Annotated in this window: 111 protein-coding genes, 5 tRNA genes, 1 pseudogene and 1 riboswitch (1 of these 118 only partly in view); of the genes and pseudogenes, 42 read left to right on the top strand and 75 right to left on the bottom strand. The window is 67.8% G+C overall.

The annotated features are described in order from the left end of the window. The 14 genes from EII34_RS05980 to rpsB all read right to left on the bottom strand — a co-directional run. A protein-coding gene (locus EII34_RS05980) for a cobyric acid synthase (RefSeq protein WP_464115343.1) crosses the window boundary here: on the bottom strand, positions 1 to 382 show its 5' end (the start). It extends 1070 nt beyond the left edge of the window; only the first 382 of its 1452 coding nucleotides appear in the window; the start codon lies at positions 380 to 382; the stop codon falls past the left edge of the window. Continuing rightward, positions 361 to 1317 carry a cobalamin biosynthesis protein gene (locus EII34_RS05975; protein WP_124843922.1) on the bottom strand — a complete coding sequence of 319 codons (957 nt, stop codon included), beginning with the start codon at positions 1315 to 1317 and terminating at the stop codon, positions 361 to 363. Before EII34_RS05975 ends, EII34_RS05980 begins: the two co-directional genes overlap by 22 nt. Next, on the bottom strand, positions 1314 to 2096 hold the full coding sequence (locus tag EII34_RS05970) for an adenosylcobinamide-GDP ribazoletransferase (RefSeq protein ID WP_124843920.1): 783 nt from the start codon (positions 2094 to 2096) through the stop codon (positions 1314 to 1316). Before EII34_RS05970 ends, EII34_RS05975 begins: the two co-directional genes overlap by 4 nt. Next, the gene (gene cobU / locus EII34_RS05965; protein ID WP_124843918.1) at positions 2096 to 2632 is read right to left on the bottom strand and encodes a bifunctional adenosylcobinamide kinase/adenosylcobinamide-phosphate guanylyltransferase; all 537 of its coding nucleotides are present in this window, start codon (positions 2630 to 2632) and stop codon (positions 2096 to 2098) included. Before cobU ends, EII34_RS05970 begins: the two co-directional genes overlap by 1 nt. Continuing rightward, positions 2629 to 3699, bottom strand: coding sequence for a nicotinate-nucleotide--dimethylbenzimidazole phosphoribosyltransferase (gene cobT / locus EII34_RS05960; protein ID WP_260425062.1), 1071 nt, complete (start codon positions 3697 to 3699; stop codon positions 2629 to 2631). Before cobT ends, cobU begins: the two co-directional genes overlap by 4 nt. Before the next feature lie 89 nt (positions 3700 to 3788). Further along, positions 3789 to 5075 carry a M50 family metallopeptidase gene (locus tag EII34_RS05955; RefSeq protein WP_124843916.1) on the bottom strand — a complete coding sequence of 429 codons (1287 nt, stop codon included), beginning with the start codon at positions 5073 to 5075 and terminating at the stop codon, positions 3789 to 3791. Continuing rightward, entirely contained in the window at positions 5072 to 6247 is a 1176-nt protein-coding gene (gene dxr, locus EII34_RS05950; RefSeq protein WP_124843914.1) for a 1-deoxy-D-xylulose-5-phosphate reductoisomerase, read from the bottom strand. Before dxr ends, EII34_RS05955 begins: the two co-directional genes overlap by 4 nt. 84 nt (positions 6248 to 6331) lie before the next feature. Continuing rightward, entirely contained in the window at positions 6332 to 7669 is a 1338-nt protein-coding gene (gene gdhA / locus EII34_RS05945; RefSeq protein WP_124843912.1) for an NADP-specific glutamate dehydrogenase, read from the bottom strand. A gap of 100 nt (positions 7670 to 7769) precedes the next feature. Then, entirely contained in the window at positions 7770 to 8891 is a 1122-nt protein-coding gene (gene rlmN, locus EII34_RS05940) for a dual-specificity RNA methyltransferase RlmN (protein WP_311767282.1), read from the bottom strand. 5 nt (positions 8892 to 8896) lie between these two features. Further along, positions 8897 to 9760, bottom strand: a complete 864-nt coding sequence (locus EII34_RS05935) for a phosphatidate cytidylyltransferase (RefSeq protein ID WP_124843908.1) — start codon at positions 9758 to 9760, stop codon at positions 8897 to 8899. A 7-nt stretch (positions 9761 to 9767) separates the two neighbouring features. Next, positions 9768 to 10325, bottom strand: a complete 558-nt coding sequence (frr, locus tag EII34_RS05930) for a ribosome recycling factor (RefSeq protein ID WP_395858072.1) — start codon at positions 10323 to 10325, stop codon at positions 9768 to 9770. Between the two features lie 31 nt (positions 10326 to 10356). Further along, a complete protein-coding gene (pyrH, locus tag EII34_RS05925; RefSeq protein ID WP_124843906.1) occupies positions 10357 to 11070 on the bottom strand; it encodes a UMP kinase in 714 nt (237 codons plus the stop codon). 103 nt (positions 11071 to 11173) lie between these two features. Then, complete coding sequence (gene tsf / locus EII34_RS05920; protein WP_124843904.1) at positions 11174 to 11983, bottom strand: translation elongation factor Ts; 810 nt, start codon at positions 11981 to 11983, stop codon at positions 11174 to 11176. A 32-nt stretch (positions 11984 to 12015) separates the two neighbouring features. Then, the gene (gene rpsB, locus EII34_RS05915) at positions 12016 to 12843 is read right to left on the bottom strand and encodes a 30S ribosomal protein S2 (protein WP_124844066.1); all 828 of its coding nucleotides are present in this window, start codon (positions 12841 to 12843) and stop codon (positions 12016 to 12018) included. 302 nt (positions 12844 to 13145) lie between these two features. Here rpsB and EII34_RS05910 point away from each other — a divergent pair, with 302 nt between their 5' ends. After that, positions 13146 to 14063 carry a peptidoglycan DD-metalloendopeptidase family protein gene (locus EII34_RS05910; RefSeq protein ID WP_124843902.1) on the top strand — a complete coding sequence of 306 codons (918 nt, stop codon included), beginning with the start codon at positions 13146 to 13148 and terminating at the stop codon, positions 14061 to 14063. On the opposite strand, the gene EII34_RS05905 is transcribed toward EII34_RS05910, so the two are convergent. Next, positions 14041 to 14955: a tyrosine recombinase XerC gene (locus EII34_RS05905; protein ID WP_124843900.1), complete on the bottom strand. Its 915-nt coding sequence runs from the start codon at positions 14953 to 14955 to the stop codon at positions 14041 to 14043. The two genes, EII34_RS05910 and EII34_RS05905, sit on opposite strands and share 23 nt — an antisense overlap. A 64-nt stretch (positions 14956 to 15019) precedes the next feature. On the opposite strand from EII34_RS05905, the gene def reads away from it, so the two are divergent. Next, positions 15020 to 15631 carry a peptide deformylase gene (gene def / locus EII34_RS05900; RefSeq protein WP_124843898.1) on the top strand — a complete coding sequence of 204 codons (612 nt, stop codon included), beginning with the start codon at positions 15020 to 15022 and terminating at the stop codon, positions 15629 to 15631. Continuing rightward, positions 15631 to 18072 carry an ExeM/NucH family extracellular endonuclease gene (locus EII34_RS05895; RefSeq protein ID WP_124843896.1) on the top strand — a complete coding sequence of 814 codons (2442 nt, stop codon included), beginning with the start codon at positions 15631 to 15633 and terminating at the stop codon, positions 18070 to 18072. The genes def and EII34_RS05895 overlap by 1 nt, the downstream gene beginning before the upstream one ends. On the opposite strand, the gene EII34_RS05890 is transcribed toward EII34_RS05895, so the two are convergent. Next, a complete protein-coding gene (locus EII34_RS05890; RefSeq protein WP_124843894.1) occupies positions 18057 to 18845 on the bottom strand; it encodes a TrmH family RNA methyltransferase in 789 nt (262 codons plus the stop codon). The two genes, EII34_RS05895 and EII34_RS05890, sit on opposite strands and share 16 nt — an antisense overlap. Before the next feature lie 32 nt (positions 18846 to 18877). Between EII34_RS05890 and EII34_RS05885 the strand changes: the two genes are divergently transcribed. Genes EII34_RS05885 through EII34_RS05875 form a run of 3 tightly spaced genes read left to right on the top strand, consistent with a single transcriptional unit; the run spans position 18878 to position 22406 of the window. Beyond that, positions 18878 to 20053 carry a hypothetical protein gene (locus EII34_RS05885; protein ID WP_124843892.1) on the top strand — a complete coding sequence of 392 codons (1176 nt, stop codon included), beginning with the start codon at positions 18878 to 18880 and terminating at the stop codon, positions 20051 to 20053. Next, positions 20050 to 21450: an alpha/beta fold hydrolase gene (locus EII34_RS05880; protein ID WP_124843890.1), complete on the top strand. Its 1401-nt coding sequence runs from the start codon at positions 20050 to 20052 to the stop codon at positions 21448 to 21450. The genes EII34_RS05885 and EII34_RS05880 overlap by 4 nt, the downstream gene beginning before the upstream one ends. A 5-nt stretch (positions 21451 to 21455) precedes the next feature. Then, positions 21456 to 22406 carry a bile acid:sodium symporter family protein gene (locus EII34_RS05875; protein WP_124843888.1) on the top strand — a complete coding sequence of 317 codons (951 nt, stop codon included), beginning with the start codon at positions 21456 to 21458 and terminating at the stop codon, positions 22404 to 22406. Here EII34_RS05875 and EII34_RS16790 read toward each other — a convergent pair. From EII34_RS16790 to EII34_RS05860, 3 genes are read right to left on the bottom strand one after another with little or no spacing between them, the layout of a single operon-like run. Beyond that, on the bottom strand, positions 22369 to 22824 hold the full coding sequence (locus EII34_RS16790; protein ID WP_395858075.1) for an SDR family oxidoreductase: 456 nt from the start codon (positions 22822 to 22824) through the stop codon (positions 22369 to 22371). The genes EII34_RS05875 and EII34_RS16790 overlap by 38 nt on opposite strands. Positions 22825 to 22836: 12 nt before the next feature. Then, positions 22837 to 23586: an ABC transporter permease gene (locus tag EII34_RS05865; RefSeq protein WP_185711200.1), complete on the bottom strand. Its 750-nt coding sequence runs from the start codon at positions 23584 to 23586 to the stop codon at positions 22837 to 22839. Between the two features lie 11 nt (positions 23587 to 23597). Next, complete coding sequence (locus tag EII34_RS05860; RefSeq protein WP_124843884.1) at positions 23598 to 24596, bottom strand: ATP-binding cassette domain-containing protein; 999 nt, start codon at positions 24594 to 24596, stop codon at positions 23598 to 23600. 61 nt (positions 24597 to 24657) lie between these two features. On the opposite strand from EII34_RS05860, the gene EII34_RS05855 reads away from it, so the two are divergent. Then, positions 24658 to 25617, top strand: coding sequence for a helix-turn-helix transcriptional regulator (locus EII34_RS05855; protein ID WP_124843882.1), 960 nt, complete (start codon positions 24658 to 24660; stop codon positions 25615 to 25617). Between the two features lie 288 nt (positions 25618 to 25905). After that, positions 25906 to 26040 carry a hypothetical protein gene (locus EII34_RS16480; RefSeq protein WP_260425061.1) on the top strand — a complete coding sequence of 45 codons (135 nt, stop codon included), beginning with the start codon at positions 25906 to 25908 and terminating at the stop codon, positions 26038 to 26040. Positions 26041 to 26200: 160 nt separating this feature from the next. On the opposite strand, the gene EII34_RS16785 is transcribed toward EII34_RS16480, so the two are convergent. Together EII34_RS16785 and EII34_RS16780 are read right to left on the bottom strand one after the other, a co-directional pair. Then, complete coding sequence (locus EII34_RS16785; RefSeq protein ID WP_124843880.1) at positions 26201 to 26566, bottom strand: transposase family protein; 366 nt, start codon at positions 26564 to 26566, stop codon at positions 26201 to 26203. 19 nt (positions 26567 to 26585) lie between these two features. After that, positions 26586 to 26699, bottom strand: a pseudogene (locus EII34_RS16780) (transposase family protein); the annotation flags it as partial. A gap of 230 nt (positions 26700 to 26929) precedes the next feature. On the opposite strand from EII34_RS16780, the gene EII34_RS05840 reads away from it, so the two are divergent. Both EII34_RS05840 and EII34_RS05835 read left to right on the top strand, forming a co-directional pair. Further along, positions 26930 to 27403 (top strand): hypothetical protein, encoded by a 474-nt coding sequence (locus tag EII34_RS05840; RefSeq protein WP_124843878.1) that lies wholly within the window; start codon positions 26930 to 26932, stop codon positions 27401 to 27403. Then, positions 27400 to 27873 (top strand): hypothetical protein, encoded by a 474-nt coding sequence (locus EII34_RS05835; protein WP_124843876.1) that lies wholly within the window; start codon positions 27400 to 27402, stop codon positions 27871 to 27873. Before EII34_RS05840 ends, EII34_RS05835 begins: the two co-directional genes overlap by 4 nt. 206 nt (positions 27874 to 28079) lie before the next feature. Here EII34_RS05835 and fumC read toward each other — a convergent pair whose 3' ends face one another. The 4 genes from fumC to fabG all read right to left on the bottom strand — a co-directional run bounded on the left by fumC (position 28080) and on the right by fabG (position 31877). Beyond that, positions 28080 to 29483, bottom strand: coding sequence for a class II fumarate hydratase (fumC, locus tag EII34_RS05830; protein ID WP_221620210.1), 1404 nt, complete (start codon positions 29481 to 29483; stop codon positions 28080 to 28082). 81 nt (positions 29484 to 29564) lie between these two features. After that, a complete protein-coding gene (locus EII34_RS05825) occupies positions 29565 to 30353 on the bottom strand; it encodes an ABC transporter ATP-binding protein (RefSeq protein ID WP_124843872.1) in 789 nt (262 codons plus the stop codon). Between the two features lie 20 nt (positions 30354 to 30373). Next, complete coding sequence (gene fabI, locus EII34_RS05820; protein WP_124843870.1) at positions 30374 to 31144, bottom strand: enoyl-ACP reductase FabI; 771 nt, start codon at positions 31142 to 31144, stop codon at positions 30374 to 30376. 25 nt (positions 31145 to 31169) lie between these two features. Further along, the gene (gene fabG / locus EII34_RS05815; protein WP_124843868.1) at positions 31170 to 31877 is read right to left on the bottom strand and encodes a 3-oxoacyl-ACP reductase FabG; all 708 of its coding nucleotides are present in this window, start codon (positions 31875 to 31877) and stop codon (positions 31170 to 31172) included. A gap of 38 nt (positions 31878 to 31915) precedes the next feature. Here fabG and EII34_RS05810 point away from each other — a divergent pair, with 38 nt between their 5' ends. After that, positions 31916 to 32731, top strand: a complete 816-nt coding sequence (locus EII34_RS05810) for a putative RNA methyltransferase (RefSeq protein WP_124843866.1) — start codon at positions 31916 to 31918, stop codon at positions 32729 to 32731. 36 nt (positions 32732 to 32767) lie between these two features. After that, positions 32768 to 34147, top strand: a complete 1380-nt coding sequence (locus EII34_RS05805) for an O-antigen ligase family protein (protein ID WP_124843864.1) — start codon at positions 32768 to 32770, stop codon at positions 34145 to 34147. Here EII34_RS05805 and EII34_RS05800 read toward each other — a convergent pair. The 3 genes from EII34_RS05800 to EII34_RS05790 all read right to left on the bottom strand — a co-directional run bounded on the left by EII34_RS05800 (position 34128) and on the right by EII34_RS05790 (position 38321). Next, positions 34128 to 35105, bottom strand: coding sequence for a YveK family protein (locus EII34_RS05800; RefSeq protein WP_124843862.1), 978 nt, complete (start codon positions 35103 to 35105; stop codon positions 34128 to 34130). The genes EII34_RS05805 and EII34_RS05800 overlap by 20 nt on opposite strands. 90 nt (positions 35106 to 35195) lie before the next feature. Further along, positions 35196 to 36623 carry a phosphoglucomutase/phosphomannomutase family protein gene (locus EII34_RS05795; protein ID WP_124843860.1) on the bottom strand — a complete coding sequence of 476 codons (1428 nt, stop codon included), beginning with the start codon at positions 36621 to 36623 and terminating at the stop codon, positions 35196 to 35198. A 99-nt stretch (positions 36624 to 36722) separates the two neighbouring features. Continuing rightward, a complete protein-coding gene (locus EII34_RS05790; RefSeq protein ID WP_124843858.1) occupies positions 36723 to 38321 on the bottom strand; it encodes an ABC-F family ATP-binding cassette domain-containing protein in 1599 nt (532 codons plus the stop codon). A gap of 109 nt (positions 38322 to 38430) precedes the next feature. On the opposite strand from EII34_RS05790, the gene EII34_RS05785 reads away from it, so the two are divergent. The 3 genes from EII34_RS05785 to EII34_RS05775 are packed head-to-tail and all read left to right on the top strand — an operon-like array spanning position 38431 to position 41197. Continuing rightward, positions 38431 to 39609, top strand: coding sequence for an SHOCT domain-containing protein (locus EII34_RS05785; protein WP_124843856.1), 1179 nt, complete (start codon positions 38431 to 38433; stop codon positions 39607 to 39609). A gap of 22 nt (positions 39610 to 39631) precedes the next feature. After that, a complete protein-coding gene (locus EII34_RS05780) occupies positions 39632 to 40885 on the top strand; it encodes a TFIIB-type zinc ribbon-containing protein (RefSeq protein WP_124843854.1) in 1254 nt (417 codons plus the stop codon). Between the two features lie 12 nt (positions 40886 to 40897). Then, positions 40898 to 41197: a hypothetical protein gene (locus tag EII34_RS05775; protein WP_124843852.1), complete on the top strand. Its 300-nt coding sequence runs from the start codon at positions 40898 to 40900 to the stop codon at positions 41195 to 41197. On the opposite strand, the gene EII34_RS05770 is transcribed toward EII34_RS05775, so the two are convergent. Genes EII34_RS05770 through EII34_RS05725 form a run of 10 tightly spaced genes read right to left on the bottom strand, consistent with a single transcriptional unit; the run spans position 41166 to position 49356 of the window. Beyond that, on the bottom strand, positions 41166 to 41993 hold the full coding sequence (locus EII34_RS05770) for a hypothetical protein (RefSeq protein WP_124843850.1): 828 nt from the start codon (positions 41991 to 41993) through the stop codon (positions 41166 to 41168). The two genes, EII34_RS05775 and EII34_RS05770, sit on opposite strands and share 32 nt — an antisense overlap. Continuing rightward, positions 41986 to 42807, bottom strand: coding sequence for an alpha/beta fold hydrolase (locus tag EII34_RS05765; protein WP_221620209.1), 822 nt, complete (start codon positions 42805 to 42807; stop codon positions 41986 to 41988). The genes EII34_RS05770 and EII34_RS05765 overlap by 8 nt, the downstream gene beginning before the upstream one ends. A gap of 54 nt (positions 42808 to 42861) precedes the next feature. Next, complete coding sequence (locus tag EII34_RS05760) at positions 42862 to 43242, bottom strand: metal-sulfur cluster assembly factor (protein ID WP_124843846.1); 381 nt, start codon at positions 43240 to 43242, stop codon at positions 42862 to 42864. Further along, positions 43242 to 43682: a Fe-S cluster assembly sulfur transfer protein SufU gene (sufU, locus tag EII34_RS05755; RefSeq protein ID WP_124843844.1), complete on the bottom strand. Its 441-nt coding sequence runs from the start codon at positions 43680 to 43682 to the stop codon at positions 43242 to 43244. Before sufU ends, EII34_RS05760 begins: the two co-directional genes overlap by 1 nt. Continuing rightward, positions 43679 to 44908, bottom strand: a complete 1230-nt coding sequence (locus tag EII34_RS05750; protein WP_124843842.1) for a cysteine desulfurase — start codon at positions 44906 to 44908, stop codon at positions 43679 to 43681. Before EII34_RS05750 ends, sufU begins: the two co-directional genes overlap by 4 nt. Before the next feature lie 35 nt (positions 44909 to 44943). Next, positions 44944 to 45702: a Fe-S cluster assembly ATPase SufC gene (gene sufC, locus EII34_RS05745; protein ID WP_124843840.1), complete on the bottom strand. Its 759-nt coding sequence runs from the start codon at positions 45700 to 45702 to the stop codon at positions 44944 to 44946. Between the two features lie 5 nt (positions 45703 to 45707). Continuing rightward, positions 45708 to 46037, bottom strand: coding sequence for a non-heme iron oxygenase ferredoxin subunit (locus tag EII34_RS05740; protein WP_124843838.1), 330 nt, complete (start codon positions 46035 to 46037; stop codon positions 45708 to 45710). After that, positions 46034 to 47254, bottom strand: coding sequence for a SufB/SufD family protein (locus EII34_RS05735; protein ID WP_124843836.1), 1221 nt, complete (start codon positions 47252 to 47254; stop codon positions 46034 to 46036). Before EII34_RS05735 ends, EII34_RS05740 begins: the two co-directional genes overlap by 4 nt. After that, positions 47241 to 48680 carry a Fe-S cluster assembly protein SufB gene (gene sufB / locus EII34_RS05730; protein ID WP_124843834.1) on the bottom strand — a complete coding sequence of 480 codons (1440 nt, stop codon included), beginning with the start codon at positions 48678 to 48680 and terminating at the stop codon, positions 47241 to 47243. Before sufB ends, EII34_RS05735 begins: the two co-directional genes overlap by 14 nt. 4 nt (positions 48681 to 48684) lie before the next feature. Then, positions 48685 to 49356 (bottom strand): helix-turn-helix transcriptional regulator, encoded by a 672-nt coding sequence (locus EII34_RS05725; protein ID WP_124843832.1) that lies wholly within the window; start codon positions 49354 to 49356, stop codon positions 48685 to 48687. 324 nt (positions 49357 to 49680) lie between these two features. Between EII34_RS05725 and EII34_RS05720 the strand changes: the two genes are divergently transcribed. The 3 genes from EII34_RS05720 (at position 49681) to EII34_RS05710 (ending at position 53309) form a co-directional block, all read left to right on the top strand. Beyond that, a complete protein-coding gene (locus EII34_RS05720) occupies positions 49681 to 50055 on the top strand; it encodes a hypothetical protein (RefSeq protein ID WP_124843830.1) in 375 nt (124 codons plus the stop codon). Between the two features lie 61 nt (positions 50056 to 50116). After that, positions 50117 to 50848: a 6-phosphogluconolactonase gene (gene pgl / locus EII34_RS05715; protein ID WP_124843828.1), complete on the top strand. Its 732-nt coding sequence runs from the start codon at positions 50117 to 50119 to the stop codon at positions 50846 to 50848. 106 nt (positions 50849 to 50954) lie between these two features. Further along, positions 50955 to 53309, top strand: a complete 2355-nt coding sequence (locus EII34_RS05710) for a beta-N-acetylglucosaminidase domain-containing protein (protein ID WP_185711198.1) — start codon at positions 50955 to 50957, stop codon at positions 53307 to 53309. A gap of 485 nt (positions 53310 to 53794) precedes the next feature. Here EII34_RS05710 and EII34_RS05705 read toward each other — a convergent pair whose 3' ends face one another. From EII34_RS05705 to EII34_RS05640, 14 genes are all read right to left on the bottom strand, one after another. Then, positions 53795 to 54871: a GNAT family N-acetyltransferase gene (locus tag EII34_RS05705; RefSeq protein ID WP_124843824.1), complete on the bottom strand. Its 1077-nt coding sequence runs from the start codon at positions 54869 to 54871 to the stop codon at positions 53795 to 53797. Beyond that, positions 54868 to 55938, bottom strand: coding sequence for a GNAT family N-acetyltransferase (locus tag EII34_RS05700; RefSeq protein WP_124843822.1), 1071 nt, complete (start codon positions 55936 to 55938; stop codon positions 54868 to 54870). The genes EII34_RS05705 and EII34_RS05700 overlap by 4 nt, the downstream gene beginning before the upstream one ends. A 26-nt stretch (positions 55939 to 55964) precedes the next feature. Further along, positions 55965 to 57470 (bottom strand): S1 family peptidase, encoded by a 1506-nt coding sequence (locus tag EII34_RS05695; RefSeq protein WP_185711197.1) that lies wholly within the window; start codon positions 57468 to 57470, stop codon positions 55965 to 55967. Positions 57471 to 57731: 261 nt separating this feature from the next. Beyond that, complete coding sequence (locus EII34_RS05690) at positions 57732 to 58088, bottom strand: RNA polymerase-binding protein RbpA (RefSeq protein ID WP_124843818.1); 357 nt, start codon at positions 58086 to 58088, stop codon at positions 57732 to 57734. A 33-nt stretch (positions 58089 to 58121) separates the two neighbouring features. Next, the gene (gene secG, locus EII34_RS05685; protein ID WP_260425060.1) at positions 58122 to 58382 is read right to left on the bottom strand and encodes a preprotein translocase subunit SecG; all 261 of its coding nucleotides are present in this window, start codon (positions 58380 to 58382) and stop codon (positions 58122 to 58124) included. 112 nt (positions 58383 to 58494) lie between these two features. Further along, positions 58495 to 59268: a triose-phosphate isomerase gene (gene tpiA / locus EII34_RS05680; protein ID WP_124843816.1), complete on the bottom strand. Its 774-nt coding sequence runs from the start codon at positions 59266 to 59268 to the stop codon at positions 58495 to 58497. Position 59269: 1 nt separating this feature from the next. Continuing rightward, positions 59270 to 60478 carry a phosphoglycerate kinase gene (locus EII34_RS05675; RefSeq protein WP_124843814.1) on the bottom strand — a complete coding sequence of 403 codons (1209 nt, stop codon included), beginning with the start codon at positions 60476 to 60478 and terminating at the stop codon, positions 59270 to 59272. Positions 60479 to 60556: 78 nt separating this feature from the next. Beyond that, positions 60557 to 61552 carry a type I glyceraldehyde-3-phosphate dehydrogenase gene (gap, locus tag EII34_RS05670; RefSeq protein WP_124843812.1) on the bottom strand — a complete coding sequence of 332 codons (996 nt, stop codon included), beginning with the start codon at positions 61550 to 61552 and terminating at the stop codon, positions 60557 to 60559. A 125-nt stretch (positions 61553 to 61677) separates the two neighbouring features. Further along, positions 61678 to 62661: a DNA-binding protein WhiA gene (whiA, locus tag EII34_RS05665; RefSeq protein WP_124843810.1), complete on the bottom strand. Its 984-nt coding sequence runs from the start codon at positions 62659 to 62661 to the stop codon at positions 61678 to 61680. Positions 62662 to 62695: 34 nt separating this feature from the next. Next, positions 62696 to 63646, bottom strand: coding sequence for a gluconeogenesis factor YvcK family protein (locus EII34_RS05660; RefSeq protein WP_124843808.1), 951 nt, complete (start codon positions 63644 to 63646; stop codon positions 62696 to 62698). Then, positions 63643 to 64503 (bottom strand): RNase adapter RapZ, encoded by an 861-nt coding sequence (rapZ, locus tag EII34_RS05655; RefSeq protein WP_124843806.1) that lies wholly within the window; start codon positions 64501 to 64503, stop codon positions 63643 to 63645. The genes EII34_RS05660 and rapZ overlap by 4 nt, the downstream gene beginning before the upstream one ends. Before the next feature lie 9 nt (positions 64504 to 64512). Further along, positions 64513 to 65130, bottom strand: a complete 618-nt coding sequence (locus EII34_RS05650; protein ID WP_124843804.1) for an energy-coupling factor transporter transmembrane component T family protein — start codon at positions 65128 to 65130, stop codon at positions 64513 to 64515. Further along, on the bottom strand, positions 65127 to 65819 hold the full coding sequence (locus tag EII34_RS05645; protein WP_221620207.1) for an energy-coupling factor ABC transporter ATP-binding protein: 693 nt from the start codon (positions 65817 to 65819) through the stop codon (positions 65127 to 65129). The genes EII34_RS05650 and EII34_RS05645 overlap by 4 nt, the downstream gene beginning before the upstream one ends. Then, complete coding sequence (locus EII34_RS05640) at positions 65816 to 66406, bottom strand: biotin transporter BioY (RefSeq protein ID WP_124843802.1); 591 nt, start codon at positions 66404 to 66406, stop codon at positions 65816 to 65818. The genes EII34_RS05645 and EII34_RS05640 overlap by 4 nt, the downstream gene beginning before the upstream one ends. A gap of 94 nt (positions 66407 to 66500) precedes the next feature. Between EII34_RS05640 and EII34_RS05635 the strand changes: the two genes are divergently transcribed. The 4 genes from EII34_RS05635 to EII34_RS05620 all read left to right on the top strand — a co-directional run bounded on the left by EII34_RS05635 (position 66501) and on the right by EII34_RS05620 (position 70870). Then, positions 66501 to 67673 (top strand): MFS transporter, encoded by a 1173-nt coding sequence (locus tag EII34_RS05635; protein ID WP_124843800.1) that lies wholly within the window; start codon positions 66501 to 66503, stop codon positions 67671 to 67673. Positions 67674 to 67848: 175 nt separating this feature from the next. Then, positions 67849 to 69138: an extracellular solute-binding protein gene (locus EII34_RS05630; RefSeq protein ID WP_124843798.1), complete on the top strand. Its 1290-nt coding sequence runs from the start codon at positions 67849 to 67851 to the stop codon at positions 69136 to 69138. A gap of 2 nt (positions 69139 to 69140) precedes the next feature. Continuing rightward, complete coding sequence (locus EII34_RS05625) at positions 69141 to 70037, top strand: carbohydrate ABC transporter permease (RefSeq protein WP_124843796.1); 897 nt, start codon at positions 69141 to 69143, stop codon at positions 70035 to 70037. Then, positions 70037 to 70870: a carbohydrate ABC transporter permease gene (locus EII34_RS05620; RefSeq protein ID WP_124843794.1), complete on the top strand. Its 834-nt coding sequence runs from the start codon at positions 70037 to 70039 to the stop codon at positions 70868 to 70870. Before EII34_RS05625 ends, EII34_RS05620 begins: the two co-directional genes overlap by 1 nt. Before the next feature lie 174 nt (positions 70871 to 71044). Here EII34_RS05620 and EII34_RS05615 read toward each other — a convergent pair whose 3' ends face one another. The 8 genes from EII34_RS05615 to EII34_RS05580 form a co-directional block, all read right to left on the bottom strand. Continuing rightward, positions 71045 to 72112, bottom strand: a complete 1068-nt coding sequence (locus EII34_RS05615; protein WP_185711206.1) for an ABC transporter substrate-binding protein — start codon at positions 72110 to 72112, stop codon at positions 71045 to 71047. A 29-nt stretch (positions 72113 to 72141) separates the two neighbouring features. Next, positions 72142 to 72945, bottom strand: a complete 804-nt coding sequence (locus EII34_RS05610; protein ID WP_124843790.1) for an ABC transporter ATP-binding protein — start codon at positions 72943 to 72945, stop codon at positions 72142 to 72144. Beyond that, positions 72942 to 74003: a FecCD family ABC transporter permease gene (locus tag EII34_RS05605; protein ID WP_260425059.1), complete on the bottom strand. Its 1062-nt coding sequence runs from the start codon at positions 74001 to 74003 to the stop codon at positions 72942 to 72944. Before EII34_RS05605 ends, EII34_RS05610 begins: the two co-directional genes overlap by 4 nt. Positions 74004 to 74042: 39 nt before the next feature. Continuing rightward, positions 74043 to 74233, bottom strand: a riboswitch (cobalamin riboswitch). Between the two features lie 216 nt (positions 74234 to 74449). Next, positions 74450 to 76387, bottom strand: coding sequence for an excinuclease ABC subunit UvrC (gene uvrC / locus EII34_RS05600; RefSeq protein WP_124843788.1), 1938 nt, complete (start codon positions 76385 to 76387; stop codon positions 74450 to 74452). Between the two features lie 3 nt (positions 76388 to 76390). Next, entirely contained in the window at positions 76391 to 78073 is a 1683-nt protein-coding gene (gene ettA, locus EII34_RS05595) for an energy-dependent translational throttle protein EttA (RefSeq protein WP_124843786.1), read from the bottom strand. Next, complete coding sequence (locus EII34_RS05590; protein WP_124843784.1) at positions 78073 to 79710, bottom strand: GTPase; 1638 nt, start codon at positions 79708 to 79710, stop codon at positions 78073 to 78075. Before EII34_RS05590 ends, ettA begins: the two co-directional genes overlap by 1 nt. After that, positions 79710 to 81431: a GTPase family protein gene (locus tag EII34_RS05585; protein WP_124843782.1), complete on the bottom strand. Its 1722-nt coding sequence runs from the start codon at positions 81429 to 81431 to the stop codon at positions 79710 to 79712. The genes EII34_RS05590 and EII34_RS05585 overlap by 1 nt, the downstream gene beginning before the upstream one ends. Further along, on the bottom strand, positions 81428 to 82765 hold the full coding sequence (locus EII34_RS05580) for a PrsW family intramembrane metalloprotease (RefSeq protein ID WP_124843780.1): 1338 nt from the start codon (positions 82763 to 82765) through the stop codon (positions 81428 to 81430). The genes EII34_RS05585 and EII34_RS05580 overlap by 4 nt, the downstream gene beginning before the upstream one ends. A 74-nt stretch (positions 82766 to 82839) precedes the next feature. Here EII34_RS05580 and EII34_RS05575 point away from each other — a divergent pair, with 74 nt between their 5' ends. Then, positions 82840 to 83496 (top strand): DUF6891 domain-containing protein, encoded by a 657-nt coding sequence (locus EII34_RS05575; RefSeq protein ID WP_124843778.1) that lies wholly within the window; start codon positions 82840 to 82842, stop codon positions 83494 to 83496. A gap of 7 nt (positions 83497 to 83503) precedes the next feature. On the opposite strand, the gene EII34_RS05570 is transcribed toward EII34_RS05575, so the two are convergent. Continuing rightward, a tRNA-Arg gene (locus tag EII34_RS05570) sits at positions 83504 to 83579 on the bottom strand. Positions 83580 to 83650: 71 nt separating this feature from the next. Here EII34_RS05570 and orn point away from each other — a divergent pair. Further along, a complete protein-coding gene (gene orn / locus EII34_RS05565) occupies positions 83651 to 84271 on the top strand; it encodes an oligoribonuclease (protein ID WP_124843776.1) in 621 nt (206 codons plus the stop codon). A 299-nt stretch (positions 84272 to 84570) separates the two neighbouring features. Further along, entirely contained in the window at positions 84571 to 84891 is a 321-nt protein-coding gene (locus EII34_RS05560; RefSeq protein WP_124843774.1) for a hypothetical protein, read from the top strand. A gap of 6 nt (positions 84892 to 84897) precedes the next feature. On the opposite strand, the gene EII34_RS05555 is transcribed toward EII34_RS05560, so the two are convergent. Further along, complete coding sequence (locus EII34_RS05555; RefSeq protein WP_185711196.1) at positions 84898 to 86199, bottom strand: amidase family protein; 1302 nt, start codon at positions 86197 to 86199, stop codon at positions 84898 to 84900. A gap of 85 nt (positions 86200 to 86284) precedes the next feature. Between EII34_RS05555 and EII34_RS05550 the strand changes: the two genes are divergently transcribed. Together EII34_RS05550 and EII34_RS05545 are read left to right on the top strand one after the other, a co-directional pair. Then, a tRNA-His gene (locus EII34_RS05550) sits at positions 86285 to 86360 on the top strand. 121 nt (positions 86361 to 86481) lie between these two features. Beyond that, positions 86482 to 87381, top strand: coding sequence for an NAD(P)H-binding protein (locus EII34_RS05545; protein WP_124843770.1), 900 nt, complete (start codon positions 86482 to 86484; stop codon positions 87379 to 87381). Positions 87382 to 87386: 5 nt separating this feature from the next. Here EII34_RS05545 and EII34_RS05540 read toward each other — a convergent pair whose 3' ends face one another. From EII34_RS05540 to EII34_RS05530, 3 genes are all read right to left on the bottom strand, one after another. Further along, positions 87387 to 87629 (bottom strand): PIN domain-containing protein, encoded by a 243-nt coding sequence (locus EII34_RS05540; protein WP_124843768.1) that lies wholly within the window; start codon positions 87627 to 87629, stop codon positions 87387 to 87389. Between the two features lie 255 nt (positions 87630 to 87884). After that, the gene (locus EII34_RS05535; RefSeq protein ID WP_124843766.1) at positions 87885 to 88169 is read right to left on the bottom strand and encodes a hypothetical protein; all 285 of its coding nucleotides are present in this window, start codon (positions 88167 to 88169) and stop codon (positions 87885 to 87887) included. A 232-nt stretch (positions 88170 to 88401) separates the two neighbouring features. After that, complete coding sequence (locus EII34_RS05530; RefSeq protein WP_124843764.1) at positions 88402 to 88932, bottom strand: YceI family protein; 531 nt, start codon at positions 88930 to 88932, stop codon at positions 88402 to 88404. Positions 88933 to 89031: 99 nt separating this feature from the next. Here EII34_RS05530 and EII34_RS05525 point away from each other — a divergent pair, with 99 nt between their 5' ends. Then, entirely contained in the window at positions 89032 to 90051 is a 1020-nt protein-coding gene (locus EII34_RS05525) for a zinc-binding dehydrogenase (RefSeq protein ID WP_124843762.1), read from the top strand. A 58-nt stretch (positions 90052 to 90109) separates the two neighbouring features. Here the strand turns inward: EII34_RS05525 and EII34_RS05520 are convergent, their stop codons facing one another. After that, entirely contained in the window at positions 90110 to 90652 is a 543-nt protein-coding gene (locus EII34_RS05520; protein WP_260425058.1) for an NADPH-dependent FMN reductase, read from the bottom strand. Between the two features lie 148 nt (positions 90653 to 90800). Here EII34_RS05520 and bioB point away from each other — a divergent pair, with 148 nt between their 5' ends. Further along, positions 90801 to 91853 carry a biotin synthase BioB gene (gene bioB, locus EII34_RS05515; RefSeq protein ID WP_221620206.1) on the top strand — a complete coding sequence of 351 codons (1053 nt, stop codon included), beginning with the start codon at positions 90801 to 90803 and terminating at the stop codon, positions 91851 to 91853. Here the strand turns inward: bioB and EII34_RS05510 are convergent, their stop codons facing one another. From EII34_RS05510 to EII34_RS05500, 3 genes are read right to left on the bottom strand one after another with little or no spacing between them, the layout of a single operon-like run. After that, positions 91854 to 92591 carry a succinate dehydrogenase/fumarate reductase iron-sulfur subunit gene (locus tag EII34_RS05510; RefSeq protein WP_124843758.1) on the bottom strand — a complete coding sequence of 246 codons (738 nt, stop codon included), beginning with the start codon at positions 92589 to 92591 and terminating at the stop codon, positions 91854 to 91856. It lies immediately after the preceding gene. After that, positions 92588 to 94546, bottom strand: coding sequence for a fumarate reductase/succinate dehydrogenase flavoprotein subunit (locus tag EII34_RS05505; RefSeq protein ID WP_124843756.1), 1959 nt, complete (start codon positions 94544 to 94546; stop codon positions 92588 to 92590). The genes EII34_RS05510 and EII34_RS05505 overlap by 4 nt, the downstream gene beginning before the upstream one ends. After that, positions 94543 to 95184, bottom strand: a complete 642-nt coding sequence (locus EII34_RS05500) for a succinate dehydrogenase cytochrome b subunit (RefSeq protein WP_395858074.1) — start codon at positions 95182 to 95184, stop codon at positions 94543 to 94545. The genes EII34_RS05505 and EII34_RS05500 overlap by 4 nt, the downstream gene beginning before the upstream one ends. 153 nt (positions 95185 to 95337) lie before the next feature. On the opposite strand from EII34_RS05500, the gene EII34_RS05495 reads away from it, so the two are divergent. Further along, positions 95338 to 95410 (top strand) — tRNA-Lys (locus tag EII34_RS05495). A 21-nt stretch (positions 95411 to 95431) separates the two neighbouring features. After that, positions 95432 to 95504 (top strand) — tRNA-Lys (locus EII34_RS05490). Between the two features lie 61 nt (positions 95505 to 95565). On the opposite strand, the gene EII34_RS05485 is transcribed toward EII34_RS05490, so the two are convergent. Beyond that, the gene (locus EII34_RS05485; RefSeq protein WP_124843752.1) at positions 95566 to 95862 is read right to left on the bottom strand and encodes a DUF3618 domain-containing protein; all 297 of its coding nucleotides are present in this window, start codon (positions 95860 to 95862) and stop codon (positions 95566 to 95568) included. 54 nt (positions 95863 to 95916) lie between these two features. Here EII34_RS05485 and EII34_RS05480 point away from each other — a divergent pair, with 54 nt between their 5' ends. The 3 genes from EII34_RS05480 to EII34_RS05470 all read left to right on the top strand — a co-directional run bounded on the left by EII34_RS05480 (position 95917) and on the right by EII34_RS05470 (position 99270). Then, entirely contained in the window at positions 95917 to 96396 is a 480-nt protein-coding gene (locus EII34_RS05480) for a peroxiredoxin (protein ID WP_124843750.1), read from the top strand. After that, a complete protein-coding gene (locus EII34_RS05475) occupies positions 96389 to 97051 on the top strand; it encodes an IMPACT family protein (RefSeq protein ID WP_124843748.1) in 663 nt (220 codons plus the stop codon). The genes EII34_RS05480 and EII34_RS05475 overlap by 8 nt, the downstream gene beginning before the upstream one ends. Positions 97052 to 97158: 107 nt before the next feature. Further along, positions 97159 to 99270: a right-handed parallel beta-helix repeat-containing protein gene (locus tag EII34_RS05470; protein WP_185711195.1), complete on the top strand. Its 2112-nt coding sequence runs from the start codon at positions 97159 to 97161 to the stop codon at positions 99268 to 99270. A 6-nt stretch (positions 99271 to 99276) separates the two neighbouring features. Here EII34_RS05470 and EII34_RS15905 read toward each other — a convergent pair whose 3' ends face one another. Next, positions 99277 to 99624, bottom strand: coding sequence for a DUF732 domain-containing protein (locus EII34_RS15905; protein WP_185711194.1), 348 nt, complete (start codon positions 99622 to 99624; stop codon positions 99277 to 99279). Positions 99625 to 99968: 344 nt separating this feature from the next. Between EII34_RS15905 and EII34_RS05460 the strand changes: the two genes are divergently transcribed. Further along, a complete protein-coding gene (locus EII34_RS05460) occupies positions 99969 to 100217 on the top strand; it encodes a hypothetical protein (RefSeq protein ID WP_124843742.1) in 249 nt (82 codons plus the stop codon). Beyond that, positions 100214 to 101128, top strand: coding sequence for an SRPBCC family protein (locus EII34_RS05455; protein ID WP_124843740.1), 915 nt, complete (start codon positions 100214 to 100216; stop codon positions 101126 to 101128). Before EII34_RS05460 ends, EII34_RS05455 begins: the two co-directional genes overlap by 4 nt. A gap of 15 nt (positions 101129 to 101143) precedes the next feature. On the opposite strand, the gene EII34_RS05450 is transcribed toward EII34_RS05455, so the two are convergent. Further along, a tRNA-Leu gene (locus tag EII34_RS05450) sits at positions 101144 to 101225 on the bottom strand. A gap of 19 nt (positions 101226 to 101244) precedes the next feature. After that, a complete protein-coding gene (locus EII34_RS05445; RefSeq protein ID WP_124843738.1) occupies positions 101245 to 102576 on the bottom strand; it encodes a DNA polymerase IV in 1332 nt (443 codons plus the stop codon). A 125-nt stretch (positions 102577 to 102701) separates the two neighbouring features. On the opposite strand from EII34_RS05445, the gene EII34_RS05440 reads away from it, so the two are divergent. Next, entirely contained in the window at positions 102702 to 104033 is a 1332-nt protein-coding gene (locus EII34_RS05440) for a hypothetical protein (RefSeq protein ID WP_124843736.1), read from the top strand. After that, on the top strand, positions 104030 to 104548 hold the full coding sequence (locus tag EII34_RS05435; protein ID WP_124843734.1) for a hypothetical protein: 519 nt from the start codon (positions 104030 to 104032) through the stop codon (positions 104546 to 104548). Before EII34_RS05440 ends, EII34_RS05435 begins: the two co-directional genes overlap by 4 nt. Before the next feature lie 2 nt (positions 104549 to 104550). Here EII34_RS05435 and EII34_RS05430 read toward each other — a convergent pair whose 3' ends face one another. Both EII34_RS05430 and EII34_RS05425 read right to left on the bottom strand, forming a co-directional pair. After that, entirely contained in the window at positions 104551 to 105039 is a 489-nt protein-coding gene (locus tag EII34_RS05430) for a dihydrofolate reductase (protein ID WP_124843732.1), read from the bottom strand. A gap of 37 nt (positions 105040 to 105076) precedes the next feature. Further along, entirely contained in the window at positions 105077 to 105886 is an 810-nt protein-coding gene (locus EII34_RS05425) for a DUF1707 SHOCT-like domain-containing protein (RefSeq protein WP_185711193.1), read from the bottom strand. A gap of 120 nt (positions 105887 to 106006) precedes the next feature. On the opposite strand from EII34_RS05425, the gene EII34_RS05420 reads away from it, so the two are divergent. The 4 genes from EII34_RS05420 to EII34_RS05405 all read left to right on the top strand — a co-directional run. Next, the gene (locus EII34_RS05420) at positions 106007 to 108265 is read left to right on the top strand and encodes a DUF5682 family protein (RefSeq protein ID WP_124843728.1); all 2259 of its coding nucleotides are present in this window, start codon (positions 106007 to 106009) and stop codon (positions 108263 to 108265) included. Continuing rightward, a complete protein-coding gene (locus EII34_RS05415) occupies positions 108258 to 109349 on the top strand; it encodes a VWA domain-containing protein (protein ID WP_124843726.1) in 1092 nt (363 codons plus the stop codon). The genes EII34_RS05420 and EII34_RS05415 overlap by 8 nt, the downstream gene beginning before the upstream one ends. Continuing rightward, positions 109346 to 111295: a hypothetical protein gene (locus EII34_RS05410; protein ID WP_124843724.1), complete on the top strand. Its 1950-nt coding sequence runs from the start codon at positions 109346 to 109348 to the stop codon at positions 111293 to 111295. Before EII34_RS05415 ends, EII34_RS05410 begins: the two co-directional genes overlap by 4 nt. 148 nt (positions 111296 to 111443) lie before the next feature. Then, positions 111444 to 113211, top strand: a 1768-nt coding sequence (locus tag EII34_RS05405) for a WGR domain-containing protein (RefSeq protein WP_185711192.1), incomplete at its 3' end; no start/stop codon positions are given.

Below are 113211 nucleotides of genomic sequence, written 5' to 3'. Positions count from 1 at the left end.
CCAACTCCTCGAAAGCCGCGAAGGCTGCCTCGGCCAGATGCCTGCGTCCCGTCGCGTACTCCCCCGCGTCCAGTTGACCGGCCGGGCGCCCACGCAGCACGACGAAACTGCGACGGTCGCTGCCCGGTTTGAGCAGCACCGGGTTGTGTCGGCTCTCCGGCTCGACCCCGGCAGCCAGGGCCTGCAGGTACTGGGCGCGTCCGATCTCCGAGCCGTCGGCACAGACCATGGAGTTGTTCGACATGTTCTGGGACTTGAACGGCGCCACCCGCAGCCCACGACGTGTGACGGCGCGTGCCAGCCCCGTCACCACCAGTGACTTGCCCGCATCCGATGCGGTCCCGGCGATCAACAGTCCGGTCATCGTCGTCTCCTTCCCCACAGTGCCAGACCTCCCAGCACCGTCGCGGCGATCCCGGCCGCCGCCCACGTGACCACCGTCACCAACCGGGCGGCCCGGTGCACCTCACGGGCCCTGGGCCGTGGTCCCTCCCCGAGCGTCGGACGGGTCTCGACCCGCTCGCCGTAGCGGTTCTCACCTCCCAGTTGAACCCCGAGTGCCCCTGCCCAGGCCGATTCGCACCAACCGCCGTTGGGACTGGGATGTCTCGCATGGTCCCTGCGCATCATCCGCCAGGCGCGGCCGGTGTCCCCACCCACCAACGGTGCGAGTCCACAGGCGAGGACCCCGGTGATGCGTGCCGGGAGCCAGGCCGCGGCATCGTCCAGTCGCGCCGCCACGGCACCGAACCGCTCGTAGCGTTCGTTGCGATGCCCCACCATCGCGTCGAGGGTGTTGAGGCAACGGTGCCCGATGATCCCGGGAACCCCGGCCACCGCACCCCAGAACAGGGTGCTGACCCCGGCATCATTGGTGTTCTCCGCCATCGACTCGACGGTGGCGCGCCCCAGGCCGTCCGCGTCCAGCCGGGACGGGTCGCGGCCACACAGGTTCGGCAGCTGCTCCCGGGCCGCCTCCAGGTCACGGCTCCTAAGTCGCTGGGCCATGACCTGTCCCTCGACGGCGAGCCTGCGGGTCCCGAGTGCCGTCCAGGTGGCGAGCGCCGTCGTCGCCACCTCTGCCCAGCCGCGACGGGCCGCGACCCGTTCCACCAGCAGTGCCGTACCGACCACCGGGATGACCGCGGCGAGGGTGAACCAGCCACCTGCCCTGTGGTCGTCGCGCCAGGTGTACTGCTCCACGTGGGTGGCCCAGGACCCGAACCAGGCGACCGGGTGGTGCCGCTCAGGGTCACCGAACGCCTGGTCAGCAGCGGTGCCGAGCACCAGCCCGAGGGCACGATGGATGGGACTCACGTGACTCCGATCGACACGGCGGCGAGGAACCACACGCCCGCCTGGGTGAACTCGATGAGGCAGCCGTAGCAGTCGCCGTTGAGCCTTCCCAGGCGACGCAGCAGGTGTCGCTGCCAGCAGGCGGCTCCCAGCCAGGCGACGATGACCGCGGCGGTCAGCACCCCGGCGAGGCCCCATCCGAAGAGCAGGCCGGTCCCCACGAGGGTGAAGGCCAGCACGAGCCCTCGGGTGAGCCACAGCCGTGCACGGCTCCCGGTGCCCGCTGTGAGGGCCGAGAGCGTTCCGGCATCGGGCTCGTCCCCCGATCCGGGCAGGGTCGCGGCCATCGGCGTCGTGCGTCCCGCCGCGAAGCCGACCGCCAGCATCACGGGCCACTGATGGCTCGGCAACGCCGTGAGGGCGGTCACCTCCAGCAGCAGCACGAGCACGAGGGTGGTCACCCCCATCGGACCGATGTCGGAGCGTTTCATGACGGCGCGTGCCTGTTCCGCTGGTTTCCGGGAGCCGAGCGCGTCGGCGACATCGGCCACCCCGTCCAGGTGCATGGCGCCGGTGAGCAGGGCGGAGAGCGCGAGGAGCGTCACCGCGGCGAGTGTGCTGGAGCCGCTGAGGTGTGCCACACCCCAGCCGATCCCACCCAGCACCCCACCGAGCAGCAGCCCCAGCCACGGGAACGCGGTCAACGAATCGGCGAAGTCCTGCTGCCTCCACTCACGTCGTGGGATCGGGATGAGCGTGTACATGCCGATCGCACTGAGGAGGGCACGAAGTGGTCTCATCAGGCGCCCTTGATGGGCATCGGGATGCCCGCCACGCACAACCACACCTGATCCACGGCGGCGGCGACCCTCATGTTCAGACGACCCAACTGGTCGGCGAAGAGTCGTCCCGCACTGGTCGCGGGAACCACCGAGAGACCCACCTCGTTGCTCACGAACACCACGGGACGGCTGGTTCCTGCCAACGCCTCGAGGAATTCCGTGATGCGTGCCTCGCACCGGGCCAGGGCAGTGGCGTCGCGGTCCCAGCAACCGTCGTCCAGCAGGCGGGTGAGCCACACCCCCAGGCAGTCGACCAGCATCGGGGTGGGATCCTCGCGGCGCAGCTCCGCTGCGAGGTCGATCGTCTCCACGGTGGTCCAGTGTGCGGGCCGCCGGGCCCGGTGCAGGGCCAGCCGCTCCTCCCATTCGGGGTCGTCCGGGCGTTGCTCGGAGGTCGCGACGTAGGTGACCCGTCCCGCCGTTGCCAGCAGGGACTCCGCGAACGTGGACTTGCCGGAGCGGGTACCGCCCAGCACCAGCGCCGTCCCGATCACGCCTTGGACACTCCCTGCCCGCTGAAGGTACCCATCTCGTTCATCACGAGTGCCGCTGCACGGACCAACGGCAGTGCCAGGGCCCCGCCGGAGCCCTCCCCCAGCCGGAGCCCGAGGTCAACCAGGCCACGCAGCCCGAGGGCCTCGTGGGCGACCGCGATGGCGGGCTCCACACCGGCATGCCCGGCGAACAGGTAGTCGACCACCGAGGGGGCCAGCGCCTTGGCCACGAGTGCGGCGGAGCAGGAGACCACACCGTCGAGCACCACGGGGATCCGGCGCGACGCCGCTGCCAGGATGAACCCGACCATCGCGGCGTGCTCGTAGCCCCCCACCGCGGCGAGCACGTCAAGGGGATCGGTCTCGGCGCCGATCCCGTTGGTCCGGAGGCCCTGCTCGATCACCTCGATCTTGTGGGTCAGCATCGCGTCATCGGCTCCGGCTCCCCGGCCGGTGACCTGTCCGACCGCGGTACCGGTCAAGGCCGCGGTGAGCGCGGCGGCGGGGGTGGTGTTCGCCAGCCCGACCTCCCCCGGGACCAGGATGTCTGCCCCTGCGTCGATGGCCAGGTTGGCTGCCTCGACCCCGACCGCGATGGCGGTCACGGCCTGCTGCCTGGACATGGCAGGACCGACGGTGAAGTCCGACGTTCCGGCACTGATCCGGCGATCCACGGTGCCCTCGGCCGGCTGTTTCAGACCGACGTCGTAGACCTCCACCCTCGCATCATGGGCACGCGCGATGACGCTCACCCCGGCGAACCCGATGACGACCCCGGCCGCCATCTGGACACTGACCTCCTGGGGCCACGGTGTGACCTGCTGGGCGAAGACACCGTGATCTCCCGCGAAGACCACCACGTGGGGCCGGTGGGGCACCGGCGGCGGGCACTGGGCTGCGATGCCGCACAGCCTGATGCCGATCTCCTCCAGCTCCCCGAGGGAACCCGGCGGCTTCGTCAGGTCGTTCTGCCGATCACGGCCTGCCTGCTGCCATGCAGGATCGACCGGTTCGATCCTGGCGACCAGTTCGGTGAGTTCAGTCTCGGTGGCAGTGGGCATCGCCATGGTTCACGTCCTTCGGGTGGTGGCTCGCCGGTGGATCACCGGCCCCACCGAGGCTAGCAGCCCCTGCCCACGGGCTCGTCCCCGGGAGCTCAGAACAGCTTCACCGGGCTGATCAGGTCCGCCAGGATCAACAACAACCCGGTGGCCAACAGGAAACCGCCGACGACATAGGCCACGGGGAGCAGTTTCGCGGTGTCGACCGGGCCGGGATCCGCCCGACCGAGCAACGTGGCGACCCGCCGTCGCACCGCCTCGTAGAGGGCTCCGGCGACGTGTCCGCCATCCAGTGGCAGCAACGGCACCAGGTTGAACACGAACAGGAACAGGTTGACACTCGCCAGCATGGCTGCGAACGAGGCGATCCGGGAGCTGGGGTCCAGTCCCTCCACCGTCGCGATCTCCCCGGCCACCCGGCTGGCACCGAGGATGGAGATCGGGCCGTTGACGTCACGTTCCTTGCCCGTGACCAGATCGACCCCAAGATTCCAGACACTCACCGGGAACACCGTCAACGCCACGACGGAGCTGCGGGTGTGGTCCCACATCTGTCGGCCGGTCTCGACCGGGCCACCCTTGACCAGTTCCTGCTGGGGGGAGAACCCCATGAAACCGGCCTCCACCCTGGCCCGCGGGTTCAACCGGTCCGGCAGGCTCTGGATGACGGTGTTCACCTCGGGCAGGTCGAGGACCCGGCCGTCACGTTCCACCGTCAGCCGGGCCCCGCGGTCACCGTTGCCACGGATCAGCTCTCCCAACTGGGTCCAGGAGGAGATGGTGACCCCGTTGAACGCCACCACCTTGTCGCCCACCTCGACCCCGGCCTGCTTCGCCGGGGTCTCCGGGTCCCCGGGCTGGCACACCGCAGGGGTCCGGTCCGCAGGGATGATGCAGTCATTGACGACGGTGATGGTGGTGCTCGACTGCCAGGTGCCGTGGAACACGTTGATCCCGAGGAAGATCAGGAAGGCCAGCAGGAGGTTCATGGTGGGTCCACCGAGCATCACGATGACGCGCTGCCACACGGGCTTCTGGTGGAACAGGCGGCCGTCGTCCGCCGGGGTGATCTCCTCGTACTCGTAGGAGCGGGCCTGGTCGGCCATCCGGGTGAGCCACCCCTTGGGTCGGCCGGTCTGCTTCTCCGGTGGGTACATGCCCACCAGACGCACGTACCCACCGAGTGGGAAGGCCTTGATCCCGTACTCGGTCTCACCCTTCCGGCGTGACCAGAGGGTTCGACCGAAACCGACGAAGAACTGGGTGGCCTTGATGCCGAAGAGCTTGGCCGGCACCAGGTGTCCCACCTCGTGCAGTGCGATGCACACCATGATGAGGGCGAAGAAGACGATCCCGAGCAGGATCGTGATCAGGATGGTCATGACAGTTCCTCCACGTGGTGGGCGGCCTGGTCCCGGGCAGCCGCATCGGCTTCCAGCACGGCCTGGACGGTGAGTGCCTCGTCGGCGACGTGCGCCGTCGCGAGGTGGTCCTCGAGACAGCGGGTGATGAGTTCGGTGATCTGCAGGAAACCGATCCTCGCCTGGCAGAAGGCGTCGACCAGCACCTCGTTGGCCGCGTTGTAGACCGCGGGGGCGGTGCCCCCCGCCTTCCCGGCACGTCGGGCCAACTCCACCGCGGGGAAGGTCTCGGCATCCAGGGGTTCGAACGTCCAGGTGGCGCTCCGGGACCAGTCACACGGCCTCGAGGCACCCGGCAACCGGTTCGGCCAGGTGAGGGCCAGCCCGATGGGCAGCCTCATGTCGGGTGGTGAGGCCTGGGCCAGGGTGGAGCCGTCACAGAACTCCACCATCGAGTGCACGACGGACTGCGGATGGACCGTCACCACGATGTCGTCGTAGGCCACCCCGTACAGCAGCGCCGCCTCGATGAGCTCGAGTCCCTTGTTCACCAGGGTCGCCGAGTTGATGGTGATGACCCGGCCCATGTCCCAGGTGGGGTGGGCCATCGCCTCGGCCGCAGTGACCTCAGCGAGCTCCGCACGGCTCCTGCCCCTGAACGGCCCTCCGGAAGCGGTGAGGATCAACCGGGTGACCTCCTCGGCCCGCCCACCTCGCAGGGCCTGTGCGAAGGCCGAGTGCTCGGAGTCCACGGCGACGAGCTGACCGGGAGCCGCGGCCTCGGTCACGAGGCGACCACCGATGACCAGCGATTCCTTGTTGGCCAGGGCCAGTGTGGTGCCCGCCTCGAGTGCGACGAGGGTGGGGAGCAGTCCTGCCGCCCCGGTGATCGCGTTGAGCACCACGTCGCAGTCCTGCCCAGCCAACCGGGTGGCGGCGTCGTCCCCGACCTCGATCAGGGGCCGGGGCACTGAGCGGTGCTCCAGTTCCCGTTCCAGCTCCGCCAGAGCCTCCGGCCGGGCCAGTGCGACCCGGGCCGGGGCGAACCGGGCGATCTGGTCCGCGAGCAGGGCCGGGTTCCCACCCGAGGCCGCCAGCCCCGTCACCTCGAACTGGTCACGCCGTGACGCGACGACGTCAAGGGTCTGGGTACCGATGGAGCCGGTCGAGCCGAGCAGGACGATTCTTCGCACGGCCCCAAGTGTGTCATGCCGAGGGGACAGAAATCGTCCGGCAGCGGGCTGCCGGACGATTCCCGTCACGCCGTGGGCCGGGGCTCAGACCAGGCCGAAGGCCTGCATCGCGTTGGCGACCTTGATGAACCCGGTGATGTTGGCACCGACCACGTAGTCGCCGGGGGCACCGTACTCCTCCGCCGTGGTGGCGCACATCTCGTGGATGTTGCACATGATCCCGGTCAGACGCTCCTCGGTGTACTCGAAGCTCCACGAGTCGCGTCCGGCGTTCTGCTGCATCTCCAGCGCGGAGGTGGCCACACCACCGGCGTTGGCGGCCTTTCCGGGGCCGAACAGCACCCCCGCGTCCTGGAAGACGTGGATGCCCTCGGGGGTGGTGGGCATGTTGGCGCCCTCGGCGACGGCCTTGACGCCGTTCTTGACCAGCGTGGCGGCCTGGTCGGCGTTGAGTTCGTTCTGGGTGGCACAGGGCAGGGCGACCTCCACGGGCACGTCCCAGATGGATCCACTCTCGCCGAGCCTGGCGCTGTCGCGACGGGCGACGTAGTCGGCGACCCGGCCACGTTCGACCTCCTTGACCTGCTTCAACAGGTCGAGGTCGATGCCCGCCTCGTCCACGAGGTATCCGGAGGAGTCGGAACATGCGATCACGGTGCCACCCAGCTGGTGGATCTTCTCGATGGCGTAGATCGCCACGTTGCCGGAACCGGAGACCGCCACCCGCTTGCCGTCGAAGGTCTCCCCCTTGGTCTTCAACATCTCCTGGGCGAACACGACGGTGCCGTACCCGGTCGCCTCGGTCCGGACCAGGGAGCCTCCCCAGTCGAGTCCCTTGCCGGTGAGCACCCCGGACTCGTAGCGGTTGGTCAGCCGCTTGTACTGACCGAACAGGTAACCGATCTCACGACCGCCGACACCGATGTCACCGGCCGGGACGTCGGTGTACTCCCCGAGGTGGCGGTACAGCTCGGTCATGAAGGACTGGCAGAACCTCATCACCTCGGAGCTGGACCTGCCCCGGGGGTCGAAGTCGGAACCACCCTTGCCGCCACCGATGGGCATCCCGGTGAGCGAGTTCTTGAAGATCTGCTCGAAGCCGAGGAACTTGATGATGCCGAGGTAGACGCTCGGGTGGAACCGCAGCCCCCCCTTGTAGGGGCCGAGCGCCGAGTTGAACTGCACCCGGAAGCCCCGGTTGATGTGCACCTCGCCCTTGTCGTCCACCCACGGCACCCGGAAGATGACCTGCCGCTCCGGTTCGCAGATGCGCTCCAGGATCTTGTCATCCAGGTAGGACGGGTTCTTCTTGATGACGGGGGCGAGACTCTCGAAGACCTCACGGACTGCCTGGTGGAATTCCGCCTCCCCGGGGTTCCGGGCGACCACGGTCTCGAAGATCGATTCAAGGGCCTGTTCCATGAGCACTCCTCGTGGGTTTGAGTAACGATGACGTGCTGATGGTAGACCCCCCACTGTGACGATCATGTTTCGGTCCAGATCCGGGGCGGACGATGGACACTCAGGTTGTGAGGTTCTCCCGTGCCGCGAGCTGCCCGCACGCCCCGTCGATCTCCGACCCCCGGGTGTCACGCAGGGTGACCGGCACCCCCCGACGCTCCAGCGTGGCCAGGAAGGCCGCCTCGTCCTCAGGCCGGGAAGCCGTCCAGCGGGAGCCCGGGGTCGGGTTGAGCGGGATCAGGTTGACGTGGGCCCATCCCCAGTCACCGCGACGTCGCAACACATCCGCCAGCAGCTGGGCACGCTCGACGGAGTCGTTGATGTCACGCATCAGCGCGTACTCGATGCTGACCCGACGCCTCGTCACCCGCGCGTACTCCCACGCGGCATCGACGACCTCGGCCACCGGCCACCGGTTGTTGACGGGGACGATCTCGTTGCGCAGGTCGTCGTCCGGGGCGTGCAGTGACACCGCGAGGGTGACGGGTAGCCCCTCGTCGGTCAGTCTGGCGATCTGGGGCACCAGCCCGACGGTGGAGACCGTGATGCCCCTGGCACTCATCCCGAACCCGGCCGGGACCGGTGCGACCAGGGTGCGGATCGCGCCCAGCACCGCCTTGTAGTTGGCGAGCGGTTCTCCCATCCCCATGAAGACGATGTTGTTCAGCCGAGACGTCGTGCCGGGCACCAGGCCCGAGGTGAGCATCTGATTGGCCGCGAGGGCCTGGACCAGGATCTCGGCCCGGGAGAGGTTGCGTTTCAACCCGCCCTGTCCGGTGGCACAGAAGGGGCATGCCATGCCACAGCCCGCCTGGGAGCTGATGCACAGTGTGGAACGGTTGGGGTAGCGCATCAGCACCGACTCCAGCAGGGAGCCGTCGTGCAGTCGCCAGAGGGTCTTGACGGTGCGCCCCCGATCGGCGGTCTGCTGCCGGACCTGGTCGAGGAGGGACGGGAACAGCTGGGCGGCCAGGTCGTCACGGATGCTCGACGGCAGGTCGGTCCAGGTGCTCACCTCGTCGCTCAGGTGGTCGAAGACGTGCCGGGAGATCTGGTCCGCCCGGAACCTCGGCAACCCGAACGCCTCCATCGCGCCGCGTCGCTCATCCTCGTCGAGATCGAGCCAGTGCTTCGGTGCCCTGCCGCGCGCAGGGGCGTCGAAGACCAGCGGAAGTTGTCCCATCGATGTCATCCCCCAAGTCCCAGGTGCAGGATGAGCCATCCTACAGGTACCGCGACCAACAGGGAGTCAAGACGATCCATCACTCCCCCGTGACCGGGCAGGACACTGGACATGTCCTTCAGCCCGGCATCGCGTTTGACCAGGGACTCGACGAGATCACCCAGGGTCGCCGCCGGGGCGATGGCCAGGCCGAGGACCAGCCCCAGCCACCACGGTGATCCCAGGATGAACAGCGCACAGAGTGTGCCGATGAGGGCCGCGAAGAACATCGACCCGGCGAACCCCTCCCACGTCTTCGAGGGCGAGATCCCGGGTGCCATGCGGTTCCTGCCGAACAGGGAGCCGACGGCGTAGGCGCCGGTGTCCGAGGCGGAGACGCACAACACCACCGTGATGATCCGCAGTCGACCGTCCTCCGGTGCCATGAGCAGCGGCACGAAGATCCCCATGAGTGGCAACCAGGCGATGATCAGCGCGCTGGCCGCGATGTCACGGATGAACCCGTCGACCCCACCCAGGAGCAGGCGGGCGACCAGACAGGCCAGCACCGTCCCCGCGACGCAGGTCATCGCCACGGTGGTGGGGGCCAGGGCGAGATCCAGTTCCGCGACGGCGTAGCCGCCGATGACGCTGATGGCGGTGCCGACGACGATCACCCGCACCTGCGAGTGCATTCCCTTGCGGGCCAACGCGTGATGGACCTCCACCACGCCGAGGCTGAGGGTCAGTGCGGAGAGGAGGATGAAGAACCACGGCACCCACAGCAGCCCCACGGCGAGGGCGGCCATCAGGGCGACACCGACACCGATGGCGAGCGGTACGTTCCGGCCCACCCGCGGCGTCGGTGTCGTGTCGTGGGATTCCTTCATGCGTCGTTCAGACTTCGCTGAGTTCGGCTTCCTTGTGCTTGAGCAGCTCGTCCACGGCGTCCACGTACTTGCGCGTGGTGGCATCCATGGCCTTCTCCGCGCGGGCGAGATCGTCCTCGCTGATCTCGTGGTCCTTCTCCAGCTTCTTCAACTGGTCCATGGCATGACGGCGCACGTTGCGCACGGCGATGCGTGCGTCCTCGGCCTTCGCCCTGGCCATCTTGATGTACTCCTTGCGGCGCTCCTCGGTGAGCTGCGGCATCACACAGCGGATGGCGTTGCCGTCGTTGCTGGGGTTGACCCCGAGGTCCGCGTCACGGATGGCCTTCTCGATGGCGGTGATGGCACTGCGGTCGAAGGGAGTGATGAGCATGGTGCGGGGATCGGGTGAGGTGAACGTCGCCAGCTGCTGCAACGGGGTGGGTGCCCCGTAGTAGTCGGCGTTCAGGCGGTTGAACATCGCGGGGTGGGCGCGGCCGGTACGGATGGTGGCCAGGTCGTCCCGTGCGTGGTCGACGGCGGCCTGCATCTTGGCCTGGGTTTCCTTCTCGACGTCGGCGATCATGCCGCTCTCCTTTGTGTGAGGGTGGGTGGGTTCAGCGGGAGACGAGGGTCCCGATGGGCTCCCCCTGCACGACGCGACCGATGTTGCCACGTTCGGACAGGTTGAAGAACACGAGGTTCAGCGAGTTGTCACGAGCCAGGGCCAGTGCGGTGGCGTCGGCGACCTTGAGGTCCTTGGCCAGGAACTCGTCATGGCTGAGGTGCTCGAAGCGCTTCGCCTCGGGATTGGTGCGAGGATCCGAGTCGTAGACCCCGTCCACGCCCTGCTTGCCCATGAGCAGCACCTCTGCCCCGATCTCCAGGGCACGCTGGGCGGCGACGGTGTCGGTGGAGAAGTACGGCATGCCGGAACCGGCGCCGAAGATCACCAGACGTCCCTTCTCGAGGTGGCGTTCGGCCCGACGGGGGATGTAGGGCTCGGCCACCTGGGCCATGTGGATCGCGGACTGCACCCGGGTGTCGATGCCCTCCTTCTCCAGGAAGTCCTGCAGCGCGATGGAGTTCATCACCGTGCCGAGCATCCCCATGTAGTCGGCCCGGTCCCGGGCCATCCCGTTGACGCTCAGTTCCGCACCACGGAAGTAGTTGCCACCGCCGACGACGACCGCCACCTGTGTGCCCCGGTCCACGACTGCGGCGATCTCCTTCGCGATCCCGGAGACGACGACGGGGTCGACTCCCAGCTTCCCGCCACCGAAGACCTCACCGGAAAGCTTGAGTAGCACCCTGCGGTACGGCTTGTTCATCCTGTCCCCTTGTCGTGGTGGTTGTGCGTCAACGGTCACCCTACCGTCAAACGCGAGACGAGCGCGCCCCATCCGGGACACGCTCGTCTCACACGTGGTTCGCTCAGGCGCTGACGGCCAGTCGGGCGAAGCGCTTGACCTCCAGGCCTGCCTCCTTCAGGGCGTCCCCGACGGTCTTCTTGTCCTCCCACACGGCCGGCTGGTCGAGCAGGACGGTGTCCTTGAAGAACCCACCGAGACGGCCCTCGACGATGCGCGGCAGGGCGGCCTCCGGCTTGCCCTCCTCACGGGCGGTGGCCTCGGCGATGCGACGCTCGTTCTCGACGGTCTCGGCCGGGACCTCGTCACGGGTGACGAAGGCAGGGCTCATCGCGGCGATGTGCATGGCCACCTGGTGGGCCAGGGTCTCGTCGCCGCCGGTGTACTCCACGAGCACGCCGACCTGCGGGGGCAGGTCGGAGGCACGACGGTGGAGGTACAGGTGGGTGGTGCCGTCGAAGTTGGCGACCCCGACCAGGGAGAGATTCTCACCGATCTTCCCAGCCAGCCCCTGGATCGCCTCGAGGACCGTCGCCTCGCCCAGCTCGGCGGCATTGGCGGCCTCGACGTCGCTCGCCCCGCTGGTGGCGACGGCCTCGACGATCTGATCGGCCAGTCCGACGAACTCGGCGTTCTTCGCGACGAAGTCGGTCTCGGCGGCGAACTGGATGAGCACACCGTCGCGGCCGGCGACGATACCGTTGGTGGCCTCCTTGTCGGTGCGCTTGGCGGCCTTGGCGAGGCCCTGGATGCGCAGCAGCTCAACGGCCTTGTCGAAGTCACCCTCAGCCTCGGTGAGGGCCTTCTTGGCGTCCATCATCCCGGCGCCGGTGGCGTCGCGGAGCTTCTTGACGTCGGCAGCAGTGATTGCCATGTCGTTCTTCCCGTCTGGTGTCGTGGGCTGGATTACTTGGACTCGGGGGTGGCCGGGGCCTGCTCGGTCTCGGCAGGGGCCTCCTTCGTGGCGGCCTCGCCCTGGGCCAGGAGCTCACGCTCCCAGTCCGGCATCGGCTCGGCCTCGGCCTCCTCGCCGCTGCGCCCCGAGGAACGCTCGATGAGGCCCTCGGCGACGGCGTCGGCGATGATCCGGGTCAGCAGCGCGACGGAGCGGATGGCGTCGTCGTTGCCGGGGACCGCGTAGTCCACCTCGTCCGGGTCACAGTTGGTGTCGAGGATGCCGACCACGGGGATGCGCAGCTTGCGGGCCTCGTCGACGGCGAGGTGCTCCTTCTTGGTGTCGACGACCCACACGGCCTGCGGGGTGCGGACCATGTCACGGATACCGCCCAGGGTCTTGTCGAGCTTGTTCTTCTCACGGGAGAGCTGGAGCAGCTCCTTCTTGGTCAACCCGGTGCTCGCGGAATCGGTGAGGTCCATGCCCTCGAGTTCCTTGAGGCGCTGGATGCGCTTGGTGACCGTGTGGAAGTTGGTGAGCATGCCGCCCAGCCAGCGCTGGTTGACGAACGGCATCCCGACGCGGGTGGCCTGCTCGGCGATGGCTTCCTGGGCCTGCTTCTTGGTGCCGACGAACAGGATCTGGCCACCACGGGCGACGGTGGACTTCACGAAGTGGAAGGCCTTGTCGATGTAGGTCAGCGAGAGCTGGAGGTCGATGATGTAGATGCCGTTGCGCTCGGTGAAGATGAAGCGCTTCATCTTCGGGTTCCAACGACGGGTCTGGTGTCCGAAGTGAACGCCGGACTCGAGCAACTGGCGAGTGGTCACGACGGCCATGGCCGTTCCTTTCGTGGTGGGCAGCACACCGCCCACCCATGACAGGGTGGGCCCCGGGCCCACACGGGTGGTTGTCTCCAGGACCCCGGCGGGATCCTGCCTGATGCGCCCGGCAGCGGCACCCGAACCGGGGTTCGGGACCACGTCGCTGCCGACGGTCATCCGTTCAAGCGCATGCGATGTCAATCGGACGACACCGATTGCAGGGCAATCCTATGCCTCCTGCCACCGGTTGTCCACAGATCACCTCATTCCGCGCCGCTGATGACCACTCGGCCTCCTCCCGTGCCCACAGTGATGACATGAGGACCAAGAGGAAGCTGGTGCTGATCGTCATCGCCTGGGTGAGCCTCATCGGGGCGCCGTGGGCCGCCGCCCGGGAGGGGCTCGTGCTGCTGCCCCCGGTGCCCGGTGAGGTGGTGACCGCGTTCGACGGTGGGAGCTCGCCGTACTCGAAGGGACACCGCGGGGTGGACCTGGCGGCGGCAGCCGGGGAACCGATCCGTGCCGCCGCCCCAGGAGTCGTGTTCTTCTCCGGACGGGTGGCGGGTCGCCCCTCCGTCTCCGTGGACCACGGCAACGGCCTGCGCACCACCTACACCCCGGTGACCGGCATCCTCGATGTCGGCTCGCCGGTCACGGCGGGGCAGGTGATCGGTCACCTGGACGGCCTGCCCCACTGCGCTCCTCGGTTCTGTCTGCACTGGGGACTCACCGACGGCACCGTCTACCACGACCCGATGCCCCACCTCGCCGTTCCCCGGGTGAGACTGCTGCCGAACGGGACCCGCCCGCAGCCGATCCCACCGTTGCCCGCCGCCGAGACCCCGCTGTCCCGGGGCTCCCCTCCGGTACCCGGACCGGTCACGAGCCCCTTCGGGATGCGGGTGCACCCGGTGACCGGGGTGTACAAGCTGCATGACGGTGTGGACCTCGGCGCTGCATGCGGCACCCCGATCCGGCTGCCCTGGCCCGGACGCGTGGTCTCGGCCCGGTACGACGGCGGCTACGGCAACCGGGTGATCGTGGAGCACGGCTCACTGCGCACCGGATACGCCCACCTTCCCCGGATCGACGTCGAGGTCGGGCAGGAACTCGCCGCCGGTGCGCTGGTGGGGGTCGTCGGGAACACCGGGTACTCCACAGGGTGCCACCTGCACTGGATGGCCTGGCGGGACGGTCGTCTGGTGGATCCGCTCACCCTTCTCGGGGGTCCGTGACCACGGCACGCGGGTGGGCCTGCTGGAAGGCGGCACGGAGTCTGTCGTCGGAGACGTGGGTGTAGATCTGGGTGGTCGCCATCGTGGCGTGCCCCAGCATCTCCTGGACGCTGCGCAGGTCCGCTCCTCCGGCCAGCAGGTGGGTCGCCATCGCATGGCGCAGCGCATGGGGGCTGACCGTGTGCCCGCTGACCGCGGTGGCGGCCTGCACCACGCGGCGCGCCACGCGGGGGTCCAGTGCGCCACCACGTACCCCGAGGAAGATCCGGTCGGGGCTCTCCGGGGTGGCCAGCCGCCCCCTCACGTCCAGCCATCGCTGGAGCGCCTGCCTGGCCGGGAGCCCCATCGGGACCACCCGTTGCTTGTTCCCCTTGCCCGTCACGCGCACCACACCACGTTCCAGGTCGACATCACTCCTGGTGAGGCCACAGAGCTCCGAGATGCGCAATCCGCTGGCGTAGAGCAGCTCCACGAGAGCGACGTCGCGCAGGGCCCGGGGCTCGCCATCGGCGGCCGCGACCGCCAGGGTCTGAAGGGTCTGGTCCATCTCGGACCGGGTCAGGACCTCGGGCAGCGTGCGGCGCTGCCGGTGTGCCCTGAGCCGGACCGCGGGACTGGTCGCAAGATGTCCCTCCCCCACTGCCCATGCGAAGAAGCCCTTGACGCAGGACACCCGACGCTGCAGCGTCGCCGTGGCCGCCCCCTCGGCCAACAGCTGCCCGAGCCAGCTGCGCAGCTGTGCCAGAGTGACCCGTCCGGGCGCGACCCCTGAGAACTCGGCCAGCCCACGCAGGTCGACGTCGTAGGCACGCACCGTCGCCGGGGACAGGGAACGTTCCGTGGCCAGGTGCTGGCGGTACTCGGCGATCAACGCTTCCCAGGCGGCGTCCATGGCGAACAGTGTGTCACCGGGCGTACTGTTGGGCACAACGACGAACCGGGAAGGCGGGAGTTCCATGTCGCAAGACTTCACCACCGGCGGAAAGGTCCGCCCGATCACCCGTTGGGGCACCCCCGTGATGCATGCCCCGACCACAGCGGTGACCGAGTTCGGCGAGGAGCTCCACGAGCTGGTCCGGGACATGTTCGCCACCATGCGTGCCGCCGAGGGGGTGGGTCTGGCCGCGACGCAGGTGGGGATCGGGATGTCCGTGTTCGTCTACGAGTGCCCGGACGGTGATGACCGCATCCAGCGGGGGGTGGTGTGCAACCCGAGCGTGGAGCTTCCCACCGGGAAGGACCGCACCCTGGATCCGGCCGAGGAGGGATGCCTGTCGTGGCCCGGCGGCTACTCCAGCGTTCCGCGCCCCGACAAGGCCATCTGCCGTGGCCAGGATGCCTTCGGCAATGACGTCGAACTGGTGGGGACCGGGTTGTTGGCCCGGTGTTTCCAGCACGAGACCGACCACCTGAACGGCACCGTCTTCGGCGACCGCATCTCGGGGCGGGCCCGCAGGAAGCTCGACGAGCAGGTCGCCGACCTCGCCTGGCGCTACCCGGCCGACTGGCCGGTCTCCCCGAAGGCCACCTCGGCCCCCCGGCCCGGCACCGCGGCGGAGGACGAGTGATGAGGCGACTGCGCACCCTGACCGTCTCCGCCTGCGTGTTGGCCCTGACCCTGGGTGGACTCCCCGGTGCCACCGGCACCGCGGCCGCTGCTCCTGCCACCGACGTGATGATCAGCGTCTACCTCGAGGGTTCCGGGAACAACAAGGCCGTGGAGCTCCACAACCCGACCGCGGCCCCCATCCGGCTCACCGGGTACGGCCTCAACCTGTTCCCGAACGGGGCAGGCACCGCGCGCCGGAGCCTCGCCCTCGATGATCACACGATCCCTGCCGGTGGCCATCTGCTGGTGGTCAACTCCCAGGCCTCGGCCGAGCTCCGGTCGCGGGGTGGTCTCGAGAGTGGGGTCACCGCCTTCAACGGCGACGATGCCCTGACCCTCACCCGGGACGGTGCGGTCATCGACTCCGTGGGGCAGGTCGGAACCGACCCGGGAACCTCGTGGGAGGCCGGTGGTGTGGCCACCAAGGACATGACCCTGACCCGGAAGGGGTGCACCGTCGACATCGATCCGAGCGATGCCTACGATCCCTCGGTGGAGTTCACCGCCACCACCAGCGACGATCTCACCACGCTCGGCACCGTCACCTGTGCCGCGGGCTCCCCGCCACCGTCGCCCACACCGACCCCACCCGGAGGCGGGGTGACCCCCATCGCCGCGGTGCAGGGCAGTGGGGACGAGTCCCCCATGGTCGGCGCCACGGTCACCGTGGAGGGTGTCGTCGTGGGCGACTTCCAGGGCGAGGGTCAGTTCGGCGGGGTCTACCTCCAGGACGCGGGCGACGGTGACGAGAGCACCAGCGATGGCATCTTCGTCTTCGGCCGGGCCGTGGGTGAGGTGGCCGCGGGCGATGTGCTGCGGGTCACGGGCAAGGTCTCCGAGTTCAAGGGCCAGACCCAGATCACCCCGACAACGGTGACGAGACCGCCATCCTCCGACCTCACGATGCCCGCCCCGGTAGCGCTCTCCCTGCCACTCGGCGATGCCGAGCGCGTGGAGGGGATGCTGGTCACCTTCCCCGATGCCCTCACCATCGTCGAGTACCACAACTACGACCGGTTCGGGGAGATCGTCTACGCACCCGAGCGACAGTGGACCCCGACGGGGGTCGTCGAGCCCGGTGACGAGGCCCGGGCCCTGGCCGCGACGAACAAGGCCGCCCGGCTGGTGGTCGATGACGGGCGCGGTGTGCAGAACCCGAGCCCGGCCATCCATCCCGACGGGAAACCGCTGACGGCGGACCACGTCTTCCGTGGCGGTGACCGGGTGTCGGGGCTGACCGGGGTGATGAGCTGGTTCAACAACTCCTACAAGCTCCAGCCCACCACGGGCGCGACCTTCACCGTCGCGAATCCCCGCCCGGCCGTCCCCGCGAAGCAGGGCGATCTCCGCCTGGCCTCCTTCAACGTCCTCAACTACTTCACGACCCTCACCTCGGACAACGCCGCCGCCCGCGGCGCCGACACCCCGGAGGAGTTCGCGCGGCAGCAGGCGAAGATCGTCGCCGCCATGACGGAGATCGACGCCGACGTGTTCGGGTTGATGGAGATCGAGAACAACGGCACGGCCGTGGACAACCTCGTGGCCGCCCTCAACGACAAGGCCGGAGCCGACACCTTCGCCGCGGTGCACACCGGGGTCGTCGGTGGTGACGCGATCTTCCAGGCCTTCATCTACAAGCCCGCGGTCGTCGAGCCGGTGGGTGATGTCGCCACCCTCGACTTCGCGGATGGGAAGAACCGCCACTCACTGGTGCAGACCTTCCGCCACAAGAGCTCCGGCGAACTGGTCACGGTGAGTGTCAATCACCTGAAGTCGAAGGGGTCCGCCTGCAACGGCGACCCCGACCTGGGCGATGGTCAGGGCAACTGCAACCTCACCCGCACCAGTGCTGCGCAGCGCCTGGCCGAGTGGCTGCGCTCCGACCCCACAGGCCAGGGCGCCCAGGCCACGGTCATCATCGGTGATCTCAACTCCTACGACCACGAGGACCCGATCAGGGCCCTGACCGCCGCCGGTTTCCAGGACATGGAGAAGAAGTTCAGCGGGGAGCAGGCCTATTCCTACGTCTTCGACGGGATGGCGGGCTACCTCGACCACGCCCTGGCCAACGAGGCTGCGGCGCAGCGGATCGTCGACACCAGGTCCTGGCACATCAACGCTGACGAGGCGGACATCCTCGACTACGACATGAGCTTCAAGAAGCCCTCGGAGGCGGCCCTGTTCACCCCGTCCCCGTTCCGCTCCTCGGATCACGACCCGATCATCGTGAGCCTGCAACTGGGCTCGGCACCCCAGCCGCCCGCCCCTGCCCCCTCCGCCAAGCCGGAGCCCGCCCCCTCGGCCTCACCCGTGCCGCCGCCCACCCGGGTCTCGCCCGCCCGCCCGACACCTCCGTCGCCGCAGCCGGGCCTGCCCAGCACCGGTCACCGCAGCCAGTGAGCGAAGATGGCGGCGGCAGCGGCCACGTTGAGTGAGTCCACGCCCGCCGCCATCTCGACGGTGAGCCTCACCTCGGCGGCCGCCAGCCATTCCCGGCTCAGCCCGTGCCCCTCGGAGCCGAGCATCAGGGCCAGCTTCTCCGGGGCCCGGTACCCGGCGAGTTCAACGGCGTCGGGCGCGAGAGTGGTCGCGGCCAGGGTGAAGCCATGCTCCCGCAGCTGCTGCAGCTCGTTGACGGGATCGGACATCCGTCGCCAGCCCACCTGGAAACAGGCTCCCATGGAGGCCTTGACGGCCCGGCGGTAGAGGGGGTCGGCCCCGTCGGGGGAGATCAGCACGGCATCCCAGCCGAGTGCCGCGGCCACCCGGATGATGGCCCCGGTGTTGGCGTGGTCGACCAACCCCTCACACAGCAGCACCCGCCTGGCCCGGTGGATCACCTCCCACGGGGTCTCCTCGGGCCGTTCGAAGGCCGCGAGTGCTCCCCGGTGCACGTGGAAACCACTGATGGTCTCGATGAGGGCCTCCTCGGCGACCAGGCATGGCACCTCGGGCAGTTCCTCGAGGAGGTCAGCCAACCCCGGGAGCCACTTCGGGGCCAGCAGGAGGGACCGGGGCCGGGCCCCGGCCTCGAAGGCCCGCCGGATGATCTTCTCCCCCTCGGCGATGAAGATGCCCCGCTCCCCCTCCAGGCGACGACGCAGCTGCGAGTCGCGCAACGAGACGTAGTCGGCCAGTTCGGGGGCCTCACGGGAGGTGACCGGGATCTTCATGGCTGCAACCTACCGCCCGTATCCTGTGGTACGTGGTTCGTCGGTTCTTCGTGGTGTTCCTGGCGGTGAGCGGTCTGCTGGCCCTGACCCATGTGGCCCGTGCCACGATCCCAGGGCTTCGCGGCGACAGCACCGTTGCCCAGCAGGTCGCGTGGCTCCGGCAGGTCGCCCCCAGTGCTGCTCCCAGGATGCAGGAGCTGTTCCCGGAGGGCGAGTTCTTCACCTGGGCACTGACGGGACTGGCTGCTGGTCATCTCGCCCGGCAGGACATTGATCGACAGTCCCATCTGGAGCTGCTCGACGAGGCGATCACCCGGACCGGTCTGCCTGCGGTGACCCGCCGGTTCGGTACCCACCCCGGGCCCCTGCCCCACGGCACCTTTCATCACGGGTGGCGGTTGTTGCTCCTGACCGACCGTGCGGCACTGACCGGGGAGCCCAGCCATCTGGCCGAGATGAGCGACCAGGCCGAGGCCATCGTTGCTGCTCTGTCCCATGATCCCTTCCCCGACTCGTATCCGGGAGCCGCCTGGCCCTGCGATGTCGTGGTGGCGCTGGCAGCCGCACATCGTGCTGATGCGCTCCTCCCGGTGCCAGACCTGGCCCAGGTGACCCGGGACTGGTTCGTCGCTGCGGCCGGGCACCTCGATCCCGTGACCGGGCTGCTCGTCCACCGGATCGGGGATCAGCGTTCCCGGGCCACCTCGCAGTCGATCATCCAGACCTTCCTGCCGGACATCGATCCGGACCTGGCACGTACGCAGTGGCCCCGGTACAAGGAGCACTTCCTCACCCGGCGGCTGGGACTGGTCGGGATCCGCGAGCACCCCCACGGCATCGAGGGAGGCTCAGATGTCGACTCGGGGCCGCTCGTGGCAGGGGTCTCGCTCAGCGCCTCGGCCGTCACCCTGGCCGCGGCCCGTCGCAACGGCGACCACCGGCTCGCCACCGTGCTGGACCGGGAGGCCGAACTGGTCGGGCTGCCCCTGCCCCTGCCGGGTGGTCGGGCCAGTGCTCTCGGGCTGCTCCCCGTCGGGGATGCGTTCCTGGCCTGGGCGCGATCCGTCGAGCTGGCACCCGATACCGGTGCCGCCGCTCCTCAGCCCCGGTGGTGGCTGTTCTGGCTGCTGTCCCTGCTCCCGGTCGGGGGTGCCGCTGCCCTCGGGATTTCTGCCAGGGGCTCCCGAGCCGGGAGGATGGGGGTGTGAGAACACGTGTGCTGGAGATCGACGGGTTGCAGGTCGTCGCTCGGATCCACGGGTCCGGCCCTCAGACCTACGTCCTGGTCCACGGGCTCGGGATGTCGTCGTACTACTTCCGCCCGTTGGCTGAGCGGCTGGCACGTCGCGGCACCGTCGTCTCGGTGAACCTGCCCGGGTTCGGGCCGACCCGGGATCCGGACAAGACGCTGCGGATCGGACAGTTCGCGCGGGTCGCGCACCAGGCGACGGACCGACTGGGGCTGGGACCTGCGGTGTGGGTGGGGCACTCCATGGGAACCCAGATCGTCACGGAGGTGGCGCTGCAGCGCCCCGACCTCGTCCAACGGCTGGTGCTGCTGGCCCCGGTGGTCAACGAGGCCGAGAAGAACTTCCTCACGGTGTGCCTGCGCTTCACCCAGGCAGCCGTCCACGAGACCCTGCCCTCGGTGTTCGCCACGGCCCGGGCCTTCCTCAGGGCAGGCCCCAGGTACGTGGCGGAGATGGTGCCTGCGTTGTTGAACCACCCGTTGTCGCGACGCCTGGCCCAGGTGAGCTGCCCGGTGGTCCTGGTGGTGGGCGAGAAGGATGCCCTGACCCCACCGGACTGGGTGGCGAGGCTCAGGCAGTGCAACCCCGGGACCACGAGCCACACCGTCTTCGGGGCCTCGCACCAGATGATGCACACCCACGCCGATGAGACCGTCGCGGTCATCGCCGCCGACGAGACGCCACCGTGGCGACCGCGGTTGCGCCAGCTCACCGGGGAGCTCCTCCGTGGTCTGCGCCCCGGCAGGAGGATCCGTTCCACACCGAGCGGGTCCCCCGTGCTGCTGCTCCACGGGCTGTTGGAACGCCCCGGCCACCTGTGGCGGCTGGCCGATCACCTGGGTGCCCACGGGCACCGGGTCATCACCGTGCCGGGGCTGGGATGGAACATCGGTTCCCTGGAGCGCGGGTGGAGAGCCGCCCTCGAGGCGCTCGGCGAGCATCGTGACGTGGTGGTCGTCGCCCACTCCAAGGGTGGCCTCATCGGGAAGAGACTGTTGCTCGAGGCCGGGGACCAGGTGCGCGGCATGGTGACGGTGGCGACCCCGTTCCAGGGGTCGGTGTTGGCCACCGGCTTCTCCCGCACTCCCCTGCTGCGTCGCACCCCGTTGGGGCTGTTCGACCCGGAGGGCGACGAGCTGCGCGCCCTGGCCGCCGATGCCGACGTCGATCATCGGATCGTCTCCCTCATCCCGACCCGTGACCCGATCATCCCGGACGGGTCCCACCTGGCAGGGGCGACCAACGTGACCCTGCCCCAGGTCGGGCATTTCGCCCCCCTGCAGGATGAGGAGGTCTGGGCGCTCATCCGCCATCACGTCACGCGGCTGGCCGAGCACTCACCGGGTGGGGGGTGAGCATCGTGTTCTCGAAACTGAAGGACCCCTTCCTGCTGCTCATCCTGGTCTTCGCCGGGATCGGCTACCTCCTCCCGGTCTCCGGAGCATCCGCCGTCGTCCTGGGGTGGGTGACGAAGGCCGCGATCTTCATCCTCTTCCTCGGCTACGGGGCACGCCTGTCGGGGGCGGAGGCCTGGGCGGGGTTGAAGCACTGGAGACTCCACTGCACGATCCTGGCCTGCACCTTCGTGCTGTTCCCGCTCATCGGGGTCGGTCTGCTGCACCTGCCCTGGTACGGCACCGAGCTCGCCCTCGGACTGGCCTTCCTGACCCTGGTGCCCTCGACGGTGCAGTCGTCGATCACGTTCACCTCGATGGCGGGCGGCAATGTGGCGGGCGCCATCGTCTCGGCGACGGCGTCGAACCTGCTGGGGGTGGTGCTCACACCCCTGCTGGTGATGGCGATCCTCCCCACCACCGGCGCCGCCCCCATCGGCTGGGGCGCCTTCCTGGCCGTGATGGTGCAGCTGCTGCTCCCCTTCGTGCTGGGGCAGTGCTCGCGTCCCTGGACCGCGGAGTTCATGACGCGCCACAGGGCCCGGCTGAAGTGGCTGGACCAGGGCGTGATCTGTCTGGTCGTCTACGCCGCCTTCGCCGACTTCAGGGTGACCGGGGTCCGGGTCGGGGCGGGCGAGTTCGCCGTCATGCTGGCGCTGTGCCTGGTCATCCTGGCGTTCATGCTGCTGCTGACCGATCAGCTGGCGAAATGGCTCCGGTTTCCCCGGGACGACCGGGTCGCCATCGTCTTCTGCGGCACCAAGAAGTCCCTGGCCACCGGGGTCCCCATGGCCACGGTGCTGTTCGCCGGTCAACCGGTGGGACTCATCGTCTTCCCCCTCATGGTCTTCCACATGCTGCAGCTGGTGGCCTGTTCGATCATCGCCCAGCACTGGGCCTCAAGAACCGACACCTGAGCCCCCAGATGGGCAGCATGTTGGCCATGAACTCACCGGGCCGGACCATGGTCCACGCCAGCCCGCTGTCCTTGACTGCTGCTTCGACGGTTGAGTGGTGCCCGTAGTCAAAGCCGAGAGTGACTGCTGCCGCGGAGAGGACGACGATGTGCTGGACGCCGGTTTCTCGGGCTTGGCGAACAACTTCGGATGCGGTTTCTGGCACGCAGAATAAGAAGAGTGAGTCGATGTCGGTGAATGCGTCTCCGAGCGTCTGCGGAGCGGCGAGGTCGCCGGTTCGTACGGTTGCGCGGTTGCCGAGGAGTTCGTGGGCGCGGTCTGGTCTGCGAGGGCATGAAGGAGGCGCTGTCCGACCATGCCGGTGGCTCCGGTGATGAGAGTACGCATGATGTTGCTCCTGTGGTTGTGGGTTGGTGATCGAGATACGCGATTAGCGGCTAGTACTGCGCAGGGCACGGAGCCCTGCGAGGATTCCGAGGCCGGCGGTGAGGAGGGCGGCGAAGAATCCCCAGCCGACGTTGCCGGTCGTCAGCTGTCCGGCGAACAGGTCGCGCTCGGCGTTGACGACGTGGGCGAGGGGATTGGCGGCGGAGAGAACGCGCATCCATGCAGGTGCCCCGTCCAGCGGGAGGAGGATGCCGGAGAGGATCATGAGGGGGAAGAGCAGTGTCTGCTGCACGATCCAGAACATCCAGTCGTTCTTGCGGGTGACCAGGGCGAGGGTGTAGCTGAAGGCGCCGATACCTATCCCGATGATGCCCAGCAGGACCATTCCGAGGAGCAGTCCGAATGGGTTCGGGCGAAAGCCGAAGAACACAGTGGCGACGGTGATGACGACAGCCTGGATGACGATGGGGAAGAACTCCTTGAGCGACTTGCCCAGGAACAGCACGGGTCTGCTCAAGGGTGTGACGAGGATGCGCTCGAAGCTCCCGTCGATCATGTCGGCGTGCAACCCGGACCCCGCCCCTGCGGTACTGAATAGTGCGATCATGACCAGGATTCCGGGGACGAACCATGACAGGGACGTGCCCGCTTCGGCGTGGACCAAGGGGCCGAACAGCAGGAGGAAGAAGATGGGCTGGACGAGCCCGAAGATCAGGTAGAAGGGGTCAGCCAGGGTGGGCTTCAGCTCGCGTGCGGTCATCAGCACGCTGTCGTGGATAAGGCTTCGTTTCATGGGCGTTGTGGTCACTGAGACTCCTGGGCGGTCGTGGCGGCGTCGCGGAGGTTGCGGCCGGTGAGGGTGAGGAAAACGTCGTCGAGGGTGGGCTCGTGGGCATGCGCGCCGGTGACGGTGATGCCCTGCCGGGATGCGTGGCCGATCAGTGCGGGCAGCGTGGACCTCGCATCACGTACGCGGATGCGGACGCTGGTCGCATCGGAGGTCACGTCGAGGGCATCGGGGTGGCCATGGAGCCGTGATGCCACGTTGCGGGCGGTGGATTCGTCGGCGGTCTCCAGGACGATGTGGCTGCCGACGTGGGCTTGTTTGAGGTCCGTGGCGGTGCCGTCGGCGAGGATGCGCCCGTGGTCGACGATGAGGATGCGATCGGCCATGGCATCGGCCTCGTCTAGATAGTGCGTGGTGACCACGACGGTCATGCCGGTCTCGTCGCGGATCTGACGGATGTGGTTCCACAGGTTCGCTCGGTTCTGCGGGTCGAGCCCGGTGGTGGGTTCGTCGAGAAACAGCAGGCTCGGGTGATGCACCAGCCCCATCGCAAGGTCGAGACGGCGGCGCTGGCCGCCGGACATCTCCCGGGTCCGTCGCCGCTCCATCCCCTCCAGGCCGAACGTCTCGAACAACTCGGTCGCCCGACATGCTGCGGTGGCCCGGTCGGTGCCGTAGATACGAGCCTGGGCAATGACCTCGTCACGGGCGCGCTGCTTGTGTCCGGCGCTGTTGCCCTGCCCGACGTAACCGATCAGCGACCGCACCCGGCGGGCCTCCCGTGTCACGTCCATACCCGCCACACGTGCTGTGCCCGACGTGGGCGGCAGCAGAGTGGTGAGCATCTTCATCAGCGTGGTCTTGCCAGCCCCGTTGGGCCCGAGAACCGCAAGCGTCTGCCCGCGGGGGACGCGCATCGAGACGTCATCGACGGCGACCACGTCCTGCTTGTCGTGGCCGGGGTAGACGCGCCGCAGCGCGTCCACCTCGATCATGTCCTGTGTGTCGTGAACCATGACTCCAGCAAACACGCCGTTGTGGTCAGAATATGACCGGAAGGGATTGTAGGGTTATGGCATGTCGACGATCAGCGCTCGCGTCCTGGAACTCCTGACGCTCCTGCAAAGCCGACGGCACTGGAGCGGCGACGAACTCGCGCGCCGCCTGGAGATCAGCCCCCGCACCCTGCGCCGCGATGTCGAGAGCCTGCAAGACCTCGGCTACCCGATCACCACCACACGCGGCACCGGAGGCGGCTACCAACTCGCCCCCGGCGGCTCCCTACCACCACTGGTCCTCAACGAAGACGAAGCGACCGCCGTCGTCATCGCCATGAAGGACGCCGCAACCGGCAACCACCCGACCGAAGCGACCGCCGCCGTCACTGCACTCGCCAAGATCGTGCAAGTACTCCCCACCAAGATCCGACGCCGGATCGACTCCCTGCAACGAATGGCGACCCTGCCCGGCCCCTACGGCACACCCGCCACGGTGGACACGTCCGTACTCACAACGATTGCCCTCGCGGCCCGAGATCACGAAACAATCACCTTCGACTACACCGACGCCAAGGGCGCATCGACAAGCAGACGCGTCCACCCCCATCACGTGGTGTCCCTCGGCCAGCGGCTCTACCTCATCGCCCACGACCTCGACCGGGCCGACTGGCGCATCTTCCGCATCGACCGCGCCAGCAACCCAAACCGAACCCGACAAACCTTCACCCCAAAGCTCCTGCCCGTAGAGGACCCGGCCGAGTATGTCCGTAGTCGGCTCCACAAGGCATGGACCGTCTACGAGGTCACCGCGACCGCCGAGGCACCCGCAGCGGACGTGCAAGTCAGACTCGGTCGCTGGGGCGAGGCAACGCCCATCACTGAGAACTCGTGCGCCGTCCGGATCCCCACCGGCGACCTCGACTGGGCCACTTTCGCCCTCGCCGCACTCCACGCCACAATCACCATCCACGGACCCGAAGAAGCGATCACCCACGCCGCTGCCTGGGGCAGTCGCCTGACCGCCGCCGCCAACCCCTGATCGAGAGGCCACGCCTCTTGCAGATCGAGGGCGAAACGTCCCTTCGGCAACGCATTGACGCTGCACGGAGTGGTTGCCGAGAGTGCCTTCGCCGACAGGCCAGAACCTCGATCTGCAAGACGCGTGGCCCATCCCGGGGAAGTGGGCAGCGATGTCCACTTTGTCCTCGGGCTTGAGGAAGTGGTTAGCGACAGCGGGTATCAGAGGCGTTGCTGCTACTGCGCCACGACCTACCCCCACCAGCGCGACTCGGAAGCAACGTAGGAGGTCGCTGGTAGCCTTGGACACGTGACTATGGGCAACTCCAGACACGTCCTCTGCGCCGAGAAGTCAGATCCGATGATGCAGCACACCCCAAAGACCGACTTCGACTACCTCGTGTTCAACTCCGACATCGAACACCAGTTCGCCGAACTGCATTGACTCGCGCGAGGACGTCAAGCTGTTCATGAAACTGCCTGCCAAATTTAAGGGGGTTGTTCACGACAACACCTCTGCCGAAAAAATGCCTAGTCAGAGAAGCTTCGAGGTCTCGAGGCGGGCTGCGTGAATAACGCCCTGAGGGTGACCTGCCGCCCGAATATCAAGGCCACACTTCCCGCTGGTCGAGCCGCGAAGTGAAGCGAGCGTGTCGAGACCCTTGACACATGGTGCAGATACTCGAACCGAGCGAAATACCACAGGGATGAGACGGTGCCTGTGCACCAACTTGCAGGTTGCTTGCCTCAGGGTGCGGCGGGTTCAGGTGATGGGTATCGAGTGCGGTCACGTCGTGGGTGTTGCCGGTCAGGGGGTCGGAGACCCACAGGATGTCTCCTGTGAGGGAGGTCACGACCTGGATGTCGACCCCGGTGCTGTGGTGTTTCCCGGAGTAAGTCGGGGCGGGTGCGCCAGGACCAGCAGGGCAGGAGGGCGGTGTCTGTGGGGATGTCACCGATGGTGGGGACATGGTCGACCAGGGCTTCAGCGATCGCTGGGGTGAGGAGGGACACGGTACGGCTGATGCTGTGTTGGGACACACCGAACTCGTCAGCGATGTCGGCCTGGGTCCGGTTGGTACGCAAGTACTTGCAGACCGCCAGCAGGCTCGACGAAGACCCAGAACACTCGGGAGTCGTCGCGCGATGTCAGTGCCCTTGACACGGTCGAGGACGAAGACGAACTGCTCGCGGGTCAGACCTGTGCTACTCTTCATGATGAATGGTTTGTTTCCTGCGTTGGCGAGTATGGCTATTCAAGTCTTCCAGGAAACAGGCCGTTCACCTATGCGACACGCAGCGAAATGTCCCCCCCCCCCCCCCGAATAAACCTCATGAAACCAATGACGCGCAGCCCGCACCCCTGGTTCACCACAGGAAGACAGGAGACCACATGCACCCACACCGGGGGCACAGGAGTTGGCCGAGCACTTGGCCGCGGTTTCTTCGCCCTCGGCGTCGGACTCACCTGCACCAGTGAACACCAAAAGATGGACAAATGCTTCCGCGAAGAACACCCCGAACTGACCGCCGAAGAAAGAAACAACAAAGTCATCGAAACAGCCACCGTACGAACCGGATCACAAGTAGCAGCTTCCACCGTGGCGGGAGCAGCTGTCGGTTCACTGCTCCCTGTCGGGGGAACCACCGTTGACCTGGCCGTCGGGTTCGGAGTCGGATTGCTCATGGGGGCTGACCCTGACGGTGACGACAAGAGCGTCGGCGACAACTTCGCCGACGCCGGAGAAGCCGCCAGGAATGTTGGCAAGAATTTTTCAACCTCCACCAAAGGACTGTTCGGCGGATGAAGGAAAACCTTGTTCTCTTGGAAGGCCTCACCGGTGAAGCTCTAGAGATGTCCATCGGCTTTGCTCTCAGTGGCCTGATCGGCTTGGTGTATGGGTGGGTCTCATACACCGAATCCACCCCCCACTTCGTCATCAACTACAACGGGCGGTCCTGTCAACCACTTGCCACGCTCTACGGCGGCGGATTCATGCTGACCTTCGGAATGGTAGGACTGATCCTAGAGGTGGATGGACTGGAAGCCGCTATCCCCGACATCATCCTGGGGCTGATCGCCCTGACCTCCATACCCTGCATGATCATCTTCCTGCTCGGATTCTTCTTCTGGTTCCCACCCTTCCTGCTCCCACCGTGGTACCACAGAGCCCGCAAAGCAGGAGTCCCCCGCAACAACCCCTACGCCATGGGAGAGTTCAAAGCACTGTCTGTGGAGCAACAAAAAGCAGCCATCCAGAACCGGAAACGGCCCTGAGGTGGACCGTTCCTGCTCGACTCGAGTACCAGCACCTGGAGCCAAAGGTCTCGACACTCAGGCGCTGGGCGCCCTCAGCTCGACCAACGGGGGCAGTGCTTCATCGGAGCCATCGGTCTCGGAGTCACAGTCGAGAACCAGAGGCCCGCATGAGTGGTGGGTGGAGGCCACCTTGGCCTCCACCCACCACATTCACAGGGTCAGGGTCACTCGTCAGCGCTGGGCTGGGTCATGTCGGCCGGGACGACCCACTTGCCGTACTCCTCCTCGGTGACGTAGCCGAGCTCCAGTGCGGACTCCTTGAGCGAGATGCCCTTGTGGTGGGCGTTCTTCGCGATCTTGGAGGCCTTGTCGTAGCCGATGTGACGGTTGAGGGCCGTCACCTGCATGAGGTTTGTCTCCAGGTTCGCCTGGATCCGCTCCCGGTTCGGTTCGATGCCGTAGGCGCAGTTGGCGTCGAAGGACTCGCAGGCATCCCCCAGCAGCTGGATGGACTCCAGCACGCACCACGCCATGACCGGCTTGAACACGTTGAGCTGGAAGTTGCCCTGGGACCCGGCGAAACCGACGGTGGCGTCATTGCCGAAGACCTTCGTGGCGACCATCGTCATGGCCTCGGACTGGGTGGGGTTGACCTTGCCCGGCATGATCGAGGAGCCCGGCTCGTTCTCGGGGATGAGCAGCTCGCCGATGCCGTTGCGCGGTCCGGAGGCGTACCAGCGCACGTCGTTGGCGATCTTCATGAGCGCGTCGGCCAGCACCCGCAGGGCACCTGAGACCAGCACCAGGGCATCGTGGGCCCCGAGCGCGGCGAAGAGGTTGGCGGCCTGGGTGAACTCGATACCGGTCTCGGCCGAGATCTTCTCCGCGGTCAGCGCGCCGAACCGGGGATGGGCGTTGAGGCCGGTCCCGACGGCGGTGCCGCCGATGGCCAGCTCCCGGGCCCGGGAGTCGGCGTACTCGATGCCCTCCAAGGCGAAGTCGATCTGCGCCACCCAGCCGGAGAACACCTGTCCCAGCCGGATCGGGGTGGCGTCCTGGAGGTGGGTGCGGCCCACCATGATGACGTCGTGGTACTCCTTGGCCTTCGCATCGAGGGTGTCGCGGAGTTTGCGCACGCGCGGGTACATCGCGGCCAGCTCCTGGACCACGGCGATGTGCATGGCCGTGGGGAAGGTGTCGTTGGAGGACTGTCCCCGGTTGACGTGGTCGTTGGGGTGGACGGGGGTCTTGGAGCCCAGTTCACCGCCTGCCATCTCGATGGCGCGGTTGGAGACCACCTCGTTGACGTTCATGTTCGACTGGGTGCCGGAACCGGTCTGGAACACCACGAGCGGGAAGTGGTCGTCCAGGTCCCCTGCGATCACCTCGTCGGCCGCCTTCGCGATGAGGTCCGCGATGTCCTTCGGCAGCTCCCCCAGTTCCGCGTTGGCCAGGGCCGTCGACTTCTTCAGCACCCCGAGAGCCCGGATCATCGGCCTGCCCCAGACGAAGGTCTCCCGTCCGATGTCGAAGTTGTGGAGGGATCGTTCGGTCTGGGCACCCCAGTAACGATCCGAGGCCACCTCGACGGTGCCCATGGAGTCGGTCTCAGTACGAGGTGTGGTCACGGAAAGCTCCTTCGCTGTCAGGATGGGTTGATGCGGCCCAGCATACGCCCGGGACCACCCACGCCCGGCCCCTCCCCCGGGTCACCGCCGGGCGCGCGCTCCCCAACGGCCATCCGCACTGCGGGAGACCACCAGGTCCATCCCGAAGGCGGCGCTGAGATTGGCATCGGTGAGGGTCTCCTCGAGGGGGCCGGCTGCCAGCACCCTGGCACCGGCCATGAGCAGACAGTGGGTGACCCCGTCCGGGATCTCCTCAACGTGATGGGTCACCAGCATCGTCGCCGGGGCGCAGGGGTCCAGGAACAACTCCCCCAGGGTGGTGACCAGCGCCTCCCGGCCGGCGAGGTCCAGCCCGCTGGCGGGCTCGTCGAGCAGCAGCAGCTCGGGATCGGTCATGAGCGCCCGGGCGATCTGCACCCGTTTGCGTTCCCCCTCGGACAAGGTGCCGAAGGTCCGCTCCCACAGCTGATCCACACGAAGGGTGGTGAGCAGTTCCTTGGCCCGTTCCTCGTCCGCGGGATCGTACTCCTCCCGCCATCGTCCCACCACGGCCCAGGCCGCGGAGACCACGACGTCGAGCACCCGCTCGTGCGGTGGGATCCGCTCCGCCAGAGCCGAGGAGGTCAGCCCGATCCGGGGACGCAGCTCGAACACGTCGACGGTGCCCAGCACCTCACCGAGCAGCCCCACCACCCCGGCGGTGGGGTGCAGGTTGCCGGCCAGCACGCTGAGCAGGGTGGTCTTGCCGGCCCCGTTGGGCCCGATCAGGACCCAACGGTCGGTCTCGTTGATCTGGAGATCGACCGCATCGAGCAGGATCGCCCGCCCACGCCTGACCGTCACACCCGCGAGTTCCGCAACCGCTGTCATGCGGTCCACGTTACCGCGCCTCAGGCACCGGTGGAGTGAAGCCCCCCGTCGACGTGGATCATCTCTCCCGTCGTGGCGGGGAACCAGTCCGACAGCAGTGCCACGACGGCCTTCGCCGTCGGGGTGGCATCCTTCGGGTCCCAGCCGAGTGGAGCCCGCTGCCCCCAGATGTCGTTGAACTCATCCGCTCCGGGGATGGCGGTCTTGGCGATGGTGTCGATGGGCCCTGCGGCCACGAGGTTGGAGCGGATCCCCTCCGGGCCGAGGTAGCGGGCCAGGTAGCGGCTGGCCGACTCCAGGCCGGCCTTGGCCACCCCCATCCAGTCGTACTTCGGCCACGAGAAGCGGGCGTCGAAGGTGAGACCGACGACGGCAGCACCCGGCTTCATCATGGGACGACAGGCCATCGCCAACGACACGTAGGAGTAGGTGGAGGTGTTGAACGCGATGCCGACGTCCTTCCAGCTGGTTTCCAGGAAGGCACCGCCGAGGGCTCGTTCGGGGTTGGCGAAGGCGATGGAGTGGACGATGCCGTGCAGTTCGTCGAAGTGTTCACCGAGCTTGTCGGGCAGACCGGCCAGGTGCTCGGCATCGGTGACGTCGAGCTCGAGCACGGGTGGTGGGGTCTCCATCCGGCCGACCACCCGGCGGGTCAGGCCGACGGCGCGCCCGAGGTTGCTGACCACGACCCTGGCCCCCTCCCGCATCGCGATGTCCGCCACGTGGTAGGCGATGGAGGTGTTCATGGTCACTCCGGTGACCAGGATGTTCTTGCCTTCGAGGATTCCCATGAGATGTCCTGTTCGTGGTTGTTGGTCAGTGGCCCATGCCGAGGCCACCGTCGACGGGGATGACGGCACCGGAGACGTACCCGGCACCGGCCAGGAAGAGGGCCGCCTGCGCGACGTCCTCGGCCGCCCCGAGCCGCTTGGCCGGGGTCTGTTCGGTGTAACGCTTCACCAGGTCCTCACCGAGGACGGCGGTCATGTCGGTCTGGATGAACCCGGGGGTGATGACATTGGCGGTGATGTTGCGGCTGCCCAGTTCCCGGGTGAGGCTGCGCGCCATCCCGACCAGTGCGGACTTGGACGCGGCGTAGTTGACCTGACCGGGCGAACCCATCAACCCCACCACCGAGGAGATGAGGATGATGCGTCCGAACCGGGCCCTGGTCATGGGGCGTGCGGCGCGACGCACCATTCGGAAGGTACCGGTGAGGTTGGTGTCGATGACCGCATCCCAGTCCTCGTCGGACATGCGGGCCAGCAGTGTGTCCTTCGTGATGCCGGCGTTGGCGACGAGCACTCCGACGGTGCCGAGTTCAGCCTCGACGCGGTCGAACGCGGCGTCTACCTGGGCCTGGTCGGTGATGTCGCACTCGACGGGGAACACGCCATCCGGCACCTCCCCACCCGCGCGATGGGTGCCCGCGACGGGGTGTCCGGCGGCCACGAACTGTTCGGCGATGACGCGGCCGATGCCGCGGGTCGCCCCGGTGACGAGAACAACAGGCTTGTCTTGCACACCCCCAACCTACCGCGTGACGCATAGGGTGGGTGGGTGTGAGATCCTCCAAACTCTCCGGCCTGGCTTTGGTGGCCGACTGGTTGGCCTGCCCCGTGTGTCGGGGTCCTGTCGGACTCGAGGACGCCGTGCTGGTCTGTGGGCGGGGACACCGGTTCGACGTCGCCAGGCAGGGGTATGTGAACCTGGCCCTGCGGGCCGCTCCCCGCAACGCCGACACCGCCGAGATGGTCGTGGCCAGGGATCGTTTCCTGGGCTCCGGGTGGTACCGGCCGCTCACCGATGCGGTGGTGCAGGCATTGAGTGCTCGGCATCGGGTGGCGGAGGTCGGGGCAGGGACCGCCCATCATCTGCGTGCCCACCTGGAGGCCACCCCCGGGGCGGCGGGGCTGGCCACCGACGTCTCCCCCGCGGCGTGCCGACACGCCGCCCGCCAGCACGACCGGTTGGGAGTGGTCGTCGCGGACACCTGGGCGGGGCTCCCGGTCCGCGACGCAGTGCTGGATGCCGTGCTGTGCGTCTTCGCCCCACGCAACCCTGATGAGTTCACCCGGGTGCTCACCGTCGATGGGCTGCTCCTCATGGTGACCCCGGGGCCTCGGCACCTGGCCGAGTTGCGTGACGGGCTCGGGCTGCTCGGCATCGAGGCGGAGAAGCTGTCCCGGCTGGACCAGTCCCTGTCCGCCTTCACCCTCCGGGACCGCCAGGAGGTCACCTTCCCACTCAGGCTCGACGCCGATGCGGCTCGGGACCTGGTCCGGATGGGGCCGAACGCCTTCCACGATCACCTGCTGCCCACCGAGGTGGCCACGAGGGCCTCGTTCACCCTCAGCTCCTACACCAGGGATCGCTGAATCGGCTTCTGGTCCACGCACGAATACAATGACCGGGTGCTGCGCTTCGTCCCCGACCCCTCCAGGCAGGTCTCCCGCCGCCCCTGGGATCCGTGGACCCGCACGGCACTGGCGGTGATCTCCGTCATCCTGCTGGCTGCCACGATCGCCGTGATGGAGACCCCGGTGGGACGCACCGGTCTCAGCGCCTTCACGGTTCTCCTGGCCCCGGCGTTGTCCGTTCTCGTGCTGGCCACCCTCCTGCACCGCAGCGGCCGGATCCGCACCGCGCCGCCGTCCCGGGCACTCGTGGTGGGAGCGGGCAGCTTCGTGCTGCTGCTGGGCTGGGCAGCGGCGACCGTACCGATGTCGGAACCGCGGGTCAGTGTGGCCTGGGGAGATCCCGACACCGCGGTTCGGGTCCCGCTGATCTTCCTGCTCGGCCCGCTGCTCACCGCACTGATGACCGTGGCGACGGCGGTGCTCGCGGTCGGGCTGGTCCATCCGAGGCGGCTGTTCCACGCCGCGTGGTGGCTCAGCATGGCGAGCGCCGTCGTGACCCCCCTCGGAGTGGCCTGGGAGGCGGCGAACAACGATCTCTACGGCCGACTTGCCACCCGCGTCGGTGGGGCCGCGGTGCTGCACATCGCCCTGCTGCTCGCCCTGGCGGTCTGTCTCGGGGCAGCGCTGCAGGGGTATCGGCGGCTGCTGTCCTGCCTGGGTGCCCTGGCCCACCTCGGCTACCTCCTGGCGACGGGAGCCAGGGCAGGACTCATCACGCTGGCCGTCTTCATGGCCCTGATGACCGTCACGACGGTGGTGGGCTCGGTGCGCTCCCGCCCCCAGCTCATCCCCCTGTTCACCTCCGGCGTGGTCGTGGTCTTCAGCGGGTTCGCGGTCGTCGCGATGCGTGTGTTGACCACCCGTGGCTTCGACCCGACCGGTGGTGGTCGCACGGAGACCTGGGCCTACGGTCTGGCCCAGAGCTTCTCCTCACTTCCCCGAACCGTGTTCGGGATGGGCTACGGCGTCCTGTGGCCGTGGTACGGCTTCGAGGCCAAGGTGGTGCCCCAGCCGGGTGCCCACTACGACAAGCAGATGCCGGGTGGGCTCACCCTGTCGCACGCCCACAACCTCTACGTGGCGGTCCTCGCCGAGCTGGGGCTGGTGGGCTTGATCGCGCTGCTGGTCGTGGTGGCGGTGACCCTGTGGACACTCCTGAGCGCGAAGGGGCCCTTCGAGAAGACCCTCGCCGCTGCCCTGACCGCATCCCTCGTCGGTTTCGCCTTCGACACCGTGCTGATCAAGAACTTCCCGGTCAGTCTCATCTGGTGGTTGGCGCTGGCGGCCCTGCTCACGATGCAGAGCCACCGACGTCGGGAGGAGCAGCGCCACCTCGCCTGGGAGCAGGCGCTGCTCAGGATCGGGGTTCGTTGACCACGACGAGGGCCGCCAGGTCCGCGCCGGTCGCAGCCAGCAGCGCCGCCTGCTCCCTGACCTTCGACAGCTGATCCCGTGGGTTGACCACGAGTGCGGTGACGGCCCCGTGCGCGACGGCGGCCACCAGGTCACCGTCCTGCCCGTCGGCGCTGACCGTCATGGAGTCCAGCCTCGGACCCAACGCCTCGGTCACCCCTTGGGACCAGGGCCCCAGGTTCACCCGTGACCCACTGCCGACCAGCGCGACGGCTCCCCCGGCCGTGTCGATCCGTTGGCCCAGCACGGCTGCCAGTTGCTGGGTGGCCAGGGCATTGGGACGGGCCCGCATGACGTGGACCCCCTTCATCCCGACGAGGCCTGCCCCGGAACCGACCACCGGGCGGAAGGCCGCGAGCAGACCGACGAGGGCGAGTCCGGCCACCAGGCCGAGGCTGGCCCCTGCCACCACCAGGGTCCGGGTGCTGAAGTTGTCTGAGGAGACCACGACGGGCACGTCGATGGGGCGGGCCTGGATGATCGGCGGGTCCACGGGATGCAGTTCCGCGATCTCGAGGGCCACCTCCTCGGCCACGAGTTCCGCGACACGCCTGGCCAGCATCGGGTCGTCCTGGGTGACCCGGACCACCAGGAGCTGTTCCGCGGCCGAGGCCACGACGGATCCGCTGACCTGTTCCGGGATCGCACCCTGGATGCGGGAGGCGACCCGTTCGGCCACCGGGGTGGAGGCAGCGAGCGCCTGGTACAGGGTCATCTCGGAGCGGACCATCGTGGTGATCCGGCCGGCCTCCTCCGCGTCGGTGACGCCGACCGCGACGACCGAGACCCGGGAGGTGGCGGTGTACGACGGGGTGGCACCGATCCCGAGGGTGGCCCCGAGCACCCCACCGGCGAGGGCGCACCCCACCAGGAGCAACCAGTGCCTGACGAACACCGATGTGAGGTCACGGAGGTTCATGGTTCTCCAAAGGACGATACGGGGGACACGACCGGAGTCTAGCGCCAGTTCGTTATGAAAGCGTAATACTCGAGCATCTCCACCGTCGCGTCACAGACCGAGGAACTCCCGGAACTCCTCGCAGGCGAGGTCTGCTTCCTCGCGCGAGGGCATCTCGCAGAAGATCCGCAACAGGGGTTCGGTCCCGGAGAACCGGGCGATGATCCACCCGTTGTCGAAGTACACCTTGCAGCCGTCCCGGTAGGACACGTCCACGACGGTGGCGCTGAACTCCGGAAGGAGCCTGTCCTCCATCAGGGTCCGCAGGATCTCGGGTTTGCGTTCCGGATCGAATGCCAGGTCCATCTCGGTCATGTGGTGCGGCGGGAACTGGCCCGTGATCTCCTCGTAGATCTCGCTCATCGGTCTGCCGACCACGGCCAGCATCTCCACCAGCAGCGCGGCGGCGTAGATGCCGTCCTTGCCGAAGATGTGTCCCTTGACGGTGAGGCCACCGGAGGACTCACCGCCGATGATGGCCCCACTCTCCAGCATCTTCCCCGAGATCCACTTGAAACCGACGGGAACCTCGTGACAGGTGTGTCCGAACAGCGCCGCGACATCGTCCAACAGCGACGTCGTGGCGACGTTGCGGACCACGTCCCCCTGCCAGCCCTTGTACTTGAGCAGGTAGTAGTAGAGGATCACCAGGAGCTGGTTGGGATGCAGGAACTGCCCCTTGTCGTCGATGACCCCCAACCGGTCGGCATCCCCGTCGGTGGCGATGCCGAGGGCGCAGCCGTGCTGCACGACGTACTGCTTGAGCGCCTCCAGGGTGGCGCTGCTGGGGGAGGGCATCCGGCCGCCGAACAGGGTGTCGCGCCGGTCGTGGATCACGTCCACCTCGCACCGCGCGGTCATGAGGATGGTCTGCAGCGAGGTGCGGGAGACCCCGAACATCGGGTCGAGGGCGATCTTGAGTCCCGCTGACCGGATGGCCTCCATGTCCACCTGGTCGATGATCGAGTCGATGTATCCGTTGAACGGATTGATCTCGGTCACCGCCCCGGAGGCGACGGCCTTGTGGTAGTCGATGCGCCCGATCGCCTCCTCACCGGATTCCTCCAGGGCACCCATCCGGGCCTCGATGTCCCGGGTGACCGACTCGTCGGCGTCCTTGCCACCCTCGGTGAAGACCTTGATGCCGTTGTAGAGCGCAGGGTTGTGGGACGCGGTGATGGCCATCCCGTAGGGCAGTCCGAGGTCCTTGACCGTCCACATGATGAGCGGGGTCGGGGCCTGGTCGATGCGGATCACCCGGCAGCCCACACCCTCCCCCGCGAAGACCTCGGCCGCCCACTGGGCCGCGACGTCGGAGAGGAACCTGCGGTCGTAGCCGATGACCAGTCCCCGGTCCGCCACACCCTCGTCCTTGATCCGTTGTGCCAGGGCCCCACACAGCAACGCCACGTTGCTGCGGATGAACTCGTCCCCGATGATTGCCCGCCAACCACCGGTCCCGAACTTGATGCGCGCCATCGTCACTCCTCGCTGTAGCTGGGTTCAGCCTAGACAGCACTGCTCATTTCACTGCTCAACTGCACGACCGGACTGCGCGAATCGCTCAGTTGTCGGGCATCAGGCGAGCGAGACAAGCTCTGCGTAGTCGTCGCTCCACAGGTCCTCCACCCCGTCCGGCAGGATCAGCACCCGGTCGGGTTCCAGCGCCTCGACGGCCCCGGGATCATGGGTGACCAGCACGACGGCCCCTGCATAGCTGCGCAGTGCGGACAGCACCTCGGCACGGGAGGCCGGATCCAGGTTGTTCGTCGGCTCGTCCAACAGCAGCACGTTCGCGGCCGAGACCACGAGCATCGCGAGCGCAAGCCGGGTCTTCTCCCCGCCGGAGAGCACCCTCGCGGGTTTGTCGACGTCATCCCCGGTGAACAGGAAGGAACCCAGCACCTTGCGCACCTCGGTGTCGTCGAGATCCGGGGACGCCGAGACCATGTTCTCCAACACGCTGCGGCCGACGTCGAGGGTCTCGTGTTCCTGCGCGTAGTAGCCGAGCCGGGCCCCGTGCCCGAGCACCCGCTCCCCGACGTCCGGTTCCTCCAGCCCTGCCAGCAGCCGCAGCATCGTGGTCTTGCCCGCCCCGTTCAGACCGAGGATGACCACCTTCGATCCCTTGTCGATGGCCAGGTCCACGGCGGTGAACACCTCGAGGGAGCCGTAGGCCTTGCTGAGGTCCCTGGCCATCAACGGGGTGCGGCCGCACGGGGCCGGATCGGGGAACCGGATCCGGGCCACCTGGTCCTGGACCCGCTCCTGTTCGACGCCGGCCAGCAGTTTCTCGGCCCGCTTGGCCATGTTCTGGGCCGCGACGGCCTTGGTCGCCTTCGCCCGCATCCGATCCGCCTGGGCCATCAGCTGGGAGGCCTTGCGTTCGGCGTTGAGCCGTTCCCGTTTCCTGCGCTTCTCATCGGTCTCCCGCTGCAGCAGGTAGCGTTTCCAGTCCATCGCGTAGATGTCCAGCTCGGCCCGGTTCGCATCCAGGTGGAACACCTTGGTGACCACGGCCTCCAGCAGGGCGACGTCGTGGGAGATCACCACCAGTCCACCGGGGAAGCCCTGGAGGTAGCCCCGCAGCCAGGTGATGGAGTCCGCGTCGAGGTGGTTCGTGGGCTCATCCAGCAGCAGGGTGTCGGCATCCGAGAACAGGATCCGGGCCAGTTCGATGCGACGGCGCTGCCCACCCGAGAGGGTGTGCAACGGTTGCCCGAGCACCCGCTCCGGCAGTCCCAGATTCGCGGCGATCCGTGCCGCCTCCGCCTCCGCGGCGTAACCACCTGCAGCCAGCAGGGCGTTCTCCGCACGGGCATAGGCTGCCATCGCGGCATCCCGCTGCTCCCCGTCGGCCCGGCTCATCTCCTGCTCGGCGCGACGCAGCCTGGCCATCACCTGGTCCAGACCACGGGCCCCGAGGATGCGGTCCCTGGCCAGCTGGTCCGGGTCTCCCGAACGCGGGTCCTGCGGCAGGTAGCCGAGCTGTCCGGAGCGAGTGATGGTGCCTGCTGCGGGTTGACCCTCCCCCGCGAGGATCCGGGTCAGCGTGGTCTTCCCGGCACCGTTGCGCCCCACCAACCCCACCCGGTCCCCGGCGGCGACCTGAAAACTCACCGGGGACAGCAACAGACGCGCCCCCGCGCGCACCTCCACATCCTTGACCTGCAACACGTCGGGGAAGTCTACCGACGCCGACCTCCCGAAGGACCCCGTGATGTGGAACCATGGATGACGTGCGCCCCACCGTGGGGACGTCACCTCAAGGATTCGGGAGCATCACATGGGTTTCATCAAGGCGTTCGCAGGCTCCGTCGGTGGGGTCTTCGCCGACCAGTGGCTTGACTTCATCACCGTGCCGAGCGGGGTCTCCGCCACGGCCGCCTTCTTCCCCGGGGTCAACTCGGGACGCAACGCCGGGCGCGGCGCGAACACCAAGGGTTCGGAGAACGTCATCTCCAACGGCTCGAAGATCGTGGTCCCGGAGGGCTTCGGCCTGATGACCTTCCAGGACGGCCGGATGACCGGTTTCGTCGCGGAACCGGGCGGCTTCGTCTTCAACAGCGACGACCCGAGTGCCCGTTCGGTCTTCGCCGGTGACGGCCTGTGGAGTTCCATCGTCAAGTCCTCGTGGGAGCGCTTCAAGTACGGCGGCCGCCCGGGTGCCCAGCAGCAGGTGTTCTTCATCAACCTGAAGGAGATCCCGGACAACAAGTTCGGCACGCAGTCCGAGATCTACTGGGACGACGCCTACCTCGGTGCCCAGGTCGGCGCGGTGACGCGCGGCTCCTACACCTTCCAGATCGTCGATCCCATCCTGTTCGTCCAGTCACTGGTGCCCGCCAACCACATCGGCAACAACCTCACCTTCGACCTGGCCGACATGAGCAACCCCGTCGGTGAGCAACTGTTCACCGAGGTGGTGGGTTCCCTGGCCGCCGCCTTCTCGAAGTACACCAACGACCCCTCGCAGGGCAACCGGATCACCCGGATCCAGCAGGACTCCGTCGGCTTCGCGAAGTCCTTGGCCGCGGCGTTGGAGGAGAACTACCAGTGGACCTCGGGCCGTGGCATCGAGGTCAAGCGGGTGGCCCTGGCCGCCATCGAGTACGACGAGGACACCAAGGCGCTGCTCTCCGACGTCAAGCGTGCCGATGCCCTGCGTGGGGAGCGCGGCGGTTCCTTCCTGCAGCAGTCGGTGGCCCGGGGCATCCAGGCCGCCGGGGAGAACGGCGGCACCGGCGGCATCGTCGGCATGGGGATGGGGATCCCCATGATGGGTGGGGTCATGGGTGGCTTCCAGCAGCAGCCCCAGCAGCCCGCCCAGCAGGCCCCACAGACGGCACCGACCACCGATGAGGACCCGGTGGCGAAGCTGAAGCAGATGAAGGAACTGCTCGATGCCGGTGTGGTGACCCAGGAGGAGTTCGACCAGTTGAAGAAGCGGTTGCTCGGCCTGTGAACGGCAACGGACGTACCCGACCATGACCCAGCCAGGCTTCACACCGTCCCCGGAGGGTTGGCCGCCCACGCAGCAACCCACGGCGCCACCACCTGCCGCCGCTGATCCCGGGTTCATCGAACTCTCCGAGAACCGGGGATCGCAGGGGGGTGCCATCAAGTGCGCCACCTGCGGCTCCTCGGACATCCGTTACCTCATCGAGTTCCGCAGCCTGGTGTGCGCGAACTGTCGCTCCCGGTGGAACGAGCCCCCCATCGAGGCCGAGGTGGACCTCACCGGTGGCATCCGGGACCTGCGTGGCACGGAGCTGACCCGCACCGCGCAGGATCTGTCGGCCGACCAGGCCACGATGACCTTCAAGTGCTCCGGTTGTGGGGCCGAGGTGGTCATCAACACCGCCGAGACGGGGCAGGTGCGCTGCCACTGGTGCCGCACCTACCTCTCGGCCGGGGCCCAGATCGCCAACGGGGCCGTCCCGGATGCCATCCTGCCCTTCCTGGTGCCCCAGGCACACGCCGTCGAGATCATCCGAGGATTCGTGTCCCAGCGGAAGTTCTACGCCCATCCACGCTTCAAGCGTGAGTTCCAGCCTGAGAACGTCGTCGGGGTGTACCTGCCGTACTTCGTCTTCGACGGTCACGCCACCGGGGAGGTCACGGGGCAGGGTGAGATCGAGACCCGACGTTGGCGGGAGAAGCAGGGCGAGAACACCTACGTCACCTACTACGCGGCGGATGTCCACGACGTCGCCCGGCGCTTCGATCTCAGCATCGACGACCTGCTGCTGGAGTCGAACGCGGAGCGCGCCAACATGGCCGATCCGTCACAGACCAACAACATCATCAACGCGATCCTGCCCTTCGACGTGAAGTCTGCGCTGCGCTACAACCCGAACTACCTGCGCGGCTTCACCAGTGAGACCCGCAACGTCAACGTCTCCCAGCTCGACCAGGTGGTCGAGGACAGGCTGCTCAGCATCACCCGGGCCAAGGCGGACCAGATGGTCCGCCAGTACGACCGGGGGGTGCGGTGGGACACCGAGCACGTGGACCTGCACGGGTCCCGCTGGGTGACGGCCTACCTGCCGATCTGGCTGTACTCGTACTACCAGCCGGAGAAAGGCCTCAAACACTTCGTCGCGGTCAACGGGCAAAACGGCAACGTGATGGGATCGATACCGCTCAACATGCCGGTGCTCATCCTGATGACCCTGCTGGTCCTCGTGGTCGGGACGGTGCTCGGGATCCTGGTGTTCGTCCCCATGATGATGCGCTGACAAGGAGTACCCATGTTCGTCACCGCTCTGGTGTCACTGCTCGAGAGGGACATGGACCCCCGGGTCTTCGCCCTGCTGCTCGGTCCGCTGCTCGCCACGATGTTCTTCCTCTACGTCTACCGTCGCTACCGCAACACCGACAAGTCGTACCAGTACGAGGACCGCACCCGCATCGAGCTGGAGAACATCCAGCACTTCGACCAGTACTCACGCCACATCAGTCGGACGCGGAACTCGAAGGTGGAGGGACTGGAGCAGTCGAGGAATCCGAGACGACGGCTCACCGGTCAGCCACGGAACTGGTGGGGCTGATCCGGGGGTCCCGCAGCCAGATGGTGACATCGGGTCCCCACCCGGCCAAGGTGGTGATCCCTCCCAGGCAGGGAATCGGAGCGTAGGCACAGTCGAGGTACCCCAGCTGAGTGACGTGGACGGCGTCGTAGGAATCGGCCACCCTCACCCAGTCCGGTTCGACGATCCGGTGCCCGGCGAACCACTCCCCCAGGAAGCTGTCTCCGCCCTCCGGGAACCACCACGGCTGCGCCTCGACCAGCCGAACCCAGTCCCTGGCCGAGCGCACCTCGAAGACCCTCGGGGCGAAACTCGGCCGAACCGGCCGCCACGGCACCTCCTGCTCCAGCAGGTGCCACGGGGCGAAGAAGGCGTCCTCTGCTCCCCAGAGCTCCACTGCCGGTGCACCGCACCACGGCCCGTTCGTGGTCCTCAGGCACATCCGATACGGCGGGGCCTCACCCGCAGCGGCGGCTGGGACCTGCTGGACGGGTTCGGTCCACCAGCGGGAGTTCACGGCGTCCTGCCCCACCGGATGATGCTGCGTCTGCCGGAACTCCTTGCGCGGCCCCGTGGCCAGCTCCATCTGGGAGCCGGGCTGGAAGGGGCGCGACCACGCCCGCCGAACCGGTTCAGGTATCACCTCGCCAACCGACAGCTGCGGCCAGGCCTGAGGGTCGAAGGGTTCCGGCCCCATGGGTGGCAGCTCCTCCACCATGACCTCACCCAAGGCCTCCTGCCACCGCCGGATCTCAACTCCTTGAACCCGTTCGGCCGCGAGCATCGCCAGCAGTGGCCTGGGGAAGGAGTCAACCATCCAGGGTGGCCAGGAAGTCCAGGATGGCACGATTCCAGTGGTCGGCGTGGGAGACGTTGACGCCATGGGGCCCGTCCTTGATGACCACGAGTTTCGCCTGCGGGGCGAACTCGCTCACCCGGGCGCTGGACTTGGCCAGCGGTACGTTCTGGTCGCCGTCGCCGTGGATCACCAGCAGCGGCACGTCAATGCTGCGGCAGTCCTGTCTCAGATCGGTGGCCCAGCTCATCACGGTGGCCGCAGCCGCGTGCGGGGCGGACTGGCGCGCGATCGCCACGGCCCTGGCCAAGGCCTGCTCGTCGACGGTGAGGCCGTCGTCGTTGCTGAAGAACCAGGTGCAGAACTGCTCGACGAAACCGTGGTGGTCGGCGGCGACGGAGTCCGCGATGCCCTGGAAGCCGTCCAGCGGCATCGCGCCGTCGGGGTTGTCGTCGGTGATGCACAGCGCCGGGCAGATGGAACCGGACAGGATCGCCCCGGCCACCCGCTCGGAGCCCCGGGTGGCGAGGTACCGGGCCACCTCTCCCCCGCCCATCGAGAAGCCGAGGAGCACCGCGTCCCTCAGGTCCAGCTGGGTGAGCACCGCGTCCAGGTCCGCGGCCAACGTGTCGTAGGAGTAGTCGCCCTCCGGCCTGTCGGATGTCCCGAAACCCCGGCGATCGTAGGTGATGACCCGATAGCCGGAGTCGACGAAGACCTTCGTGTTGTCCTCGAAGGCGGCCCCGGACAATGGCCAGCCGTGAATCAGCACCAGCGGACGCCCGCGGCCCTGGTCGGTGTGGTGGATCGAGACCCCGTCGGGTGTGGTCAGCATCGGCATCCTTGCCCTCCTTCGACAGTCGATGCCGCGAGTCTACCCGTGGCGGGATCAGAGGTTGTAGCCGATGGCGCGCAGCTGCTCGCGGCCGTCCTCGGTGATCATCTCCAACGTCCACGGCGGCAACCACACCCAGTTGATGGTCACCGAGGCGGCCAGACCGTCGAGGACGTACCGGGTGTCGTACTCGATGCGGTCGGTCATCGGACAGGTCGGGGAGGTCAGCGTCATGTCGAGCGTGACATTGCCCTGGTCGTCGATGGTGACCCCGTAGAGCAGGCCCAGATCGACGACGTTGACCATCAGCTCCGGGTCCACGACGTCCTTCATCGCCTCCTCGATCTCCTCCTCGGTCGGGAGGGCCTTGGGGGTGTCGTCATCGGGCAGTTCGTCCTTGACCAGGTCGGAGGGGCGGGGTTCGGGTGTGTACATCAGTTCTCCTTCGAGGCCTGTGCGACGGCGTCCCTGAGCGCCGTCCATGCGAGCAGGGCACACTTGACGCGCGCCGGGAACTTCGAGACACCGGCGAAGGCGATGGCGTCTGCGAAGCGGTCCTCGTCAGGGGTGATGGTCCCCTTCGAGTGCATCATCTCCAGGAAGTCGTCGTAGAGCCCGGAGAAGTGGTCGATGTCCTTGCCGATGACGAGGTCACCGAGGACGGAGGTGGAGGCCTGGGAGATGGAGCAGCCCTCACCGTCGTAGGAGACGTCCGTGATGGTCTCACCGTCCAGGTGGACGCGCAACGTCAGCTCGTCCCCGCAGGACGGGTTCACGTGGTGCACCTCGGCCTGGTAGGGATCACGCAACCCACTGTGGTGCTTCTCCCGGTAGTGGTCGAGGATGATGGTCTGGTAGAGCTCGTCGAGGTTCATCTCGCTCCGAAGTAGTCGCGGGTGAACACCAGCGCATCGGCCAGGGCGTCGATCTCCTCGCGCGTGGTGTACAGGTGGGCCGACGCCCGGGTGGAGCTCTGGTGCCCCAGCCGCTTGTGGAGGGGCCGGGCACAGTGGTGCCCGCCCCGGATCGCGATGCCCCGGGAGTCCAGGACCTGCATCACGTCGTGCGGGTGGATGCCGACCAGGTTGAACGAGCAGGCACTGCCCCGCTCCACCGCCTCGGTGGGGCCGAGCAGCTGCAGCCCGTCGATGCTGGTGAGCTTGTCCAGCATGTACCCGGTGATCTCGTGTTCGTGTGCGGCGATCTCGGCCATGCCGAGGTCCTGCAGCCAGCAGACGGCGGCCCCCAGCCCCACCGCCTGTGCGATGGGCGGGGTTCCCGCCTCGAAACGGTACGGCGGGGCGGCGAAGGTGGAGCGTTCCATCTGCACCACCTCGATCATCTCGCCGCCACCCAGGAACGGGGGCAGGTCCTCCAGCAGCTCGGCCCTGCCCCACAGCACCCCGATCCCGGTGGGACCGCACATCTTGTGACCGGTGAAGGCCACCATGTCCGCCCCGAGCGCGGTGACGTCGACGGGCTCGTGCGGTACCGACTGTGAGGCGTCTGCCACCATCACCGCGCCGACGGCGTGGGCCCGGGCCGCGATCTCGGCCACCGGGTTCCTCGTGCCGAGCACATTGCTGACGTGGGTGACCGAGACCACCTTGGTGCGCTCGTTGATGAGCCCTGGGTCGGCATCGAGGTCGAGCCTGCCGTCGTCGGTCACGTCGAACCACCGGAGCCTCGCCCCGGTGCGTTCACACACCAGCTGCCACGGCACGATGTTGGAGTGGTGCTCCATCACCGAGATCACCACCTCGTCGCCCTCCCGCAGCCGCGCGCCGAGGGTGTTGGCGGCCAGGTTGAGGGCCTCCGAGGCGTTCTTGGTGAAGATGATCTCCGAGGGTGCCGCTGCACCGATGAACGCGGCGATCCCGGCGCGGGCCCCCTCGTAGGCCTCGGTGGCCTCGGCACCCAGCACATGCATCGCGCGCGCCACGTTGGCGTTGTGCATCAGGTAGTGCTCATCGATGGCCTCGACCACAGCCCGGGGTTTCTGCGAGGTGTTGGCCGAGTCGAAGTACACCAGCGGATGCTCCCCGACCCTGCGGCCGAGCACCGGGAACTGTTCCCGGATCGCGTGCACGTCGTAGCCCATCCCACTCCTCCTTACCTGGCCCCGGTCCGATCGGCTCAGCGGGCGAGCTTGATGAAGTTCTCGTAGCCCTCGGCCTCCAGCCGCTCGGCCAACTCCTTGCCACCCGCCTCGACGATCCGACCGTCGACGAAGACGTGGACGAAGGTCGGCTCGATGTAGCGCAGGATACGGGTGTAGTGGGTGATGAGCATCAGGGCCCGATCCCCCTGCGCGGTGTAGCGGTTCACACCCTCCGCGACGACCCGCAGCGCGTCGATGTCGAGGCCGGAGTCGGTCTCGTCGAGGATCGCGGCCTTGGGGTTGAGCAGTTCCAGCTGGGCGATCTCGTGGCGCTTCTTCTCACCACCGGAGAAGCCCTCGTTGACGGAGCGGCCGGAGAAGGACTTGTCGAGCTGCATGCCGCCCAGTGCGGCCTCGACGTCCTTGACCCAGGTGCGGATCTTCGGGGCCTCACCGTCGAGGGCGGTCTTCGCGGAGCGCAGGAAGTTCGCCACCGAGACCCCCGGCACCTCGACCGGGTACTGCATCGCCAGGAACAGACCTGCGCGGGCACGCTCATCGACGGTCAGCTCGGTGAGCTCGACGCCGTCGAGGGTGACCGAGCCGGAGGTGATCTCGTACTTGGGGTGGCCCGCGATGGAGTAGGCCAGGGTCGACTTCCCGGACCCGTTCGGCCCCATGATGGCGTGGATCTCACCGGGGTTGACGGTGAGGTTGACGCCCTTGAGGATCTGCTTGGGGCCCTCCTCGGTGAGGACGTCGACGTGGAGGTCGGAGATGACGAGCTTGGACATGGGTATCAGGACTCCTGGATGTTCGAGATGGGATGGTCGAGGTCGACGAGGATCTGTTCGTCCTCGATCCTGACCGGGTAGACGGGGACGGGTTCGGTGGCGGGCAGGCACAGGGACCGGCCGGTGCGCAGGTCGAAACGGGAACCGTGGAGGTAGCACTCGATGGCACCGTCGGCCACCTCACCCTCGCTGAGCGCCACGTGTCCGTGGCTGCACAGGTTGTGGATGGCGAAGTACTCGCCCTCGTGACGGACGATGGCCAGTTCGTGCTCGTCGATGGCCAGGGGGGTCTGCCCCACCAGCTCGTCGACCCCCGCGACGGCGATGAAGCTCACGAGGTGGCCTCCATGGCCTTCGCTGCGGCCTCGAGTTCCTGTTCCACCTGCTGCTGCAGGCGCTGCTCCACCTCCGGCACACCGATGCGGCGGATGATGTCGTTGAAGAAGCCGTGGACCACCAGGCGACGCGCCTCGGCCTCGGGGATGCCCCTGGAGCGCAGGTAGAACAGCTGGAGGTCGTCGAAGCGCCCCGTGGTGGAGCTGTGCCCGGCTCCCTCGATCTCACCGGTCTCGATCTCCAGGTTGGGCACCGAGTCGGCGCGGCATCCGTCGGTGAGCACGAGGTTCTTGTTGGACTCGTAGGTCTCGATGCCCTCGGCCACCTTGCGGATCAGCACGTCACCGATCCACACGGAGTTGGCACCCTCACCCTGCAGCGCCCCACGGTAGTCGACGTTGGACCTGGTCCTCGGCGCGTTGTGGTCCACGAAGAGGCGGTGCTGGACGTGCTGCCCGGCGTCGACGAAGTAGAGACCGTACTGTTCCAGTTCCCCGCCCGGCCCGGCGAACCGGGCATTCTCCTGGAGCCGGATCACGTCCCCACCGAGAGAGGCCTGGACAGTGCGCACCCGGGCGTCGCGTCCGACCTCGAGGCTGATCTGGCCACCGTGCCGCGCGTCGGCCTCCCAGTCGTTGACGAAGACGAGGTTGATCTCGGCCCCGTCGCCGATCCGGATGTCGTACTTGGCGGCGTAGGAGCCGGATCCCTTGTAGTGGAACACGATGGTGGCCCGGGCGTTGGCCCCGACCTCCAGCACGAAGACCTCGGCGGCCTCGCCTCCGTTCCCGGTGCCGACGTGGACGTTCGCCTGCTCCAGTTCGGTCTCGGCCGGGATGCGCATGAGCGCCAGCTCCGCGCTCCGGGCCACGGCCAGAGCGGCGACGCGGTCCACAGGGGGCTCGACCGCCAGTTTCGGCAGTTCGTCGATGGGAAGGAGGGTGAACTCGACCCCTTCCGGGGTCTCTCCTTCCCAGGTCAGCCCCGGCAGGGTCCCCCCCTCGGCCAGCAGGCCCTCGAGACGCTTCAGCGGGGTGAACCGCCAGATCTCCTCCAGCCCGGTGGGCCTCGGGTGATCGGCGACCTCCCAGGACGGGGTGGGGTGCAGGTGGGAGGCGACGGTCTCGACGGCGCCGGCCACGTTCGGTGCAGCAGTGGTGCTCAACTTCTTGTTCCTCTTGTCTTCTTGTTCGGGGTCGGGCTCAGCCGACCGCACCTTCCATCTGCAGCTCGATGAGCCGGTTGAGTTCCAGGGCGTACTCCATGGGGAGTTCCTTCGCGATGGGTTCGACGAAACCGCGTACGATCATCGCCATCGCCTCGTCCTCCTCCATGCCACGGGACATGAGGTAGAACAGCTGGTCGTCGGAGACCTTCGACACGGTGGCCTCGTGGGCCATCGAGACGTCGTCCTCGCGCACGTCGACATAGGGGTAGGTGTCGGAGCGCGAGACGTTGTCCACCAGCAGGGCGTCACACTTCACCGAGGATGCGGAGTGGTGGGCCCCGGCCTCCACCTTGACCAGGCCACGGTAGGAGGCACGCCCACCGCCACGCGCGACCGACTTGGAGATGATCGACGAGGAGGTGTGGGGAGCGCAGTGGACCATCTTGGAACCGGCATCCTGGTGCTGCCCCTCACCCGCGAAGGCGATGGAGAGGGTCTCACCGCGGGCGTGCTCACCCATGAGATAGACCGCCGGGTACTTCATGGTGACCTTGGAACCGATGTTGCCGTCGATCCATTCCATCGTCGCGCCCTCCTCACAGACGGCGCGCTTGGTGACGAGGTTGTAGACGTTGTTGGACCAGTTCTGGATGGTCGTGTAGCGGCAGCGGGCCCCCTTCTTCACGATGATCTCCACCACGGCGGAGTGCAGCGAGTCCGACGAGTAGATCGGGGCGGTGCAGCCCTCGACGTAGTGGACGTAGGCGTCCTCGTCGACGATGATGAGGGTCCGCTCGAACTGGCCCATGTTCTCGGTGTTGATGCGGAAGTAGGCCTGCAGCGGGATCGTGACGTGGACGCCCTTCGGCACGTAGACGAACGATCCACCGGACCACACCGCGGTGTTGAGGGCCGCGAACTTGTTGTCCCCGGCCGGGATCACCGTGGTGAAGTACTCCTGGAACAGTTCCGGGTGTTCCTTGAGCGCGGTGTCGGTGTCGAGGAAGATCACGCCCTGGCGCTCCAGCTCCTCGTTGATCTTGTGGTAGACCACCTCGGACTCGTACTGGGCGGCGACACCGGCGACGAGCCGTGCCTTCTCCGCCTCCGGGATGCCCAGCCGGTCGTAGGTGTTCTTGATGTCCTGGGGCAGGTCGTCCCAGGTCTGGGCCTGCTTCTCGGTGGACCGGACGAAGTACTTGATGTTGTCGAAGTCGATCTCGTCCAGTTCGGCGCCCCACTGCGGCATGGGCTTCTTGCCGAAGAGCCTGAGCCCCTTCATGCGCAGATCGCGCATCCACTGTGGCTCGTCCTTCAGCTCGGAGATGTTCGCGACCACGGCCTCACTCAGACCACGCTGCGCTGCGGCACCGGCGGCATCGGAGTCGTGCCAGCCGTACTGGTAGCCGCTGAGGGCCTCCAGGTGCTCGTCCTGCGTGGCTCCAAGTCCTGGGGCCTGGGGGGTGGTCGTCATATGGTCACTTCCTCGTCTTGTTGTTCAGGATCACGGGGTTCGGGACGTGTGTGGTGCAGACACCGTCGCCGTGGGCGATGGTGGCGAGCCGCTGGACATGACTGCCGAGCAGCCGGGAGAACAGCTGGGTCTCGACCTCACAGAACTGCGGGTACTCGGCTGCGACGTGCGCCACGGGACAGTGGTGCTGACACAGCTGATCACCGGAGCGTACCGGTTTGATGGAAGGGGCGTAGTTCGCGCCGAGCGCCTGGGTCAGGGCGTCGATCGGGGTGAGCGACGGGTCCTCGGCCCGCAACTCGTGGAACCGCTTCTCGATCTCGTCGATGTGTTCCGCGGCGAGATCGTGCATCGCCTGGGGGCCTGCGGCCTCGATGAGGCGCCGGATGGCCACGATCGCCAGTTCGTCGTAGCCCTGGTGGAAGTCGGCGCGCCCGGCATCGGTGAGGAAGAAGACCTTCGAGGGGCGACCCCGTCCCCGCCCGCCGTAGACCCGCTGCTCACGCGAGTCGAGGGAGCCCGCCTCGATGAGCGCCGTCAGGTGACGGCGGATGGCGGCCGGGGTGAGGTTGAGACGCTCCGCCAACTCCCTGGCGGTCGACGGTCCGTGTTCGAGAACGGAGCGGATCACACGTTCGCGAGTGGAGTTGTCCGACTCGCGCGCTGCTTGACTCATGACGTTCCCCCTCCCGGCGATTTTGCATACGCCAGTCTTGCGGAATCAGTCAAGCCTATCAAGGAAGGCCAGCCTAATACGGAGCGCCCCTGAAAACCCGGGAGGACGCACGGACACCACAGGATACGCCATCGTCGGCCCCTGATCGCCTCGGCGCGGAACTCGCCCGGTGTCATGGCGACCTCCCGGGGCCCGGGGCAGTGACGTCGGGGACGACCTGCTGCTCCAGCTCGAGTGCCCTGCGGCCGCCACGGCCTGTGCGAGCACGACAGTGCGTTCCACCGGGGTGAGCACCACCTCCTAGTGCAGAGCATCCTCAGGGCCGTGAAACCGGAGCTCGTGAACTCCTGCCTCATCGTGCGCCCCTCAGGAGAGCAGCGTTTCGGCCTGCGCCACACCGAGGCGGAGGACCTGGAGCGGGCCGACCACCGCTGCGGCTCAGGGGTGATGCCGAAGGGGCTGACCCTCTTCAACGACCTCATGCACGGCGTACGGGCCGATCCGGAGTTCATGCGCCCGCTGACCCGGCAGGCGGCCCGGGACCCCATCGCGACGGCTGTTGACACACCGCATCCCACTGCGGGAGAAGCGTCGGGTGGACGTCGTCGAGATCACCAGTTCCTGAAAAACATTCAGGTTGGCCCCAGCCTGCCCACGGGAGCTATTGTCGTGAACAGGGGAATGTCTCAGCCGTGCTGAGGCCTGAAGGTCACACCATCCGGTCTGACCCGATCCGAGAACCCGGCCAGGAGGTCCGTGAGTGCGCAGTCGAATCGTCCGCCTCAGCACACCCGGCACGCTGGCCGAACTCATCGCGGCCCGCCTGCTGCGTCGACTGTGCGAGCTCCAGGAGAGCAAGGACGAGGTGAACCTGTGCCTGACCGGGGGCAGCACCGCCGATCTGGTCTACGAGCGTTTCGCGGAGATCGCCGTGGCCTCTCCTCTGGAGCTTCCCAGGCTTCACCTGTGGTGGGGGGATGAACGCTTCGTCGCCGCCACCGATCCGGACCGGAACTCACTGCAGGCCATCAGCCGACTGGCGCGTACCCTCCCGGTGCAGACCGCGAAGATCCACATGATGGCCGCCAAGGAGGGGCGTGCCGACCCGCACGAGGCAGCAGCCGAGTACGCGGCCGAACTCGGGGATGTCTGGTTCGACATCACCCTGCTCGGCATGGGCCCTGACGGTCATGTCGCCTCCATCTTCCCCGACCACCGGAGTTTCGAGCCGACCAGCCGCTCCGTGATCGGGGTCACGGACTCCCCCAAGCCTCCTTCGGAGCGGATCTCCCTCACCCTGCCCACCCTCAGCCGCTCCGACGAGGTGTGGTTCATGGCCACCGGCGCGGGGAAGGCGGAGATGATCACCCGTGCCGTCGAGGGGGATGCCGGCATCCCGGCGGGCCACCCCCGGGGCAGCGTCGCCACCTACTGGTTCCTCGACGACGCCGCCGCATCCGCCCTGCCGCCGCGCTTCGACTGCCAGCTCTGAGGCTGAACGAACGACACGAAAGCAACCCCGCGCCCCACCCCGACCTGTTAGGTTCGTCTGCGGATCATGCCGCCGTTGTCCCCGAGGAGCTGAGTTGCGTACTCGAATGTCAGTTGCAGTTGCCGGTGTCCTTGTCGTCGGGCTCGTCGCCGGCGGGGTGGCCCTCCTCAACCCGACGGCGGCTGGATCACATCCCGGCACCGGGACACCACCGGTGCAGCAGACGACCACCGCGCCCTCACCCTCCGTCGTCCTGCAGTCACCGGCCCCGACCGCTGGCAGCCCTTCCTCGCCGTTGGCACCGGCTCCCCGTGAGCAGGTGCTCTCCGGCGCCCCGGTGCTGCTCAACGGCCCCGTGACCGTGGTGACCACCAACGCACCTGAGGAGGCGGTGGAGCTGGCCGAACGGGTGCTGGCCGATGCCGGTGGCAGCGCCTCAGCGCAGGCGACGGTGCAGCTGGCGATCGGCGTCGGGGCCGACAGCCCTGCCCTGCCGTCCGGAGTTCAGCCCCCCACCCAGCCGGAGGGCTACGTGCTCACCACGGGGACGGAAACCCAGACCCCGACGGTCCATGTCGTCGGCAGCGACGCCGAGGGGCTGCGACACGGCCTTGAACGGTTGCGCGACCTCGAGGTGGACGGTGTGGTGCCCGGCACCACCGTGCGGGACTGGCCGCTGATGCGCACCCGTGGGGTCGTCGAGGGGTTCTACGGTCCCCCGTGGAGCCTGCAGGAGCGCATCGACGTCCTGCGCTGGTCCGCGAAACACCGTCTCAACACCTACATGTACGCCCCCAAGGATGACGCCCACCTGCGGGACCAGTGGCGGGAACCCTACCCGCAGGCCCAGCTGGAGGAACTGCAGGACCTCGCCGAGGAGGCCGCGGCGAATCACATCCAGCTGATCGCCACCCTCTCCCCCGGCCAGGACATCTGCTACTCCAGTGACCAGGACTTCGAGAGCGCGATCGAGAAGTTCGAGGCGCTGCGCACCATCGGCTTCACCGCGTTCAGCATCGCCCTGGACGACATCGACCCGACGAGGATGTGTTCACAGGACCGTGGCATCGGCGGTGGCGGCAGCCAGGAGGAGCAGGTGGCCAGGGCCCAGGCCCATTTCGTCAACCGGGTGCAGCGTGAGTACCTCACCCCGAACGGCCTTCCCGACATGGTGCTGACCCCCACCAAGTACCACGGCATCAGCGCCGACCCGGCCCGCAGTGCCCTGTCTCAGGCCCTCGACGATGCGGTGACCCAGGTGTGGACCGGGGACGGGATCGTCGACGCGGACATCACCGACGCGGATGCACAGGCCGCTGCCCGCTCCTTCAAGGGCTCCAGGTTGCTGCTGTGGGACAACTTCCCGGTCAACGACGGCGATCTCGACCGGTTGTTCCTGGGACCTCTCCCGGCGCGGGATGCCACCCTGCATGAGCACCTGGACGGGATCCTGGTCAACCCGATGCTCCAGCCCTACGCCTCGATGCCAGCATTGGCGGCCTACGGAAGCCTGGCGTGGAGCGGCACGGCCGTTGACCCGGAGGAGGCCCGGCAGGCCGCCGTCGACGAGTTGGTGGGCCAGCCGGACCAGCCGAATGTCGCAGCCCTGCTGGACACCTTGAGTTCCTGGGCCTACTCCGATGAACCCACGGTGACCGCACTCCAGGCCGACATCGTCGCCTTCGACGAGGCCGTGTCGGGCAACGGCGATCGCGTCACCACCGCGGAGACCCGGTTGAGGGAGCGCCTGGAGCTGCTGCGGGACGCCCCGGCCGTGCTGGAGGACAGCGCCTCGGCAGGGTTCGGCCGGGACCTGATGCCCTGGGCCGAGGCGGCCGCCGCGTGGGCGGAGGCCGGGCTGGACGCCATCGATGTGAAGAAGGCGGTGGCGAAGGAGGACACGGTCTCGGTGGAACCGGCACTGGAGCGGATGTCCGAGGCCCGGTGGCGGGCCACCACCCCGATCGATGGCGTGGTCCCAGCCGTGGCGGATGACGCCCTGGGGGCCTTCGTCGGTGAGGCCGAGGCGGCCTGGGAGAGCACAGCCGACGCCCCGGCCCCGGAGCAGAGCACCGCTCCTCGCGCCGGCACCACCCTGGGGCAGTGGGAGGAGCATCCGGCCCAGGCCGCACTCGACGGTGACCCGGCCACCGCCTGGGTCTCGAGGTTCGGCCCTTCGGAGGGCTCGGAGTTCGTGGTCGACCTCGGTGAGGAGAAGGACATCAGCCGGGTCCAGCTGCGCCAGGGCGGTACGGGCGACGCCGCGGGTGATCACTTCCACGACGCCGTGCTGGCGGTCTCCGCCGACGGCGCCGAGTGGCAGGAACTCGGCCGGATCACCCGGGCCACCGTCGATCTCACCGCCCCGGCAGGCACCCGCGCCCGCCACGTCCGGATCAGGGCCACGGCACCCAATCCGGACGGCCAGTGGGTCCAGATCAACGAGATCGTGGTCAGTTGACCTCCTGGCCGGTGGTTCAGGAGGTCGCCACGGCGGTCATGCCCGGCCTCCGGAAGAACCCGACGGCTTTCGTGACGATGAACCCGAGGGCCTCGTTGACCAGCTGCATGTGACGATTCGTCGCTGCGTTCATCGTGACCACACCGGGACACTCGGGAGCGGCCCGACGGAGCCGGATCAGGTTGGTGGCCGTGATCCACGGTCCGAGCCGGTGCCCCGGTGTTCGGGTCTGACCCGGACATGGCCGTCAGCACCGTCCGGATCGTCCGGGTGCTTCGTGACGCACCGTGCGTGACCCACCGCCCGGTCCTCGACGACCGCGAGCCAACGTCTGGTCTCACCGCGGGAGAGTTCCGGGCCTGGTCGAGCAGTTCTGAGGGGGTGTGCTGTGGACCGTGGTCCCCGAAGTTCTCCGGCACGTCTGCACGGATCAGTCCTGTCAGGTGGGCTCGGTGGCCTCGGTGGGAAGGTGGTGCTCGACGATCTCAACCATCGGCGTTCCGCACTGCCTGGAACAGCCCCAGCACCCCGCGGCACTCAAAGCCCAGTTCGTCGTTGATCGCCAGCATGTGCTGGTTCTCGTGGGCATTGAAGGTCAACACGGCCGGGGCTTCAGGAACGGCTGCCCGAGCCGCCCTCAGGTTGGCAGCCTTGACCAGCAGGCCCAGGCGGCGGCCCCGGTGTGCTGGCAGCACCAGGGTGTCGCGCTGGTGCACTGGTGAGTCCGGGCGTCCGCGGGATGAGGACAGCTCGTTCAGTGCCACGACCTCACCTGAGGGTACGTGCGTCACGATGGCCAGCAGCACTCGTCTGGTGGCGCCCAGCGCCTCGTAGTGCCGCACCACCCGTTCCGCGTCCCATCGGGACTCGGGCTGGATCAACTGTCCGTGGGGCACGTCCGTGGACATCCTGGCCTTGAGCACCGCGATCCCGGGGCGCAGTTCCTCGGGTGGCACCCCCTCGAGGGTGCGCACCTCGTAGTCGGCACCCGAGCGAGCGCGGGCCTTCAGCTCGGCCCGGCCGAGGTGCGGTGTCGACATGGCGAGGTCCAGGCGCTGGTACCACACCGTCTGGGCCAGGGAAAAGCCGTGCCGCAGTGCCAGCCGAACCCCGGGATGGTCGGCGGCCACCGCTCCCCCGCTCGGTGCCTCGATGCGCTCCTCCCCGGTCGGCACCGGGGACATCACCTCGGCCGCGAGGTGATCCGTGGTCTCCGGAAGGGCGTCGTGGAGTGCCCGGGCCAGTTCGGTCCCGAGTCCTCGGTCCCGGTGCTCCGACTCGACATGGACCAGCACCGTCCCACCGGACGGGTCATCGACGAGATCCACCACGAGACGGGCGAGCCCGACGGGTTCACCGTCGAGTCGGGCCAGCCACCGTCTGACCCGACGGTTGCGTCCTCGTGCATCGTGCCGGGCCTGGACCAGCAACTCGGCGGGGGTGATGGTGGCACCCGAGGTCCCGACGGCCTCTGCAGAGCTGCGGGCCATCATCTCCGTCCAGGCCACCCAGTCGGGGGCCTCGGCGTGGTCCGGGAGGGACAACTCGGTGATGACGATCATGACTGCTCACGGGTGATCGAGAATGATCCCGCCAGGTGGTGGGTCCGGAACCCGAGGGCCTCATTGACGGCCAGCATCGGCTGGTTCTCGGCGGCGTTGAAGGTGGTGACGAGTCGCGCCTCGGGTACGGCGGCGTGGACGGCCTGCAGGTTCGCGGCCTTGACCAGCATCCCCAACCGGTGGCCGCGGTGCTCCGGCAGCACCAGGGTGTCCCACTGGTAGAGCGGGTTCGCCGGGAGGCTGCGACTGCTCAGCAGTTCGTTGATCGCCACCGCCCGGCCCGTGGCCTTCTCGACGGCCAGCGCGATGAAGACCCGGCACACCTCGGCCTGTCCCGAGTAGAACTCGACGACCCGTGCGGCATCCCACTGGGTGAGAACTCGTGGCAACTCCCCCACCGGCTCGTCCACCGACATCCGTGCCTTGAGCACGGCGAGGTCATCGCGGAGTTCGGGGGCGGGCACCCCTTCGAGGCACAGCACCTCGTACCCCCTGGCAGCTGCCCTGGCCTCGCTCAACGCCTGGTCGAGCGGGACGGCAGGATCTTCGAACTCGTAGTGGCCGATCCGTCCGACCTGGCCCAACCGGAAGCCGAAGGACAGTGCCATCTGAACCCCCGGGTGATCCTTTGGCACGGCCCCCGCCCCGCTCGGGGAGGTCAGGATCATCTCGTCACCGCTGGGCGGTGGGGTGCTGATCTCGCTGACGAGTCGGGTCGTCTCCTGCCCCAGGCCCGTCCGGACCCGCTCAGCGAGCTGCCGACCGATGCCACGACGCCGGAGCCCGGGAACCACGAAGATCGTGACGAATCCACCCGTCGGGTCGTCAACGGTGTTGACGTCCAGCACCGCGGTCCCGACCGGCTGGGAGTCCAGCCATGCCAGCCACCGTCGGGTGGCGAACATCGTGTCGGACCGCTCTGCCTTGAGGGCGTTCTCCGGCGTGACCTGTCGTACTCCCTGTCCCAGTTCCTCGTCGAAGGCCAGTTGCCGCAACCGATGAAAGGCCACCCAACTGGTCTCATCGGCCTGTTGTGGGGTGAGGATCTCCTCGATGCTGACGGTCATGGAGCCCAAGGATACGGGGCGGGCACTCACCTCCGGTAGGGCGGGCCCCAGCCCTGCTGCGGGTGGCTCGGAACGGGTACGCGGCGACGTCTCGCCGAGACCATCGCCACGGTCACCACGACCACGAGCAGCACAGTACACACCCCCATGCCGACCATCACCCACAGCGTGAGGTCCGGCTCCTCCTGCTCTTCATGCCCGTGTGGCTCCTCCACCGGTGGTGGCGGGGTCCTGTCACGGCCCTCGTCGATCCCCTGCTGCGACTTCTCGATGAACCCCGACACGTAGGGGTGCCCAGGATACAGCTGCTTCACCTGCTCAAACGTCTCCTTCGCCGTGACGAAGTGATCCACGTAGAAGGCCTCCAGAGCCTCGTTGTACAGCTTCGTGGTCTCCGACTCCTCAGGAATGATGCTGTTGCGCTGAAGTGCCTCCTTCACCACGCTGCCCTGGATCACCCAGGCCTGACCGTCGAGGGCCGCACCCGTCGTCGGGTCAACCGACCCCGCAACCAGAATCCCGATGGCCTCACCGTCGGAGTTGAAGGCCGGGCCACCCGAGTTGCCCCCCGTGGCCGGGGCCTGGGTCTGGAACATCGGCACCTCCTGGCCGTTGACCTCACTCGCCTTGATGGCCGTCACCGATCCCGTCGTGATGGTGGGGGTGTTCTCCGAGTCCACCGTGGCCCCCGGGAAGAACGTCGGAGTCCCCGGGTAGCCGACGATGAACATCTCCGCCCCGGTCACGGTCCGGCTCTCATCCCCCAGCGGGATCGTCGGCAGATTCGTCTCCCCGTCGACCTTCAGGATCGCCCAGTCCGGCCCCGGGAACCCGGCGCCCTTGTCCACGACCTTGGCCGAGACCTCCCGGCCCACCTTGCCGGAGGCACCTGGTTCCTCCAACCGCACCCGCACCTCGTGCCTCACATCGCTGAGCGTCATGGTCGCGGCATAGACCTTGTGCAGCGCACTGACGATCTGCTTCACCTGAGCCTCGGTCCACTGGTCGTCGGAGGCGAACACCTCGAGGTCGGACTTCAGGAACTTCTCCAACGCATTCCTGCCCACCCCCTGGATCAGCTCCTCCTGGGTCTTGTCGACCACGTGCGCAGCGGTCACCACGTACCCGTCCGAGGTGACAGTCCAGCCCGTGCCCACCGCACTGATCTGGGCCTCGGTGCTCCGGGTCTCCCCGGTCGCCACGAAATAGGTCCCCGGCGAGGCCTCGATGGCATCGATGACGGCCTGGGTCACGGCCTCCCTCGTCTCGGGCAGGGAACCATTGCTGACCTGCCGCTTCAGCTGCTCCTCCAGCGCATCCATCGCCGCCTGGTCCAGCGACAGCACCGGGATCGTCGCCTTCATCTGCCAGGTGTCGATCACCAGATGGACCCCCGCGAAGCTCTGATCAGCGATCCGGGTGGCGACGGTGGGCTCAGCCCAGACCGCAAGCGGGCGCACCGTGACCCCCAGGACCACGACGGCCAGGGCGAGCAGCCACCGGAGGACGAGGAGAGGACGCACACGCTGCATGGGGAAAGTCAAGCAGATGATCGGGGTCATCAGCGACCGGGATCAGCAGGTGACGACAAGCGATGGGTCACCCACCACGGGTGGACCGATCGTCGAGGTCGACGTGTCCGCCAACAGGCGGAATCCACCGTGGTCACCCTGGTGGCCCCTGACAACGCCTGGACTCCTCGAACGCACACCCAGTGCATTCTTCGTCGTACCACCGTGCCAGGAGATGATCATGACGATTCTCGCGACGATCCCGGCTCGCCGCGCAGCTTCTCAGAAGATGATCTCCCCGGAGGCCCGACGCTCCCTGAGATGGGCGACGGCCTCGGCCAGGATCTGGGCGGCCTCCGCGTCCGTGCGTCGCTCCTTCACGTAGGCCAGATGGGTCTTGTACGGCGTGATCTTCGGCGGGGGCGGCGGATTCTGTGCATCGGTGTTGGCCGGGAGCCCACAACGTGGGCAGTCCCAGGAATCCGGGATCACAGCATCGGCCGCGAACGCGGGACGTGTCTCATGACCGCTCGCGCAGTAGTAGGAGACGGTGAGCCTGGGCGCCGTCTCACCCCGCTCCGCCTCCCCCATGGGTCCGGCACCAACTCGGCTACCGCGGATGGCGTTGCCACCTGCCACAACTACTCCTCAGGAAATCAGATCGGACCTTGCTCAGGCACTCATGCGATAGAGCACCAACAGTCCGATGACCGTCAGCACCCACACGAGGGTGAGCACCAGGGTGATGCGGTCGAGTCGCCGCTCGGCGGTGGAGACACCGCCCATGGAGGTGGACATGCCACCGCCGAAGAGGTCAGACATGCCGCCGCCACGACCCTTGTGGAGGAGGATGGACAGGGCCAGCAGAGTGCTCAGGAAGATCAGGATGATCGACAGGGTGACAATCGGCCAGCTGACGAGGGGGACAATCACGCCGAGTAGTTTAACCGAGGAGCCCGAGATCACCACATCGGCGTCGTTCCTGCTGCCGCTGACGACATGACCCCCGGCCGCTGTCCGGCCGGGGGTCACCGTCGTGGAGGACTCAGGCGAACAGGACGATCGCTGCGAACTCCTCCGCCTTCAGGCTGGCACCACCGACGAGTGCCCCGTCGACATCCGGCTGGGCCATGATCTCAGCCACGTTGGACGCCTTCACGGAACCGCCGTACTGGATGCGCACCGCATCAGCGGTCGCCTCGTCGTACAGCGTGGCGACCTCCTGCCGGATGGCCCCGCACACCTCCTGCGCATCCGCCGGGGTGGCCACCTCACCGGTCCCGATGGCCCACACCGGCTCGTAGGCGATGACCAGGGAGGCCACCTGCTCAGCGCTCAGACCGGCCAGGCAGCCCCTCACCTGCTCCAGGGTGTACTCGACGTGACGGCCCTCCTTGCGGACCTCCAGACCCTCACCGCAGCAGATGATGGGGACCATCTGGTGTTCCAGGATCTTCGCGGCCTTGGCGTTGATGAGCTCATCGGTCTCACCGAAGTACTCCCGGCGCTCGGAGTGCCCGACCACGACGTAACGCACGCCGAGCCTGGCGAGCATGTCCGCCGAGATCTCACCGGTGTAGGCCCCCGAGTCGTGCTGGGAGACGTTCTGGGCACCGAGACCGATCGGGAACTTGTCGCCGTCGATGAGGGTCTGCACGGTCCGAAGATCCGTGAACGGCGGGATGACCACGCACTCGACACCCGAGGCGTCGTACTCCTTGTCGGCCAGGGTCCAGGCCAGCTTCTGCACGAGCCCCGTCGCCTCGACGTGGTTCATGTTCATCTTCCAGTTGCCGGCCATGATCGGCTTGCGTGCCATGTCAGTTCTCCTTCAGAACGGCGATACCGGGGAGGACCTTGCCCTCCATGAGTTCCAGCGACGCCCCGCCGCCGGTCGAGATGTGCCCGAAGGCGTCCTCGTCGAACCCGAGGGCGCGAACGGCCGAGGCGGAGTCGCCGCCACCGACCACACTCATGCCGTCAACCTCGGTGAGGGCCTGGGCGACGGCCCGGGTGCCGGACTCCAGCCCCGCGATCTCGAACACGCCCATCGGGCCGTTCCAGAACACCGACCTCGCCCCACGGATGGCCTCGGCGAACAGCTTCTCCGACTCGGGGCCGATGTCGAGCCCCATCTTGTCCTCGGGCATCTTGTCGGCGGCCACCACCTCGACCTCACCGACGGTGCGGGCCCCGAAGTCCACCTCGGAGGCCACCCGGATGTCCACCGGCAGCAGGATCTTCTTGCCGGTCTCCTCCGCGACCCTGAGGTAGTTGCGGCAGGCCTCGATGGACTCCTCGTCCACCAGGGAGGTGCCGACGCCCAGCCCCTGGGCCTTGAGGAAGGTGAACAGCATGCCACCACCGATGACCAGGGTGTCGGCCACCTTCAGCAGGTTGTCGATGACCGCGAGCTTGTCGGCCACCTTGGCCCCGCCCAGCACCACGACGAACGGGCGCTTCGGGTCCTCGGTGAGACCCTCCAGCACGTCGATCTCGGCCTGCACCAGCGAACCGGCGGCCGAGGGCAGCAGCTTGGCGATGTCGTAGACGCTGGCCTCCTTGCGGTGCACCACGCCGAAACCGTTGGAGACGAAGTGGTCCCCGAACGCCGCGTACTTCTTCGCCAGCTCCTGCCGTTCGGCCTCGTCCTTGGACTTCTCGCCCGCCTCGAAGCGGACATTCTCCAGCAGCGCCACCTCACCGTCGGCCAGGGAGGCGACGACCGCGGTGGCCGAGTCACCGACCACGTCGGTGGCGAGCTTCACCTCGGTGCCGAGCAGTTCGCCGAGCCTGGCGGCGACCGGGGCGAGGGAGTACTTCGGGTCGGGCTCACCCTTGGGGCGTCCCAGGTGTGCCAGGATCACGACGCGGGCACCGGCCTCGCGCAGTTCGTTCAGGGTGGGCAGGGCGGCCCGGATCCGGCCGTCGTCGGTGATGTTCTTGTCCGCGTCCAGGGGGACGTTGAAGTCGCAGCGGACGACGACCCGCTTCCCGGCGAGATCGCCGAGATCGGAGACGGTCTTCATGATGATTCCTTTCGAGTCGGGGTACGAACTGACCCCGCCTACGAGACGAGGTAGACGGGGTCAGCAGGGCACAACTGATCAGAGCTTGGAGCCGACGAGCACGGTCAGGTCGACGAGGCGGTTGGAGTAACCCCACTCGTTGTCGTACCAGCCGACGACCTTGACCTGGTTGCCGATGACCTTGGTCAGCTTCGCATCAAAGACGCAGGAGGCAGGGTCGGTCTCGATGTCCTTGGAGACGATGTCATCCTCGGTGTAGACCAGCACCTTGCCGTCGGCGGCCTTCTTGACGATCTCGTTGATCTCCTCGACGGTGGTCTCACGGACGGCCTCGAAGGTGAGGTCCGTGGCGGAGCCGGTCGGGGTGGGGACGCGCATGGCGTAGCCGTCGAGCTTGCCCTTGAGCTCGGGCAGCACGAGGGAGACCGCCTTGGCGGCACCGGTGGTGGTGGGAACCACCGACAGGGCAGCGGCACGGGCGCGACGCAGGTCCTTGTGCGGGCCGTCCTGCAGGTTCTGGTCCTGGGTGTAGGCGTGGATGGTGGTCATCAGGCCCTTGACGATGCCGATGCCGTCGTTGAGGACCTTCGCCATCGGGGCCAGGCAGTTGGTGGTGCAGGAGGCGTTGGAGATGATGTTGTGGGCGGCCGGATCGTACTTGTCGTCGTTGACGCCCATCACGATGGTGATGTCCTCGTTCTTCGCCGGGGCGGAGATGAGGACCTTCTTGGCACCGGCGTCGAGGTGCGCCTTGGCCTTGGTGGCGTCGGTGAAGAAGCCGGTGGACTCGATGACGATGTCAACGCCCAGCTCACCCCAGGGCAGGTTGGCCGGATCCTTCTCGGCGAAGGCCTTGATCTCCTTGCCACCGACGATGATCGCATCGTCGTCGTAGGAGATCTCCTCAGGGAAGCGACCCAGGATGGAGTCGTACTTCAGCAGGTGGGCCAGGGTCTTGTTGTCGGTGAGGTCGTTGACGGCCACCACCTCGAGGTCGGCGCCCGAAGCGACGAGGGCGCGGAAGTAGTTGCGGCCGATGCGGCCGAAGCCGTTGATTCCAACCTTGACGGTCATGTAGAAGATCCCCTTCGAGAGATACCTGGGTTCATCGACGACACCAGAACGTGGCGCCGCAGACCCTCTGACACCCTCATCCTAGCCGTATCCCCACCGGAGCTGTAGGGGGGTCTCGCCCGGATCTACTGGGGCTCGCGGAGCTCCGGGGGCAACGACGCCTCGGTACCCGGGATGCCCTGCTGCTCGGCCGCCTTGTCCGCGGTGGACAGCAGTCGTCGGATCCGCCCGGCCACGGCGTCCTTGGTCAGGGGCGGGTCGTGCAGTTTGCCCAGCTCCTCCAGACTGGCCTGGCGGTGTTCGACGCGGAGCCTGCCCGCTGCCACCAGGTGCGCGGGGGCATCCTCCCCCAGGATCTCGAGGGCCCGCTCCACACGGGCGCTGGCGGCCACCGCGGCCCGGGCCGAACGGCGCAGGTTGGCGTCGTCGAAGTTGGCGAGCCGATTGGCCTGGGCCTTGACCTCACGGCGCATCCGACGCTCCTCCCACAGCAGGCGCGTCTCCTGCGCCCCCATGCGGGTCAGCAGGTTGGCGATCATCTCGCCGTCACGGATCACGACCCGCTCGACACCACGGGTCTCCCGGGTCTTCGCCGTGATGCCGAGGCGTCGCGCCGCACCGGAGAGCGCCAGGGAGGCCTCCGAACCGGGGCTGGTCACCTCGAGGGCCATGGAGCGTCCCGGCTCGGTGAGCGAACCACGGGCCAGGAAGGCTCCTCGCCACACCGCGACGGCGTCGGCGAGCGAACCGCCGACCACGACGGCAGGCAGTCCGCGGATGGGCCGACGTTGCTGGTCCACCAGCCCGCTCAGGCGGGCCAGGGCCTCGCCGTCACGGACGACGCGGACCGCGTAGCGGGTGGTCCGGCGCAGCCCGGAGGCGTTGATGACCAACAGGTCAGAGTCCAGGTTGTACAGCTCGTGGATCCAGGTGCGCAGTCGACGTGCCGCGGCCGCACAGTCGAGCTCGGCCTCGACGACGATGCGTCCTCCCACCAGGTGGAGCCCACCGCCGAAACGCAGCATGGTGGCGACCTCGGCTCGCCGGGCGTTGGGGTGGGGAGTGGCAACAGCTGCGAGTTCAGCCTTCACCTTCTGCGTCAATGCCATGGGGGCCATCATTCCATGCCCGTGGTGGGACCGACTACCCGATCAGGAGTTCGCTGTAGGCAGCTGCCAGGCGGTTCGGATCATGTCGTGGACTGCCGTCGTGGACACCGACGTCCGCCATCACCACCTCGGCCCCGAGAGATGCCGCGAACTTCGCCAGGTGCCGGTCGCAGGCAGCGAAGCGGCTGTCGGCCAGCACCACGTCCAGCCGCAGGGTCGGGGCGTGTTCCGCGAGCAGTTCGATGTGCCGGGAGGCACTGAACCCATCGGTCTCCTCGGCTGCGGCGATGTTCAGCACCAGGATCCGTCGCGCGGACGTGGTGAGGATGGCGTCACGCAGTTGCGGCACCAGCAGATGGGGGATCACGGAGGTGAACCAGGATCCCGGTCCCAGCACGATGGCGTGGGCCTCCTCGACCGCCGCGACGGCCTCCGGGTGGGCGGGCGGATCCTCGGGCACCAGCCGGACCGCCTGGACGGTGGCGCGGGTCTTCGCGACGGTGGCCTGCCCGGCCAGGGTGCAGATCTCGTCCGGAGCCAGTGGGTCGAGTCCCAGCACCTCCGCCTCGATCTGCAGGGGAACCGCGCTCATCGGCAGCACCCGGCCCCGGGTCCGCAGGAGATCCCCCACCATGTCGAGACCCGCGACGGGGTCGTCGAGCTGCTGCCAGAGTCCGGCGATGAGCAGGTTCCCGATGGCGTGCCCGGCCAGTGGACCGTCCCCGCCGAAACGTGACTGCAGCACACTGGCCCAGGCCCGCCCCGTCTTGTCGTCACCGCACAGTGCCGCCAGTGCCATGCGCAGGTCCCCGGGGGGCAGACATCCCAACTCGCTGCGGAGCCTGCCGGAGGAGCCGCCGTCGTCCGCGACGGTGACCACCGCGGTGAGACGGTCGGTGACCCGTCGCAGGGCCGAGAGGGAGGCGTACAGCCCGTGGCCACCGCCGAAGGCGACGACCTTGGGCAGTTTGCTCAGGGTCTTCATTCCTTCCCCAGATCTCGATGGAGGACACTCACCCCGTAGCCACGCTCACGCAGCCGACTGGCCAGCTCCTCACCCATGGATGTGGAGCGGTGCTTGCCCCCGGTGCAGCCGATGGCCAGGGTGACCTGTCGTTTGCCCTCGACCAGGTAGCCCGGGGCCACGGTCTCGATCACCCCCAGCATCCGTTCCTGGAACTCCTGGGCGGCCTCCTGCCCCAGGACGTATCCGGCGACATCCGGGGACAGACCGGTCTTGGGACGCAGTTCCGGCACCCAGTACGGGTTCGGCAGGAAACGCACGTCGAAGACGATGTCGGCGTCCACGGGCAGGCCGTTCTTGAACCCGAAGGACATGATCGCCACGTGCAACGTGTCGGTGGCATCGGTGCCGAAGTGGTTGGCCACCCGCTGGGCCAGCTGCCTGGCGCTGAGCTTGGAGGTGTCGACGACGATGTCGGCCTCGGCCCTGAGATCGGCCAGCAGTCGGCGTTCCCGCACGATGCCGTCGATGAGTCGATCCCCTCCCTGGAGCGGGAGCGGCCGACGGTTGGACTCCTGGCGTTGGACGATCACCTCGTCGGTGGCCTCGATGAACATGACGGTGACCCGGTAACCGCGGTCCTTGAGCTGGCGGAAGGCCTCCGGGATCTGGTCGAACTGCACCTTGGAGCGCACGTCCACCACGACGGCGATCCGTTCGGTGGCCCCCAACCGGTCCACGAGGATGGGCAGCATCGCGGGCGGCAGGTTGTCCACCACGTACCACCCGAGGTCCTCCATCGTGTGGGCGGCGGTGCGTCGCCCGGCCCCCGACATGCCGGTGATGATGACGATCTCCGGGAACTCCTGATCACCCATGGGAGAACCCTAACGTTCGCCGAGCCCCCTGGCACCCAGCGCCTCGCCGGTGCGTTCCGCATGGGCCACCGTTCCCAGCACCACAGGGATGAGCAGCGCCACGACATTGCGGGAGACCCCCCGGGCACGGGCCGCGTCCCGGGCCTCCTCGAAGAGCCCGAGGATGTAGGGGATGGAGCGGATCATCAGGGCCACGGTCAGCGCGACCCGTTCCGGGTTGACGCCGACGTGGCGCAGAGGGCCGAGGACCGCGGTCAGTGCGTCGAGGATCTCGGTGGTGGGTGTGGTGAGGGTGACCAGGCGCGCCGCGAGGACGGCGACCAGCAGGTTGCCCGGGGCCGTGACCGCGGCGTTCGGGTTGCCCCCGACCAGCTGGAACACAGCCAACATCGCGAGCAGCAACCACATCATCCAGCCGATGCGCAACACCCGGCGGGGGCCCAGCCCGGAAGAGGCGAACAACCCACACAGGAGCACGGCGAGGGCCAGGGTGAACCACCACTGCCGCACGAACAGTGGTGGCAGCACCAGGGTGAGCATGAGCAGGTACTTGACCCCGATGTGGGTCCGGAACAACCACCCGTCGCCCGGCTGGTGGAGCCCGAACAGGCTGGAGTGGACGTTCACGTGGCCATGACCCGTTCGTACCAGGCGATGGTCTCCGCCGGTTCCCCGTCGGCGACCACCCGGCCGTCGTCGATGACGACCACCCGTTCGGCCTCGGCGGCCACCTCCATGTCGTGGGTGGACAGGAGGATCTGTTGGGGCAGCTCGGCCAGGGTGCGACGCAGCCGGACCTTGTTGCGCAGGTCGAGCAGGGTGGTGGGCTCATCGGCGACGATCACCGTCGGCTCCACCGCCAGCACGCTGGTCAGGGCCACCAGTTGCCGCTCACCTCCCGAGAGGTCGTAGATGCTCCGGTGGGCCAGTCCCTCCAGTCCCCGTTCGGCCAGCAGCGCCAGCGCGTGGGCACGACGTTCCCTGCGCGGGAGGTGCTTGCAGCTGAGCTCGATGTCCTCGACGGGGCTGGACATCAGGAGTTGGGCCAGGGGGTCGGTGAAGATGAAGCCCACCCGCGCCCTGACCCTCGCGGCGTCGGCCACGGTGTCGAGACCTCCGACGGTGACGGTGCCCGTGGTGGGGCGACGCATCCCGTTGACGAGCCTCAGCAGGGTGGACTTGCCTGAACCGTTGGCCCCGATCACGGCCACCCGTTGTTCACCCAGCTCGAGGTCGATCCCCTCCAGCAGCACCTTCTCGGAATCATCCTTCATCACGGGTGGGATGACCACCGAGACGGCGTCGAAACGGATCAACGCTGCACCAGCAGGCGGGGGAAGGCCCGGTGGACGGTGTGGGCCAGGATCACCGCGACGAGGCTCTTGAGGGAGTCACCGAGCCAGAACAGCATGTCGCCCGTGAAGGCGGTCATGAAGTTCACCTCCGTCGCCCGCATCACCCCGAGCACACCGAGGGGCAGGATGATGAGGTAGCGCGCGGCCAACAGGCCGATGAAGAAGATCAGCGGGGCGAGGGTGGACAGGCCTCGACGAACCGTCCACACCGCCACGAACCCGGTGAGCAGGGCTGCGAGCGGGAAGGCGACGAGGTAGCCCCCGCTGGGGCCGAACAGGGTGGCGAGACCTGACTTGCCCCCGGAGAAGATCGGCAGGCCCGCCACACCGAGCACGACGTACAGCAGCGTGGCCGCGAAGCCCCGCCAAGGGCCGAGGCACAGACCTGCCAGGGCCACCCCCAGGGTCTGCAGGGTGATCGGCACGGGGCCCACCACCTGGATGGGCGGCACGATGGCGAGCGCTGCGATGAGTGCCGCGAAGACGCCGATGTGGGCCAGGTCCGTGGCCTGGAACGACGCTGGTCGGGAGTTCGAGATGGCGGTCATGACAGCCTCCTTGGTCTGAGTTCCGGACCATTCAACACCGAGCATTGAACAGTGTTCAAGTCACGCTCCCGTCCCACCAACTACACTCCGGCCGGTGGGCCACTTCGTCGAACTTCTCCGCACGCCCGGTCTGGCGCGCGTCATCGTCGCACAGTTGATCGCCCGCCTCCCCGCGGGGATGACCTCCCTGGGGCTGCTGATGCACATCGAGCACCTCAAGGGGAACTACGCCTCGGCCGGGGCCGTGCTGGCCGCCCTGTCGATCGGGATGGCCGTGGCGGGCCCAGTGATCTCCCGGCAACTGCACCGCTTCGGCACCCAGACGGTGCTGCTGGCCTGCCTGCTGCTCTCGACGGCGTCGCTGGTGCCCGTGGTCCTGGCACCCGTGCCGCTGTGGGCCCTGATCCTGCTCGCCGCCCTCGGTGGGGCGACGATCCCACCGGTCCAGCCGACGGTCCGCACCCTCTACCCCACCATGGTCCCGGCGCATCAGGTCCAGGCCCTGTTCAGCCTCGACGCCGCGCTGCAGGAGATCATCTGGGTGCTCGGCCCGGTTCTGGTCACCACCCTGGCCGTCACCCTGGGAACCGCGACCGCGATGATCACGATCCTGGTCATCCAGGTGGTGGGAGGGCTCCTGTTCATCCTCGACCCGGCGGTCCGGGGCCTTCGGATCCCAGCCTCGACGGGGCGCTTCGGAAGCGTCCTGGTCAACCCGGTGGTGCTGCTCATCACGGGACTGTCCATCCTGGTGATCGGCTGTCTGGCAGCGATGGAGGCCGCGGTCGTCGGGACCTTCGGCAAGGGTTCGCTGCTCAGTGGCTACGTGCTGGCGATCTCAGCATTCGGCTCCATGGTTGGCGGGCTCGCCGTGGGTCACCTGATCCTTCGCCGCTGGTCACTGACCCTGCGGCTGGTCGTCGTCGCCGTCGGGATGGGGGCCGCCACGGTGCTGAGTGGTTTCTGGGGCATCACCGCGGCCCTGTTCGTCACCGGCCTCGGCACCGCCCCGGTGATCGCGGCGATGTCCGCGATCATCGCGGGCAATGTCGACTTCGCGGACACGGCCGAGGCCTACGGATGGCTGACCACGGGCCAGCTCGTGGGTGCTGCAGTGGGCTCGGCGGCAGCCGGCCTGGCCATCGACGCCTTCGGTGGAGCCGGAGGCATGGCGACGAGTTTCACGCTGGCGGCGCTCGCCGTCGTGGGGGCTGCGGTGTGCAGCTCCATCTCGAACCGACATCCACAGGAGTTAACGCTGACATGAACAACTGAGATGATCGACTTCTCCCCGGGACTCCCGTCACACCGCAGCTGCGGGCCAGAGTTTCCCCTCAGGTTCTGAATCGTTCCAATGCCTCGACTCTCGACCGAGGTACCGGACATGCAGGCCAGACACCCCGGCGGGGTTGCCCAGGGTGTACACGACAGAAGGGACGACGATGTCAACGATCAACCGACGATCACTGCTGACCCTCACCGCTGGAGCGGTCGCCGGGACGATGGCCGCGTGCGGCGGGTCATCCGGCAAGGACGACAAGGGTGGCGGCACGGGTGGAACCGGCCGGACCCTCAGGGTCTGGTTCATGGAGGGCTCCATCTCCGATGCCGCCGTGACGCACCTCAAGGAGGCCTTCGCCGCGAAGAGCCCCGGCAACAGCCTCGAGGTGGAGGTCCAGCCGTGGGAGGGTGTGATGTCGAAACTGCAGACCGGTCTCTCCTCGGCCACGGAGAGCCCGGACCTGGTCGAGACCGGCAACACCCAGTCCTCCACCTTCTCCAGCGTCGGCGCCTTCGCTCCCGTCGACGACCTCTACGAGGAGCTGGGTGGCTCGAGGCTCATCCCCAGCTTCGTCGAGGCCGGTTCCTGGGAGGGGGTCAAGTACGCGCTGCCGCTCTATGCCGGAGCACGAGGCGTCTACTACCGCAAGGACCTGTTCGACATGGCGGGCATCGCCCAGCCGACCACCCTCGACGAGTTCGCCGACGCCATGGTCCGGCTCACGCAGGCCAACCCCGAGGGAACCACGGACTTCTCGGCCCTGTACCTGGCGGCCGGGGACGAGCACTCGGTGACCTCCCTGTGGTTCGCCGGTGGCGGCGAATGGGCCGTCCGGGAGGGTGACAGGTGGGTGCAGCAGGTCTCCTCCCCGGAGTCCCTGAACTCGTTGCGCCGCATCAAGCGGCTGTTCTCGGAGGGCACGAAGTACGCGGTGGCCTCGCAGGCCTCCCAGCAGTCCTTCGACAAGTTCTTCAACGAGGGCAAGGTGGCCGTCCTGCTCGGCACCGGGAACATCACCGGAAAGATCGATCAGGCACTGTGGGAAGCGGACAAGGTCGCCGTGATGCCGATCCCGGGGCTCCAGGCGGGTGAGGTGGGCAAGACCTTCTCCGGCGGCTCAACCATCGCGATCGCGAAGAACGCCCAGCACCCCGACCTCGCGAAGGAGGCGCTCCGGGTGATCTTCGCCCCCGAGTTCCAGAAGTTGATCGCCGCCGACGGCTGGGTCCCCGGCAACACCACCCACGGCAACGAGATCCCCGGCGCCTTCGGGGAGATCTCCCAGGTGGTGGTCGAGAACTCGAAGCTGACCCCCAACACCCCGCAGTGGGGGGTGGCCGAGGGCAAGAACCTCATCGTCGACTTCTGGACCGAGGTGGCCCAGAGTGATGACATCGACGGTGTCGCGCTCAAGTACGGCCAGCAGATCGAGGATGCGCTGAACTCCTGACGATGAGAAGATCCAAGCATGTGACCCCCTACCTGTTGCTGGCCCCGGCCGTGGTCTTCGTCCTGCTGTTCTCGGGCTACCCCCTGGTCAACCAGTTCATCCTGTCCTTCCACGACTTCGGACTGGCCCAGCAGTTCGGGGCACCAGCACAGTGGATCGGGATCGGCAACTACCTGACGGTGCTCGGTGACCCGTACTTCTGGACGGTGCTGGGTCGTTCCCTGGCGTTCTGCGCCTGGACCGCGGGATGGACGATGCTGCTCGCCCTGGGGCTGGCCCTGCTGATGCGAGAGGCCAGCCCATGGGCCCGGACCCTGCTCAACACGGCCTTCGTCGTGGTGTGGGCGATGCCGATGCTGGCCGCACTGACGGTGTGGCAGTGGCTCGTCGACCCGAACCTGGGGGTGCTCAACTTCCTGCTGGCATCGTTGGGCCTGGAACAGTTCACCGGGTTCTCGTGGCTGGCCCACAGCCCGTGGACCTTCCACCTGGTGGCCTCGGTCGTCATCATCTGGGCCTCCATGCCCTTGGCGGCCATCTCCATCCACGCAGCGCTCACCCAGGTGGACGATGCCCTGCTGGAGGCCGCCCAGATCGATGGGGCGAGCTACTGGAAGCGGCTTCGTCACGTGATCCACCCGATCATCTCCCCCGTCGTGGCACTCATCGGGATCCTGCAGATCATCTGGGATCTCAGGGTCTTCACCCAGATCCACGTGCTGCAGCAGTCCGGCGGCATCACCACGGAGACGAACCTGCTGGGCACGTACGTCTACCAGGTGGGCATCTCCCAGAGCAAGTACGGCATCGCCTCCGCCATCGCGACGGTGATCCTGCTCATCACCGTCGCCATCACCGCGAAGTACATCCACATGCTCTACACGAAAGGAGACGACTGATGCGCCGCAACCGCCTGGCACGAGGCATCGTCAACATCGTGACCCTGGTGGCGGCCGTGGCGTGGGCGTTCCCCGTGTACTGGATGGTCAACTCCTCGTTCCAGCCGGAGCGACACCTGCTGGCCACCCCGCCCCAGTTCCTGCCTGCGCGGCCGACACTGGAACACTTCCAACGGATCCTCACGGATCAGACCTTCTGGCAGGCCCTCGGCATGTCACTGGGCATCGCGCTGATCCTGGTGTTCACCACCACGACGCTGTCGCTGCTGGCCGCACTCGCACTGACCCGGTTCCGCTTCGTCGGTCGCACCACCATGGTCGTCGCGATCCTGGTGATCCAGATGATCCCGGCCGAGGCCACGTTCCTCTCGCAGTACCGGATGCTCGACGGCTGGGGTCTGCTCAACTCCGTCACCGGGCTCTCCCTGCTCTACATCGCAGGCCTGCTGCCCTTCGTGGTGTGGATGATGCGGGGCTTCGTCGCCGGCATTCCCCTGGAGCTGGAGGAGGCCGCGATGGTGGACGGCTGCTCCCGACTGCAGGCGATGCTCAGGGTCACGTTGCCCCTGCTCGCCCCGGGGCTGGTGGCCACGAGTGTGTTCGCCTTCCTCCATGCCTGGAACGAGTACGCCCTGGCCCTGATCATCCTCTCCCGCAACTCCGCGATCACCCTGCCGCTGTGGTTGCAGTCCTTCCAGCAGGGGCTGCGTGGCTTCGACTGGGGTGGCGTGATGGCCGGTTCGGTGCTCATCACCATCCCGGTGATGATCCTGTTCCTGCTGGTGCAGCACCGCATGACCTCCGGCTTCGTCGCAGGCGCGGTCAAGGGCTGAGAGGGTGCGCCGACAAGGGCGCAGCGGCGTACACGAACTGGCGGGTTGCTTGCATGAGACGCAGATGTCAACGCTGCCAGCAAAGCAGAACGGCGATTCGTGCCCAGACAAGAAGCGTGAATCGGCCCTGCCCCCATCACGGGGCAGGGCCGATCCGTGCTCGTCGGGTCCGGCTCAGGGCAGCTTGTCCTGACCGGGAACCTCGGCCGGCATCGGCAGTTTCGTGGTCACCTCGGAGGCCGGGGCGAGGCCGTGCTTCTCGAAGGTCTTGCGCACGTACTCGGCGGCATCGATGTTGATGGGACTCTCCGTCCACATCGCGTACGGCAGGTTGAGGAAGCGTTCCTCCTTGACCGCGGTCAGGTCCTTGGCGGCGGGATGGGCCTTGAGGGTCTCCACCTTCTCCTCGTAGGTCTGCCCGGGGTACTCGACGAAGGCGATGAGGTCCGGGTTGGCGTTGGCGAGTTTCTCCCAGCTAACCTCGACCCAGGTGTCCTCGACGTCCGCCGTGGCGTTGGTCCCACCCGCCGTGGTGATGATGGCCTGCGGAGCCCCGAAGGAGCCGCTGGTGAACACGGCGTCCCTGGCTGAGTCGAAGAGGAACACCACCGGGGCCTTCTCCGGTTTCGGTGCTGCGTCGAGCACCTTGAGACGGGCATCCATGTCCTCGACGACGGCCTTGGCCTCGTCCTCATGACCGGTGAGGGCACCGAGGTTGGTGATGTCGATGCGGACCGCCTCCCAGGGGTCGACGATGCCACGCTCGGTGCCACCCTCCGCCTGACGGCAGGACTCGGTGAGGATGTAGGAGGGGATGCCCTTCTCACTCAGGATGTCCGGGGTGAGGTTCTTGCCCTCGGAGAACCCGTAGTTCCAGCCCGCGACCATGAGATCAGGGGTTGCCGCCAGCACGGATTCCAGCGTCGGGTACTCCGGGGCGACCTCCTTGAGCTTGCTGACGGTGGGTTCACCGTACTTGGCTGTGAGGATCGGCAGATCACGCCCGATGCTGCTCACCGCGGTGATCTCATCGGCGGCCCCTGCCGCCAGGGCGAGCGCGATGATGTTGCCGTCATTGACGTAGAGCTTCTTCGCCGGTCCGGGCAGGGTGAGCTCCTGCTCACAGTTGGTCACGGTGACCCCTGCCGTCGTCTCCGAGGCACCGGCACCCTGCGAGTTGGTTGCCTCGCCGGTCTTCGCCGGGGCCGAGCAGGCGCCGAGGGCAAGGATGGGCACGGTCAGCCAGGCCACCGCCTGGGTACGACGTCGGGTCATCGATCTTCCTTTCCTTCAATGGTTTCATCCGGCACGAGGCCGTCCATGACGAGGTGGGGCACCCCGTCATCGAGCGCTGGGATCTGTCGGGCACGCACGTTGAACGCAACCTCCAGGTTGGTCGGGGTCATGACCGTCGAGGCCGGCCCTGCGGCATGGATGCCGCCGTCGGCCAGCATCACCACCTGGTCGAACCAGCCCATCGCCAGGTCCAGGTCGTGGATGGTGGCGACGACGGTGCGACCACTGCTGCGGATCAACTTGAGGAGGTGCAGCTGGTGATGGACGTCGAGATGGTTGGTGGGCTCGTCGAGGAGCAGCAGATCGGTCTGCTGGGCCAGGCCCTTGGCCAGCATCGCACGGCGCCGCTCGCCCCCGGAGAGCTGGTTGCAGCGGCGCCCCGCCAGCTCACCGAGCCCCACCTGTTCCAGACAGTCGGTGACGATCAGGCGTTCCCTGACCCCCCCGACCTGCCACGGCATGAGGTGCGGCAACCGTCCGAGCGCCACCATCTCGGCCAAGGTCAACTCATCCGGCGGGGTCTCCTCCTGGGCGACGAAGGCCACCTTTCGGGCCCGTTGTCGGGGCCGGAGTGTTGCCATGTCGTCACCGTCGAGGAGCACTCGTCCGGAGGCAGCGGGACGGATGCCGGCCAGCACCCGCATCAGCGTGGACTTGCCCGCCCCGTTGACCCCGATGATGGCGGTCATGGTGCCGGGAGTGATGGTCAGGTCGATGTCGGTGAGGATGACACGTCGCCCGATGCGGCAGACGAGTTCCTCCGCGCGCAGGGTGCTCATGCCACACCTCCGAAGCCGTAGCTGCGTCGTCCCATCACGATGAGGAACACCGGTGCCCCGATGAGGCCCGTGACCACGCCCAGGGGCACCTCCGACGGGGCGACGATGACCCGGCTGACGATGTCCACCCACAACAGGAAGAAACCACCGACCGCTGCCGCGACGGGAAGCAGACGGCGGTGCAGGGAGCCCACCACCATCCGGCACAGGTGCGGGATGACCAGACCGACGAATCCGATGCCCCCGGAAACCGCGACGAGCACCCCGACCAGGATGGCCAACAGCAGGAACAGCCCTTGCCGGAGCAGGTTGACCGGCACACCGAGGGCGGCCGCCGCATCGGGGCCGGAGGCCAGGGCGTCGAGCCAGCCGCTGCTCAGCAGGAGCAGCAGCAGACACCCCAGGACGACGGCGGCGGGCAGGGCCAGCCGATCCCACTGGGCCCCGGAGACACTGCCGAGCAGCCAGAACAGCACCGACTGGGCGGCCCGGGGGTCCGGCCCCTTGAAGACGAGGAAACTGGCGATGGCGGAGAAGGCCGAGGACAGCACCACCCCGGAGAGCACCAGACGGATGGGGGTCAGCCCGCCCTGGGCCATCGCGACGAGGTAGACCGCGAGTGCGGCTCCCAGGGAGCCGAGCAGGGCCCCGACGGAGACCGCCCACAGCCCGAACCCGGACAGGATGCCGAAGGTGATGACGGCCGTCGCCCCGACCGCGGCGCCGGAGGAGACCCCCAGCAGGTAGGGGTCGGCCAGGGGGTTGCGCACCAGGGTCTGCATCCCGCAGCCCGCGATCCCGAGCCCGGCACCGACGATGACGGCGAGCAAGGAGCGCGGCAGACGCAATTCCCACACGATGGCCTCGACGGCCCGGTTGTCGCTGACCGTGCCCTCCAGGTGACTGTGGATCACCTGCCAGATGGCCTCGCTGTCCAGCCGCTCGGAGCCGATGTTGACCGAATACACCACGCTGAGTCCGGTGAGGGCGAGGATGACCACGACGATGGGCAGCGCCAAGTACGCGCCCACCCTGTGGGCCGGTGTGACGTGAGTCAAGGATCACTCCAGTGTCCACGGGCCCATGCGCGAGACCCTCTACCGACAAATCGCGAAGCTGCGGTCTTCGGACTCCGGCTCGCCCTCTCCTGTCGCCTTCCCGGGTCTCCCCAGTGGCCTCACGACAGGTTCGTCACCGTCACCGCTGCGCGTCAGTCCCGGATTCCCACCGGGTTCCCGTGTCAGCTTCACCGGCAGGCTATCAGATCGCTTCGCGCTTGTATTCTTGTGTCCTTGGAGGAACGATGCGAACATCACCTGGTTGATCCCGGCCGCACCGCTCGCGGCGTCAGCCCGCACAGCCCCGCGCCAGCCCACCTTACGTGCCCCAGTGGTCCTGAACCGTCGAAAAAGCGACCCTTTGCGACCACTGGAGCAGGGTGGTCGCGGGATGTCGCAGTGCACATGGCCGGGCCGAGGGCCCTCTGCGGCCACCCAATGATCTCTCAGGTCTCGGTGACCTCGCCGGTGGTGAGGTTGATGGCCTCACCTGCTGTGCCAGCGACCGCCTGGTGCACCGTCGCCGCGAGCTTCGGGCCGAAGCCCGGCACCGTCGCGATCTCCTCGACGCTGGCCTCACGCAGCTTCTTGATCGAGCCGAAGTGGGTGACCAGGGCCTTGCGGCGCATCTCGCCCAGCCCCGGCACCTGGTCCAGGGCCGACGCCAGCATGTGTTTGCTCCTCCGGCCCCGGTGGTGGGTGATCGCGAACCGGTGGGCCTCATCGCGCAGCCGCTGCAGCAGGTAGAGCCCCTCGGAGGCACGCGGCAGGATCACCGGGTACTCCTCGCCCGGAAGCCACACCTCCTCCAACCGCTTCGCCAGGCCACACAGCGCGATCTCCCCGCCGAGTCCCAGCTCGGCCAGCACCTTCGCCGCGGCCAACACCTGCGGGGCCCCGCCGTCGACGACGATGAGCGCCGGGGCGTAGGCGAACCTCCGGGGCGCACCCGTGGTCGGGTCGATGAGCAGTGGGCCGTCCACGTCGTCGCCCCGGCCCCGCTCGTCGAGCAGCCGACCCAGCCTGCGGGTCAACACCTCGTCCATCGCACGCAGATCGTCGGAGCCCTCGAAACTCTTGATGATGAAGCGACGGTAGTCCGACTTCTTCGGCAGACCGTCCTCGAAGACCACCATCGAGCCCACCACCTCCACACCCTGGGTGTGGGAGATGTCGAAACACTCGATGCGCAGCGGCGGCTCGGGCAGACCGAGCGCCTCGGCGATCTCCTCCAGCGCAGCGTTGCGGGTGGTCAGATCGGAGGCCCGTTTCGTGGCCTGCTGCTCCAGGGCCAGCTGGGCGTTGCGCAGCACCGTGTCCAGCAACGTGCGCTTGTCGCCCCGGACCGGCACACGCACCTCCACCCTCGCCCCACGCAGCTGCTCCAGCACGGCCACGAGCTCCGGCTCGGCCGGGACCGAACTCAGCACCAGCGGCGGGGGCAGGTTCTCGCCATCGTAGAGCTGCAGCAGGAACGGCTCCAGCAGCTCCGCCAGATCCCGGTCATCCGCGCGGTCCGCGATCCAGCCGCGCTCCCCGGCGATCCGGCCTGCCCGCACGTGGAAGATCTGCACCGCGACCTGTTGACCGTCATCAGCGAAACCCACCACATCGCACACGGCGTCATCGGCGAGGACGACGGTGCTGCGTTCCCTGGCCTTCGTCAGGCCCGCCAGCTGGTCACGCAGCACCGCGGCCCGCTCGAAGTTCAGCTCCGCGGATGCGGTGAGCATCTCCTGCTCCAACTCCGCGACGATCCGCTCGGAATCCCCCGCCATGAACCGGCAGAACCCCTCGGCGAGCTCCCGGTGCTGCTCCGGTCCCACCCGGCCCACGCACGGCGCGGAGCACTTCCCGATGTCCCCCAGCAGGCAGGCCCGTCCGGAGTCCTGTGCCCGCTTGAACGCCCCGTCGCTGCAGGACCGCATCGGGAACACCCGAAGCAGCGCGTCGACGGTCTCCCGGATCGCCCACGCCTGCCCGAACGGCCCGAAGTACCGGGTGCCCCGTCGCTTCGCCCCACGCCCCACGAAAACCCGCGGGAAGCGGTCACTCCAGGTGACCGCGAGCCACGGGTACGACTTGTCGTCGCGGTACTTGACGTTGAACCGCGGGTCGAACTGCTTGATCCACGTGTACTCCAGCTGGAGGGCCTCAAGCTCTCCTGCCACCACCGTCCACTCCACCCTGGCCGCTGTGCGCACCATCGTCTGGGTGCGGAAGTGCAGCGATGCCGGGTCGGCGAAGTAGGAGTTGAGCCGGGAGCGCAGGTTCTTGGCCTTCCCGACGTAGATGACGTTGCCGAAGGCGTCGAAGAAGCGGTACACCCCCGGCTCGGTGGGGATGCTGCCCGGCCTGGGCCGGTAACTGGCCGGGTCAGCCACGGCTCACCGGGTCAGGCGGCGGTGCTTCGAGGCGTGCGGGCGCGCGGCCTCGGCCCCGAGCCGCTCCACCTTGTTCACCTCGTAGTCGGCGAAGTTGCCCTCGAACCAGAACCAGCGCGGGGTGCCGTCGGCATCCTCACCCTCCCAGGCGAGCATGTGGGTGGCCACCCGGTCCAGGAACCAGCGGTCGTGGGAGATCACCACGGCGCAGCCGGGGAAGTCCAGCAGGGCGTCCTCCAGGCTGGACAGGGTCTCCACGTCCAGGTCGTTGGTGGGCTCGTCGAGCAGCAGCACGTTGCCGCCCTGCTTGAGGGTGAGTGCCAGGTTGAGACGGTTGCGTTCCCCACCGGAGAGCACCCCGGCCTTCTTCTGCTGGTCCGGCCCCTTGAAACCGAAGGAGGCGACGTAGGCGCGGGACGGCATCTCGAAGTTGCCGACCTTGATGTGGTCCAGCCCGTCGGAGACGACCTGCCACACGTTGTCCTCGGCGTTGATGCCGGAGCGGTTCTGGTCGACGTAGCTGAAGCTGACCGTCTCACCGATCTTGACACTGCCTGAATCCGGCTCCTCGAGCCCGGTGATGGTCTTGAACAAGGTGGTCTTGCCCACACCGTTGGGCCCGATGATGCCGACGATGCCGGCGCGGGGCAGGGAGAAGGAGAGATCCTTGATGAGAACCCGGTCACCGAACCCCTTGGTGAGGTTGTCCACCTCCAGCACCACCGACCCCAGGCGCGGCCCGGCAGGGATGTTGATCTCCGCGGTGTCGATCTTGCGGAACCGCTCGGCCTCGGCCGCGAGCTCCTCGTAGCGCTGGAGTCGGGCCTTGTTCTTGGCCTGGCGCGCCTTCGGCGAGGAACGCACCCACTCGAGTTCCTTCTCCAGGATCTTCGCGCGCTTGGCGTCCTTCTTGCCCTCGATCTGGAGGCGTGCCCGCTTGGTCTCGAGATAGGTGGAGTAGTTGCCCTCGTAGGGGTGCAGCTTGCCGCGGTCCACCTCACAGATCCACTCGGCGACGTTGTCGAGGAAGTAGCGGTCGTGGGTGACGGCCAGCACCGCACCGGGGTAGGACTTCAGGTGACCCTCCAACCAGTTGACCGATTCGGCGTCGAGGTGGTTGGTGGGCTCGTCGAGCAGAAGCAGGTCGGGCTGCTGCAGCAGCAGCTTGCACAGCGCCACACGACGACGCTCACCGCCCGAGAGCACGTCCACGACCGTGTCCGGGGGTGGGCACTGGAGCGCGTCCATCGCCTGCTCCAGCCGGGCGTCGAGGTCCCAGGCGTTGTGGGTGTCGAGTTCGGTCTGCAGCTCCCCCATCTCCGCCATGAGGGCGTCGAAGTCGGCATCGGGCTCGGCCATCTCCATGCCGATCTCGTCGAAGCGCTTCATCTTCGCCTTGAGATCGGCCACGGCCTCCTCGACGTTCTCCTGCACGGTCCTGCCCTCGGTCAGTGGCGGCTCCTGCAGCAGGATTCCGACGCTTGCCCCCTTGGCCAGGGCCGCATCGCCGTTGTTGGGCTGCTCCAGCCCGGCCATCACCTTGAGCAGGGTGGACTTGCCCGCCCCGTTCGGCCCGACGACGCCGATCTTCGCCCCGGGGAAGAACGCCAGGGTGACATCGTCGAGGATGACCTTCTCGCCCGCCGTCTTGCGGACCTTCTGCATGGTGTAGATGAACTCGGCCACTAGCTTCCCTTCGACTTGACCGTGGGCAAGTATGCCAGCTTCGCCCCCATGTCCCGGAGCAGCCCTCGGGCGTCCGCCAGCCGTTGCACCTCCGCCGCCAGCGGGTCCACCACGTGCTGTGCGGCGACCTGGTGGATGGCCTTGTCGAGGCGACGGCGGGCGCGTCGTTCCGCCGCCTTGGCCCCGAGCCGGACGAAGAACTGCCCGAGGACCCCGAGCAGCATCCCGGCGCACAACCCGCCGAGTGACAGCAGGGTCGGGGTCGGTATCCGGAGGCCTCCCTCCGGTCCGAGCGGTGCGGTCGGCAACGGTGGCAGCCCGAAGTAGGTCAGCGCCAGGTTGAGCGTCAACCAGCCGAGACCGAGCACCACCGAGACGATGAGCAGCCACTGGAGGCCCCGGAACAGCTGCCACCAGACGGGGGTGCCCTCGGTACCGAGGTCGGTGCGGACCACTGCCTGGTCGAGGAGGTCCGGGAGCTGTTCCATGCGGCTGTGCACGGCGCGATGCACCGCCCGGGCCCAGCCGGGTGACATCCCCTGGGCCACCTCATCGGCCAGAGCCCGGAGTCCGGTGCGCAGTTGGGCCTGCGCGACGGCTCCTCGGCTCGGCAGGGAACTGCGCACGGTCACGGGCTCCGGGGTCGCCCCCTCCTGACCACCCCCGATGCGCAGCCGCTTCAGGGGATCAGGGCGAAGCCGCCTGAGCCAGGAGACCATCGGCCACCCGGTGGCGAGTGCACCCCTGTGGATCATGCCCTGCCTGACCGCCAGGGTGGCCTCAGGAACCCCTGCGGCAGTCGCGAGGACGGCCTCCATCGCGGTGACGGCCCGTGGGGGCACCGCCCCTGCCTCGCCCCGGCAGGCATCCTCGAATCCCGCGACGACGTGATCGACATCGGCCCCCAGCCGGGCGTGGGCAGCGCTCTTGCGGGCCGCGATCCCGGCCAGGTCACGTCTCAGCTCGACGATCCCGAGTCCGGTCAGGGTGGAGGTCGCGCGCAGGGGAACCCCGCCCAGGCCGTCCTCGTCCAGGAGCCGCCTCAGGTCGGTCAGGCACTCGTCGAGGGCCTCCGGGGTCAGTCGGTCCGCCTTGTTGAGCACCACGCTCACCACGTCACGATGACCGGCCAGGGGGCGCAGGTAGCCCGCGTGGACCGCATCATCGGCATACTTCTGCGGGTCGAGCACCCACACGAACTGGTCGACGAGATGGGCCAGCCGGTCCACCTCCTCCCGGTGGGCGGTGACGACCGAGTCATGGTCCGGCAGGTCCAGCAGCACCACCTGGGCGAGCCCGGTCTCGGGTGCCGCGACCTCGTGACGACGGGTGATCCGGAGCCAGTCCAGCAGCTCCGGGTTGGAGGCACCGACACTGATGGCCAAGGTCGTCGACGTGGTGGGACGACGTACCCCGACCGTCGTGACCTGCGTGCCCGCCAGGGCGTTGGTGAGCGAGGACTTGCCGGATCCGGTGGCCCCGGCGAGGGCCACGACGGTCTGCTCCCCGAGCCGCAGTCGTTGGTCCGCGCGCCGGGTGATCTCGACGGCCCGTGTGGTGAGTTCCGTCGGCACCCGGTGCTCGGTGAGCCGGACCAGCTCCTCGAGGAGCTCGAGTCGTCGCCGCAGCGTGGACATCAGAATCCCTCGGGTCGGGTGAGCGAGTCGAAGGCGTCCCCGCTGGCCGTCCTGAGGGCGTCGGCCACCTCGGTGAGCTGCCCGGGCAGGGACTCATCGAATCCCAGGGCGGCAAGCCGTTCCTCGAAACGGGCGAGCTGGGCACTGAGCAGGCTGTCGATGCGGAAGTCCAGTTCCCGTTTCGCCCGGGCCGCGAGGCGACGCACCGCGTCGTCGCCGAAGATCCCCTCCAGCAGTCGCTGCGCCACCAGCGAGGTACCTCCGGCGATGCCGACCTCGGCGGTGGTGAGTCCACCGGTGGTGGCGAAGACGAGGATGATGAGGGCCGCTCCGAGCGCATTGGTGCCGAGCGCCAGGAACCGCGCGCGACGCCGCTTGCCCGTGCCCTCGTTCTCGACGAGGCTGAGCACGTCGCTCTGCCAGGAGCGGACCAGCCACGCCACCTCGTCGGCGAATCCGGGCTCGGGACGGGAGAGGTCGCTGGGGCGGGTGGCCAGCACCTGCCCCCATGGGGTGCGGGTCCAGGCGAGGGCGGCCTGCTCGGTGGCAGCGGTGGCGTGTTCGAGGATGAGGGCGGCCAGTCCGTCGGTGATGGCCCCCTGGACCTCCTCGGCCTTCCGCGACCCGGTGAACCAACCGGTGATGCGGTCCCGAACCGCCGCGATGCGTTGCTCGATGCCCCGCATGAACTCTCCGGTGCCGACGAGGTCCTGCCAGCGGCTGAGCACCTCGCCCCGCAGCATCGTCCCGTCGGAGGTGGCATGACCGATCAGTGAGGCGGCCTCGCGGAACTCCTGGGCGGCTGCCTCGCGCAGGTCCGAGAGGGCCTCCTGCTGTCTGGTCGCCGCCCCGACCAGTCCGCGAAGCTGTGGATCGAGGTGCCGCAGTGCCCCGCCGAGGGTCTGGACGGCGACGGCGTGGCGACGCCCCCGTTTGGCGGTGAGGTGTCCCAACCACTGCCGGAGGGGGGCCACGAGTTCGGGGGGCAGGAGACCGGTGGCGGGTTCATCCTGCTCCGGGACGGTGAAGACCTGCTGCGCCCTGAGTCCTCTGGCGAGCAGCATCTCGTTCAGGTGGGTGGTGAGTTCGTGGGCCGCCTCGGGGGGACAGCGGTTGAGCACCACGCTGACCACGGCATCACGTTCGGCCGCCTGCTGGAGGAGTTCCCAGGCCACCGCGTCGGCGTAGCGGGCCGCGGTGGTGACGAACACCCACAGGTCGGCCGCCCCCAGGAGTTGACGGGAGAGGCGGCGGTTCTCGTCGTCGACCGAGTCGATGTCCGGCGCGTCCAGCAGGGCGAGCCCGGCGGGGAGCTGCTCGGTGGCGACGATCTGCAGCGCCCGCGAGTCGGTCAGTGGTTCGTCGGTGCGGACCAGCCCGGGCAGGACCGGCCCGGTGCGGAACCAGTCCCGATCCAGGGGGTGGCAGATCAGGGTCGGTGAGGTGGTGGTGGGCCGACGGACCCCGGCACGGGTGACCACCGATCCGAGGAGGGTGTTGACCAGGGTGGACTTGCCGGCCCCTGTGGAACCACCGACCACGGCCAGCAGGGGGGCGTCGAGGCGCTGGGCGCGGGGCAGCAGGTAGTCCACGACCTGGTGCTGCAGGGAGGAGACGATGCCGCGCTGCTCGGTGACTCCTTCGAGCGGCAGGGGCAACGTCGTCGTGTCGAGGACCGTGGACAGATGCTGCAACGCCCCGGCAAGTTCCGTACCGCTCACGAGTACCATCCCTGCTGCGGGTGGACGGGCACCGGGGGTGTGGGACGGCGGCGTCGTCGCGGCGGGATCACCGCGAGGCCGAGGGTCTCGGTCAGGGCCTTCGGCCGCAGTGACTCGATCTGGTGGACCAGTTCGTGACACCTGTCGTCCGCTCCCGGCCCGACGGTGCCACGGGTGACCTGGGCCCGGGTGTGTGCCAGTTCCGTGACCAACCGGATGAACCGGGCGGTGTGCCACCACGTCCGTGGTCCCCTGAACAGTGCCGCGGTGAGCAGTTTGATCCGCCGCAGGGGGCTGGAGATCACCACCACGTCACGCTCCTGCAGCCATCCGACCCGGTGGAGATCCGTGAGGCGTCGCCGGATCAGACGGGTCTCCGCGACGACGCTGAAGATGAGGTACAGGATCAGCACCCCCACCAGGGCCAGGGCCATGAACCACTGCGTCCGGAGGGCATCGACGGGGTTGAGGCTCGCGACCCCGTTGAACAGCATGTGCCCACCCGCCGCCAGGAGGAACCCGCCCAGTGGCGCGGTGACCCGCACCCACTTGCTGCGGGCCCCGAGGGCGACGGCGAGCCCCAGCGCGGTCATCATCGTGAACAGCGGGTGTCCGAAGGAGGTGTAGACCCCGCGGAGCATGACCATGCTCATCACGGCCTCCTGGGGGTCCTCCACCTCGATGGTGTTCATCGCGTACACGATGACGCGGCCGTAGTAGATGATGTTCTCGACGAAGGCGAACCCGATGGCCGAGAGCCCGGCCAGGGTGACGATGCTGAGCTGGGAGACGATCCGGGTGCGGTAGAGGATGACCAGCAGGAACAGCACCGTGGCCTTGCTGGCCTCCTCGATGAACGGGGCGATGAAGATGGCGGGGCGGGTTCCGGCGTCGGCATCGGCCTGGGTGGTCTGCATCATCTCACCGGCCCAGGAGTTGACGTGGATGCTGATCCACGTCGATGCGCAGGCACCCCACGCGAAGGTCAGCAGCCAGGTGAGGGGACGTTGCAACCGGAAGCGGTCGAGCCACACGAACAGCAGGAAGTACGCCAGGGCGGTCCACATCGCCCAGAACGCCGCGATGCGGATCGCCTCGTTGTTCAGGCCGAGTGCGACGGTCCCGTCGGGGAAGGTCCGATCTGGGTGCAGCATCATGTACTGGCTGGCGAGGCAGTAGCAGTAGAACGGCACCAGGACGAGCGTGAGCCACAGCATGGGGCTGCGCAGCAGTCGTTTCCACCAGGGGCGGGGAGTCGCCGGGGGCAGCCCGGACAGCCACCGTCGCCGATCGGCCAGCGCGAGGTCCTTGGTATCGGATGCACCTGTGGTCATGATGCCCACCAGCCTACTGGGCGCCCCGGCCAACGACGACGGCGTTCACCAACCCGGTCCGCTACCGTGGCGTCATGAGCCAGGTCACGCCACTGCCGTCGGGGTTGACGCTGCCCCCGGCGTGGCGTGGCCGCCTGGACACCACCGGGGTCGAGGAGGCACTGGATCAGATCCGGCTGGCCTGGGGTTGGATCGTCTCCGGTCAGACGGAGGTCGATGTCCTGACGAGGTGTCTGCGGATGGGATCGTGGGCGAGCCGATTCGGAACGCATGCCGACCGCGACCTCGTGGCCCACCTGCTCACCTTCCGATGTCATCAGCTGGCCACGGCGTCCGCGGATCTGGACCGGCCCCGGCTGGACGAGGCCTTCGCGGAGCTGCGCCGTCGCGGGGTGGTCGCTCTGGTGGACTTCTTCTGCTGTGGGTACTGCCTTGGATCGGTCACCGGGTACGAGCACCCCGCACTGGACCAGGTGGCCTCGCCCCCTCAGGGTTTTCTGTTCCTGCAGGAGTCACGACCCTCCGCTCCCCCTGGGCGGCAGGCAGTGCTGGTCAACTGCGGGGTGCTGGGCGGTGGCTGTGACCAGCCCCCGGGAGGATCCGGCACCGACCCGGCCGCCGGATCGCTCATCGACGAGGTGGTGGCGCCAACCCTTGTCGCACACGGTTTCACCCTCAGCCCTCGGGGGCGACACCAGGTGATCAGGGATGCGGCCTGGGGTCCGGACTGAGCCATCGTGGCGCCCCAGGCAGGACTCGAACCTGCGCACGACAGATTAGAAGGCTGTTGCTCTATCCACTGAGCTACTGGGGCCGTGACTCCCACGAGTGTAACGCCAGATCGTCCGGTGGGTGTCCTGGCCCCGATGTCACTAGGCTGTGTCCGTGAGCGATGAACTGGTGTGGATCGACTGTGAGATGACCGGCCTGGACCTGTCCAGGGATGCCCTGGTCGAGGTGGCGGTGCTCGTCACCGACGGTGAGCTGAACGTGCTGGGCGAGGGCGTCGACGTGCTCATCAAGCCCACGGATGAGGCCCTGGCCGGGATGACCGATGTCGTGCGGGAGATGCACACCGCCTCGGGGCTGCTCGACGACCTCGCCTCCGGCACCACCCTCGAGGAGGCCACCCGGATCGCACTCGACTACGTCCGCGAGTACGTGCCCGCAGCCCGCAAGGCCCCGCTGGCCGGGAACACCATCGGCACGGATCGCGCCTTCCTGGCCCGCGACATGCCGGAGCTGGAGGCGTGGGTGCACTACCGCAACGTCGATGTCTCCTCGTTCAAGGAGCTGGCTCGTCGCTGGTACCCGAGGGTGTTCTTCCAGGCCCCGAAGAAGCAGGGCAACCACCGGGCCCTGGCCGACATCCAGGAGTCCATCGAGGAGTTGCGCTACTACCGGGAGGCGATGTTCGTGGCCGCCCCCGGCCCGACGACGGCGCAGGCCAAGCTCGTCGCGGCGAAGCATCGGGGCAGCGTCACCGGCCTTCCCATCCCGACCTGAGCGAGCACGAATCGCCGGCAAAAGTCGCTGGCACGTCACCACACGACGGCGAACCGTCCTCCCTCCGCAATTCCTGCCCGCCCTTCCCCCACCAGACCCACCCAGGCACGAATCGCCAACGAAAAGCGCTGCGCCGTCACCCGCCGACGTGTCAGCGTTTTTCGTCGGCGGTTCGTGCTCACACTCGACGTCCGCACGCCTGACACCTGACACCCGGCCCCGACCCCGAGAAATAGTTGAGGAATAAACCTTCTGGGCCTCGCGTTGTACTCCACGACACGAGACGAAGGAGGCCCATCATGGGATACGAGCGCCTGATGAACGCGAGGAACCACATCGACAGCCGTCGGTTCCGCGAGGCCATCGTCGAGCTCCAGGCCATCCTGGATGTCGAGCGGCGACCCAGCGAGATCGAGGAGACCAAGGAGCTGCTGGCCCTGGCGAACTACAAGGCCGCCTACCTGCCGAAGGCCGAGCGGCTGGCCCGGGAGCTGATCGAGACCAACCCCACCAACACCTACGCCCACACCATCCTGGTGCGCTCCCTGGAGCGGCAGTCCCGCAAGGAGGAAGCCGCGCAGGCGAGGACCCTGGCCCAGGCCCTGGGCGCGGAGGTGTAAGGAGGCTCAGCCGAGCAGCCTGGCCACCTCCAGCACCAGGTCATCACCGCCACGCGGACCGATGACCTGGACCGCCAGCGGCAACCCCGTCGTCGTCCTGCCCACCGGTACGGCGACGGCGGGAAGCCCCGCCAGGTTCCAGTACGACGTGTAGGCGATGACCGGCGAGGACAGCAGATGGGCGCGGAGATAACCCATCTCGTGCACCCTGCGGATGGGATGGGGCGGCGTCGGCGTGACGGGGGTGAGCAGCACGTCGAAGACACCGAACGCCCGGTCAACCGCCTCCTCGATGCGACGAACGCGGCGCTGCGACCACTCGAACACGGCCTCGGGAATGAGACTCCCCAGAGCTGCGACCCGCCGGGAACGCCGCTCCACCCGCTCGGGGTGCTCGAGGGCCGCCACCTCGTCGCGGACGGCACAGTGATACTGCACGAGGAAGGGCAGCACCGGGTTCAGCCAGCGCAACGAGCCGTGCTGCACGTCGTGGCCGAGCCCCTGGAGCCGACGCGCGGCCCCGGCGACGGCGTCGGCGATCTCCGGCGAGGGCCGAAGCCCGGGCATCGGCGCCCCCAGGGTCCAACCGACGGTGAGGGTCGACGGCCCCTCGCGTCGCACCGCACTCGGGGCGAGGACCCTGAGAGCCGTCGCCACGTCGTCGACCTCACGGGCGAGCGGCCCATAGCTCCCCAGGTCGTGCCACAGGTGGGGCTGCGGGGCGGTGGTGACCCTGCCGCGCGTGGGCTTCAGCCCGACGATCCCGGTCCAGGCGGCAGGAATCCTGATGGAACCGCCCGCGTCGCCACCCAGCGCCAGCGGCACCATCCGGGAGGCGACGGCTGCGGCAGAGCCCCCGGAGGAGCCACCCGGGGAGCGGGTGGGGTCGTGGGGATTGCGGGTGAAGCCCCACTCCCCCGTCGTGAAGGCCGTCTGCCCGAACTCCGGCATGTGGGTCTTGCCGACGATGACGGCCCCGGCTGCGCGCAGTCGCGTCACGACCTCGGAGTCGGCGGCCGCCGGGCTGGAGTTGCCGCGCCCGCCAAAGGTGGTGACCATCCCGGCGACGTCGATCTCCTCCTTGACGGCGACGGGCACCCCGAACAGTGGCAGCCGGGCCGCGACGAGGGAGGGCAGCAGGTCGAGGGCGCGGGCATCGTCGAGGGCCTGCGGGTTGAGGGCCGAGAAGGCGTTCACCCCCTGGTCGCGCTCCTCGATGCGGGCCAACACCCGCAGCAGGTGGTCGGCCACCCGACCGGGGGTCAGGCTGCGGGCGAGCTCCACCGCGCCGACGTCGAGCAGATCCATGCCCGCATCCTCCCACACCACGTCGATTTCATGTGAGGCGGCCGAATACGCTATCGTTGCCCAGTCGCCACTTCGATGGCGCATGGTGGGTATAGCTCAGCTGGTAGAGCACCTGGTTGTGGTCCAGGATGTCGCGGGTTCGAGTCCCGTTACTCACCCCAGTCGGACCGGTTTGAACCTTCCAGGACAAGGCACAGCCTGGCCCTTTGTCGTACGTGGACAGCCTCGCTCAGCCACCGACCACCGGCACTGCACCACATCGCCAGTGGGAAGGACGGATCCATGGCTCAGACGGTTCTCCTCGCCGGGGCGACGGGCTACCTGGGGCGATTCATCGCCGCCGAGCTGCATCGGCGTGGCCTGAAGGTGCGCGCAGTCGTGCGGGACCATCAGCGAGCCCTCAGGCCGGGACCATGGGACTCACCTTCCATCGACGGCTTCGTCGACGACTGGGCTGTCGGTGAGGTCACGAATCCTTCTTTCATCGCCGATGTTGCTCGAGGAACGGACTGCGTCATCTCGGCCCTGGGAGTCACCAGGCAGAAGACCGATCCCTGGGACATCGACCACCGGGCGAACCTCGCCATCCTCCGCTCCGCGGAGCGGCACGGAGCCAAGGCGTTCTGCTACGTCAACGTCCTGGGAGGAGACGCATGTCCGGCGCAGCTGACCCGAGCGAAGACGGCCTTCGTCAAGGACTTGACGATATCCGCCATCCCCAGCCAGATCGTCAACCCACCCGGCTACTTCTCCGACATGATGCAGATCCTGAGGATGGCCCGGAGGGGGCGGGTCCTCATCGTGCGGCCCGAGGTCCGGATCAACCCTGTCCACGGGGCCGATCTCGCGGCGTACTGCGTTGACCGTCTCACCTCCGGCGCAGCTGGAACGTGGAACGTCGGGGGCCCAGAGGTGTTCACGTGGCAGGGCCTCGCCGAGTGTGCTTTCCAGGCGCTTGGCCGCCCTGTGAGGATCACCAGGCTGGCACCTTGGCTCATGACAGCCGCACCTTCGCTTCTTGGCATCCTCAGCCCCAGGAAAGCCGATGCGATGCGGTTCGTGTCGTGGAGCATGCTGCACGACTGCGTCGGCGAACCAACAGGTACCCACACACTCCTCGACTTCTTCAAGCGACACGCCTCAGGATTCGAGGAGAACGCCCGCCGCAGGAGGTCGGCCTGATCGGGTCAGGTGTCAGGAGTCATCACCCGCGGGTTCACGCTCAGTCCCCGTGCCTGATGTCCTCTCACGACGTGGCGTGAATCGATGAGAGTCCCTGCACCACCAGGGTCGTCGCCCTCGGGGTCGAACACAACGAACCCGAGGGCGACCGCAGCCCTGGCCATCTGCGCATCGTGGGTGACGATCGTGACGTGGGCGGCTCCCAGACGCAACGCCGAGGCGACGTGCACCGAGTCGGCCCTCCCCAACACCGGCTCCAAGGCGATGGCTTCGTCGATGAGGTCATCGGTCCGGCGATCAGAGCGAACTCATCCAGGTATTCACGGGCGACATCCGTCGTCATCCCAGCGTTCTTGACGACCCGCAGCACCTCCAGTTCGGGCATCCTCGACCCGACGAACCTGTCACCGGCCGCATGGGCGGCCTCGAACCACTCCCGCGCCGCGACCGAGCTGTCAGCGATGACACGCAGCAACACCGAGGAGCCGACGAGCCAGGTGCACTCAGCAGAACTCATCGAACCGGCTCCGTTCGGAGTCGAGCACAGCGCCGAGGTCCGTCTCGGTGGCCACGGTCGGGAAGCGTCGATTCGAGCGCGGGGCCGCACTGCGGGGAGGTCTGGCGAGACCGGTGGCCATGAGTTCATCGAGCGGGTCCCCGGAGGGCTCGACCCGGGTGATGCGGTAGGCAGCACGTCCGCCGCGCAACACGATCGCCTCGCCATGGTCCGCCAGCCGGGTTGCCCGGGAGGGATTCTGGTTCAGCTCAGTCAGTGTGATCGACCTCACGCGTCGAATTCCAGCATTTCATCCTACTTTGAAGGCCGATCCTTTCGACGTGCCACCTCCTGAGGACGAACAGTCCCGGCAACCCGTGCAGCGAGCACGAGCTGGCAGGCCGTTTGCCCCTGAGACGTTTCACAAAGGTGCCGCAAGAACAGAACAGCGATTCGTGTCCGGCCAAGGTCAAGGTCCGGGGCGGCAGGAGCCCGGTGCGGACTGATCCGTCCGCACGACCGCGTCACAGGGAGACGGTCACCTCGACGCTGATGTCGTCGCCGAGCCGGAGCGCCCCCATCATGGCGCTGTAGGGTTTGATGCCGAAACGCGACTGGGCGATCATCCCGGTCAGACGGTAGGTCCCCTGAGGGGTCCGGCTCACGTCGAACCGCTGGGGCCGGGTCACGTCGCGGATCGTCAATTCCCCGTCGAGCAGCCCCGCCTCCCAGGTACCGCTCACCCCCGTGGAGACGAAGCTCACCTCGGGATGGGTTCGCGAGTCCAGGATCTTCTCGGCGTTCTTCTCGATCTTGCGCAACCCTTCCTCGGTGAGCGGGGAGGCACCCCCGTGCCCGTCGAGTGCACGCAGCGACGTGAGGTTCGCCGACGCCCGCAGGCTGCAGCTCATCGGCTCCTCCCCCAGCTCAAGGGTCGCGGTCCAGTCCTGGACCAGGATCCTCAGGGCATGTCCCATCCTGGCCATCGGCCCCTCGCTGGTGGTCCCCAGCAGCAACTCACCGTCCGTCGGGCCAAGGTCACGGATTCCGGTCATGCCCTCATCGTGTCATGACCACCCCGCTTTGCCCCAGCCGCCCCGCCTGTAGAGTCGAGGGCAGTGGAACCACCTGCCAACCACTGCGAGGAAACCAACATGCGCGCTGTGATCATGCAAGCACCCGGCGACGTGGTCGTCGCCGATGTGGAACGCCCCACCGTCAAGGAACCGACCGATGCCGTCATCGAACTGGCCGCCGCCTGCATCTGCGGCTCCGACCTGTGGCCCTACCGTGGGTACGACCCGGTCGAGAACCGGCCCATGGGGCACGAGTACGTCGGCACCGTGGTCGAGGTGGGAGAGGAGGTGAGCAATGTCGCCCCGGGTGACTTCGTCGTCGGCTCCTTCTGCCTGTCGGACAACACCTGCGAGATCTGCACCTCCGGCTACCCCTCCCGCTGCGTGGCCGGTGGTTTCGCCAGCGGCACCCAGGCCGAGTTCGTGCGGATCCCGCTCGCCGACGGGACCCTGGTGCAGGTCCCCGGGGGCCGACCGGAGTCCGACGAGGTGCTCGCGGACCTGCTCGCCGCCTCCGACGTGCTCGGCACGGGATGGTTCGGGGCCCTCGCCGCCGAGGTCGGCCCGGGCAAGAGCGTCGTGGTGGTCGGCGACGGAGCGGTCGGCCTCCTGGCCGTCCTGGCCTCCGCCCAGCTCGGGGCGGACCGCATCATCGCGATGTCACGGCATCCGGAGCGTCAGGCGCTGGCCCGCGAGTTCGGGGCCACCGACATCATCGCGGAACGGGGCGACGAGGGGGTGGCGAAGGTCCTGGAACTGACCGACGGCCTGGGCGCCCACAGCGTCGTCGAGGCCGTGGGCACCCAGCAGTCGATGGAGCAGGCCATCGGGTCCTGCCGTCCGGGTGGCCACGTCGGTTTCGTCGGCGTGTCGCACGATGTGAACCTTCCCGGGTCGCTGCTGTTCGGCAAGCAGGTGCACCTGCTCGGTGGCCCGGCCCCGGTGCGACGCATCCTGCCCGATCTCATCGAGCGGATCCTGGAGCGACGGATCGCCCCGGGCAAGGTGTTCGACCTGCACCTCCCGCTGGCCGAGGCGGCAGAGGGCTATCGCGCGATGGATGAACGCCGGGCGATCAAGGTGCTGCTCCGCCCCTGACCCCGCGAGGACATGACAGGAGGGCCGATGGGTGTCCATCGGCCCTCGTGGCGTGTGGTCAGCCCTTGAGCTGCGCGACGGTGGCGGTGAGCTCCTGGTAGAGCCCCGCCAGGTCCTTGTTCTTCTGGTCCGAGGCCTGCACCTTGCCGTCCGCGATGTCGCGGAAGATGGACAGGGAGACCTGGGAACGGATCGTGAACTGGTTGAAGTTGGCCAGCACGAGACGCAGCTGCTCGACAGCCCTCGTGCCACCGTCAGCGCCGACCCCGACGAAGGCCGAGGCCTTCCCCCACAGCTCGCTGCCCAGCCAGTCGATCGCGTTCTTCAGCCCACCCGGGACCCCGTGGTTGTACTCGGGGACGACGAAGACGAAACCGTCGCAGTCGTTGACCGCATCCGCCCAGGCCTGGATCGCCTCGCTCGGGTACTGCCTGCCCGCAGCCATGGGGTGCTTCTCCCAGTCGAACAGCGGCAGCACGTGCTCGGTGAGCGGGAGGTGAACCACCTCGACGCCCTCGGGCGCGTGGTCCAGCACCCAACGGGTCACGACCGACGTGTTGCTTCCAGGCCGAGTGGCCCCCTCGATGACGCCAATCCTCATGACGCTCCTTTCCATCAACGGCCATGGTAGACGGCTGGTCAACTGCTCCTCCGACGGCACGCCGTGGCGACGAGTACCCTCCGCACGCCCCGACAGCGCGCTCCACTGCTAGATTGAACAGTGTTCAAACCAGCGCGAAGGAGAGATCGTGGACCTGGAGAAACTTGCAACCGAGGTGATCGGCGGCCGTCACATCACCCCCGAGGAGGCCTTGGCCGTGCTGCGCCTGCCCGATGACCGGACCCACGCACTGGTGGCCGCCGCAGGCCGCGTGCGTCGCCACCACTTCGGCACCACCATGAAGGTGAACTACCTGGTGAACCTCAAGTCCGGGCTCTGCCCCGAGGACTGCTTCTACTGCTCCCAGCGGCTGGGCTCCGACGCCGACGTCCTGAAGTACCGCTGGCTCAGCAACGACGACGCCGTCGCCGCCGCCAGGGCCGGCATCGAGGGCGGGGCCAGGCGGGTCTGCCTGGTCGCCTCGGGCCGCGGCCCCTCCAACCGTGACGTCGACAAGGTGGCCGAGATCATCGGTGAGCTCAAGGCGGCTCACCCCGACGTCGAGGTCTGCGCCTGCCTCGGGCAGCTCAAGGAGGGTCAACCGGAGAGGCTGGCCGCTGCCGGGGCGGATGCCTACAACCACAACCTCAACACCGCGGAGTCCCACTACGGCAACATCTGCACCACCCACACCTACGAGGACCGCACCGAGACGGTCCAACACGCCCGCGCCCACGGGATGAGCGCCTGCTCCGGCCTCATCGCGGGCATGGGCGAGAGCGACGAACAGCTCGTCGAGGTGGCCTTCGCCCTCCGAGCCCTGGAGGTCGACTCAGTGCCGGTGAACTTCCTCATGCCCTTCGACGGCACACCGCTCGCCGGGCACGCCGACCTCACCCCGCTGAGGTGTCTACGGATCCTCGCCATGATCCGGCTGGTCCATCCTGACGTGGAGGTTCGGGTCGCCGCGGGCCGCGAGGAACACCTGCGCAGCCTGCAGGCCCTCAGCCTGGAGATCTGCAACGCCCTGTTCCTGGGCGACTACCTGACCTCCGAGGGACAGGCGGGCAGGGCAGATCTCCAGATGATCGCCGACTGCGGGTTCACGGTCCTGGGGCAGGAGGATGAACCACCGGTGGCGGATGTGCGCCCCACGATCCGCCACCGGGGTGCCGGAACCGGCGTTCCCGCCAACGCCTGATCATCCCAGGGCAGCCCGGTACACCTCCCGCTGCATCGCGGCGACCGCAGTCAGCGGGATCCCGGCCGGACACACCTGCACGCACTCCCCGTAGCTGGAGCAGGGACCGAAATCCTCCTCCACGGCCCGGGTCACCTCCTTGGCCCGCCGCGAGCGCTCCATGCTTCCGTGCGGCAACAGGGCGAGATGCGCCAGCTTCGCTCCCGCGAACAGGTGGGCGGCCCCATTGGGACAGGCCGCCACACAGGCCCCGCAGCCGATGCAGGCCGCGAAGTCGAGGGCCAGTTCCGCGTCGTCGTGACCGACCAGCATGGCATCCGCGTCGGGGGCGGTGCCGGCCAGCACGTCGACATGTCCCCCTGCCCGGATGATGCGGTCGAGGGCGGAGCGGTCGACCACCAGGTCACGCAGCACCGGGAAGGCACCAGAACGCAGCGGTGCGATCCGTAGCGTGCCGATGCCTGTGAAGGCCCGCAGGTGCTGTCGACAGGAGGGTGTGTTGGGGACCGGACCGTGCGGGATGTCGTTGACGGTGACCCCGCATGCCCCGCACACTCCCTCACGACAGTCCGACTCGAAGGCGATGGGTTCCTGTCCCTCCTGGACCAGCTGGTCGTTGAGCCGGTCCAGGAGCTCCAGCAGACTCATCTCCTTCGTGGCATCCGTCACGACGTGACGTTCGAACCTGCCGGGCTGGTTCGGGCCGTCCTGTCGCCAGATCTCCAGTTCGACTCTCATCGATAGTTCCTCACCTGCGGTTCCACGGACTTGAAGCTCAAAGGTTCACTGTGTCGACGATGACTGCCGTCAGGGCGGATCTCCCAGGCCGAGACGAAACACCAGTGATCATCGTCGCGAGCGGCCTCCCCGTCGGCGAGCGCGTGCTCCTCACGGAAGTGCGCACCACAGGACTCGTCGCGGTCGAGGGCATCGAGGACCATGAGTTCGGCCAGTTCCAGGAAGTCCGCGACCCTCCCGGCCTTCTCCAGTTCCTGGTTGAGACGTTCGGCCTCGCCGAGCACCCGCACATCACGCCAGAACTTCTCCCTGAGTCCGCGCACCTCCCCCAGGGCCTGTTGCAGGCCCTGGGAACTGCGGGTGACGCCGCACCCGCGGTAGAGGATCTCCCCCAGGCGACGATGGAATGCCGTCGGGCGGGTGTGGCCCGGGTTGCACACGAGTCGGTCGATCCGCTCCCGAACCGCGTTGAGCGCCTCCTGCGCCGCAGGGTGGTCCTCGCTGAGCAACGGCACGCCTGACAGGCCCGCCAGATGGTTGGGAACCGACAGCGGCAGGGTGAACCAACCGTCCACGCAGGCACTCAACAACGAGTTCGCTCCCAGTCGGTTCGCCCCGTGGTAGTTGTTCGACGCCTCCCCTCCGACGAAAAGCCCGGGGATGGAGGTCATCTGGTCGAAATCGGACCACAGGCCACCCATCGTGAAGTGTGCACCCGGCGCGATCCTCATCGGGACCTCGTACGGGTCCTCACCGGTGGCATCGGCATACATCTCGAACAGGTTTCCGTAACGCTCCGCGATCACGTCACGGCCGAGCCGGGTGATGGCGTCGCGGAAGTCGAGGTAGACGGAGTTCTTCAGGGGCCCGACCCCACGACCGGCATCGATCTCTGCCCGTGCGGCCCGGGAGGCGATGTCGCGGGGCGCGAGATTCCCGAACGCCGGGTAGCGACGTTCCAGGTAGTGGTCCCGCTCGTTCTCCGGGATCGCGCTCGGCGAACGGTCGTCCCCGGGCTTCACGGGCACCCAGATCCTGCCGTCGTTGCGCAGGGACTCACTCATCAGCGTCGTCTTCGACTGCCACGGTGAGGAGACCGGCAATGCCGTCGGGTGGAACTGGATGAAACTGGGACTCGCGAACAGTGCGCCACGGCGATGGGCCCGCCAGGTGGCGGTGGCGTTGGAGTTCATCGCCAACGTGGAGTGGAAGTAGACGCTGCCGTAGCCCCCGGTGGCCAGCACCACGGCGTGTCCGGTGACGACACGGAGCTCTCCCGTGACCAGATCACGCACGACGACCCCCTGCGCACGCCCATCAGCGACGACGAGGTCCAGCATCTCGGTGCGGGTGTGGAGGGCGACGGCGCCGCGTTCCACCTGCCGCAGGAGGGCCTGGGCCCCGGCGACCTGGAGCTGTTGTCCGGTCTGCCCCCTCGTGTAGTAGGTACGGGAGACCTGGACCCCGCCGAAGGAGCGGGTGGCCAGTTCACCGCCGTACTCCCTGGCGAAGGGGGCCCCGATGGCGGACATGTGGTCGATCACCCGTACGGACTCCGCGGCCAGTCTCCAGATGTCCGCCTCCCGGGCACGGAAGTCCCCACCCTTGACGGTGTCGGTCACGAAACGGGTGAGGCTGTCCCCGTCGATCTTCCGGGCCCGTGCCGCGTTGATGCCTCCCTGCGCCGCGACGCTGTGTGCGCGTCGAGGTGCGTCGTGGAAGGTGAAGCACTCCACCCGGTAGCCGAGTTCCCCCAACGCCGCCGCGACTCCGGATCCAGCCAACCCCGTGCCGACGACGATGACGGTGTACTTCGGGCGGTTCGCCGGACTGACGAGCCGGTACTCGGCACGTCTGCGTTCCCAGGCGGTGCGGGGATCACCGTCCGGGACCCGGGCATCCAGCGGTTTCGCGGTGACGTGTCCCGGACGAGGTCGAGGTCGGAAGATGTTCATGCGATCACCCCTGTCAGGACGAGCACGGGGATGGAGGCGTTGCCCAGCACGACCGCCAGGGCCAGGAGCCCTCCGAGAAACGCCCAGGCCCGACGCAGTCGCTGTCCGGTCATGCCCAGGTCCTGCAGCAGGGTGCGCCAGCCGTGCTCGATGTGGACGGCGATGACGAGCATCGCGGCCATGTAGCAGAGCGCCGCCCAGGGACGGGAGAAACTGGCGACGAGATTCTGGTAGGCGTACATCTGGCCGTCCGGGTGTCGGAATCCTGTCGATGCTCCCGGGCCCCCGAGGGTGAGGTCGCTCAGGTGGAACAGGATGAAGGCCAGGATGAGCAGTCCGCCCAACAGCATCCACCCGGCCGCCAGCGGACGGTAGCCACGCACCCTGCGTCGGTGGGGACCGCGGGCACGACGGGCGCGCAACCGGAGGACGCACGAGGCACCGGCGTGACCGATCAGCGAGACCAGCAGAACGATGCGCAACCCCCACAGCACACTCTCCCGGGGCAGCAGTGGGTATCCGACCTCACGCAGCCAGGCGGCATAGTGGTTGAAGGCCTCCTCCCCCGCGAAGACCTTGAGGTTGCCGAACAGATGGATGACGACGAACCCGACGAACAGGAGCCCGGTGACGGCCATCGTCTGTTTGAGGGCGAGGTTGCTCGGCCTTGGCACTTTCTCCCGCACTGGAGCCATGTCCTCAGCCTACCGCGCCCTTCCGGAGGAGCCGACGGCGCCCCGGCCCTGATTTCTCTTCTGGGACCGGAGGCGGTATCGTTACACCTCGCGCAAGCACCACTAGCTCAACTGGCAGAGCAGCTGACTCTTAATCAGCGGGTTCAGGGTTCGAGTCCCTGGTGGTGTACTGGGTCACCAGGTGGCCCGCGCACCACTAGCTCAACTGGCAGAGCAGCTGACTCTTAATCAGCGGGTTCAGGGTTCGAGTCCCTGGTGGTGTACGAGATCAGCGCCCCGGGCCATCCGTCCGGGGCGCTGTGTGGTTCTGCATGCATGTCCTTCTCAGCGATGACGGCGTCGGAGGCTGGACAGCGTCAGGGCGAACAGCGCCACACCCAGCACCGCCCCGCCGAGGATCACCAGCCGGTCGGTGCGCCACCCGTTCTCGTCGTGGATCTGGGACTTCACGTTGCGGAACTCCTCGGTGACGAAACCCTTGGCCTCGCTGACCGTGCGCCTGGCGATGTTCTTCGGCCGGTACTCCTCCACCAGGTCAGCGGCGGCCTCCGACATCGCGGCTCGGTTCCTTGCCAGGTCAGCACGGATCTCCTCGACGGTGCGCTCGCTCACATCACCCATGGCTTCACCTTTCGACAGCGGACAGCTCCGAGTCTAGACCCATAGACTTGTCCCATGACTGCACGCCTGACGCCCGGTTCCCCCGCCCCCGACTTCCGTCTACCCGACGCGACAGGAGCAGAGGTCTCCTTGGCCGACCACGCCGGGGGCACCGTGATCGTCTACTTCTACCCGGCTGCCATGACGCCTGGATGCACCACGCAGGCCGTCGACTTCACCGCCGCACTCACCCCGTTCCAGGACGCCGGCTACGCCGTCATCGGGATCTCCCCGGACAGTGTCGAGAAGCTCGCGAAGTTCACCGCGACCTCCGAGGTCGGTTTCCCCCTGCTGGCGGACCCGGAGCGCGAGGTGCTGACCGCCTACGGGGCCTTCGGGAAGAAGATGCTCTACGGCAAGGAGATCGAGGGTGTCCTGCGTTCCACCTTCGTCATCGACGTGGACGCCGAGGGCAGAGGGACCATCAGGGTTGCCCAGTACAACGTCAAGGCGACGGGACACGTCGCGAAGCTGCGTCGCGAACTCGGTGTCTGAGCATTTCCTGACCATCGACGCCGGGGTCGGCGCGGGGGTCGATGTGGAGTTGGAGATCAAACGGTCTCGCTTCCTCACCCGGCTGCGGCGGGTCACCTCGGAGACCGAGGCCAGGGCCGTGGTGGAGGAGCGACGGTCCGCGCACTTCGACGCCAACCACCACTGTTCGGCCTTCGTGCTGGGGCCGGATGCACGCACCGCCCGTTCATCGGATGACGGGGAACCCGCAGGCACCGCGGGGATCCCCATGCTCGGGGTGTTGAACTCGAACAGCCTGACCGATGTGGTGGCGGTGGTGACCCGCTACTTCGGTGGCGTCAAGCTGGGAGCCGGCGGTCTGGTACGGGCCTACTCCGATGCCGTGGCCCAGGCCGTCCAGGCCGCTGGAGTCCGCACGGTGGAGCGACGGCACCTGCTGAGCATCGAGGTGGACTTCGCCACCATCGGTGCCCTCGAGGGTGCGCTTCGAGGCATGGTGCTGCCCTCCGGCACCGCCGTCATGGTGGAGGGTGTCGAATGGGCGGAGTGCGCCCGTATCGGTGTCGCCATCCCGGAGGCTGCACTGGCCGAGTTCGATGCAGCCCTGGCAGCGCTGTCGGCCGGATCGCTCACCGCGACCCGGTCCGGGGAGCGGTGGATCGACCACGAGAACTGATCCCACACGTCAGCCTTATGGCTGAGAGCACTCTTTCAAGTGGCGCTTCACTTCACCTTTGGCCGAAAATTTCTCAGGCACGGATCTCGGTTGACCCAGGAGTTGTGATGCATCGACACGGCAGCTTTCCCAGTGTTCTCGCGGTCATCGGCGCCATGTCACTGGGCTTGGCGGCCTGCCAGTCATCACACACCGACACCACCTCCGCCGTTCCCGCTCCGCCACAGCCCCCTGTCGTCACCGGAACCGACCAGCCAGTGCCGGAAGAGCCTCTGCTGGAGGACGCGGTGTTGCCGGAGCCACCCCAGGAGGTCGCCCCTGAGGAGTCCCCCACCGCCCAGCAGTCCGGTGTGGACGACACGAGCTCACCCACAGGACCCGCCCCCCAGACCGTGGTGGACCCCACCGCGATCAGCAGTGAGGCCATCCAGCAGCCGGCACCACTGCCCAGCACGTCGGCCGAGGGGGCGCCGTCGGATCCGGGCACCGTTGCGGCTCCCGCACCCGAGCCCACGGCCCCCGCACCGACACCGACGGCTCCCGGGTTTTCCACTCCAGCACCAGTGCCACCTCCTGCCGGACAGCCGACGAGCCAGTCGCTGGAGGCCTTCCTCGACAGGTCAGGACTCACCGAGGCCCATGCGGCAGGCCAGGTGCCGGTGGTCTCCTCCGTCGCCGAGGCCCGGACCCTGTCCCGGGCGAGTGACCACGTCGTGGTCAGCGACGGCACCTCCCACGTCGTGTTCGACAAGGGTGCCGCCTCGGAGGTGACCGAGACCTTCTCCGGTTCCTCCTACGGGGCCCGGTTCCAGGATTGTGTGGAACTGATCGCCTGGGACATCCCCGCCGACGCCGGCGAGACCCTGAACACGGCTGCAGAACTCGCGGCGAGGAAGGGCACCACACTCGCGTTGGCACCGTCGCAGACCTACCGCTACTCGGGCACGGTCAAGCTGCCGAGGGACCTGACCGGCATCGAGGGTCGAGGAGCCACCCTGACCCCGACCGGCAAGGGGTCCTCCGCGAGACCCGCCATCGCTGTCCAGCTGGAGACCGAGTCCACCGGCATGTCGCTGCACGACTTCACGATGGACATGGCTGAGACCAGTCACGGGATCGGCATACAGGGCAACTCGGTCAAGGACCTCAACATCCGGCGCATCCACATCGCGAACGCGAACCATCGCGGGATTCAGCTGAGCGCAAGCGTCTCCGACATCGACAACGTCCTGATCGAGGACAGTCGCATCGACAACGTGACGGGCGAGCCCGAGACCAAGGGCGTGGCCAACTCCATCGTCATCGAGGCGGTCCAGGAACAGGAGAACACCTACGACCGCAAGTCGCCGTACTGGGACCGCTACACCGACACCGGCGGCATCAACCCCCAGCGGCTCCATGCCCGCAACATCCGGATCAGGAACAACCGGATCACCGGCGGCTACTACGGCATCGCGTTCTCCGGGGTCTCCGAGAGCACCATCTCCGGGAACACCATCACGATGAACATGCGCAACATCTCGATGCAGAACAACAGCTCAGGCAACACGGTGCAGGACAACCATCTGCTCGAGGGCGGGTCCTCCGGGGTGACCATCGGCTACAACTCCGACGGCAACGTGCTCCGCAACAACACGGTCACCTCCGGTCGGGCCTCACGGCAGGCGTTGCTGCAGGCCTACCAGGGCAGCGACGGCAACCAGTTCATCGACAACTCCATCACCGTCACCGGTGACGGAAACCCACAGTGGATGATGTACGCGGGTACGGATTCCCACGGGACGGTGTTCTCCGGCAACCATCTGAAGGGCCGCGCCCGGAAAGCCGCCATCGGCGTCGAGTCGGTGTGGGACGCCACCTCGATCCTCAGCCGGGGAAGCAACCCGTACAGCTACATGAGCAGCGGCTACATCCCCTCACCGGTCGACGGGGAGAAGGTGACCTACAACGGCGGGTTCGGACCGTTGCGGAATGTCTCGATCATCGGGAACGACTTCGCGACCACCAACGCCCAGGCACCACTGGTCTACGTCGGGGCGGACGTCTCACGAGGGCGCCGTGGGGACAAGCGGATCATCGGTGACGTCACGGACCTCACCGTGTCCGGGAACACCGCGAGCGGGGCGTACTCCGAGAAGGTGGTGGTGCATGAGGGCACCATCGACGGCGTCGGCGAGGCGAAGGTCCGGTTCAAGGACGCGAGCTTCGGGCCGTCCTGACCCGGGTCAGCTCTCCTGGAACTCCTTGGCGATGCGTTCCTGGTGCTTGCTGCACAGCACTTCACTGGCGGCCAGGGCCAATCCCTTGTAGGACTTCTCATCCATGCCGGCCAGCTCCGTCTCGGTGCGCGCCTCCACCACCTGACCCAGCGACTGGCCTTCGTCGAAGGCGGCGCACACCTGGTGTCCGGCGACGGTGAGCTGGTCGTCAGTGGCGGTTCCTCGCTCCACCCCGGCCACCTCGAGCATGCCGATGAACACCGGCGCCGGATCTCCCTCCATGTCGGGAGCAGGTGTTGTCGTGACCTCGGTGCGCTGCGCACCGGTCGACTCGCCCGCTGTACCCTCCTCCATCGATGAGGGCGCAGTGGAGGGGGTCATCGTACTGGGGGACTCAGTACTGCCCGAGCACGCAGCCAGTGACAGTGCGGTCAGCAGAGCGGCTGCAGGAGCCACAAGTCTATTCACGTTGGTTCTCCATTCATACGGGGCAAGTGTATGCATGTCCTGGCCGATCGGCCAGCACGGCCTTCCCCTCCGACGACCTCCCGGGAGGAGGAGCACCCCGCTGACGTTCACGGCACTTCCTGCCATTCTTTCCTGTCCTGGACCAGCTTGACGGCGAGGAATGGCAGAAAACCACGAGACCTTGACAACCTAGGTTGACAAACCCAGGTTGGCAACGTACGTTGACATTCATGGAGTCGAGCGACCTGACGAACACCGCGGGTGACACCGCACATCCTGAGGCAGGGCTGCGAGCGGTGGCCTCGCTGCGGCTGCTCGTCGAGTCCCTGGAGTTCCAGCAGGTGGAGGCAGCACTGCGCGCCGGATACAGCTGGGCCCGGATCGGCGACCTGCTGGGCGTCAGCCGTCAAGCGGTCCACAAGAAGTACAACAAACGGATCGATCCATCGATCGCCGTCCCGAGGAGGCGACGCACATGAACAAGTACCTGCGGGCAATGAAGTGGTTCCGGGAGATGAGCGTCCTGGCCGAGGACGAACAACGCCGTTCCCGCCACCCGGAGATCGACTCCGAGCATCTCCTGCTGGCCCTGGTGAGCATCGGCGGCCCGGTCAGCGACGCCTTGGCGGAGCAAGGAGTCACCCTGGTCAGCGCCCGTGCGGCAGCGATGCGCATCCACCGGGAACGGATCGCCAGACTTGGCATCTCACTGCCCGAGGAGGCCCCTCCCGCACCCCCCGTCGAGCCATCCCGGGGAGAATTTCTGTACCGGAAAGGGCTCCGCACGGTACTCGAGAAGGCCGCGAGTCAGCCACAACCGGATGTCCACCTGTTCCGACATCTCCTCCAGGAGCCCTCAGGACGGGTCGCGGAGATGCTGCAGGACCTCGACGTCGCACCCGAGACCCTCGAGTTCACCGCCACCGAGCCCACCGCTCCTGACGATCGGTTCACCTATCGCCGCTTCCTCGCAGCACCGCCCGAGACGGTGTGGGACCTGCTGTCCGACCCCAACCGCTGGCTCGAGTGGAACGACCTGTTCTTCACCGATGCCGAGGCGGGCCAGACCGGCACGGTGCGGGCCCGAACCCGCGACTCCTCGCCACGTTGGAGCGAGCACAGGCTGACCATCGAGGAGCCGTCGGCGTCCCTCAGGTGGGACCTCTTCCTCCCCGAGCGCTCACCCCGGATCGTGCAGAGCCTGCGCATCACCCTGGAGCCCCACCAGTCGGGCACCACCATGACCCTGGCCTTCGTGACGGCGCAGCGGAAGGGCCAGGGGCTGCGGTACTGGCTGATGAAACCGATAGTCCACCTGGTCGGCCCGACCCTGGCCCGAGGAACCCTCAGGGGCCGGGCGGACAACATCTCCCGGGCCATCCGGGCCTGAGGAAGCCCAACCTCGTGCCGAAGAAGGGACTCGAACCCTCACGCCCTGCGGCACAGGAACCTAAATCCTGCGTGTCTGCCAGTTTCACCACTTCGGCCGGCCCACCCTGCCCAACCCTACAACTCGGAACGTCTCGGGCAACAGGGCAGTTCCGGCAGGTCCTGGGCGATCTGGAGTGCGGGGTCGTCGAGGTGGAAGGTCCTCACCGGCCCGGGGCCGGTCAGTCTGGTCTCGAAACGGACGGTGACCCGCCCGAGGCCGGTTCCCCAGACCCAGCCCCGCCCCAGCTCCTCATGGATCACATCCGCACCGGGGAAGTAACCCCGCCCCCGAACCCCGGAGGTGTCCACCTCGACCTCGGTCGTGGTGGCGGCGACCTCGGTCTCCTGGTCGAACAGTCGTTCCTGCGCTGCGCGGGTGAAGTTGCTGACCCCGATTCCCAGCAGCCGCACCCCGTGGAGCACGTCCACCTCCGCCAGGAGCTCCTCCCCGACGGCACCGATCACCTCGGCGCGGTCCGTCGCACCACCCAGGGATCGCGCCTTCGAGATGGTGGTGAAATCCGCCATCCGCACCTTGATCGACACCGTTCGGGCGAAGAACCCCGCCCTGACCAGACGCCCGGCGACCGCTGCGGCATCACGCCTGAGAATGCCCGCGAGCTGGGCGCGATCGGTGAGGTCGGTCGGGAAGGTGTCCTCCGTGGAGATCGACTTCGCCTCACGCTCAGGAGCGACCGGGCGGTCGTCGCGGGCGTGGGCCAACTCGTGCAGGGACTCCCCGAGCGCCCTCCCCAGCTCCCGAACCAGCACCCGGGGGTCCATCGCTCGCAGCTCCTCGACGGTGGTGATGCCAAGCGTCACCAACTTGCCCTCCGTCACCGGCCCGACCCCCGGGATCGCCCTCACCGACAGCGGCGAGATGAAGTCCAGTTCCTCACCGGGCCGGATGACCCGGTGGCCGTTCGGTTTTCCGGCCTCGGAGCCCAGTTTGGCCACCAGCCTGCTCGATCCCACCCCGACCGAGGCGGTCAACCCACCGGTGCGACGACTCAGTTCCGCCCGCAACCACTCGACGTGGTCGGGAAGCCGTCCCAGGTCCCAGGAACTCTCGGCGAGATCCACATAGGCCTCGTCGAGGCTCAACGGCTCCACCACGGGGGAGACCTCACGCAACAGATCCATCACGATCTGCGAGGACTGCCGGTATGCCTGGAACCTGCCGCCGAGGAAGGCCGCGTGCGGGCACCGACGCCTGGCCTCGGTGCCCGCCATCGCGGACCGCACCCCGAACGCCCTCGCCTCGTAACTGGCCGTTGCGACGACGCCCCGCGGCCCTGCTCCACCCACGACCACGGGCCTGCCCCGCAGGCTCGGCTTGTCCCGCTGCTCGACGGCGGCGAAGAAGGCATCCAGGTCAAGGTGCAGGATGCTGGCCGTCGAACGCATGTTCCCACAATAGGGCTCTCGGGATTCACATCCACTCCTGCCCCAAAAGCCGACTCGAAAGCCATGGAACCGCTCTCACACAGTGCCTAGGCTGGCCGTGGAAACCTTACTTAACAGGAGTTCAGATGAGCCACACACACCTGTCACGACGTTCCTTCGGCCTGTTGGGCCTGACAGCCGCGGCCCTGGGGGGCACCGCTCACCTCGCCCACGCCGACGAGCCCACCCCCGATGCCCGCCTGGTCCCGGCGACTGGCCACCGTCTCGACTCTGCCGAGTTCGCCCGGCTCTACGGCCCGGGCACCTTCACCATCACCTCCTTGGCGAACATGGTCATCGGCATCCCGAGCAAGAACGGGAAGCCGGTGAACCATGAGTACATCGCCGTCTATCGGTTCCGTTCCCTCATCGAGGGCAAACTGGACAAGGTCCGCCTCTACTGGCCCACGGGCACTGACTACGCCAATGGCAACGGTGGCCGGATCCGGGTCCGGGTGCTGCCCGACGACGGCTCCAACGACCACCTGCCGAATCTGACGGCCACCGCTGTGGCGGAGTTCGTCCACACGCCCAACCTCACACCGGGTGAGAAGAAGTCCATACTGGACGAGATGAGCTTCACGACGAGCTCCACCGCACTGGTCAAGGGCGAACTCTACCACATGGTCTTCGACAACCTCGACCCGGATCCCGCAGCCAACTTCATCAGTGTCGACACCCAGAGCACCCCCGCCGAGGCAGGTCGCCCCGCCCGTTGGCTCAACACCACCGACTGGTCCGCCCTGATGGGGACCCGTCGCAAGGGAACCCGTGGTGCCTACACCTGGACGAACCTCACCGAGACCGGTTCCGGCGGCAAGCTGTTCTCCCCCATCATGCAGCTCACCACCGTCGACGGCGCCACCCAGGGCGTCTCCGACGTCGAGTCCCAGAGCGTGGTCGGCAGGACCGACAACACGCCGGACTTCCGGGTCTACAAGGTCAGCACCGGTCGCCACGTTCGGGAGCTGTTCACCCCGGGTGTTGACAAGAAGGTCACCGGCCTGTCCTTCGCCACCGTCGCCACCGTCGGCGGATCGCTGCGCTGGCGCATCACCGAGGGCGGGAAGGAACTGGCCGCCGGCCGGATCACCCAGACCCAGCCCAACTACAAGTACTTCACGTTGGGCAAGTCCCGCCTGTCCAACTTCGTGTGGTACGACGCGGCCCTGCCGGGGGAGCTCACCTTCAGGGCAGGGACCAGCTACGGGGTGGAGTTCCACGCCGAGGGGGCCAGCCAGTGGTACTTCTGTGGCCACCGCAACGGCTCCGGCAACGGTTTCACCTGGCCGGCCGCCTTCACCGAGTCGAACGCCCAGCACCAGGTCGGCGGCCTGTGGGTGAACACCAACCCCAGGGATCTGAGCAAGCCCCGCAAGGACACCAACTGGCCGGTGGTGCTTCACTTGGCTCCGTGAACGATGAGGACGAGGCCGTCTCCCGGCAACGAGCCGTCGAGGAACTGCAGCGGCGATGGCAGGCTGCGGATCGGGAGCTCCCGCTGTGGGACGGCCTCGTCCTCGGTGACGGGACCCTGGTCCTCGGGGAGTTCTGCGCCGATGCGACGGATGGTCGACCGAGCTCCTGGCAGCCGTTGTGCGAGTCCCACACCAGCACTCTCCTGAAGTACCGCCCTGGCCACTGGAACGAGGTGGATGTGGCCCGCTCCGTCGATCTGGGTGCGCAACGCATCCGGTACGGCGGGACCGCCTGGGAGTCAGAGGTGGTCATCGCGTGCGAGAACAGCGCTGACCGCACCCTGGTCTGGGCGTTGGTCCTCGACGGTCTGGAGGAGATCGAGCAGGTGGTGGTGGATGACCAGCGCCTCATCGCCACGACCCGGTACCCCAGCTTCGACATCGTCCTCCCGCTCCACCTGATGGCACAGCCACCTGTCGACCTCCGGGTCGAGTTCACACGCCCCCGGTACTGAGGTCAGCCCTCGTCGGATGCCGCAGGCGTGGGCCGGTACTGGACGAAGTCGAAGCCCTCGTGGATCTCGCGGCTGATCTCGGTCCATTCGTGGGCAGTCACGACGGGGAACGTCGCCGCCCCCTCCGGGCTCTGGTGGACATGGGTGATGTCCAGCTCGGTCAGGTACGGCCAGGCGGCCGCGTAGATCTCGCCGCCGCCCCCGACGAAACAGGTCCTCTCCGGGGTGGCGGCGGCCAGCTCGAGGGCCTCCTCGATGGAGTGTGCCACCTCCACACCGTCGTCACTCCACGCCGGGTCCCGGGTGACGACGATGATGCGGCGATTCGGCAGCAGCCCGACCTGCTCGTGGGTACGACGCCCGAAGATGAGGGTGTTTCCGGTGGTGACGGCCTTGAAACGTCGGAAATCAGCCGGGATGTGCCAGAGCATGTCCTCACCCGAACCGATCACCCCGTTGTCGGCCACGGCTGCAATCGCGACGACCCGCACGCTTGTCCTCCTCGCCTCCGGTCGGTGCTGATCCTACCTATCCGTCCATGACGTCCAGGATGCGATGGCTCAAGGAGTCGATGAGCGCAGTACGGGTGCGATCCCCCTCGGTGAAGGTGACCCGGATGTCACCACCTCCGTCAGAGCCACGCAGCCGGATGCTCTCGACCCGGGTCACCCCGGGCCAGGTCTCCTTGACCAGGTCGGTCATCCGTGACACGAGTCGCTCCCCACCGAAGTCCTCCAGGGAGAAGACGATGTGTTCCTGCGCGTCGAACACCTCGGCGGTGCGCACCACCTTGTCGTGCGTGGTGATCCGCAGCACCCGCCCGTCGTACAGACGACTGACCTCCCCCTCCAGCTCTCCCGGCTTGATCGACAACCGCTGCACCCCTGCCACACCCGCCGCTTCCAGGGCCTGGACCATGCGTGGCCAGTCCTCCCACTCGGCCATCACGGCAACACCGTCCAGGATGGCGAACGGCTCCACGGTGATGGTCTCCGAGCCTGAGGTGTAGGAATTCACACGCATCCCCAGAATTCCCAGACCACCGAGCCCCAGGAGCCCGAGACCCGCCACCCCTGCTGCGAGCACCGAACGGCGGGAGCGACGGGGCGGGGCCACCGGCTGCGGCACCGGGGGTTCCTGCTCGCCGGGAAAGGGTTCCTCACGGCTGACGACGAGTCCTCGCAGCGCCTCCCTGCACTGCCCGTGGGTCACGGCACTCAGGATCTGGTCCTGACGCTCCGCGAACTCCCCGTCCGACAACCGGCCCTCCGAGTAGTTCTCGGACAGGATGTCAAGGTAGACGTCCCGCTCCTTGAAGGACACGTGGAGGTTGCTCATGAGGGCATGATCCTCCCCGGTCGGGGAAAAGTCCACAGCATCACCCCATCTCAAGCCCTTGGTCGGAGTCCCGGAGGCGTTTTCTGGACCAGGGTCGCAGTACCTCGGCACAATGGGCCAATGGTCGAGTTCTTCGGGGTCAGGCATCACTCCCCGACCGCCGCCCGTCTTCTCCGACAGCGACTGCTCGACGCCCCTCCGAAGGCACTGCTGGTGGAGGGCCCCACCGAGTTCAACCCGCACCTGTCGGAGCTGACGCTCGACCACCGGCTCCCGGTGATGATCTACTCCTGGGCCCCGTTGTTCCCCGATGCCCCGGAGGCCAGCCCTCAGGCAGCGATCCGACGCAGCAGCTTCTACCCCCTGACGGATTTCAGCCCCGAGTGGGTGGCCCTCCGCACCGCACGGGAACTTACCGTCCACACCGAGTTCATCGACCTGCCCTGGCTGGCCTTCGTCGACATCGCGACCGCGGAGAACCGGTTCGCCGAACCCGTGGTGACCGAACGGATCACGGAGCACCTCCAGCGGGAGTTCGGTGTGGACGACCTCTCGACCCTGTTCGACGAGCTGATCGAGGTGGATCCCCGGCTGGACCTCGCCACCCACCGGACCAGGATGCGGCTCATCGGGGAACTGCTGCGAGGTGATGCGGACGAGGAGACCCGCCGCAGGGAGGCCCACATGGCAGGGCGCATCCTTGATGCCCGGGACCGCCACGGCGATGATCTGCTGGTGGTGTGCGGGGCCGCACACGTGGCCGGGTTGGAGCAGTTGCTCGCCTCGCCACCGGAACCGGTCGAGGTCTGGCAGCCACCCGCCGATGACGACCGTTACGGCATCGCACTGACCCCCACCTCGTACGCCGCTCTCGACGCCCTCGACGGGTACGACGCCGGACAGCCCTCCCCCGGCTTCTACGACCGCCTGTTCCGGGACCGTGACGCCGGACGTCCCGACACCGCCGAGGCCCTGCTGGCGGAGGTCGTGACGACACTGCGCGGCAACGGGCAGTTCTTCTCCCCCGCCAACCTGATGGCGGTGCGGGTCACCGCCGGCGCCCTGGCCCGACTCCGTGGTCATCCCCAGATCTGGCGCACCGACCTGCTGGAAGGAATCGTCTCGGCCCTGGTCAAGGATGATCGTGGCCAGGATCACCCGTTGCTGGCTGCGGTGCTGCTCGTCCTGCGCGGGGACCGGATGGGAGGGCTCGCGGCAGGGACCAGACAGCCACCCTTGACCCTTGAGCTGCGCACCCGGCTCAGCGCCCTGGGATTGATGCCGACACCGACGCTGCGCCAGGAGGTGGCTGATCTCGCCACCGATGAGGGGGTGGAACGATCCCGGTTGCTCCATGGCGTCGCTGTCCTGGAGATCCCCGGCTTCACCCTCCTGCAGGGGGCACAGCACGACGGGATGGAGCGCTGGCAGCTGATCTGGACCCCGACCTTCGAGGGCGGACTGGTCGAGGCCGCCCGCTTCGGAGGGAGCATCGAGCAGGCCGTCGTGCAGCGGCTCTTGGTGCAGGCCGCCGACATCGTCGACGATCCCGCCGCCGCCGCGCGTCTGGTCATGCAGGCCGCGCTGTGCGGGGTGGGACAGCTGTCCACCAGCCTGCAGGCCCGCACCGAGAATCTCCTGGCGAGGGCCGTCGCACTGCCCGGCCTGGGTGAGGCGATCGGCGTCCTGATGCAGCTCTACCGCTACGACCCGATCCTGCGGGCCACGGGGCGGGCCGATCTGGGGAGGCTGCTCGGCACCGCCTTCGACCGTGCCGTCCGGCTGCTGGAACGCCTCACCCCGCTGGCGGAGGGGCCTGCCCTGGAGGGGTTCAGCCAGGCGATGCGAGCGCTGACCGACTGCGCGGAGCGGGTGGGCGATCAGCTCGGACTCGACCTGGTCTCCTTCCACCATGCCCTGGATGCCGTGGTCCTCGACGACCGGCAGGCTCCGAGCGTGCGCGGTGCCTGCCTGGGTGCCCAGTGGCTGGCAGAGGCACGCGGCGAGGAGGAGATCGCGGAGCGGATCTCGGTGTTGGCGGTTCCGGAGCACTTCGGCGACTTCGTGGCCGGGCTGTTGGGGGTGGTCCGGGAGGCGGCCCTGCGTCGCCCTGCCGCGCTGCTCCATCTGGACCAGGTGCTCACCTCCCTGAGTGAGGAGGGTTTCCTCGACTCGCTGCCGGGGTTGCGTCGCGCCTTCAGTGGCTACACCCCGGCCGAGCGGGCCAAGGTGGCGGATCTGGTCCTGGGCGAGGACGCAGTGCTCGCCACCATCCGGTTCTCCGGCTCGGTCGAGGATGCGGTGGGCATCGCGAGCTTCGAGACGGAGCTGGCCGTGAGTCTTCGTCGTTTCCTGGGTGTGGGAGGTGCACATGGATGAGCGGCTGACCCGGTGGCGGTTGGTGCTCGGCGAGGGTTCGGAGGCCTTGGGTGACCTGGCGGGGATCGACCTGGCACGGGCCGAGGCCCTGGACTTCCTCTACGATCGCGAGTCCCACGGCAGGCAGGGCGGCGACACGACGTCGTCGCTCACGGTGCCGTCGTGGATCAACCAGGTGGAGACCCTGTTCCCCAGACGCACCCGGGAGATCATCCAGGAGGACGCGCTGGAGCGGTACGGGATGCTGGAGCTGGTCACGGACAAGGAGCTGCTGGAGCGGGTGGAGCCGTCGGAGACCCTGCTGCAGGCGGTGCTGCGGACCAAGCACCTGATGAACGACGACGTGCTGGCCTCGGCCCGGCAGATCGTCCGCAGGGTGGTCGATCAGCTGATCGAGAAGATGAAGCCCCGCATCGTGCAGTCGTTGACGGGGCGGCGGGACCCGCAGCGGCGCAGCGTTCACAAGGTCGCGGCGAACTTCGATCCCAGGCGCACCATCCGCACGAATTTGAAGAACTGGTCGCAGGATCTGGGCAAGCTGGTGATCTCCGATCCGGTCTTCGTCTCGCGCACCCGCCGTCACGCCGAGAAGTGGCAGTTCATCATCGCGGTCGACCAGTCCGGTTCCATGACGGATTCGGTGATCCACTCCGCCATCACCGCGTCGATCTTCCACCGGATGCCCGCGTTGCGCACCCATCTGATCGCCTTCGACACCTCGGTGGTGGATCTGAGCGCGGATGTCGACGATCCGGTGGAGACGCTGATGAAGGTACAGCTCGGTGGAGGTACGGACATCGCGCGGGCCGTGGTCTACGCGGAGTCCCTGGTGACCACCCCGAGGCGGGCGATGTTCGTGCTCATCACCGATCTGTTCGAGGGTGGCTCCGAGCAGGCCATGGTGCACTCCGTGACCCGGATGGTGGAGGCCGGGGTGAGGGTGCTGGTGCTGGGCGCGCTGGACTCGCACGGTGCAGTGGGGCTCAACGAGGACCTGGCGCGCAGACTGGCCCGTCGTGGTGCGAAGGTGGCGACGATGACCCCGCACGACCTGGCCGCGTGGGTGGCGGAGGTGATCCAGTGAGCCGTCCTGATCTGTTGGCACTGACCGATGCGGTGCTGGAGGACCTGACCAACAAGGGCACGGTGCGTCGTGCCCGCAAGGAACTGGGACAGGCGCCGTGCCGCCTCAGCGAGGAGGCCGACGGCAGCGTGACCGTCACGGGCGAGGACGGCACCGTCTGCGTGCTGTTCGCGGATCGGCCCTTCGACCAGTGGACCTGCACCTGCCTGGCCACCCATCGGTGTCGGCACATCGTGCGGGCCGTGCTGGTCTACCAGCAGGAGCAGGCCCAGGGCAGCGTCGAGGAGGTCGAGAGCGAGCCCGCGGTCGTCGATGGTGCCGCGGCACCGGTGGCGACCTTCGATCCGGCCGAGGTGGGCGACGACGCCCTGACAGCTGCGTTGGGGGCGGCTGCGGTGCGCAGTGCCCAGCGGTTGGTGGCCTCCGGGGTGCTGGCCCATGTCGGTTCCCACCGGGGCATCGCAGTGGTGCGGATCCACCATCCGGTCCCGGTGGCGGTGAGGTTCCTGGCCGGGGCGGACCTGACCTACGTGCGCTGCACCTGTCACGACCCGGATCCCTGCGCCCACGTGGCCGTGGCGGTGGCGGCAGCCCGAGGGGTGCCGTTCGGCGACTCCGGGCTGCGTTCCACCCCCGAGCAGTGGACCCCGGATGTGGGTCTGTTGACCGAGCTCCGTGCCGCGGTGACGGAGCTGGCACGGGTCGGTGCGGAGGCTGGCCACCGGAGCCTGGCCGCCGTGTGGTCGAGGCTCGCGGCCCGATCTCGCGCAGCCGAGTTGCACCATCTGGCCGATCTCCTGGAGGAGCTGTTGGAGGAGCTCGCCCGCTACGAGGGGCGACACCGCAGCTTCGATGCGTCCCGGCTGGTACGGATCGTCACCGAGTTGCTGGCCCGAACCCTGTCCTTGTCCAACCCTGACCCTGGCAGGGTGCCGGACCGGCTGGTGGCGGGATCACCCGCGATTCAGACCCGGGTGGCCAGGTCCCGACTGGTGGGGCTCGGTACCGAGTTCCTGGAGACCGATGACGACTGCCGCGTGATCGCTCATCTCGTCGATGCCCGCAGTGGTGCGCCGATGCGGGTGACGCGGCGCATCACGGACGAGCAGGACACCCCGTCGTGGCGGCTGGCCCGGGGCACCGTCGCGGGGATCTCGATCAGCGCCTGGGGTGGCGGTCAGGTGATGTCGCTGGGTGGTCGTCTCCACGGTCTCGGGGACTTCTCGCACACCAACCGGTCCGCGACGGGGCTGCCCGCCGGGGCCCTGGATCAGGTGCAGGCCCCGTTCCGGGTGGAGACCATCACGGAGCTGGCCACCCACCAGACAAGACTGCCCGCGGTCCTGGGGGATCGCGCGGCGGGCAGTGATCTGGCGGCCTGCCGGGTGACCCGGGTGGTCGAGGTCGGGCACGATCCGGCGACGGCGTCGCTGGTGGCGGTGCTGCACGACGGCGAGGGGCAGCCGTTCCAGCTGCGGCTGCGGCGTGGTCGTCGCACCTTCGACGGCTTCCACGCCACTGCTGCCAGGCTGCTGGAGTGGCAGCGTCGGCACCCAGCTGAGGCCCATGTCTCGGGCCGGTGGTCGTGGCATCAGCACAGTGCCACCGTGGATCCGTTCCTGCTGGTGGGTGATGCGGTGCCGCTGCAGCCGCACGTGGCCGAACCGGTGGCGGACCCACCGCAGCTACCGGTCTCACGTTCGGAGGGGCCGCTGACCAGCCCGGGTGCACTGCTGACCGGACTGGACGTCCTGCTCGGCGAACTGCTGGTGGCGGGTGCTGACCGAATCCTGAAGCGGGACCGGGCATGGCGGGAGTTCATCGACCAGGCCAGGCGGGCGGGCAGCAGACTCGTCGCGGAGGCCGCGCAGGCGTTCCTGAACCGAGGCCCGGATGAGGTGGCGCATCTGCTGCTGGTCTCCGCGTTCGGCCATCCGCTGGCCTGACGGTCTGCTCTCCTCCACTGTTCGGGACCGGGCGAGGTTCGTTGGTGAACGACTGTGGGGGCTCGACGAGCAGCTTCTGGGATGGTCGGTCGACCAGCGGGCGCAGGAGGAGACATTTTTGTCGGTGGGTTGCTCTAGGGTTCTTCTCATGCAGCGACGCCTCAGTCTCACCGAAGGAACCTCTGACAAGTTCTGGTACATCGACGTGGCCGATGACCTCGTGACCGTCCGGTACGGTCGACGTGGCTCGGATGGCACCACGAAGACCAAGCAGTACGACAGCGCGGAGAAGGCCCTGGCGGAGGCGGAGAAGCAGATCGCGGCGAAGCTCAAGAAGGGGTATGCGGATGAGGACGGGGCGTCGACGCAGGCGCTGACCCCCACCGAGCCCACCGAACCGAAAGCAGCAATGAAGAAACCCGCCACGCCGACGGCGCCCACGACGGCCCCGGAGACGGCGGAACCCGAGGCTCCAGAGCCGATCGTCGTCTCCGATGCCGATGCCGATGACCTGGGGCTGAGGGTGACGCCGTTCGAGCTGGCCTATGACCTGAGCCGGGAGGTCACCATCGAGGCCGACACCGAGCCCTTCGACGCGGAGGCCGAGGCCGAACGCGCCGCCCGCATCCTCAGCATCCAGAAGTACACCGACTACTACGTGCAGGAACGGTTCGTCTTCTCCGAGCCGGTGTTCACCACCCTGCCCGGCCATGAGCGGCGGGCCTGGTGGAACAAGCACCTGAAGGATCTCAATGCCCAACGCCGGGCCAAGGACAGCTACCACCGAGGTATCGAGATGCCGGAGTGGGTCACCGTGGTGCTGCGGACGCCGTGGGAGCGGAAGGCGAAGCCACTGACCCAGGACCTGGCCACCCGTTCCATCCATGCCCTGCTGGCGCGGCCGGTGCTGGTCTCCCGCTCCGAGGAGGAACGCCGAGATGCTGTCGAAGCCCTGCCGTCACCGCTGCCCGCCATGTTCAAGCAGAACGTCTACGGTGCCTGGCAGACCGACCGCAATGCTGCGGTGGTCAGTGCTGCCCTGGGAGGCCTGAGCCCAGACGACGCCCGTGACCTGATGGCCCAGATCCCCAACCAAGCTCTTCAGGACTCCTACCGAGTCAGTGCACTCGTCGGGTCGATCCTGCCCACGCCAGCCGAACGGGTGGCCTTCGCCAAACGCACCGGAGCGCGGCTGCTCTCCTGGCATGAGGCTGTGCCGTGGCTGATCGCGACCGGGTCCCACGGGTTCAATGCCCTGGTGCAACAGATCAACAACGAGAGCAAGGGCTTGGCCGAGGTCTACGCCCGCAGCATCGCCGAGGTGGCTCATGGTCCGGGTGTGGTGCCGTTGTTCCTGGACCTGTTGGCGACGAAGGCTGGCCCGGTCGCCACCGAGTGGTTGAACTCCCACATCAGCGAAGCCTTGACGGCTCGTCTGTCCCCGTCGCAGGCCGAGGCATTGACACCGATGTTGCGGGGTGTTCCAGTGGAGCAGCTGCGTGAGGTGCTGCCCAACACCTCCGGCGCCACCCGAGGCGTGGTGGAGAAGCTGCTGGCCGAGGCCGACACCCCAGAGTTGTCTGTTGAGACCGGGTGGTGGGTCGAGGCCGCTACCAGCCTGCCGAAACCCCCAGCGGTGTCCTTCGATCTGGCGATGTTGCCGCCGTTGGTGGTGGAGGGTCATCGGCTCTCGGTGGTCCAGGTGGGTGAGGTGGTGCAGGCCCTCAGTGCCGAGGAGATGCACCCTCTTGTCGCGGCGGTACGCGACCGCGCCGATGTCGTGAGTCGGGACGGGTTCGCGGTGGCGGTGTTCCGGGCCTGGCTTGCTTCGGGGGCGGTGGCGAAGCAGTCGTGGTGTCTCACGGGTGCCGGCTGGTTGGGCGATTCCCGGTTTGTGGCCGAGCTTGCCCCGTTGA

Source organism: Arachnia propionica (assembly GCF_003859805.1).
Taxonomy (GTDB): Bacteria; Actinomycetota; Actinomycetes; order Propionibacteriales; family Propionibacteriaceae; genus Arachnia; species Arachnia propionica_C.
This window is presented reverse-complemented; position numbering and strand designations above follow the sequence as displayed.

Coding starts and splice junctions, on each gene's coding strand:
- EII34_RS05630 (WP_124843798.1), top strand. CDS start 67,849: ATGTCAACGATCAACCGACGATCACTGCTGACCCTCACCGCTGGAGCG.
- EII34_RS05620 (WP_124843794.1), top strand. CDS start 70,037: ATGCGCCGCAACCGCCTGGCACGAGGCATCGTCAACATCGTGACCCTG.
- EII34_RS05530 (WP_124843764.1), bottom strand. CDS start 88,932: ATGACCGGAATCCGTGACCTTGGCCCGACGGACGGTGAGTTGCTGCTG.
- EII34_RS05485 (WP_124843752.1), bottom strand. CDS start 95,862: ATGGGTGATGTGAGCGAGCGCACCGTCGAGGAGATCCGTGCTGACCTG.
- frr (WP_395858072.1), bottom strand. CDS start 10,325: ATGATCGCCGACGTCGAGAAGGAAACCCAGGCCAAGATGCAGGCCGCC.
- EII34_RS05800 (WP_124843862.1), bottom strand. CDS start 35,105: ATGAACCTCCGTGACCTCACATCGGTGTTCGTCAGGCACTGGTTGCTC.
- EII34_RS05590 (WP_124843784.1), bottom strand. CDS start 79,710: ATGTCCACGCTGCGGCGACGACTCGAGCTCCTCGAGGAGCTGGTCCGG.
- EII34_RS05500 (WP_395858074.1), bottom strand. CDS start 95,184: ATGGCCGTCACCGGGCTCCTGTTCGTCGGGTTCGTCGTCATCCATCTG.
- rlmN (WP_311767282.1), bottom strand. CDS start 8,891: ATGGGACAACTTCCGCTGGTCTTCGACGCCCCTGCGCGCGGCAGGGCA.
- EII34_RS05895 (WP_124843896.1), top strand. CDS start 15,631: ATGAGGCGACTGCGCACCCTGACCGTCTCCGCCTGCGTGTTGGCCCTG.
- EII34_RS05780 (WP_124843854.1), top strand. CDS start 39,632: ATGACCCAGCCAGGCTTCACACCGTCCCCGGAGGGTTGGCCGCCCACG.
- EII34_RS05890 (WP_124843894.1), bottom strand. CDS start 18,845: ATGAAGATCCCGGTCACCTCCCGTGAGGCCCCCGAACTGGCCGACTAC.
- EII34_RS05840 (WP_124843878.1), top strand. CDS start 26,930: ATGAAACCAATGACGCGCAGCCCGCACCCCTGGTTCACCACAGGAAGA.
- EII34_RS05555 (WP_185711196.1), bottom strand. CDS start 86,199: ATGGATCTGCTCGACGTCGGCGCGGTGGAGCTCGCCCGCAGCCTGACC.
- gap (WP_124843812.1), bottom strand. CDS start 61,552: ATGACCGTCAAGGTTGGAATCAACGGCTTCGGCCGCATCGGCCGCAAC.
- EII34_RS05775 (WP_124843852.1), top strand. CDS start 40,898: ATGTTCGTCACCGCTCTGGTGTCACTGCTCGAGAGGGACATGGACCCC.
- EII34_RS05700 (WP_124843822.1), bottom strand. CDS start 55,938: ATGACCGTCAGCATCGAGGAGATCCTCACCCCACAACAGGCCGATGAG.
- EII34_RS05580 (WP_124843780.1), bottom strand. CDS start 82,765: ATGACCACAGGTGCATCCGATACCAAGGACCTCGCGCTGGCCGATCGG.
- sufB (WP_124843834.1), bottom strand. CDS start 48,680: ATGACGACCACCCCCCAGGCCCCAGGACTTGGAGCCACGCAGGACGAG.
- EII34_RS05725 (WP_124843832.1), bottom strand. CDS start 49,356: ATGAGTCAAGCAGCGCGCGAGTCGGACAACTCCACTCGCGAACGTGTG.
- EII34_RS05510 (WP_124843758.1), bottom strand. CDS start 92,591: ATGAGAGTCGAACTGGAGATCTGGCGACAGGACGGCCCGAACCAGCCC.
- EII34_RS05660 (WP_124843808.1), bottom strand. CDS start 63,646: ATGAAGACCCTGAGCAAACTGCCCAAGGTCGTCGCCTTCGGCGGTGGC.
- EII34_RS05520 (WP_260425058.1), bottom strand. CDS start 90,652: ATGAGGATTGGCGTCATCGAGGGGGCCACTCGGCCTGGAAGCAACACG.
- EII34_RS05765 (WP_221620209.1), bottom strand. CDS start 42,807: ATGCTGACCACACCCGACGGGGTCTCGATCCACCACACCGACCAGGGC.
- EII34_RS05455 (WP_124843740.1), top strand. CDS start 100,214: ATGAACAAGTACCTGCGGGCAATGAAGTGGTTCCGGGAGATGAGCGTC.
- EII34_RS05705 (WP_124843824.1), bottom strand. CDS start 54,871: ATGATCGTCATCACCGAGTTGTCCCTCCCGGACCACGCCGAGGCCCCC.
- EII34_RS05855 (WP_124843882.1), top strand. CDS start 24,658: ATGTCGACGATCAGCGCTCGCGTCCTGGAACTCCTGACGCTCCTGCAA.
- EII34_RS05905 (WP_124843900.1), bottom strand. CDS start 14,955: ATGGACGCCGCCTGGGAAGCGTTGATCGCCGAGTACCGCCAGCACCTG.
- EII34_RS05970 (WP_124843920.1), bottom strand. CDS start 2,096: ATGAGACCACTTCGTGCCCTCCTCAGTGCGATCGGCATGTACACGCTC.
- rapZ (WP_124843806.1), bottom strand. CDS start 64,503: ATGGGTGATCAGGAGTTCCCGGAGATCGTCATCATCACCGGCATGTCG.
- EII34_RS05470 (WP_185711195.1), top strand. CDS start 97,159: ATGCATCGACACGGCAGCTTTCCCAGTGTTCTCGCGGTCATCGGCGCC.
- sufU (WP_124843844.1), bottom strand. CDS start 43,682: ATGAACCTCGACGAGCTCTACCAGACCATCATCCTCGACCACTACCGG.
- EII34_RS05860 (WP_124843884.1), bottom strand. CDS start 24,596: ATGGTTCACGACACACAGGACATGATCGAGGTGGACGCGCTGCGGCGC.
- EII34_RS05750 (WP_124843842.1), bottom strand. CDS start 44,908: ATGGGCTACGACGTGCACGCGATCCGGGAACAGTTCCCGGTGCTCGGC.
- EII34_RS05795 (WP_124843860.1), bottom strand. CDS start 36,623: ATGGCGCGCATCAAGTTCGGGACCGGTGGTTGGCGGGCAATCATCGGG.
- EII34_RS05575 (WP_124843778.1), top strand. CDS start 82,840: ATGAGCCAGGTCACGCCACTGCCGTCGGGGTTGACGCTGCCCCCGGCG.
- EII34_RS05415 (WP_124843726.1), top strand. CDS start 108,258: ATGGATGAGCGGCTGACCCGGTGGCGGTTGGTGCTCGGCGAGGGTTCG.
- rpsB (WP_124844066.1), bottom strand. CDS start 12,843: ATGGCCGTCGTGACCACTCGCCAGTTGCTCGAGTCCGGCGTTCACTTC.
- EII34_RS05835 (WP_124843876.1), top strand. CDS start 27,400: ATGAAGGAAAACCTTGTTCTCTTGGAAGGCCTCACCGGTGAAGCTCTA.
- EII34_RS05425 (WP_185711193.1), bottom strand. CDS start 105,886: ATGAGCAACCTCCACGTGTCCTTCAAGGAGCGGGACGTCTACCTTGAC.
- fabI (WP_124843870.1), bottom strand. CDS start 31,144: ATGGGAATCCTCGAAGGCAAGAACATCCTGGTCACCGGAGTGACCATG.
- EII34_RS16785 (WP_124843880.1), bottom strand. CDS start 26,566: ATGTCCCCACCATCGGTGACATCCCCACAGACACCGCCCTCCTGCCCT.
- EII34_RS05445 (WP_124843738.1), bottom strand. CDS start 102,576: ATGCGTTCGACGGCCAGCATCCTGCACCTTGACCTGGATGCCTTCTTC.
- cobT (WP_260425062.1), bottom strand. CDS start 3,699: ATGGCGATGCCCACTGCCACCGAGACTGAACTCACCGAACTGGTCGCC.
- EII34_RS05625 (WP_124843796.1), top strand. CDS start 69,141: ATGAGAAGATCCAAGCATGTGACCCCCTACCTGTTGCTGGCCCCGGCC.
- EII34_RS05640 (WP_124843802.1), bottom strand. CDS start 66,406: ATGACCGCCATCTCGAACTCCCGACCAGCGTCGTTCCAGGCCACGGAC.
- EII34_RS05440 (WP_124843736.1), top strand. CDS start 102,702: ATGAGCCACACACACCTGTCACGACGTTCCTTCGGCCTGTTGGGCCTG.
- EII34_RS05460 (WP_124843742.1), top strand. CDS start 99,969: ATGGAGTCGAGCGACCTGACGAACACCGCGGGTGACACCGCACATCCT.
- pyrH (WP_124843906.1), bottom strand. CDS start 11,070: ATGAACAAGCCGTACCGCAGGGTGCTACTCAAGCTTTCCGGTGAGGTC.
- tsf (WP_124843904.1), bottom strand. CDS start 11,983: ATGGCAATCACTGCTGCCGACGTCAAGAAGCTCCGCGACGCCACCGGC.
- EII34_RS05865 (WP_185711200.1), bottom strand. CDS start 23,586: ATGAAACGAAGCCTTATCCACGACAGCGTGCTGATGACCGCACGCGAG.
- def (WP_124843898.1), top strand. CDS start 15,020: ATGTCGCAAGACTTCACCACCGGCGGAAAGGTCCGCCCGATCACCCGT.
- EII34_RS05935 (WP_124843908.1), bottom strand. CDS start 9,760: ATGAAGGAATCCCACGACACGACACCGACGCCGCGGGTGGGCCGGAAC.
- EII34_RS05420 (WP_124843728.1), top strand. CDS start 106,007: ATGGTCGAGTTCTTCGGGGTCAGGCATCACTCCCCGACCGCCGCCCGT.
- EII34_RS15905 (WP_185711194.1), bottom strand. CDS start 99,624: ATGGAGGAGGGTACAGCGGGCGAGTCGACCGGTGCGCAGCGCACCGAG.
- EII34_RS05785 (WP_124843856.1), top strand. CDS start 38,431: ATGGGTTTCATCAAGGCGTTCGCAGGCTCCGTCGGTGGGGTCTTCGCC.
- EII34_RS05675 (WP_124843814.1), bottom strand. CDS start 60,478: ATGAAGACCGTCTCCGATCTCGGCGATCTCGCCGGGAAGCGGGTCGTC.
- EII34_RS05760 (WP_124843846.1), bottom strand. CDS start 43,242: ATGTACACACCCGAACCCCGCCCCTCCGACCTGGTCAAGGACGAACTG.
- EII34_RS05770 (WP_124843850.1), bottom strand. CDS start 41,993: ATGGTTGACTCCTTCCCCAGGCCACTGCTGGCGATGCTCGCGGCCGAA.
- EII34_RS05710 (WP_185711198.1), top strand. CDS start 50,955: ATGTCAGTTGCAGTTGCCGGTGTCCTTGTCGTCGGGCTCGTCGCCGGC.
- EII34_RS05825 (WP_124843872.1), bottom strand. CDS start 30,353: ATGACAGCGGTTGCGGAACTCGCGGGTGTGACGGTCAGGCGTGGGCGG.
- EII34_RS05955 (WP_124843916.1), bottom strand. CDS start 5,075: ATGACCATCCTGATCACGATCCTGCTCGGGATCGTCTTCTTCGCCCTC.
- EII34_RS05505 (WP_124843756.1), bottom strand. CDS start 94,546: ATGAACATCTTCCGACCTCGACCTCGTCCGGGACACGTCACCGCGAAA.
- sufC (WP_124843840.1), bottom strand. CDS start 45,702: ATGTCCAAGCTCGTCATCTCCGACCTCCACGTCGACGTCCTCACCGAG.
- tpiA (WP_124843816.1), bottom strand. CDS start 59,268: ATGGCACGCAAGCCGATCATGGCCGGCAACTGGAAGATGAACATGAAC.
- EII34_RS05560 (WP_124843774.1), top strand. CDS start 84,571: ATGGGATACGAGCGCCTGATGAACGCGAGGAACCACATCGACAGCCGT.
- EII34_RS05910 (WP_124843902.1), top strand. CDS start 13,146: ATGAGGACCAAGAGGAAGCTGGTGCTGATCGTCATCGCCTGGGTGAGC.
- EII34_RS05610 (WP_124843790.1), bottom strand. CDS start 72,945: ATGAGCACCCTGCGCGCGGAGGAACTCGTCTGCCGCATCGGGCGACGT.
- EII34_RS05695 (WP_185711197.1), bottom strand. CDS start 57,470: ATGCAGCGTGTGCGTCCTCTCCTCGTCCTCCGGTGGCTGCTCGCCCTG.
- gdhA (WP_124843912.1), bottom strand. CDS start 7,669: ATGGAACAGGCCCTTGAATCGATCTTCGAGACCGTGGTCGCCCGGAAC.
- EII34_RS05480 (WP_124843750.1), top strand. CDS start 95,917: ATGACTGCACGCCTGACGCCCGGTTCCCCCGCCCCCGACTTCCGTCTA.
- EII34_RS05525 (WP_124843762.1), top strand. CDS start 89,032: ATGCGCGCTGTGATCATGCAAGCACCCGGCGACGTGGTCGTCGCCGAT.
- EII34_RS05545 (WP_124843770.1), top strand. CDS start 86,482: ATGGCTCAGACGGTTCTCCTCGCCGGGGCGACGGGCTACCTGGGGCGA.
- whiA (WP_124843810.1), bottom strand. CDS start 62,661: ATGGCATTGACGCAGAAGGTGAAGGCTGAACTCGCAGCTGTTGCCACT.